This window comes from Gryllotalpicola reticulitermitis (assembly GCF_042651345.1).
Taxonomy (GTDB): domain Bacteria; phylum Actinomycetota; class Actinomycetes; order Actinomycetales; family Microbacteriaceae; genus Gryllotalpicola; species Gryllotalpicola reticulitermitis.
Genome location: NZ_JBHSCN010000002.1, coordinates 560,801 through 673,890 on the forward strand (window position 1 = coordinate 560,801; position 113,090 = coordinate 673,890).

Sequence of the window (113,090 nt, forward strand, 5' to 3'; positions counted from 1 at the left end):
AGCCCGACGCGATGGTGCAGCCGGAATGAAGAATGGCCGCCCTCGGGCGGCCATTCTTCATTCCCACTCGATGGTTCCCGGTGGCTTCGACGTCACGTCGAGCACGACCCGGTTCACCTCGCGCACCTCGTTGGTGATGCGGTTCGAGATGCGGGCGAGCACGTCGTACGGCACCCGCGTCCAGTCGGCGGTCATCGCGTCTTCGGAGGAAACCGGGCGCAGCACGATCGGGTGGCCGTAGGTACGGCCGTCACCCTGCACTCCCACCGAGCGGACGTCGGCGAGAAGCACGACGGGGCACTGCCAGATCTCCCCGTCGAGGCCCGCCGCCGTGAGCTCTTCGCGCGCGATCGCGTCGGCCGCGCGCAACGTCTCGAGGCGCTCGTGGTTGACGGCGCCGACGATACGGATGCCGAGGCCGGGCCCCGGGAACGGCTGGCGCGCCACGATCTCTTCCGGCAGCCCGAGCTCGCGGCCGATCGCGCGCACCTCGTCCTTGAACAGGGTGCGCAACGGCTCGACGAGCTCGAACTCGAGGTCTTCGGGCAGGCCGCCGACGTTGTGGTGGCTCTTGATGTTCGCGGTGCCGGTGCCGCCGCCCGACTCGACGACGTCGGGGTACAGCGTGCCCTGCACGAGGAACTTCACGGGCTCGGCACCCTCGGCCGCCGCCTCGGCGACGAGTTCGGCCTGGGTGCGCTCGAACGCCCGGATGAACTCGCGGCCGATGATCTTGCGCTTCTGCTCGGGGTCGGTGACACCGTCGAGCTCGCGCAGGAACACCTCCGCCGCGTCGACCGTGATGAGACGGATTCCGGTCGCGGCAACGTAGTCGCGCTCGACCTGCTCGCGCTCGCCCTGCCGCAGCAGTCCGTGATCGACGAACACGCAGGTGAGCTGATCGCCGACCGCGCGATGCACGATCGCTGCCGCCACCGCCGAGTCCACGCCGCCCGACAGGCCCGCGATGACGCGGGCCGAGCCGACCTGCTCGCGAATGCGGGCGACCTGCGTCTCGATGACGTTCTCGCTGTTCCAGTCGGCGGGGATGCCGGCGGCGCGATGCAGGAAGTTCTCGAGCACGGCCTGCCCGTACTGGGAATGCCTCACCTCGGGGTGCCACTGCACGCCGTACAGCTTCTTCTCATCGCTCGCGAACGCGGCGACGGGCGTCGACAGCGTCGACGCGAGCACCTCGAAGCCTTCGGGGGCGCGCGAGACCGAGTCGCCGTGGCTCATCCACGCGATCTGTTCGGTGGGCTGGTCGCCGAGCAGCGTGCCCGCGACACCGACCGAGACATCCGTTGCGCCGTATTCACTGCGACCCGTGTGAGCGACCTCACCGCCGAGCGCCTGCGCCATCACCTGGAAGCCGTAGCAGATTCCGAGCGTCGGGATGCCGAGCGCGAAGGCGCCCGCGTCGAACGACGGCGCCCCCTCCTCGTACACCGACGACGGGCCGCCGGAGAGGATGATGCCCGCCGGGTTCTTCGCGGCGATCTCGGCCGCGGTGATCGTGTGCGGCACGATCTCCGAGTAGACGGATGCCTCGCGCACACGCCGCGCGATCAGCTGCGCGTACTGCGCGCCGAAGTCGACGACGAGTACGGGCCGGGCCTGCTGCTCGTTCGCGCTAATTGCTTCCTCCTGCTGTGGGGGCCTTCGGGGCGTTCTCGTCGAGATACGTCCTGACCTGCTTGGTGATGATGCCCTCGACGATGAACGACATGAACGGGATGACGCCGCCCAGCGCGATCTGCACGAACTTCGTGAACGGCATGCGCATGAGGCTCCACAACCGGAAGTCCGCGAACAGGTAGACCACGTACAGCCAGCCGTGCACGATCAGCACGGCGATGGAGATGTTGACGCCCTTGAGGTACAGGTCGGTCGCCGGGTTCACGACCGGGAACGAGATGAGCCCGTGCCCGGGCTGGAACGCGTAGACCCAGTGGTGGAAGCCGTACTTGACGACCATCTCGGCGCACAGCAGCAGGAGCATGATGCCCGTGATCCACGCCGTCACCTGGTAGAGCTTCAACGCGGCAGGCACCCTCGGCAGGTCGGCGGGCCGCGGGCGGGCGCCCTTCACACTGCGCAGCTGCTCCCACAAGCGGGAGAGGTAGGTGCCCTCATCGGCGGAGGACGAGACCTGCGGCATGATTCTCAGTCTACTTTCTGCGTCTCGGCGACCTGACCGGAGGCCTCTTCCAACTCCTGGAGATCTTCGATCTCGCGCTCCCACGCGTCGCGCGCGAGCCGGTACCAGAGATAGACGGCGAAGCCCGCGAACACGACCCACTCGGCCGCGTAGAACGCGTTCAGCCAGTCGATCGATCGCTGCTGCACGGGCGGAGGGGCGTAGATCGCCACGAGGCCCGCGGGCACATGGTTCTTCGCGACGAGGTACGCCTCGAAGATCTGCGGATTGCTGCCGAGCTCCGTCCAGCGGTTGATGAGGATCGCGATCGCGAGGTCCTTCATCTGCGGCGGATTGCCCGACATGCTGTCTTCAGGCTGATCGGGCGGCTCGGTCGGCAGGATCCGGCCGCTGAGGTCGAGCTGCTCAGGGGCGGATGCCTCGAGCCGGTGCTGCACATCGATCGCCTTGGTCTTGTCGGGCGTGAAGCCCCGCGCGACGGCGAGGTGGGCGCCGGCATCCGCCCCGCTCGTCACGACCGCGTGCCCGACGATCCACCAGCCGCGCACACCGCCGCCGTTGTCGCGCCCCTGCACGAGCATGTAGTCGGCGGGCACCGTCTTGACGCTCGTGGTGACGAGCTGGCCGACGCGCTTGTCGGCGATCGCCTTGCCGGGCGTGAGCACGGCGTCGAGCGGATGCGTCGTCTCGGTGATCCGCGGGCCGACCTCTCGCGCCTGCAGTGCGCGATCGAGCTGCCAGCGGCCGAGGAACGCGAAGCCCCCCGCGACGATCAGGGCGATGAGCAGCACGCCGATCCAACGAGGACGGCGCATGACCCGGAAGAGGGTCAGATCGCCGGGATGGGAGCGGGCCTGGTCAGAGATCGTCGGATCGCTTTCGTGGATTCGGTTCGGGGTCGCGCATCGCGGCTTCGATCGCGGGGTCGAGAGGGTGTCGCTTCTTATTTGATCCTGTGGAGTCATCGACAAGCTGGGAGCGCGGTGAGTCTGTGCCCGTCACCTCGTCGACGAGCTGGCTGGGGAGCGATTCGGGCTCGCCCGTGGCGGCCTGAGCCGCCCTCCGTTCGCTGCGTCGCTTCGCCACCTGCCGGATGCGCGTGTTGAACCTTTCGGAGTTCGCCGCCATGAGCGGCCCGATCACCGCCATCACCAGCACGTACAGGCCGGCGAACGGCGTCAGCCGCTCGTCGAGGCCGGCGCCGACCGCAAGCGTCGCGAGGATCAGCGCGAACTCGCCGCGGTTCTGCAGGATGACGAAGGTGTTGACGCCCTCGGTCAGCCCGAAGCCGTTGAGCCGCGCGATCAGCTGGCTCGCGCCGAAGTTGAGAACCATCGTGAGCACGATCGCGAGCACGACGACGCCGGCGACCACGGGGAACTCGTTCACGTTCAGGCCGAGACCGAAGTTCAGGAAGAAGAAGGCCGCGAACACGTCGCGCAGCGGCACGGTGACCCGCTCGATACGGCCGTGGTAGCTCGTGGCCCCGAGCACGACGCCGATCAGGAAGGCGCCGATCGCGTCGGTCACGCCGATGTCTTCGCCGATTCCGGCGAATGCGACCGCGAGCCCGAAGAACAGCACCGTGAACAGCTCGTCGTCATTCGTGCGCAGCAGCCGCGACACGTACTTGCCGCCCCAGCGGGCGAGAGCGAACATCACGACGATGAAGAGGAAGTCGATCACGAGCCGCAGCGCGATCGGCCAGAACCCGGTCGCGTGGCTGAGCGCGGCCGAGATGATCGCGAGGTAGACGGCGATGAAGATGTCTTCGACGACGGTCACCCCGAGGATCATCGGCGTTTCGGTGTTCGCCAGGCGCCTCAGCTCGATCAGGAGCTTGGTGACGATGGCGCTCGACGACGTCGCGGTCATGCCCGCGATGATGAGGGCCTCACGGGTGCCCCACCCGACGAAGAAGCCGAAGGCGATGCCGACGCCCAGGTTGATCGCGACATAGCTGCCGCCCGAGATGATCAGCTTGCCGACGTTGCCGAAGAACTCGTCCTGGTCGAACTCGAGCCCGAGGCTGAAGAGCAGCAGGACCAGGCCGAAGACCGCGATGAGGTTGATGTTCGCCGGGTCGAAGTCGAGCGGGAAGATCTTCGTGTGCGGGCTCGCGAGCAGCCCGATCACCATGTACACCGGGATCGCCGGGAGACCCACCTTCCGGGCCAGGCGCCCCAGCACGTAGGCGAGGACGAACAGCACGCCCAGTGTGATCAGGTCGTCACCGAGAGAGGCATGGTCGCTCGCCTCTGCGGCGAGCACGGCGGCGACGCGCATCGTCAGCGGCCGGGTGACGGGTCGCCGACGCCCGCAGGCGTCGCCACGGCGCCGGTGCGGAAGTAGGTGAACGACTTGGCAACGCGCTCGGGGCTGCCGGCGACGACCAGGGTGTCGCCGGGGAACACGACGAAGTCGCGCCCGGGGCCCGGGTGGGCGGTTTCCCCGCGCACCACCGCGACCACCGTGACGCCCTGGAACCCATGGTCGGCGGGTGCGCCGAGCGGCTGCCCGGCGATGTGGTCGTCGTAGTCGACCGAGAACCAGTCGATGGTGAGCCCCGGGAGCCTGTCGAGGGCGGCGAGGTCTTCGATGATGTGCGTTCCGCCGAGCAGTTCGGCGAGGGTGTGCGCCTCGTCCTCGTTGAGGCGCAGGCTCACCTTGGCGGGCGCGTCATCGCCGTCGGCGTCGCTGAACGTGACGAGGTCGTTCGCGCCGCTGCGGTGAGCGATCACGCCGACCTTGCCGCCGTCTTCCGGGATGAAGGTGTGCAGCATGCCCACCCCGGGCAGCTTCACCCGTCGTACATTGACCATGAGGTCACACTCCTTGTTGGTTCAGTCACCAAGGTACGGCGCGACGACGACCTCCACGCGTTGGAATTCCTTGAGGTCGGAGTAGCCGGTCGTCGCCATCGAGCGGCGCAGCGCGCCGATGAGGTTGGCCGTTCCGTTCGCGACGGTCGCCGGGCCGTACAGCACTTCTTCGAGCGAGCCGACGGTGCCCACCTGCACCCGGTGGCCGCGCGGCAGTTCCGGCTGATGCGACTCGGCACCCCAGTGCCAGCCGCCACCCGGCGCTTCCTCCGACCGCGCGAGTGCGGTGCCGAGCATCACAGCATCCGCCCCGCAGGCGATCGCCTTCACGATGTCGCCCGAGGTGCCGAGGCCGCCGTCGGCGATCACGTGCACGTAGCGGCCGCCGGACTCGTCGAGGTAGTCGCGCCGCGCCCCCGCCACGTCGGCGACCGAGGTGGCCATCGGGGCATGGATTCCGGTCACGAGTCGCGTCGTCGAGGCCGCGCCACCGCCGAAGCCGACGAGGACGCCGGCGGCACCGGTGCGCATGAGGTGCAGCGCGGCCGTGTAGGTCGCCGCGCCGCCCACGATCACCGGAACGTCGAGCTCGTAGATGAACTTCTTGAGGTTGAGCGGCTCGCGCTGCTTCGCGACGTGCTCGGCGCTCACCGTCGTACCGCGGATCACGAACAGGTCGACGCCCGCCGCGAGCACCGTCTCGTAGAACTGCTGCGTGCGCTGCGGGCTGAGCGCACCGGCGACGGTGACACCACCGGCGCGGATCTCGGCGAGGCGGTCGCGGATCAGTTCCGGCTTCACCGGCTCCGAATAGATCTGCTGCATGCGCTGCGTCGCGCTCTCGGACGGCAGCGATCGGATTTCCGCGAGCACCGGCTCCGGGTCCTCGTACCGCGTCCACAGCCCCTCGAGGTCGAGCACGCCCAGGCCGCCGAGCTTGCCGATCGCAATGGCCGTGGCCGGCGAGACGACCGAGTCCATCGGCGCCGCGATGATGGGGGTGTCGAAGCTGTACGCGTCGATGGTCCACGTGACGTTCACGTTCTCGGGGTCGCGCGTGCGGCGACTCGGCACCACGGCCACGTCGTCGAACGCATAGACCCGACGCGCCCGCTTACTCGCCCCGATCTCGATCTCAGTCACGCGCTTCAGCCTATCGATCTCATTAGGCTCGGGGGCATGGACGTGACGAGCGCTGAATCACTCGATCGGCTGCGGCGCCGGACCAGCTCGAAGTGGCAGGCCTTCACCGACGACCATCTGCCCATGTTCGTCGCCGAGATGGACTACCCGCTCGCACCGGTCATCCGCGAGGCACTGCACGAGGCCGTCGACCTCGGCGACACCGGCTACGTCGATCCGCGCACCGGAGGCCGTGCCGCGGCCCGAGCCCTCGCCGGATTCGCCGAAGACCGCTGGGACTGGCAGCCGGACCCCGAGGGGATGGTGACCACGACCGACGTGAGCGTGGTCATCGTCGAGTCGCTGCGCAGGCTCACCACCGCCGGCGACGGCGTCATCATCACGCCGCCGGTGTACCCGCCGTTCTTCGCCCTCGTGCAGGAGGCGGGCGCCGAGGTCGTCGAGGTTCCCCTTGTCGACGACGGCGACACGTGGTCGCTCGACCTGGCCGGCATCGAGGCGGCCTTCGAGGGCGGCGCGCGCGGCATCCTGCTGTGCAATCCGCACAACCCGGTGGGGCTCGTGCACTCGCGCGAGCAGCTCGAGCAGCTGTCGGCGATCGTCGACCGGCACGATGGTTTCGTCGTGAGCGACGAGATCCACGCTCCGCTCGTGCACACGGATGCCTCGTTCACCCCGTATCTCGACGTATCGCCGGCGGCCCGCGAGCACGGCATCGCCGCGCACTCGGCGAGCAAGGCGTTCAACCTGGCCGGCCTCAAGTGCGCTCTCTTCGTCACCGCGGACGATCGCATGCGCGCCCTGGTGCGCGCGCTCCCCGAGGAGGTGACCTACCGCACGGGCCTGTTCGGCGTGATCGCGACCCGGGCCGGTTTCACCGAGGGCCGGGACTGGCTCGACGCCACGATCGCCGCCATCGAGAGGAACCGGCGCCTGCTCACCGAGCACCTCGCCGAGCTGCTGCCGAAGGCGCGTTACCGCGAGCCGAAGGCGAGCTACCTCGCCTGGATCGACCTCAGCGAATACGGCTGGGGCGAGGACCCGGCGCGGGTCCTGCGCCGCTCGGCCGGCGTCGTGCTCTCGAACGGCCCGAGCTTCGGCGAGCAGGGGCGCGGCTTCGCACGCATGAATCTCGCCTGCTCCCCTGAGCTGCTGCGCGAGGCGATCGAGCGGATCGCGGCCGCGGCCTAGCTCGAGGCATCCGCTCGCGCTACACATACGGACCCGCGCCCCTCCTGTTGGAAGAGCGCGGGTCCGTAACTGTAGCGCGGGGTCACGCGAGGTGCGGCAGCACCTCCGACTCGAACCGCTCGACCGCGTCGAGCGAGTACGCCGCGCTCGGGAAGTAGAAGATCGCGTACCCGAGCCCGGCGTCGGCCTGGGCCTTCAGCCGCTCGACGATCTGCTCCGGGGTCCCGACGGCGAGGGCGCCCCCGCTGCGGTACTCGGCGATGAAGCCGTCGGTCTTCTCACCGAGGAAGGGGCGCACGCGCTGCTCGAGCGCATCGAGCTGGGCGTCGATGTCGGCCTGGTCGTCGCCGATGATGACGTTGTAGTTGGCCGAGCGGGTGATCGCGTCGAAGTCCGTGCCGAGCTTGTCGCAGTGGCGCTTCAGGATCTCGCTCTTGCGCGCGAAGCCCTCGGGGTCGCCCGCGAAGTTCGTGTACTGCGCGTACTGCGCGGCGATCTTCAGGGTGACCTTCTCGCCGCCGCCCGAGATCCAGAACGGGATGCCCGGCTTCTGCAGCGGCTGCGGGTAGAACAGCGCGCCGTCGACCTTGTAGTACTCGCCGTCGAGGGTCGCGGTGCCGGTCGTCCAGGCCTGCTTCATGATCTCGACGCCCTCGCGGAGGCGCCCGAGGCGCTCGCCGATCTCCGGGAATCCGTAGCCGTAGGCGCGCCACTCGTGCTCGTACCAGCCGCCGCCGATGCCCATCTCGACGCGGCCGCCCGAGATGATGTCGGCCGTCGTCGCGACCTTCGCGAGGTAGGCGGGGTTGCGGTAGCTCATGCACGTGCACATCTGACCGAGGCGCACGCGCTTCGTGGCGGCGCCGAAGCCCGACATCAGCGACCACGCCTCGTGGGTGGCCTGGTCCGACGGGACCGGCACGGTGTGGAAGTGGTCGTAGACCCAGATCGACTCCCACAGCTCATTGCTGTCGGCGTGCTGGGCGATCCCGTTCATCACCTCCCAGTGCTGCGCGGGGTCGATGTTCAGGAGATCGTGGCGCCAGCCTTGGGGAACGAAGAGTCCGAATCGCATGATTCGAATCGTATCGATTCGATATGTCGATGGGAACAACTAAACAGTGAACGGATGCCTGAGGAGGCATCCGTTCACGTGAGTTCAGCTGCGATAGTTGGGCGCCTCGACGACCATCTGGATGTCGTGCGGGTGGCTCTCTTTGAGCCCCGCCGGAGTGATGCGCACGAACTTGCCCTTGGCCTTGAGCTCGGGAATGGTGCGCGCGCCCACGTAGAACATGGTCTGGCGCAGGCCGCCGAGCAGCTGGTAGACGACCGAGTTGACGGCGCCGCGGTAGGGCACCTTGCCCTCGATGCCCTCGGCGATCAGCTGGTCGTCGCTCGGCACGTCGGCCTGGAAGTAGCGGTCGCGCGAATAGGAGGTCTTCTTGCCGCGGGTCTGCAGCGCCCCGAGCGAACCCATGCCGCGATAGGTCTTGAACTGCTTGCCGTTCACGAAGATGAGCTCGCCCGGCGCCTCGTCGGTGCCCGCGAGCAGCGAGCCGACCATGACGGTGTCGGCCCCCGCGACGAGCGCCTTGCCGATGTCGCCCGAGTACTGCAGGCCACCGTCTGCGATGAGCGGCACGCCGGCGGCGCGGGCAGCGAGGGACGCCTCGTAGACCGCGGTCACCTGAGGCACACCGACGCCCGCGACGACGCGAGTGGTGCAGATGGAGCCCGGCCCGACCCCGACCTTGATCGCGTCGGCGCCGGCCTCGATCAGAGCCTGGGCGCCCGAGCGCGTCGCCACGTTGCCGCCGATCACGTCGACGTGCGCGAAGGCCGGGTCGTTCTTCATGCGCGCGATGATCTCGCACTCCAGCTTGCTCTCACCGTTGGCGGTGTCGACGACGATGACATCGACGCCTGCCTCCATCAGGGCGGTGGCGCGGTCCCACGCGTCGCCGAAGAATCCGATGGCCGCGCCGACGCGCAGACGGCCGGCATCGTCCTTCGTGGCGTTGGGGAACTTCTCGGACTTGTCGTAGTCCTTCACGGTGATGAGCCCCTTGAGCCGGCCGGCCTCGTCGATGAGGGGCAGCTTCTCGATCTTGTGCTGCGCGAGCAGCGCGAGGGCATGATCGGGGTTGGTGCCGACGGGCGCCGTGATCAGCGGCATCTTGGTCATCACGTCGGCGACGCGCGTCGTCTCGGCCTCGAACGGCGACACGAAGCGCATGTCGCGGTTCGTGATGATGCCGACGAGGATGCCGTCGGGGTCGACGACGGGAAGCCCGGAGACACGGAACGCGCGGCACTGCTCGTCGACCTCGGCGACCGTGGCCTCGGGCGTGGTCGTGACCGGGTTCGTGATCATGCCGGACTCTGAGCGCTTCACCTTGTCGACGATGGTCGCCTGGTCGGCGATCGACATGTTCCGGTGCACGATGCCGATGCCGCCGCCGCGCGCCATGGCGATGGCCATGCGCTCTTCCGTGACGGTGTCCATCGCGGCCGACAGCAGCGGCGCGTGCATCGTGATGCGCTTGGTGAGTCGCGAGGAGGTGTCGGCCTCGCTCGGAATGACGTCCGTCGCCCCCGGCAGGAGCATGACGTCGTCGTACGTCAGCCCAATGAAACCGAACGGATCTGCCTGGTCCATGACACCCCTTGACTCGCGCGCCGATACCGGAAAATCCCCGAGTTCGTCGCGCCGTCGGGGATTCACTGAATGGTAACGGATGCTGCTTCGAGTTCATTCCGAGCGCGGGCGGCCCGCACCAGGTCGACCGTGAGCAGGATCAGCGCGCACCAGATCACGATGAAGCCGGCCCAGCGCGCGGCATCCATCGTCTCGTGCTCGAAGGCCACGCCGACGACGAACTGCATGATCGGCGTGACGTACTGCACGAGCCCGAGATAGACGAGGGGCAGACGGCGGGCGGATGCCGCGAACAGCAGCAGCGGGACAGCGGTGACGATGCCCGCGGCGATGAGGAGCACCGTGTTGACGACGCTCACGTGCCCGAACGTGACGCCGCTCGTCACGCCCACGACGATCAGCTCGACGACGGCCACCGGCACCAGCCACGCGGACTCGATGGTGAGCCCCGACAGCGCGTCGACCACGCCGCCGACGCGCTTCTTGACGAAGCCGTAGAGGCCGAAGGAGAAGGCGAGAGTGAGGGAGATCCAGGGGAACGAGCCGTAGGCGAACGCGAGGACGATGACGGCGACGACGCTCACACCGACCGCCACCCATTGGAGCCGCCTCAGGTGCTCGCGCAGCACGAGGACACCGAGGAACACCGTCACGATCGGGTTGATGAAGTACCCGAGGGCGGCCTGGACGACCTCCCCCGACGTCGTCGCGAGCACGTAGGTCTGCCAGTTGATGAAGATCAGGACGCCGGCGCCGGCCATCGTGAGCATGATGCGCGGGCGCCGCACGATCGCGAAGAGCTGCCCCCACCCCCGCGTGATCGACAGCGCGATGACACAGAAGCCGAGCGACCAGATGATGCGCCACGCGACGATCTCGAAGGGGCCCGTGGGTGCGAGCAGCAGGAAGTACAGGGGCAGGAGACCCCAGAGGCCGTAGGCGATGACGCCGTAGATCAGGCCTGCGCGAAGCGGGGCGGGCTGTTCCATCGCTTAAAACACTAGGCCCGGGCGAGATGCCCGGGCCTAGTCGAGAAACGCCGCTTAGCGGACCACGACCGCCAGCACGTCGCGCGCCGAGAGAACGAGCAGCTCGTCGCCGCCGTACTTGACCTCGGTGCCGCCGTAGCGCGAGTAGATCACGCGGTCGCCGACTGCGACGTCGAGCGGAACGCGGTTGCCGTTGTCATCGATGCGGCCGGGGCCGACGGCGACGACCTCGCCCTCCTGCGGCTTCTCCTTCGCGGTGTCGGGGATCACGAGACCCGACGCGGTGGTCGTCTCTGCCTCGACCTGCTTGATCACGATGCGATCCTCGAGCGGCTTGATGGAGACCGACACGGTAGACCTCTTTCTTGTACGGTGTACTTCAAGACATGGGTTAGCACTCTCATGCCGAGGGTGCTAAGCCGAGTTTAGGGCCCCCGCTGGCACTCCTGCAAGGCGAGTGCCAAAAAGTGACGCGGTGCGTCAGGAGGAGACGGATGCTTCGCGACGAGCTCGTCGAACTCCTGAGCCCGGGCGGCCTCACCCTGCTCGATTCGCTGCCGCCGTACGACTCCGAGCGCGACATCGTGAAGCTCGTCGCCTCGCTGCGGTCGGCGGGGCATCCGCCGGCTCTCGTCGCCGCCGTTCTGACTCAGGCGAAGCTGCGCGCGAAAGCGGGCGGCGCGCAGGGCAAGTTCGGTGACTTCGCCGAGCGGATGCTGTTCACCGAGGCCGGCCTCGAGCAGGCCACGCGACTCAGGGTCGCGGCGCGACATGCCGCACGGTTCCGCGATGCAGGAATCCGCCACGTCGCCGACCTCGGCTGCGGAATCGGCGGCGACGCGATGGCGATCGCTGCACTCGGCCTGCGGGTGACCGCCGTCGATCGCGACGAGGTGACCGCCGCGATCGCCTCGTACAACCTCGCGCCGTTCCCCGACACCGTCGTGGAGCAGGGTGACGCCGAGGGGTTCGACATCACGCGCACCGAGGCGCTCTGGCTCGACCCCGCGCGACGCACGGCCGGTCACAGCGACACGCGCCGGCTCACCGACTCGGACGACTGGTCGCCGTCCATCGACTGGGTGTTCAACGCCGCGAGCCGCATGCCGGTAGGCGTCAAGCTTGGCCCCGGCTTCGACCGCGACCTCATTCCCGGGTCGGCCGAGGCGCAGTGGGTCTCGGTCGGCGGCCATGTCGTCGAGGTCGCCCTGTGGTTCGGCGCGCTCGCGCGGCCGGGAATCACGCGAGCGGCACTCGTGCTCGACGATGATGGCGCGCACGAGCTCACCGCCCCGGCGGACTCGCCCGACGAGGCGGTCGGCGAACTCGGTGCCTACCTGTACGAGCCCGACGGCGCCGTCATCCGTGCCCGCCTGATCGGCGATCTTGCCCGATCGCTCGACGCGCGCATGATCGGCGACGGCATCGCGTACCTCACTGCCGACGAGCCTCACCGGACTCCGTTCGCGCAGGGCTTCCGCATCGTCGAGCGGTTGCCCTACCCCGAGAAGGAGCTCCGGGCTGCACTGCGCGAGCGCGGCATCGGCGTGCTCGAGATCAAGAAGCGCGGCGTCGACGTGGACCCGGCACGGCTGCGCGGCCGCCTCGCCCTGATGGGCCCGAACTCGGCGACGTTGATCCTCACTCGGGCGGCCGGCAGGCACACGGCACTCCTCGCCGAGCGCCTCACTCCCTGACGGCCGTCACGGCCTGACGCGGGCTGAGCTGCGACGCCTGCCCTGAACTGCCGCCCCACGGTGGGTGTCTAGGACGACAGGGTGCCGCTGCCGTTCTGCGGCAGGTTGATGGCGATGATCGCGATCGCAACACCGATCAGGATGCCGAGCAGCACCGTCGCGAAGCCGATGATGATGCCCGCGATGGCGAAGCCGCGGCCGCGCTCACCCGTGCGCCTCAGCTGGCCGAGGCCGATGAAGCCCGTGATGATCGCGATGAGCCACGCGAAGGCGTTGACACCGGGGATGATGAAGCACACACCCGCGACGAACGAGACGATGGCGAGCGGATTCATCCGCGGCTGCGCGGGATACGGATTCGTGTAGCCCGGCTCGCCGAACGGCGCCGGCGGCGGCGGTACGGCCGGGTAGCCGCCCTGCTGCCCGTACTGCGGGGCGGCATACTGCGGTGCCGCCGGCTGCGGCGCGGCGAACTGCGGAGCTCCCGGCTGGTGAGCCGTGAACTGCGGTGCCGCCGGCTGGGGCGGCGCGAACTGCGGGGCCGCGTACTGCGGCGCCGGCGGAGCGCCCAGATCGGCCGGGGGCTGCTGGCCCGGCGTGTACGAGCCCGGGGTCGGCGCCCCGCCCCGCGCAGGCACGGGCGGCTCGTACGCCAGCGGGCCCGGCTCGGGCGCCGGCATCGGCGGCTCAGGCGGCACGATCGACGGCGCCTCGGGCCAGGACGGCGGCTGCGGCGCGCCGGGCTCGGACGGGCTCGGCCACGCCGGTTCGGCGGGCCCCGGCTCGGCGGGAGTCAGCGGCTCGGTCGGCTCGGCGGGCACCGTCGGCTCGGTCGGCTCGGCGGGGACTGTGGGTTCGTCGGGCTCGGCAGGCACCGTCGGCTCGCGCGGTTCTGCCGGAATGGTGGGCTCGTCGGGCTCTGCCGGGACGGACGGCTCGCGAGGCTCGGCCGGTGGGAACTGCGGATCGGACATGTCGCTCCTTCGGTGCGGGTTGAGAGCCCGCTGCACGCCCCATCGTTCCACAGCGGCGCTCAGCGGTGTCAAAGCCGTTGACGATTGCGCGGTGGCTGCTAGACGGCCTGGATCTCGGTGACCGGCAGCGTCGAATCCGCCCCGAAACCCTGGCTGGAGGGCTCGTGGCCGGCCATGATCAGCTGGGCGCCGAGGGCCGCGATCATGGCGCCGTTGTCGGTGCAGAGCGAGAGCGCAGGAATCCGCAGCTCAATGCCTGCCGCGGCACACCGCTCGGCCGCCACCTCACGCAGTCGCCGGTTCGCGACCACGCCGCCGCCGAGCAGCAGGCGCGGCACGTCGCGGTCGCGGCACGCGGCCACCGCCTTGGTGACCAGCACGTCGACGACGGCTTCGCGGAAGCTCGCGGCGACGTCGGCCGCCGGAAGCTCCTCGCCGGCATCGGTCCTGCGCTCGACCCAGCGCGCGACTGCGGTCTTGAGCCCGGAGAACGAGAAGTCGTAGCGATGCGCGGCCAGGTCCTTCGGCAGGCTGAGTCCGCGAGGGAAGCGGATCGCGGCCGGGTCACCGCCGACGGCCGCGCGATCGATCTGCGGGCCGCCGGGGTAGGGCAGGCCGAGAACGCGCGCGACCTTGTCGAAGGCCTCCCCCGCGGCGTCGTCGATCGTCTCGCCCAGCAGCTCGACATCGCCCGTGAGGTCGCGCACGTGCAGCAGACTCGTGTGGCCGCCCGACACGAGCAGCGCGATGGTCGGCAGCTCGATCGGATGCCCGGGCCCACCGGTCGCGTCGAGCACGTCGGCCCCGACGTGCCCGACGAGGTGGTTCACGGCGTACAGCGGCTTCCCGAGCGAGATTGCGAGCGCCTTCGCCGCACCGATCCCGACCATCAACGCGCCCGCGAGGCCGGGCCCACTCGTCACCGCGACCGCATCGAGGTCGGCGAGCTCGATCTGCGCCTCGGAGAGCGCAGCCTCGATCGCGGGGCCGATCGCCTCGAGGTGGGCGCGCGCCGCGACCTCGGGCACGACGCCGCCATAGCGGGCGTGCTCGTCCATCGAGCTCGCGATCGTGTTGCTGAGCAGCGTCGTGCCGCGCACGATGCCCACGCCGGTCTCGTCGCAACTGGTCTCGATGCCGAGCACGAGCGGCTCCCTGCGGTTCACAGCACTGCTTTCATGACGTAGGCGTCGACGTTGTCGGGCTGGTAGTAGCCCTTCCGCACGCCGATCTGCTCGTAGCCGAACGAGCGGTACAGCGCCTGCGCGACGGGGTTGTCGACACGCACGTCGAGGAACATCTCTCGAATCCCGCGCCGCCGGGCCTCGGCGTGCAGCTGACCCATGAGCGCGCGGCCGAGACCGTGGCCGCGGAGCTCGGCAGACAGCCCGATGGTCTGCACGTCGGCGTCGTGCGCGTGCGGCAGGGACAGCAGGCCGGCGTAGCCGAGCACCTCGGCCGGCGCATCCGCTCGCACGACGACCAGATACCACGTATGCGGGCTCTCGAGCTCGGAGCGCCACAGGCTGTGCGGCCACGCGTCGCTGCGGAAGATCTCGCTCTCGAGCGCGACGAGGCGGTCGAGGTCTGCGCCGGTGGCACGGCGCAGTGTCCACGCGCCGATCACGGGGAACGGCGTGATCTCGCCCGCGGTCACGCGGTCACCCGCTTCGGGCCGGCCGAGAGGGTGACGTCGGGCGAGCGGAGATAGAGGGCCTCGTTCGGCGCGAACGATCGGTGGTTCTTCCACAGGTGCTCGGCGAGCAGGCCCAGATCGGCGGCCGAGACGGATGCCGCATCGAGGCGCTCCACGTCGGCGTGCGGCACCTCGTCGGGCCTCGCGAGGCCCGGACCGTCGACGCGCTGCGGCAGGCCCGCGCCGTCGGCGCCGGTGTAGTGGCTCCAGTAGAGCTCACGGCGCCGAGCATCCGTCACCACGAGCAGCGGCCCCGCATGGCCCGTGCGGTACGCGCCGAACGCGACCGCGTCGTGACTGACCACGCTGACGAGCGGCTTCCCGGCGCCAATGGCGAACGCTCGCGCGGCAGCGATGCCGACCCGCAGGCCGGTGAACGGGCCGGGGCCGACGCCGGCGACGATCGCGCTCAGCTCGGCGACTGCCACGCCCGAGACGGCCAGCGCGTCGCTGATCAGCGGGCCGATGAGCTCAGCGTGGCGCCGCGTGTCGGCGACCGCGGATTCCGCGAGCACGCCGCGCTCGAAGTCGACGACCGCGACCGAGGTCCCGGCCGACGTGTCGATGGCGAGCAGCATGTCCCCAGATTATCGGCGCGCCGACGGCAGGGCGGTGAGGGCGTCCCAGGCGAAGGTCGCGAGCCAGTGGCTCGACATGAACTCCTCCGAGACGGATGCCTCGAGACCGGCCGGCAGAAGGCCCGGTGCTGCGCTCTCGAGCAGCTCGATGAGCTCGGCGACGCGACCCTTGTTGCCGTTGCCGCTCGTGCCGCCGATGCCGTTCGAGCGCAGGGTCGCCGCGACGCGCGAGCACGCGGCCGAGGTCGACAGCCCCAGACCGTACAGGTGCACCTGCTGCCCGTCGTGCTGGTCGAGCACGGTCGCGGGAGTGAGCACGCGCGCGCCCGGCGCGAGTTCGCTGAAGAACCCGACGGCCCAGGACGCGAAGCCGTCGGCGTCGAGCACCGCAGCCATGAGATCGGCCTCGGCGAATCCGGGCGACAGGAAATCCTGGCCGCTGCGCTCGTAGGCGAACGGCCACGCGCGGTCGGCCCCGAACCAGCGGATCGCCGAATCCACCACCGCCTTCTCGACATCGTCGCGGCCGAGCACGCGCGCCGCCTGCAGCACGAGCCTGAGCCCGAACGCCGAGTTGCCGTGCACCCCGTGACGCACCGGCTCCGGGGCGCGAGCGACCCAGTCGACAACGTGGTCGAAGAGGACTTCGGTGAGCGGCGCGAAGCCGGGTGCGAGCGCCGCGATCGCCGGCGCCGGCGACGTGGTGACGGATGCGGCGAGCGCGAGCGCCCACGCCCAGCCGTACGGGCGTTCGTACAGCGGATGCGCGCGGAGATAGGCGGCTTCGGCAGCGAGGTTGCCTGCGCTCAGATTCGCGGCGAGGGTGTCCTCGAGCGCGACCGCGAGGCCGCCGTCCGCGAGGCGCGCGGGCTCGGCGTCGAGCAGGCGCGTCGCCAGCCAGTGCATGTGGACGCTCGAATGCCAGTCATACGACGAGGCGAACGCGGGGTGGAGCTCGCTCGGCAACGCCACGTCGCCCGGCCCGCTCGTGGTGTGATGCGCCGCGTACGGGTAGTGCTGTGCGAAGTTCGCCAGCGCCACGCGCGCGAAGCGCTCGGCATAGTCCGCCGCGGTCATGTCGTCGCACCCCATCTCTCACCGTGTCCGGTGATCGTCACCTTGCGCGGCTCCTCCGGCGCATCGGAGGGGTCGAACTCCTCACCGGCGCCCTCGGGCCGCGCGATCTCGACCTCGAGCCAGGAATCCGTCTCGCTCTCGATCAGTCCGCGACCCCATTCGGCCACGACCACCGACGCCGCGAAGTCGATGTCGAGGTCGTCGAGCTCCATCGCGTTCGCGACCCGGTACGCGTCGACGTGCACGAGCTCGGGACCGCCGGAGAGCGAGGGATGCGTGCGCGCCAGGACGAACGTGGGCGACGTGATCGGCCCACGTACGCCGAGGGCGTCGCCGATGCCTCGGGTGAGCGTCGTCTTCCCCGCGCCGAGTGGGCCGGTGAGCACGACCAGGTCGCCCGCACGCAGCTGCCCGCCGATCTCGCGGCCAAGTGATTCCATCTCGGCCGTGCCCGCCACCACCCGCTCAGTCAACGGGGTTCCCTGTGACCCACACGCCGGTGGCGCGGCCGCCGATGCGCGTGACGATCTCCCAGTTGATGGTGCCGGCGGCGCGCGCCCACTCCTCGACGGCCGGGAAGCCGTCGCCCGCGTCGCCGAACAGCACGACGGGATCGCCGATGCTGACCGGGGAGTCGCCGACATCGACGAGGAACTGGTCCATCGCGACGCGGCCTGAGATCGTGTATACCTTCCCGCCGATCCACACCGGGGCGAGGTTCGACGCCGCCCGCGGCACGCCGTCGCCGTACCCGAACGGAATGAGCGCCAGCGTCGTCTCGCGCTCGGTGCGGTACGTGTAGTCGTACGAGACGCCCGAGCCGGCCGGCACCCGCTTCACATTCGCCACTCGCCCGCGCACGGTCATCGCCGGCCGCAAGCCGAGCGCACGGGCGCCGGCCGTGTCCTGGAACGGCGACAGCCCGTAGATCGCGAGGCCGATGCGCACCGTGTTGTAGCGCGCCTCGGGCTGGCGCAGCGCCGCGGCCGACGCCGCCGCGTGCACGAGGGCCGGGTCGAGACCGGCCGCGCGGGCAAGCGCCACGCCCTCGTCGAACAGCGTGAGCGCCGCGGTGTCGTCGGCGAGGGAGGCGTTCGACAGGTGCGTGAACACCCCGTCGACTCGAATGCGGCCCTCGTTCTCGAGCTCGGCGGCGACACGCAACGCCTCGGGCCACACATCGCGCGGCAGGCCGTTGCGCGACAGCCCGGTGTCGAGTTTCAGCTGAACGGATGCCTGCCGCCCCGCTCGCCCTGCGGCCGCCGCGATGGCGCTCAGCTGCGCGACCGTCGACACCCCGATCGACACGGCGGCCTCGATCGCCGGGCCGAAGTCCTCATCCGGTGCGTGCAGCCAGGCGAGCGTCGGCGCGTCGATGCCGTTCCCCCGCAGCTCGAGCGCCTCGGCGATGGTCGCGACGCCGAGCCAGTCCGCCCCGCCCGCGAGCGCGGCACGCGCCACCGGCAGTGCCCCGTGACCGTACGCGCGCGCCTTGACCACGGCGACGAAGTGCTCGGTGGCGGTGACCTCGCGCAGGGCGCGGACGTTCGACGTCACGGCGTCCAGATCGACGAGCACCTCACGGAAGCCCACGTCGCGCAGGGCCTCCCGGTCAGGCATCCGCCCGCCGAGTGGCTGCTGGTCAGGCAGCTGAGCGTCAGACATCCGTGCCCCCGCCCAGGAACTCGCCGCCGCCTTCCGCCACGACGAACGCCATCGCGACTCCCGCGTCGTGCGTCATCGAGAGGTGCAGGCGCCGCACCCCGTGGCTCGCCACGACCTCGCCGACACTGCCGTGCAGGCGGAAATCGGGGTCGCCGTGCTCGTTGGGCACGATCTCGATATCGGTCCAGACCAGCCCGTCGGAGCGGCCGAGCGCCTTGATCAATGCCTCTTTCGCGGCGAAACGCGCCGCCAGCGAGTGCACCGGCAGGTTGCGTTCGCTCTCGGCGAACAGCCGTTCGCGCAAGCGAGGAGTCTTCTCGAGCGTCTGCGCAAAACGTTCGAGCCCGACCACGTCGACACCGACCCCCGTGATCATCACCTGCGCCGCATTCGCCGCATCACCCTCGAGCCGCGTCTACTCGACCGTGACCGACTTGGCGAGATTGCGCGGCTGATCGACGTCGAGGCCCTTCGCCGCGGCCAGTTCCATCGCGAAGATCTGCAGCGGCACCACCGCGATCAGCGGCTCGAAGAACTTGCCGGCGAGCGGAAGCGGGATGACCTCGTCGGCGAACGGGAGCACGGCCGCATCGGCCTGCTCGGCGACCGCGATGACACGCGCCCCACGGGCACGGATCTCCTGGATGTTGGAGATCACCTTGCGGTGCATCTCCTCCGAGTGCCGTGGGCTCGGCACGATCACGAACACCGGCACGCCCGGCTCGATCAGCGCGATCGGCCCGTGCTTGAGCTCGCCGGCGGCGAAGCCCTCCGCGTGGATGTAGGCCAGTTCCTTGAGCTTGAGCGCACCCTCGAGAGCGATCGGGTAGCCGACGTGGCGACCGAGGAACAGCACCGAACGCGTGTCGGCCATCCAGTGCGCGAGCTGCGTGATGCGATCGTGAACGCCGAGGGCGAATCCGATCTTCGCCGGCACGGCCTGCAGCTCGGCGACCATGGCGCGACGCTCACCCGCGGGCAGGGTGTCCTTGACCCGCGCCAGGTGCAGCCCCAGCAGATAGAGCGCCGTGATCTGAGCGACGAACGCCTTGGTGGAGGCGACGGCCACCTCGGGCCCGGCGTGCGTGTAGATCGCGGCATCCGATTCGCGCGGGATCGTCGCGCCCTGCGTGTTGCAGATCGAGATCGTGCGCGCGCCCAGCTCGCGGGCGTGCTTGACCGCCATCAGCGTGTCCATCGTCTCGCCCGACTGGCTGATCGAGACCACCAGTGTCGTCGGCGTGATGATCGGGTCGCGGTACCGGAACTCGTGCGCGAGCTGCACGTCGACGGGCACTCGCGCCCACGACTCGATCGCGTAGGTGCTGACCTGCCCCGCGTACGACGCCGTGCCCGCCGCGACGATCGTGATGCGGTCGATGTCGCGCAGGAAATCGTCGCCGAGCTCTTCCAGTTCGGGAACGACCACGTCGCCCTCGTGGATGCGCTCACGCAGGGTGTCGCCGACGGCGTCGGGCTCCTCGGTGATCTCCTTCAGCATGAAGCTCGACCACCCGCCCTTGTCTGCGGCGGATGCGTCCCACTTCACCTCGAACGGCTCGACTTCGACCGGCTGCCCCTCGAAGTCGGTCACCGTCACCGAATCCGGCGTGATGACGACCATCTGGTCCTGCCCGATCGCGAGCGCGCTGCGCGTGAACTCGACGAACGCCGCCACATCGCTGCCGAGGAAGTTCTCGCCCTCGCCGAGCCCGATCACGAGCGGTGAGTTGCGGCGTGCACCGACGACGATGCCCGGCTCGTCCTGGTGGAGAGCCAGCAGCGTGAATGCGCCGGTCAGGCGGCCGACGACGGCGCGGAACGCCTCGCGGAGGTCATGCGTGCGGGCGTACTCGACGCCGAGAAGCTTGGCCGCGACCTCGGTGTCCGTCTCGGACTCGAACTCGAGGCCCTGCGCCAGCAGCTCGGCCTTGAGGTCGGCGAAGTTCTCGATGATGCCGTTGTGGATGAGGGCGAGCTTGCCGTCGTCGCCCAGGTGCGGGTGTGCGTTCGTGTCGGTCGGGCCGCCGTGCGTCGCCCAGCGCGTGTGCCCGATACCGGTCGCAGCGCCGGCGATCGGATGCTGGGCGAGCTCGGCCTGCAGCTTCCCGAGCTTTCCCGCCTTCTTCGCCGTACGAAGCGCGCCGCCCGGCGCGATCACGGCGACGCCGGCCGAGTCGTAGCCCCGGTATTCGAGGCGCTTGAGGCCGCCGAGGAGAACGCCGACTGCGTCTCGGGGCCCGACGTATCCGACGATTCCACACATGCGGGCCAGTCTAGGAGGAGGCCGCTGGAAGACCCGCCGCCACGCATCCGGGTCGTAAGCTTGAGCACCATGACCGACCGAGGCGCCGTCGCCACCGGTGCGCAGACGCCGTTCGTCGAGCTCGACCGTGCCGACTGGTCCGAACTGGCCCACAGCACCCCGCAGCCGCTCTCGGAGACCGAGGTCGTGCAGCTGCGCGGGCTCGGCGACTTCCTCGACATGCACGAGGTGGCTGCGGTCTATCTGCCGCTCTCCCGGCTGCTCAACCTCTACGCGACGGGCACGCAGCACCTGCACCGCGCGACGAGCGACTTCCTCGGCGAGCGCGCCGCACGCACTCCGTTCGTGATCGGCGTCGCCGGCTCCGTCGCGGTCGGCAAGTCGACCGTGTCGCGCCTGCTGCGCGAACTGCTGAGCCGCTGGGAAGACACACCGCGCGTCGAACTCGTCACGACCGACGGATTCCTGTACCCCAACGCCGAGCTCGAGCGGCGCGGGCTGATGGGCCGCAAGGGCTTCCCCGAGTCGTACGACCGCCGGGCCTTGATGCGGTTCGTCACCGAGGTGAAGTCCGGCGTTCCTGAAGTGCGCGCACCGTTCTATTCGCATTTGAGCTACGACATCGTCCCCGACGCCCAGATCAACGTGCGGCAGCCTGACATCCTGATCGTCGAAGGGCTGAACGTGCTGCAACCCGCCGGGGCGGGAGCTGGTGCGCTGGCGATCAGCGACCTGTTCGACTTTTCGATCTACGTCGACGCGGCGACGAGCTCGATCGAGACCTGGTTCATCGAGCGCTTCCTGAAGCTGCAGCGCGGCGCGTTCGCCAACCCGCAGTCCTACTTCCACCGCTATGCGGGTCTCAGCGAAGACCAGTCCCGCGCCATCGCGCACGACATCTGGAAGTCGATCAACGAGCCGAACCTCACCGAGAACGTCCGACCCACCCGCGGCCGGGCGAAGCTCGTGCTGCGCAAGGCTCCCGACCACAAGGTCTCGTCAGTCCTGCTGCGGAAGCTGTAGCCGCGCTCGCCCCGCGCGAGCGGCACCCATCCGGCCGAGCGGCACACGGATTCGGAACGACAGTGCGCCCGCGGGCGAAAGAGGTGCCCTACGGCGCTCCCGCCGGTAGGTCGACGGTCGCCGCGACCGTCGCCGTGCTGCCGTCGAGCTCGGCGAGCGCCACCGATGTCAGCCGGCGGTCGCGATGCCCCCGACGCAACACCCCCGGGCCGAGCGTCAGGTGCGGCCGGTAGCCCGCGCGCCAGTACGCCGGCTCATCACGGACGAAGCCGCCCATCGGCTCGAGGCGGTCAGCAAGCCGATGATGCAGAGCACGGACGGCGTCCGACTCGACGAGCCGCACGGGCACGTCGTGATCCGGCCCGAACATCGCCGTGCCGGCGAAGTGCAGGTCGAGCGGCCCGGAATCCGCGCACGCCGTGAGCATGGCGGCGACCACATCGCTGACGGATGCTGTGACCCGGAAGTTCGATGCAAGCGTCACATGCGCCGGCCACGCCTTCCGGCTTATCGAGTCGCCGGCTCTCAACGGCGCGAACAAGCCGACGACGACGAACCGGCCCGTGCCGCGAAGCTCGAACCAGTCCGCCGTGTCCGCGTCACGGACCCACCACTGCGATGTCCCCGCGGCGTGCGGCGCATCACGCAGCCAATACGTCTGATCGGGCGTCCAGCCTGCGATGACCGTCGCCGCGCCCGACCTCACCGGCAGGGCGCGACCGGCAGCCTCCAGATAGGCGGCAACCGTGAGGTGGACCGCGTCGTAGTCGCGCGCGACCCTCGGCCAATCGGGGATCACCCAGGCACCGTCACGCCCAGTCGCCCGGTACCAGTCGTGACGGCGCGCCGCGGTGGCATCGAGCGGGTAGCGCGCGCAGAGCGCCGCCCAGGCATCCGCATCGCTGATCTCATAGATTCGCGGGGAACCCGCGATCTCGCCACGCGACACCGCTGCCGCGGTCCAGCCGAGGTCGTCTTCGACGGCCCCTAGGCCCACGGGTGCAAGGTCGGCGACCCGTCTCGTCGACGCGAGCAGTCGCCTAGGCGGCGTCGACCACCACGCACCGCTGAAGTTCGCCGTGACGTCGCTGGGGCGCTCGCGCGCGGCGCGATCGCGCTCGTCCGCGAACGCGGCTGCCCACGAGCTCAGCACCTGCGCCGGCTCGATCGGCGCCGGCACCGCACGACCGTCGGTCTCGTGGAATGCGACGCGCCACTGCTCGCGCCCACTCGGCGCGGTCCACCAGCGAGTCGCCGGCGAGTCGGCGATGTGCTTCGCGACCCGGCCGAGCGCCGGAAGCAGCTCGGCGCGCTCGAGCACGAGGTCGGTCTCGTCGGCGCCCTGCCAATATCGTGCCCACACCACCGACTCGGCCAGCGCATGCATGAGGCCCACGTCGTCGACGACCGGCAGCGGAACTGCCGCGAGGGCCTCTCCGATGTCCGCGATGCTCGGATCCGGCTCGCCTTCGGCCGCACGCCCCTGGAATGCGCTGACGGCCGCGCCGTTACGGGGGCCGAGGCGGCGGCCGGCCCAGAACAGCAGGCGGCGCAGTTCCGCCACGCCCGCGGCTCCCTCATCCCGCTGGGCGAACTCCAGGCACAGGCGACGCCCCCGCGGGCCCGCAAGCAACGCCTCGACCAGTGACGGCATTCTCACACCGTAGCGACCCCGCGGGCCGTCACGGGCGTACCGAGCTTCCGCGACGCCTGCCCGCCTGCGCATACAGCGTTCCATCGCGCAGCGGTGCCAGGGTGGGAACGTGACGACATTGAGTCCCCTCCGTGAGCGCGTCGATGCGCCGCACCGGCTCGAGCTTCCCATTCACCCCGACATCGTCGTCTGGCGCCCGCTCACAGCGACCGATGCCCCCGCACTCGGCCGCCTTCACGCCGCGGCCGACGCGGTCGATCACCCCGACTGGGTGACCCCCGAGGCCGAGTTGCGCGACCGGCTGTCCCGCAGCTATGTCGACCTCGAGCACGACAGCATCGCGGGCATCTCCCGCACCGGCGATATCGTCGCCTACGGCTTGAATCTCGTCGATCAGAAGCCGTCGACGCTCGTCCGCGTCATTCTCAACGGTGCGATCGACCCCGCGGTCCGCGGGCGCGGCCTCGGCCGTCAGCTTCTGCAGTGGCAGCGTGGTCGCGGGCAGCAGCAGCTCGCGGCATCCGATCTCGCGCTGCCCGGCTGGATTCTCAGCTGGCAGCCGGCCCACAACGAGAGCGCCGTCGCGCTTGCCCGTCTGCTCGGTTTCCGTCCCGTTCGCTACTCCGACACCCTGACCCGCGACCTGACGAAGCCGATCACACCGCACGAACCCGACCCGGCGATTCGGATCGTCCCGTGGACGCCGTCCCTCTCGGCCGCGACGCTCGACGCGCACCGCGCCGCGTTCCGTGACCACTGGGGATCGCAGCCCACCGGCGAGGAGACCTGGAGCGGCCTGCTGGACGGCCCGTTCATCCGTCACGACCTGACGTTCCTCGCCGTCCCCGTCGACGACCCCGAGAACGTCGTCGGGTATGCCGTCACAAGTGTGTTCGAGCACGACTTCGAGAGTCAGGGGTACACGAGCTCGTACCTCGATCTGCTCGGCACCCGCAGCGCCTGGCGCGGCCGCGGCATCGCCTCCGCTCTGCTCTCACGCGTGCTCACCGCGACGAAGACCGCCGGGCTCGAGCGAGTCGTGCTCGACGTCGACAGCGAGAACCCGACCGGCGCCGTCGGCCTCTACGTCGCCCAGGGCTTCGAGCCGAACGACGACCGTCAGGTCGCACTCCTGCTCAACTACTGACTGCCGCGCCAGGCGAGGACCGCAACGCGCATCGCCGCCGCACCATAGCGGCGCGGCTACGTGCTCGCCGCGTCGCGTAGCGACCCGCGCCGGGCGAGGACCGCAACGCGCATCGCCGCCCGCACCATAGCGGCGCGGCTACTTGCTCGCCGCGTCGCGTAGCGACCCGCGCCGGGCGAGGACCGGCGCGGCAATAGGCTCAGAGCGCGAGTTCGGCCTGCACCACGTCGGCGAGGCGCTGAGCGTATGCCTGCGCGATCTCGTCGTGGGATGCCTCGACCATGACGCGGATCATCGGCTCGGTGCCGCTCGGGCGCAGCAGCACGCGCCCGGTCTCGCCGAGCTCGGCCTCGGCCTGCGCGACGGCGGCGGCGATCGCCTCGTTGCCGACGAGCGCGTTCTTGTCGACGCCGCGGACGTTCATGAGAACCTGCGGGAAGATCGTCATCACGGAGGCGAGCTCTTTGAGGCTCTTTCCCGTGCGTGCCATTTCGGACAGCAGCGACAGACCGGTGAGGGCGCCGTCGCCCGTCGTCGCGGCCTCGGACAGGATGACGTGGCCCGACTGCTCACCGCCGATCGAGTAGCCCTCTTCGTTGATCTCCTCGAGGACGTACCGGTCGCCGACCGCGGTCGTGACCACACTGATGCCGTGCTCGGCCATCGCGCGGTGCAGGCCGAGGTTGCTCATCACGGTCGCGACCAGCGTGTCGCGGTTGAGCTTGCCGCGGGCCTTGAGGGACAGCGCCAGGATCGCCATGATCTGGTCGCCGGAGACCTCGTTGCCCTCGGCGTCGACGGCGAGGCAGCGGTCGGCATCGCCGTCGTGCGCGATGCCGACGTCGGCACCCGCCTCGAGCACGGCGCGCTTGAGATTGTCGATGTGCGTCGAGCCGACGCCGTCGTTGATGTTGAGCCCGTCAGGGTCGGCACCGATGAGCGTCACCTTGGCACCGGCGAGGACGAACGCCTCGGGGGACGTGCCGGCGGCTGCGCCGTTCGCGGTGTCGAGAACGACGTGGATGCCGTCGAGCCGGTGCGGCAGCGCCTCGATCAGATGCACCACGTAGCGGTCTTCCGCGTCGGCGAAGCGGCGGATGCGACCGACGTCGCCACCCGTCGGCGTCCACTTCGGCTGCGAGATCGCAGCCTCGATGCGGTCCTCGACGACGTCGGGCAGCTTGGTGCCGCCGCGCGCGAAGATCTTGATTCCGTTGTCGGGCGCGGGATTGTGCGATGCCGAGATCATGACGCCGAAGTCGGCACCGATGTCGGCGATCAAGAAGGCCGTCGCGGGAGTCGGGATCACTCCGGCGTCGAGCACATCGACGCCGGAGGACGCGAGCCCGGCCGCGACGGCCGAGACGAGGAACTCGCCCGAGATGCGGGGGTCGCGCGCGACCACCGCGGTGGGCCGCTTGCCGGCGGCGCGCCGGGCATCGGCCGACCGGCCGGTGCCCAGCACGATAGCCGCGGCTTGAGCGACGTTCAGGGCCAACTCGGCCGTGAGCACCTCTCCGTTCGCAAGACCGCGAACACCGTCTGTTCCGAAAAGGCGCGGCATGCAGAGTCCCCCGAATTCCCGAAGCCCGGTTCTCGCGCGCTTAGCGCTTCGAGAACTGCGATGCCTTGCGGGCCTTCTTGAGACCGGCCTTCTTGCGCTCGGTCACGCGCGGGTCGCGCGTGAGGTAGCCGGCCTTCTTCAGCGCGGGACGGTTGTTCTCGCGGTCGATCTCGTTGAGCGCGCGGGCGATCGCGAGGCGCAGCGCGCCCGCCTGACCCGAGGGGCCGCCGCCGGTGATGCGCGCGATGACGTCGTACGAGCCGAGGAGCTCGAGCACCTTGAAGGGGTCGGTGATGAGCTGCTGGTGCAGCTTGTTGGGGAAGTAGTCCGCGAACTCGCGGCCGTTCACCGTGATGGTGCCGGCGCCGGGGATGAGGCGCACGCGGGCGATGGCCTCTTTACGGCGACCCACCGCCGCACCCGGAACGCTCAGCACGGGGCGCGGGGCGGCCGCGGCCTCGGCGGCCGGGGTCTCGGTCGTGAAGCTCTCGGGAGCCTCGTCGATCTGGTCAGCGATCTTTGCCACTTGATTCAGTCCTTAAAGTCTGTGAGGTCCGGCGCTTACTGGGCGACCTGCGGGAAGGTGTACGGCGTGGGCTGCTGGGCGGCGTGGGGGTGGTTGTCGCCCACGTAGACCTTCAGCTTGCCCAGCTGCTGACGACCGAGCGAGTTCTTCGGAAGCATGCCGCGCACAGCCTTCTCGACGGCGCGGATGGGGTTCTTCTCGAGGAGCTCGGCGTAGCCGACGGCCTTGAGGCCGCCCGGGTAGCCGGAGTGGCGGTACGCCTTCTTCTGCAGCGCCTTCTGGCCGGTCAGTGCGACCTTGTCGGCGTTGATGATGATCACGAAGTCGCCCGTGTCGAGGTGCGGGGCGAACGTCGGCTTGTTCTTGCCGCGAAGGATCGCGGCGGCGTGGCTGGCCAGGCGGCCGAGGACCACGTCGGTGGCGTCGATGACGACCCAGTCGCGCTGGATCTCGCCGGCCTTGGGGGTGTAGGTGCGCGTCACTGTAGTGGCTGCTTTCTATCGGAGTTGGATGGTCGTGAATCCCGCTCCCGTCGGCGTTGTGATCGGATCGAAACCAATCGCATCGAACACAACAGCACAGGTGGAGGGCTCAACTTCGGGTGCGTGCGGCAGGCGCAAGGCACCAAGGGTCTATGGTACCCGAGCGACTCCGGTGCGGCAAACCGAGACCGACCGGAGCGCTTGTCACGCAGCCATGCGGTTGTTATGAACCCATTAAGGCGTGTGCCGGCCGTTTGCCTTCCGCACCGGCGGAGCGCTTAGCTAAGGGGATGCATCGCCCTGAAAGCGGCGCTTCCGGGCGCGATCAGTCGGTCGTCGCGATCATTCCCGCACGCGCAGGCTCCAAAGGAGTCCCCGGGAAGAACCTGCGCGTCGTCGGCGGCCTCCCGCTCATCGCCCGCGCCGTCGCCGCCGCCCGCGCGGCCGAGCTCATCGACGTGGTCGCGGTGTCGACCGACGGCGACGACATCGCTGCCGCGGCGCAGGAGGCGGGTGCGCAGATCATCGAGCGTCCGGCGGAGCTCGCGACGGATGCCTCCAGCAGCGAGTCCGCGCTGCTGCACGCCCTCGACGAGCTCGAGGCCACAGGCATCCGCCCCACTGTTCTCGTCTTCATCCAGGCGACCAGCCCATTCATCTCACCGCGCGACCTGGACGACGCCGTGCAGCGCATTCTCGACGGCGAGAGCGACGTCGTGCTCTCGGTGGTCGAGTCGCACGGATTCCTGTGGCGCCTGACGGGCCACGGCGCCGTCGGCGTGAACCATGACAGCTCGTTCAGACCGCGTCGACAGGACCGTGAGGCAGAATACCTGGAGACGGGCGCCTTCTACGTGATGCGCGTCGACGGTTTCCGGGAGGCGGGGTTCCGCTTCTTCGGCCGCGTCGGCGTCGCACTGACCGATGAGCGCCATGCCCTCGAGATCGACACTCTTGCCGAACTCGACGTCGCCGAGGCCATCGCACGCAGCGAGGCCGCTGCCACCGAAGCTTCAACGTCCGCAATCACCAGCAGTTCGAAAGGCCATTCATGACCGTCCACATCGGGTCCCACGCCATCGGCGACGACCAGCCCGTCTACGTCATCGGCGAGATCGGCCTCAACCACAACGGCTCCGTCGAGATCGCGAAGCAGCTCATCGACGTCGCCGCCGACGCCGGCGCGCAGGCCGTCAAGTTCCAGAAGCGCACGCCCGAGATCTCGACGCCCGAGCACATGAAGAACACCCCGCGGTCGACGCCGTGGGGCGACATGACCTACCTTGAGTACCGGTACCGTGTCGAGTTCGACCGCGACCAGTACCTCGAGATCGGCGCGTACGCCAACTCGAAGGGCCTCGACTGGTTCGCCTCCCCGTGGGACGTGCCGTCGGTCGACTTCCTCGAAGACCTCGACGTCGTCGCCTTCAAGATCGCCTCGGCGTCGGTGACCGACATCGAGATGCTCGACGCCATCGCGAAGACCGGCAAGCCCGTCATCCTCTCCACCGGCATGTCGACGATCGACGAGATCGATGCCGCTGTAGCGCGTTTCGACCGCGAGAAGCTCATCCTGCTGCACGCCACGTCGACCTACCCGCTTCCGCCCGAAGAGGCGAACCTGCGCATGATCCGCACCCTCAAGGACCGCTACGCCGGCGTGCCCGTCGGCTACTCGGGCCACGAGCCGGGCCTGCAGATCTCGATCGCCGCGGTGGCGCTCGGCGCCGTCGCCGTCGAGCGCCACATCACGCTCGACCGCACCATGTGGGGCTCGGACCACGCCGCATCGCTCGAGCCGCACGGCCTGAGGAACCTCGTGCGCGACATCCGCGTCATCGAGAAGGCCATGGGCGACGGCGTCAAGCGCGTCTTCCCGGGCGAAGAGGCACCCAAGTCGAAGCTGCGCCGCGTCGGCGCCTGAGACCGTTTGGACCAGGTGAAACGCAAGCTGCTCGGAGTCATCGACTCGGACTCCTATGCCAAGTGGGGCGCGGCACTGCTCTCGCGCCTCGATCGTGACGCGTGGCAGGTCGATCTGACCGTCGTCGGGTCGCGGCCCGCCGCGAGTGCCGGGCAGCTCGCCTCCGCCCTCGTGGGCACGGCGTTCCAAGCGGATGCCGTGCCCCGGGCGACCCTGCCCGAGATCCTCGACCGGCTCGGCCGCGAGGCGTACGACGCCGTGTTCGTGTCGACGAGCGGCGCGGTCGCCGAGGCCGTGATCACGGAGATCACGATGAAGATCAGGCCGCGCCCGGTGCTCCTCACCGGCCTGCCTGGCATCTCCTCTCCCGCCAAGTACAAGGGCATCTTCCGCCGCGCCCAGGCGGATCTGTTCGTGCTGCACAGCCATCGCGAGATCCGTGAGCATCGCGAGCTTGTAGCCGCACGAGGCATGACGCACAACTTCGTGCTCGCGACGCTGCCGTTCCTCGAGCAGCTGCAGACCGCCGGTGCTGCCGCACCCGGACGACGCGACAGCATCGTGTTCGCCGCGCAGCCCGGCGTGCCGTGGCACCTCGAGGAACGCCAGGCGATGGCCGCGCGGCTCGTCGAGGCCGCGCGCGCGAATCCCGGCCTTCGGGTCGTCCTGAAGGTGCGGGCGCTGCCGGGTGAGCTGCAGACGCACCGCGAGAAGTATCCGTACCCCGATCTGCTGCCGGCGGGCCGCCCCGCCAACCTCGTCGTCGAGGCCGGCCCGATGTCCGAGCACCTCGCGCGCGCCGTCGGCTTCGTCACCGTGAGCTCGACCGCGGCGATCGAGGCGATCGCGGCGCACGTGCCCTCGATCGTGCTCACCGACTTCGGCGTCAGCGGCCCCATGATCAACACCGTGTTCATCGGCAGCAACCTGCTCGCGTCATCCGACGAACTGGTCGCTGCGCGCTTCCGCGAGGTCGATCCGGCGTGGCGGCAGGACAACTACTTCCACGACCCCGCAGAGAACAACTGGCAGCAGCAGCTCGACGCGCTGGCCGCCCTGCGCGACGTGGGCGCACTGCCTGACCGGCCGGCGCAGCGCACCAGCAGCGGCGGCGCGCTGCGGCGCGCGTGGGACCGCAAGCGCGCCTTCGGCGAGCACGACCACACCGCCCTGGGCTACCTCGCCGCCACGATCGGCTACCCCATGCTCTACGCACGCCGGCTCCTCACTTCGCTGCGTTCACCCGCCAGCGCCGCGCCGGTCATCGACGAGACCAACGACGAGGCGACCGAGGGCCAGGTCACAGCTCACGCCGGGCGCGAGTAGCTGCCGCGCGCGCCGCAAGCTCACCCGCAGCCGGGTACCCGACCTCGGTCAACGTCAGACCCTTCGCGGCCATCACCTTGAACGCGCTCGTGCGCTCGCCGACGTCGAGAATGAGGCCGAGATCGGATGCTTCGAGCCGGCCCTCCCCCACAGCGACGGCCGCCCCGACGAGTGCCCGCACCATGCTGTGGCAGAACGCGTCCGCCTGCAGCTCCGCGATCAGCACCCCGGCGTCGTCGCGGCGCCAGCGATAGCCCTGCAGGGTTCGGATCGTCGTCGCACCCGCACGCGGCTTGCAGTACGCGGCGAAGTCGTGCAACCCCAACAGCTGCTCGGCGCCTGCCTGCATCGCGGGTAGGTCGAGCGCGTCCGGCCACCACACCGTGCGGTGCCGCTGCGCGGGGTCACGCGTCTCGACACGGTCGCTGACGCGGTACTCGTAGCGCCGCCACACGGCCGAGAACCTCGCATCGAAGCCGGCCGGGGCGATGGCGCCGCGCTTGATCACGACGTCGCTGCTCTGGCCGAGGACACCGTTCAGCCGGTGTGCCAGGGCCGCTCCCGCCTCGGGCGCCGGCTCTGCGCCGACGCGGACTCTGCGCAGTGCGTCGAGCTGGTCTGCGGTGAGATCGAGGTGCACCACCTGGTCGGCGGCGTGCACACCGGCATCCGTTCGCCCTGCGACGACGAGTGTCGGCGATGGTGGCGTGCGCGTGAACAGCGTCGCGAGGGCGTCTTCGACCACGCCCTGCACCGTGCGCAGTCCCGGCTGCCGCGCCCACCCGTTGAACGCGGTGCCGTCATATGCGAGATCGAGCCGCACCCGTGTGCCAGGGTCTGACGACCCGCTCACGCCAGGATCTCGCCGTCGAGGTAGAGCCACTGAGCGCCCGCGCTCGTGCCACCGCGTACGAAGCGGCTGCGCTCGTGCAGCTCGCCGCGCTCGGCGCCCTGACGCCAGATCGCGCGGAACTCGACGGCGCCCTCGCGGTCGAACGGGCCGCCCGCCTCGGTGGCCACAATGTCGAGACGACGCCACACGAGCGGCGGCTCGCCGTCAGGCTCGACCGATGCGGGTCGGGTCGACGGATGCCACGACGACAGCACATAGGCGGAATCACCCAGCGCGTAGGCGCTGTAGCGGCCGCGCATGAGCTGCTCGGCCGTTGCCGCGCGCCGCACGCCATCGTGCAGCGGCCCGCAGCATTCGCCGTAGCTCAGGCCCGTTCCGCAGGGGCATCGGCTCGCACCGTCCGTCACGCGTCAATTCTCCCCTGTGGAACGAGAACGCCCCGCCACCCTCTCGGGCTACGGGGCGTTCTTCGTGAGCGGTGCGGTGCTTACTCTGCGTCCTCGGCGGACTCGGCCGCGGCGTCGCGCGCCTCGGTGTCGGCAGCCTCGGGCTCGGTCTCAGCAGCCTCGGGCTCAGCAGCCTCGGGCTCAACAGCCTCGGGCTCAACAGCCTCGGGCTCAACAGCCTCGGCGTCAGCAGCCTCGGTCTCAGCGACCTCGGCCTCGACGGCCTCCTCGGCGGCTTCGGTGTCGGCGACCTCGGGCTCGTCAGCCGGAGCCTCCGCGGCGGGTGCCGCAGTGGTCTTCGTCTTCTTCACCTTCGGCGTGACGGGCTCGAGAACCAGCTCGATGACGGCCATGGGGGCGTTGTCACCCTTGCGGTAACCGGTCTTGACGATGCGGGTGTAGCCACCCTCACGGTCGGCGACCAGCGGCGCGATCTGCGTGAACAGCTCGTGCACCACCGACTTGTCCTTGATGACGGCGAGCACACGACGGCGCGCGTGCAGGTCGCCGCGCTTCGCGAACGTGACGAGGCGCTCAGCGATCGGGCGCAGGCGCTTCGCCTTGGCCTCGGTCGTCTGGATCGACTTGTGGGTGAACAGGCTGGCGGCCAGGTTCGCGAGCAGCAGGCGCTCGTGGGCAGGACCGCCCCCGAGGCGGGGGCCCTTAGTGGGCTTGGGCATGGTGATTCTCCGTTATTGAAAAGGTGGGGTGGCCAGGAACCGGCAAGACCTAGTTGGCCTCGTCCTCGAAGCCGCTGTAGAAGTGGGCGCCGTCGAACCCGGGAACCGAGTCCTTGAGCGACAGGCCCATTTCCGTCAGCTTCTCCTTGACCTCATCCACCGACTTCTGACCGAAGTTGCGGATGTTCATGAGCTGCGTCTCGGAAAGGGAGACCAGCTCGCTGACGGTGTTGATGCCCTCGCGCTTGAGGCAGTTGTATGAGCGAACCGAGAGGTCGAGGTCCTCGATGGGCATCGACAGCTCGGAGCTGAGAACGGCGTCGACCGGCGCCGGGCCGATCTCGATGCCCTCAGCCTGGTTGTTCAGCTCACGAGCGAGACCGAACAGCTCGACCAGCGTGCGGCCGGCCGAGGCGATCGCGTCGCGCGGGGTGATCGCCGGCTTCGACTCGACGTCGACCACGAGGCGGTCGAAGTCGGTGCGTTCACCCGCACGGGTGGCCTCGACGCGGTACGTGACCTTGAGCACCGGCGAGTAGATCGAGTCGACCGGGATCTGGCCGGCCTCGCTGAACTCGCTGCGGTTCTGCTGCGCCGAGACGTAACCGCGGCCGCGCTCGATGGTGAGCTCGATCTCGAGCTTCGCCTTGTCGTTGAGCGTCGCGATGACGAGCTCAGGGTTGTGGATCTCGACACCGGCGGGAGCGGAGATGTCTGCAGCGGTGACCTCGCCCGCGCCCTGCTTGCGCAGGTAAGCGGTGATGGGCTCGTCGTGCTCGCTCGAGACGACCAGGCCCTTGATGTTCAGGATGACCTCGGTGACATCTTCCCTGACGCCAGGCACCGTGCTGAACTCGTGCAGAACACCATCGATACGGATGCTGGTGACCGCAGCCCCGGGGATCGACGACAGCAGCGTGCGGCGAAGCGAGTTGCCGAGGGTATACCCGAAGCCGGGCTCAAGCGGCTCGATGACGAACCGCGAGCGGAACTCCGAGATCGGCTCCTCGGTCAAAGTAGGACGCTGTGCAATGAGCACTGTTGATTCCTTTCGGCTAAGGGTCCGCTATATGACCCCTGCGTGAGTGGAGTTGTTGAGTTATGTGAAAGCGATTGGCGCGGGCCGCGCCAGCGGGGGCGCAGAGCGCCTCCGCCCGGCCCGCGCCGGGGCCTTTCGGCCCCGGTAGTCCTACCTACTGCTGTTAGACGCGACGGCGCTTCGGCGGGCGAGCGCCGTTGTGCGCCTGCGGCGTCACGTCGGTGATGCTTCCCACCTCGAGGCCGGCGGCCTGAAGCGAGCGGATCGCGGTCTCGCGACCCGAACCCGGGCCCTTGACGAAAACGTCGACCTTCTTCATGCCGTTCTCCTGCGCCTGACGCGCAGCCGACTCGGCGGCGAGCTGAGCGGCGAACGGGGTCGACTTGCGCGAGCCCTTGAAGCCGACGCCACCGGACGAGGCCCAGCTGATCACAGCACCGGTCGTGTCGGTGATCGACACGATCGTGTTGTTGAAGGTGCTCTTGATGTGGGCCTGGCCCACAGCGATGTTCTTCTTGTCCTTGCGGCGCGGCTTGCGCGCGGCAGCCTTGGGTGCAGCCATTAGTGTCTATCTCTCCTGAATCCGTGGGCCCGCGATTACTTGCGGCCGGCCTTCTTCTTGCCGGCGACGGTGCGCTTCGGACCCTTACGGGTACGCGCGTTCGTCTTGGTGCGCTGACCGCGCACCGGGAGGCCACGGCGGTGGCGCAGACCCTCGTAGGAGCCGATCTCGACCTTGCGGCGGATGTCGGCCTGCACCTCGCGGCGGAGGTCACCCTCGACCTTGAAGCTGCCCTCGATGTAGTCACGGAGGGCGACGAGCTGGTCGTCGGTCAGGTCCTTGACCCGGATGTCCCCCGAGATGCCGGTGGCGGCGAGGGTCTGAAGCGACCGGGTGCGACCGACACCGTAGATGTACGTCAGTGCGATCTCCACGCGCTTCTCGCGCGGGATGTCAACGCCTGCAAGACGTGCCATTTTGGCTTTCTCCTGTAAGTGAGTGGAGGTGTGGAGCAGCGTCTGTGCCCGGGCCTCCAACCCGAGGTGTCCCCGACGAATCGGTTCCGGCGCTGCCTAGCTGTATTCAGTTATGAAGCTTGAAAGGGATTAACCCTGGCGCTGCTTGTGACGCGGGTTCGACGAGCAGATGACCATGACCCGGCCATTGCGGCGGATGATCTTGCAGTGCTCGCACATGCGCTTGACTGAGGGCTTGACCTTCATGTGATGTATTCCTTCGCTGTCATCGTGCGCCTTCCTGGCGGGAAGGGCCGTTACTTGTGCAGCGAATTCCTACTTGTAGCGGTAGACGATGCGGCCGCGGGTCAGATCGTAGGGGCTGAGCTCGACGATCACGCGGTCCTCGGGGAGGATACGGATGTAGTGCTGTCGCATCTTGCCGCTGATGTGGGCAAGAACCTTGTGACCGTTGGTCAGCTCGACGCGGAACATCGCGTTGGGCAGAGCCTCGACCACAGATCCTTCGATCTCGATGACGCCGTCTTTTTTGGCCATAGCCTCACTGTCGCTAAAAAGTAAGAGTTCGCTGTTCGTGCGGGGGATGAGGATGCCTTAAACGTTGCACGACGCGCACCGCAAAACGGGTGCAAGACACCAAAGATCAATCGTACCGGAAGTATTCCAATAACGCGAGTTGAGGTCTAAGCTCGCTCATTCACTCGGCGTGTCTCGCCTGCGGACGGCGCCTGCAGGCCGGGCACTACTCCCTGCGCGAGATGAGTGCCGCGTTGAGCCTGCCGCTGAACTCATGATCGACGGCGATCGGCAACTCGTCGACGGCGGTGATCGGCGTCGCGAGCGCGACGCTCGACAGAATCCACACACCGTCAGAATCGTGCAGCTCACTTACGGGAACCAGCCGGTCGACGGTCTCCAGGCCCCATTCCTCGGCGACCGCGAACGCACTCATCTGCGTCGTTCCCGGCAGGATGCCGATGTCGATCTTCGGGGTGATGAGCGTGTTGCCCCGACGCAGCAGCACCGTCGATTGCGGCGCCTCCATCACGTACCCGTCGGACGACACGAAGATCGCATTCTGCGCACCCCGTCGTCGCGCCTCCCGCAGCGCCGCCATGTTGACGGCGTACGACAGCGTCTTGGCTCCGGGAAGCAGCCACGGCGCGCGCTCGGAGAGATCACTGCTGTACCCGCGGTCGAGCGTCGCAACGCGGATTCCACTCGTGCGCTCGGGGAAGTCGCCCTCGGCCTCCGTCGCGACGAGCCAGCCGCTCGGCTGCCCGGAGCCCTCGATCCCGCGCGACAGCGCGAGCTTCACACCGCCCTGCCGATCGCTCGGCAGCGCCGCCGCGGCCATGCGCATCGCCACGAGCCACTGCTCGAGGTTCGGTGCCGGCAGTTCGAGTAGCTCGGCCGAGCGCGCCAGGCGCCAGAAGTGCCCACTGATCGCCTGCGGGAGACCGCTCAGCACGCCGAGGGTCTCGAACACCCCGTCGCCTCGCGTCGCCCCGAGATCGGTGCCCTCGAGGATCGGCGTGCCGCGTTCCACGCGATGCACGGTCGAAGCCCAGCCCGCCGCCGGCTCCGCCGCGTCCGCGGGTGCGACGTCGAGTACGAAAACGATGGGGTCAGACATACCGCTCCGTCCGTGTGCTGACGAGCCCTGCCGAAGCCGGCTGCTGCTGAGGCATCCGCTCGTGCTCGCCTTCTGTTGTTCTGCGCGTGAGTTACGCGATGGGGGTCGGGGTGATTCCGAACTGCGCGAGGCCGGCAGCCCCGCCGTCCTCAGCGGTCAGTACCCAGATGCCGTCTTTGTGGACCGCGACACTGTGTTCCCAGTGGGCGGCCGCCGAGCCGTCTTCGGTCACGACCGTCCAGCCGTCGTCACGGACATAGGTGTCTGCACTGCCGAGCGTGACCATCGGCTCGATCGCGACGACGAGACCCGGGCGCACCTCGGGGCCGCGCTGGCGCACCGCGTAGTTGAACACCGGCGGGTCCTCGTGCATGGCACGACCGATGCCGTGGCCGATGTAGTCGGTGAGAATGCCGTAGTCGCCCTGCGACTCGATGTAGGACTCGATCGCCGCCCCCACCTCGTTGAGATGCTTCGCGGAGTACAGCTGGGCGATGCCGTGCCACAGCGACTGCTCGGTGACGCGGTTGAGCTCGCGCCGCGCCGCGACCTCACCGGATCGGCTCGGGTCGTCGACGACGAAGCTGCGCGCTGCGTCGCCGTTCCAGCCCTGCGGCGAGATCGCGCCGGAATCGATCGATACCAGCTCGCCCGCCTTGACGAGGCGCGAGCCCGGGATGCCGTGCACCACCTCGTCTTCGACCGAGGCGCAGATCGTGTGGAAGTAGCCGTGCTCGAGTTTGAAGTTCGACTTGTGGCCGCGCGCCTCGATCGCGGCCTCAGCAGCCGCGTCGAGCTCGAGGGTCGTCACGCCGGGGCGGATGATCGCGTCGACCGCATCGAGGCTCGCCGCGGTGGCGAGCCCCGGCTCGATCATCAGCCGAAGCTGCGCCGGGGACTTGTAGATCGACCTGTGGATCGCGCGCATGCGTTGCTCAGGCAGCAGCGGCGGGGCGGATGCCGCGGGCCGACAGTCCCGCGAGAATGCGTTGGGCGACCTCGTCGACCGTGCCGAGGCCGTCGACCGTGACGACGAGATCGCGCTCGCTGTACACGTCGATCAGCGGCGCGGTCTGCTCCTCGTAGATGGCGAGGCGCTGCCGGATGACCTCTTCGGTGTCGTCGGCGCGGCCCTGCTCGGCGGCGCGCTTGAGCAGCCGCTCGACCACGTGGTCGGTGTCGGCGACGAGCTGGATGACCGCGTCGAGCTGAGTGTCGTTCGAGGACAGCCAATCGTCGAGGAAGCCGACCTGACCAGTGGTGCGCGGGAACCCGTCGAGGAGGAATCCGCTCGCAGCATCAGCCTGGCTGAGCCGGTCGGCCACGATCTCGTTCGTCAGCTCGTCGGGGACGTACCCGCCGCTCGAGGTGATCTCTTTCACCTTGAGGCCGAGCGGCGTCTCGTTCTTGATGTTGTCGCGGAAGATGTCGCCAGTCGACACGGCTGGAATCGCGAACGATTCCGAGATGAACGCCGCCTGAGTTCCCTTTCCGGCCCCGGGAGGACCGACGATCAGGAGGCGGGCGCCGCCTCGCGTGTTCACAGTGACGGCTTCCGTCATCGAAGCAACCCTTCGTAGTGGCGCTGTTGCAGTTGCGAGTCGATCTGCTTCACCGTCTCAAGGCCGACGCCCACGATGATGAGGATCGAGGTGCCGCCGAAGGTGAAGTTGTTGCTGGCGCCGAGCGCAGCGAACGCGATCAACGGGATGAGTGCCACCACGGCCAGATAGATCGAGCCGGGCAGCGTGATTCGGGTGAGGACGTAATCGAGGTACTCGGCCGTCGGACGGCCGGCGCGGATGCCGGGGATGAAGCCGCCGTACTTCTTCATGTTGTCGGCGACCTCTTCAGGGTTGAAGGTGATCGCGACGTAGAAGTACGTGAACCCGACGATGAGCAGCGCATAGAGCACCATGTACAGCGGGTGACCGCCATTGGTCAGATTGTTCGTGACCCAGGTGACCCACGCCGCGGGCTGCTTGCCGGCGGCCGGCTGGTTGAACTGCGCGACGAGCGCGGGCAGGTACAGCAGCGACGACGCGAAGATCACGGGCACGACACCCGCCATGTTGACCTTGATCGGAATGTACGTGTTGCTGCCGCCGTAGGTGCGTCGCCCGATCATCCGCTTCGCGTATTGCACGGGGATGCGCCGCTGCGACTGCTCGACGAACACGACCGCGCCGACGACGATGATGCTGATCAGGATCACCAGCAGGAAGGTGCCGGTGCCGTTGCTCTGCTCGATCGACCAGAACGACGCCGGGAACTGCGCCGCGATCGACGTGAAGATGAGCAGCGACATGCCATTGCCGATGCCGCGCTCGGTCACGAGCTCGCCGAGCCACATGATCAGGCCCGTGCCCGCGGTCATCGTGATGACCATGAGCAGGATGGCGTACCAGCTGGTGTCGGTGAGGATGTTCGAGCACTCCGTTGCGCTCGTCGAACCGAACAGGGCACCGCTGCGCGCGACCGTGATCAGCGTCGTGGACTGCAGCACGCCCAGCGCGATCGTGAGGTAGCGCGTGTACTGCGTGAGGCGCGCCTGGCCGGCCTGGCCCTCTTTGTACAGCGTCTCGAAGTGCGGGATCACGACACGCAGCAGCTGCACGATGATCGACGACGTGATGTACGGCATGATGCCGAGCGCGAAGATCGACAGTTTGAGCAGCGCGCCGCCCGAGAACAGGTTGACCAGCTCGTAGAGGCCGGTGCTGCCCTGGTTCGCGTTCAGACACGCCTGGACGTTGCTGAAGTTGACGTACGGCGACGGGATGAAGGACCCGAGGCGGAAGATCGCGATGATCCCTAGGGTGAACAGGATCTTCTTACGAAGGTCGGGCGTGCGGAGAATCCGCACGATTGCGCTGAACAAGTGGGGGTCCTGCTTCCGTGACAAAGAGAGAGGGCCGGCGGCCTTCGCCACCGACCCTCTACTTTACGTCAGACCCGATGCTGGTCTGACCGGGCATTCTCAGTTGATCGAGCCGCCGGCCGCGACGATCTTCTGCTCGGCAGAGCCGGAGACCTTGTCGACGGTCACGTTCAGCTTCACTTCGATGTCGCCGGTGCCGAGCACCTTGACCTTCTCGTTCTTGCGAACGGCGCCCTTGGCCACGAGGTCCGCGACGGTCACGTCGCCGCCCTGCGGGTAGAGCTCAGCCAGCTTCTCGAGGTTCACGACCTGGTACTCGACCCGGAACGGGTTCTTGAAACCGCGCAGCTTCGGGGCACGCATGACCGAGTTGAGCTGGCCACCCTCGAAACCGGGACGCACCTGGTAGCGCGCCTTCGTACCCTTGGTACCGCGACCAGCCGTCTTACCCTTCGAGCCCTCACCACGGCCGACGCGGGTGCGGTCTTTCTTGGCACCGGCGGCGGGGCGCAGGTGGTGCACCTTCAGAACGCTCACGCGCTCTGCGGGGGCATCCGTCTTCGCAGCCTTGGCCGAGGCCTTCTTGGCTGCAGGCTTCGTGGCGGTGTCTTCCGCCTTGTTCTCGTCAGCCATTAGTCGATCTCCTCAACCTTCACCAGGTGAGCGACGGTACGCACATAACCGCGGTTCTGCGCGTTGTCCTCACGGACGACGACATCGCCGATGCGCTTGAGCCCAAGGCTGCGCAGCGTGTCGCGCTGGTTCTGCTTCTCACTAACCTTGCCCTTGGTCTGAGTGACCTTGAGTCGAGCCATTAGGCACCTGCCTTCGCTGCAGCGGCAGCCTCGGCCGCCTGAGCCTCGGCACGCAGGATGCGGGCCGGAGCGACCTCGTCGTAGTCGAGACCACGACGGGCGGCAACGGCGCGCGGCTCCTCGAGGGACTTCAGAGCCTCGACGGTCGCGTGCACGATGTTGATGGTGTTCGACGAGCCGAGCGACTTGCTCAGAACGTCGTGGATGCCGGCGCACTCGAGCACGGCGCGGGCGGGACCACCGGCGATGACACCGGTACCCGGGGCGGCGGGGCGCAGCAGCACCACACCGGCCGCAGCCTCACCCTGAACGGGGTGCGGAACCGTCGAACCGACGCGCGGGACGCGGAAGAAGTTCTTCTTCGCTTCCTCGACGCCCTTCGAGATCGCCAGCGGCACCTCACGAGCCTTGCCGTAGCCGACGCCGACCAGACCGTTGCCGTCACCGACGACAACCAGGGCGGTGAAGCTGAAGCGACGACCACCCTTCACGACCTTGGAGACGCGGTTGATGGTGACGACGCGCTCCAGGAACTGGCTGCGGTCATCGTTGCGCGAACCGCGCTCGTTGCGACCACCGCGGTCGCCGCGGCCCCCGCGACGGCTCTCGCGGGTGTCTCGCGTGAGCGTGTCGCTGCCGGCAGCGGTCTCGACCGGCTTCTCTACAGTCGCTGCGACGTCAGTCACGTCCTGCGGCTCCTTCTTGAGCTCGTTGTTGTTTACTGCCTCGTCGCTCACAGGTCCAGACCACCTTCACGTGCGCCGTCAGCGATAGCCGCGACGCGGCCCGCGTACTTGTTGCCGCCGCGGTCGAACACCGCGGCTTCGATACCGGCGGCCTTGGCGCGCTCGGCCACGAGCTCGCCCACACGGCGAGCCTTGGCGGTCTTGTCACCGTCGAACGTGCGCAGCTCGGCCTCGAGGGTCGACGCGGACGCGAGCGTGTGACCGACCGCGTCATCGACGACCTGCACGAAGACGTGACGGGCCGAACGGGTGACGACGAGACGGGGACGCGCCGACGTGCCGACGATCTTCTTGCGGAGACGGGCGTGGCGACGGCCACGAGCAGCAGTCTTGCTGTTGTTAGCCATGATTACTTACCAGCCTTTCCGGCCTTGCGACGCACGACCTCGCCGGCGTAGCGGATGCCCTTGCCCTTATACGGCTCGGGCTTCTTGATCTTGCGGACGTTCGCGGCGATCTCACCGACGAGCTGCTTGTCGATGCCGGTCACGATGACGCGGTTGTTGCCCTCGACGGCGAAGGTGATGCCCGAGGGCGCTTCGACCGTGACGGGGTGCGAGAAGCCGAGTGCGAACTCGATCGACGAACCCTTCTGGGCCACGCGGTAACCGGTACCGACGATTTCGAGCGCCTTCGAGTAGCCCTGCGTCACGCCGATGATGTTGTTGCTGATCAGGGTGCGGGTCAGGCCGTGGAGCGAACGCGACTCGCGCTCGTCGTCCGGGCGGGTGACGAGAACCTGGTTCTCTTCGATCTTGACCTCGATGGGGCTCGCGACACTCAGCGAGAGCTCACCCTTCGGGCCCTTGACGGTGACGGCAGCGCCGTCGATCTTCACATCGACCCCGGTGGGGATGTCGATGGGCAGTCTTCCAATTCGCGACATCTTCGATTACCACACGTAGGCGAGGACTTCCCCGCCGACGCCCTTCTTCTCAGCCTGACGGTCGGTGAGAAGACCGGAGGAGGTGGACAGGATGGCGACGCCGAGACCACCGAGGACGGTGGGGATCTCGGTCGACTTCGCGTAGACGCGAAGGCCGGGCTTCGAGACGCGCTTGATGCCGGCGATGGAGCGCTCGCGGTTCGGGCCGAACTTGAGGTCCAGCGTCAGCGTCTTGCCGACGCGGGCGTCGGCAACGGTCCAGCTGGCGATGTAACCCTCGGACTTGAGGATGTCGGCGATGTGGGCCTTGAGCTTCGAGTGCGGCATCGACACGGTGTCGTGGTACGCGTTGTTCGCGTTGCGCAGACGCGTGAGCATGTCTGCGACCGGGTCAGTCATGGTCATGACTAGTGATTCCTAACGCTCACCAGGTTTCGCCGGCCGTTACACGAGCGGCGACCTGTGGTGGAGAGGGCGAGACGGATGCCTCGCCCGGGGCCCTGTATGAAAAGGGCGAACCCGCGGATGACGGGGCCTGTGCTTGGCACAAACCCCGTCATCTTAGCGGGCGTTCCTGAGCATGACGCTCAGGAGGGCTTAAGCGGCCTGGTCGGTCGACTTGAACGGGAAGCCGAGAGCGCGCAGCAGGGCGCGACCCTCGTCGTCCGTCTTCGCCGTGGTGACCACGGTGATGTCGAAACCACGGACGCGGTCGATGCGGTCCTGGTTGATCTCGTGGAAGATCGACTGCTCCTGCACACCGAAGGTGTAGTTGCCGTGACCGTCAAACTGGCGATCCGAAAGACCGCGGAAGTCGCGGATGCGCGGGAGCGCGAGCGACAGCAGGCGGTCGAGGAACTCCCACGCGCGGTCGCCGCGGAGGGTGACGTGCGCGCCGATGGCCTGCCCCTCGCGCAGCTTGAACTGGGCGATGGACTTGCGCGACTTGGTGACCTGCGGCTTCTGACCGGTGATCAGCGTCAGGTCGTTGACCGCGCCATCGATGATCTTGCTGTCACGGGCCGCCTCGCCGACACCGGTGTTCACGACGACCTTGACGAGGCCGGGAACCTGATGCGGGTTGGTGAAACCGAACTGCTCCGTGAGGGCAGCCGCGATCTCGTTCTTGTACTTCTGCTTGAGGCGCGGCTGGATCTTGCCAGCCTGCGCAGCAGCGGTGTCAGTCATTACAGGTCCTTACCTGACTTCTTGGCGTAGCGCACGCGGACGTTCTTCGTGACGCCGTCCTTGGTGACCGACTCGATGCGGTGGCCGACGCGGGTCGGCTTCTTCGAGTCGGGGTCGACGAGTGCGACGTTGGAGATGTGGATCGGGGCCTCGACGGTCTCGATGCCACCGGTCTTCGAGCCGCGCTGGGTCTGGCCGACCTTCACGTGCTTGGTGACGAAGTTGATGCCCTCGACGACGACGCGGTTCTCTTCCGTGATGACACGCAGGACCTTGCCCTGCTTGCCGCGGTCGCCGCCACGCGCCTGCGAGGCGCCGGCGATGACCTGGACGAGATCGCCCTTCTTGATCTTGGCCATGGGGACTAAATCACCTCCGGGGCGAGCGAGACGATCTTCATGAACTTCTTGTCGCGAAGCTCACGGCCGACCGGCCCGAAGATACGGGTGCCGCGCGGCTCGCCGTTGTTGTTGAGCACAACCGCGGCGTTCTCATCGAACTTGATGTAGGAGCCGTCCGAACGACGGGTCTCCTTGACGGTGCGGACGATGACCGCCTTGACGACGTCGCCCTTCTTGACGTTGCCGCCGGGGATGGCGTCCTTGACGGTGGCGACGATGACGTCACCGAGACCCGCGTAGCGGCGGTTGGAACCACCGAGAACGCGAATCGTGAGGAGCTCCTTGGCGCCGGTGTTGTCGGCGACCTTGAGGCGCGATTCAGTCTGGATCATTACTTCGCCCTCTCCAGGATCTCGACCAGGCGCCAGCGCTTCGAAGCGCTCAGCGGTCGGGTCTCGTTGATGATGACGAGGTCGCCCACACCGGCAGAGTTCTGCTCGTCGTGCGCCTTGACCTTTTTAGTCGTGCGCAGGACCTTGCCGTACAGCGGGTGCTTCTTGCGGTCTTCGACCTCGACGACGATGGTCTTCTCCATCTTGTCGCTGACGACGTAACCGCGGACGGTCTTGCGATAGTTGCGAGTCTCGGCAGCCTTCTCGGCGACCTCGGCCTCAGCCTTCTTGTCAGCCATGAGTCTCAGGCCTCCTCAGTCTCGTCGGCGGATGCCTCAGCAGCATCGGCCTCGGGTGCGGTGGCCTCCGCGGAGGCCTTGCTCTTCTTCGCGGCCTTCTTGGCCGGAGCCGCCTCGACCGGAGCCGGGGTGGCGCGAATGCCGAGCTCGCGCTCACGGATGACCGTGTAGATACGAGCGATGTCGCGCTTCACGGCGCGCAGGCGGCCGTGGCTCTCGAGCTGGCCGGTGGCCGACTGGAAGCGCAGGTTGAACAGCTCTTCCTTGGCCTTCTTGAGCTCGTCGGTGAGACGAGCGTCGTCGAATGTGTCGAGCTCAGTGGGGGCGAGCTCCTTGGAACCGATCGCCATTACGCGTCTCCCTCCTCGCGCTTGATGATGCGTGCCTTGAGGGGCAGCTTGTGGATGGCACGGGTCAGGGCCTCACGAGCGAGTTCCTCGTTGACGCCGGCGACCTCGAAGAGGACGCGACCCGGCTTGACGTTCGCGACCCACCACTCGGGCGAGCCCTTACCGGAACCCATGCGGGTCTCGGCGGGCTTCTTGGTGAGCGGGCGGTCGGGGTAGATGTTGATCCACACCTTGCCACCACGCTTGATGTGACGGGTCATCGCGATACGAGCGGACTCGATCTGACGGTTGGTCACATAAGCCGGGGACAGGGCCTGGATGCCGAACTCGCCGAAGCTGACCTTCGTTCCGCCGGTCGCCTGGCCGGAACGGCCGGGGTGGTGCTGCTTGCGGTGTGCAACCTTACGGGGGATCAGCATTATGCCGTGGCTCCTTCCGCGACCGGGGCCTCAGCCTGAGCGCGCGGAGCGCGGCGGGGGCGGTCGCCTCGGTCGTTACGGTCGCGGCTCGGCCGGGAGGCCTGCTCGCGAGCGAGTTCCTTGTTGGTGATGTCGCCCTTGTAGATCCAGACCTTCACGCCGATACGGCCGAAGGTGGTCTTCGCCTCATAGAAGCCGTAGTCGATGTTCGCGCGAAGGGTGTGCAGCGGCACACGGCCCTCGCGGTAGAACTCGGAACGGCTCATCTCGGCGCCGCCGAGGCGGCCGGAGACCTGAATGCGGACGCCCTTGGCGCCGGCGCGCTGCGCGCCCTGCAGGCCCTTGCGCATCGCGCGGCGGAACGCCACGCGAGCGGAGAGCTGCTCGGCGATGCCCTGCGCGACGAGCTGAGCGTCGGCCTCGGGGTTCTTCACCTCGAGGATGTTCAGCTGGATCTGCTTGCCGGTGAGCTTCTCGAGGTCGGAGCGGATGCGCTCGGCCTCGGCGCCGCGGCGACCGATGACGATGCCCGGGCGGGCGGTGTGGATGTCCACGCGGACACGGTCACGGGTGCGCTCGATCTCGATGCGGGAGACGCCGGCGCGGTCAAGCGTCTTCGTCAGCAGCTGGCGGATCTTGATGTCCTCGCCGACATAGTCGGCGTAACGCTGACCCGGCTTCGTCGAGTCCGAGAACCATCGCGACACGTGGTCCGTGGTGATACCCAGACGGAAGCCGTAGGGGTTGACTTTCTGACCCATTACTTCGTCCCTTCGTCCGGAGTGGCCAGGACCACAGTGATGTGGCTGGTGCGCTTGTTGATGCGGAAGGCACGACCCTGAGCACGCGGCTGGAAACGCTTGAGGGTGGTGCCCTCGTCGACGAATGCGCGCGAGATGTAGAGGTCCTGCTCGTCCAGGTACTGGTTCGTGGCATCCGCCTTCACGCGAGCGTTGGCGATGGCCGAGGCGACCAGCTTGTAGATCGGCTCGCTCGCGGTCTGGGGCGCGAACTTCAGGATGGCGAGTGCCTCCTGCGCCTGCTTGCCGCGGATGAGGTTCACGACGCGACGAGCCTTCTGAGGCGTGATGCGGATGTGTCGCACGCGTGCGATCGACTCCACCATTTCTTCTCCTCCTAACGTCGCCGGGTTAGCGGCGACGACCCTTCTTGTCGTCCTTCTCGTGTCCACGGAAGGTGCGCGTCGGGGCGAACTCGCCGAGCTTGTGACCGACCATGCTCTCGGTGACGAACACCGGGATGTGCTTGCGACCGTCGTGCACCGCGATGGTGTGGCCGAGCATGGCCGGGACGATCATCGAACGGCGCGACCAGGTCTTGATCACGTTCTTCGAATTGGCCTCGTTCTGACGTGCCACCTTCTGAAGCAGGTGCTCGTCGACGAAGGGGCCCTTCTTGAGACTGCGGGGCATCTTCTCTTTCTCCTACTTCCGCTTCTTGCCGGTGGAACGGCGACGAACGATGAGCTTGTCGCTTTCCTTGTTCGCGTGCCGGGTACGACCCTCAGGCTGACCCCAGGGGCTGACCGGGTGACGACCACCGGAGGTCTTGCCCTCACCGCCACCGTGCGGGTGGTCGATCGGGTTCATCGCAACACCGCGGACGGTCGGGCGCACGCCCTTCCAGCGCAGACGGCCGGCCTTGCCCCAGTTGATGTTCGACTGCTCGGCGTTGCCGACCTCACCGATGGTGGCGCGGCAGCGGGCGTCGACGTTGCGGACCTCGCCCGAGGGCAGGCGCAGCTGGGCGTAGGGGCCGTCCTTCGCAACGAGACGAACCGACGAGCCGGCGGAGCGGGCCAGCTTGGCGCCGCCGCCCGGCTTCAGCTCGATCGCGTGCACGACGGTACCCGTGGGGATGTTGCGCAGCGGGAGGTTGTTGCCCGGCTTGATGTCGGCGCTCGCGCCCGACTCGATGACGTCGCCCTGCTTGAGGCCGGTCGGAGCCAGGATGTAGCGCTTGGTGCCGTCGACGAAGTGCAGCAGCGCGATGCGCGCAGTGCGGTTCGGGTCGTACTCGATGTGAGCGACCTTGGCGTTCACGCCGTCCTTGTCGTTACGACGGAAGTCGATGACGCGGTACTGGCGCTTGTGGCCACCGCCGATGTGACGGGTGGTGATGCGGCCCTGGTTGTTGCGACCGCCGGTCTTCGCCAGCGGGCGGAGCAGCGACTTCTCGGGCGTCGATCGGGTGATCTCAGCGAAGTCGGCAACGGATGAACCGCGACGACCGGGGGTCGTGGGCTTGTAGTTACGGATAGCCATAGTTCTTCCTCTGCTCCTAGCCGACAGCCGTGAAGATGTCGATGGAACCGGACTTGAGCGTGACGATGGCGCGCTTGGTGTCCTTGCGCTTGCCGGTGCCGAAACGGGTGCGGCGAGTCTTGCCCTGACGGTTCAGGGTGTTCACCGACGCGACCTCGACCTTAAAGATCGACTCGATCGCGAGCTTGATCTCGGCCTTGTTGGAGTGCGTGTCGACGACGAAGGTGTACTTGCCCTCGTCGATCAGGCCGTAGCTCTTCTCACTGACGACCGGAGCGATGATGACGTCGCGCGGATCTTTGTTGGTGGCCATTACGCGGTCACCTCCTCATTCTTCTTCGCGGCGAGTTCGGCGGTTGCCTTCTTGGTCTTGGCGGCGACGAAAGCGTCGTACGCGGCCTGCGTGAACACGATGTCGTCGCTGACGAGAACGTCGTAGGCGTTCAGCTGGTCAGCCGCGAGCACGTGCACGTTCTGCAGGTTGCGCACCGAGAGCCAGCCGGCCTCGTCGGAACCGTCGAGCACGACGAGCACGTTCTTGACAGCGCCGAGGCCAGCGAGCAGCGTCTTGGCGGTCTTGGTCGACGGGGTGTCGACCGCGATGGCCTGGACGAGGTGCAGTCGGCCCGCACGGGCGCGGTCGGAGATCGCACCGAGCAGAGCGGCGGCGATCATCTTCTTCGGGGTGCGCTGGTCGTACTTGCGCGGCACGGGACCGTGCACGACACCACCACCGGTGTGCTCAGGCGCACGGACCGAACCCTGACGGCTGCGGCCGGTGCCCTTCTGCTTGAACGGCTTGCGGCCTGCGCCGGAAACCTCTCCGCGGTTCTTGGTCTTGTGCGTGCCCTGGCGCGCGGCGGCGAGCTGGGCGACGACGACCTGGTGGATCAGCGGGACGTTGGTCTGAACGTCGAAGACCTCGGAAGGCAGCTCAACCGAGCCGGCCTTCTTTCCCTTCGCGTCGATGACGTCGAGAGCAGCCATGGTCTTAGGCTCCCTTCACAGCGTTGCGGACGAAGACGATGCGGCCGCGAGCACCGGGGACGGCGCCCTTGACGAGCAGCAGGCCCTTCTCAGCGTCGACGGAGTGCACCGTCAGGTTCAGCACGGTCACGCGCTCGCCACCCATACGGCCGGCCATGCGCATGCCCTTGAAGACACGGCTGGGGGTCGACGAGGCGCCGATCGAGCCGGGCTTGCGGTGGTTGCGGTGCGAACCGTGCGACGACGAGACGCCCTTGAAGTTGTGGCGCTTCATGACACCAGCGGTGCCCTTGCCCTTGCTCGTGCCGACGACGTCGACGAGCTGCCCCGCCTCGAAGGTCTCACCGACGGTGAGCTCCTGGCCGGCGCTGTACTCGGACGCGTCAGCGGTGCGCACCTCGGTGAGGTGGCGACGCGGGGTGACGCCGGCCTTCTCGAAGTGGCCGGCGGTCGGCTTGTTGACCTTGCGCGGGTCGATCTGGCCGTAGGCGATCTGAACCGCCTCGTAGCCGTCGACCTCGGGGGTACGGACCTGGGTGACCACGTTCGGAGTGATCTCAACGACGGTCACGGGGATGAGCTTGTTGTTCTCGTCCCAGACCTGGGTCATCCCAAGCTTCTTGCCCAGCAGGCCCTTGACGTTCTTGGTCTTGGTGGAAGACATGGTGCCGGGCCCCCTTACAGCTTGATCTCGATGTTGACGTCGGCCGGCAGGTCGAGACGCATGAGCGAGTCGACGGCCTTGGGCGTCGGGTCGATGATGTCGATGAGGCGCTTGTGCGTGCGCTTCTCGAAGTGCTCGCGGCTGTCCTTGTACTTGTGGGGCGAACGGATCACGACGACCACGTTCTTCTCGGTCGGAAGCGGCACCGGGCCGACAACGCTGGCACCCGCGCGGGTGACCGTGTCGACGATCTTTCGTGCCGAGGTGTCGATGACCTCGTGGTCATACGACTTCAGTCGAATGCGGATCTTCTGTCCCGCCATCACTGACTCGCTCTCGTGTAAGGCGTCGTACGAGCTTCCGGCTCGCATTGGACGCGACGTGCTCCGAACGGACTGCCGCTCGAAGCTCGTGGTGTGGCACCACTGTTCGGTTTTCAACGCGTGGCCCGACGCGAAAGGCACCCCAGGCACGCGAGTGCCCCGGGACTTCCGTTGTCGGGTTGTGGCGAGGTGTTCTGCCGCCTGCGGCCTAACCTGAACCGAACGAGTCGGCGGCTATGCACTGCCTGGCAGTGATTCGACCCGAGCGAAGTGCCGCGTAGCCGAAATGTTGAACCCTACAAGTTTGCCAGATGAAAGCGGATGCTGCAACCCGGGCGTGTCGCCTAAGAGCAGAGGCAATTTCTTGCCTCTGCGGCGACACGCCCCGCGGCCGTCCCGGCCGTGGACCTCGTGCCGCCAGACATCCGCTCACGCTCGGGGAGAGAACACACGCTCGGGGAGACGTAAGCCGCGCGTGAGTCTCCCCGAGCGCACATTCTCTCCCCCACGCGCGAGCGCGAGCGCGCCCTGGCATGGCGAAAGGGCCGAGCCCGAAGGCCCGGCCCTTTCGCGGGGACCGAAGTAAGACCTGCTTACTTGACGATCTTGGTGACGGTACCAGCGCCGACGGTGCGGCCACCCTCACGGATGGCGAAGCCGAGGCCCTCTTCCATAGCGATCGGCTGGATCAGCTCGACGTGGAGGTCGGTGGTGTCACCGGGCATGACCATCTCAGTGCCCTCGGGGAGGGTGATGACGCCGGTCACGTCGGTGGTGCGGAAGTAGAACTGCGGACGGTAGTTCGCGTAGAACGGGTTGTGACGGCCACCCTCGTCCTTCGACAGGATGTACGCGGTGCCCTCGAACTCGGTGTGCGGCGTGACCGAACCCGGCTTCACGACGACCTGGCCGCGCTCGACGTCTTCGCGCTTGGTGCCGCGGAGGAGCAGACCACAGTTCTCGCCGGCCCAGGCCTCGTCGAGCTGCTTGTGGAACATCTCGATACCGGTGACCGTGGTCTTCTGCGTCGGGCGGATGCCGACGATCTCGACCTCGGAGTTGATGGCCAGCGTGCCACGCTCGGCACGGCCGGTCACAACGGTGCCACGACCGGTGATCGTGAACACGTCCTCGATGGGCATGAGGAACGGCTTGTCACGGTCGCGCACCGGGTCGGGGATCGACTCGTCGACGGCGTCCATCAGGTCGAGAACGGACTGGGTCCACTTCTCGTCACCCTCGAGAGCCTTGAGGCCGGAGACGCGCACGACGGGGGCGTCGTCGCCCGGGAAGCCCTGCGAGGAGAGCAGCTCGCGAACCTCGAGCTCGACGAGCTCGAGGATCTCCTCGTCGTCGACCATGTCCGCCTTGTTCAGCGCGACGAGCAGGTACGGGACACCGACCTGCTTGGCGAGCAGAACGTGCTCGCGGGTCTGAGCCATCGGGCCGTCGGTGGCGGCCACGACCAGGATCGCGCCGTCCATCTGAGCAGCACCGGTGATCATGTTCTTGATGTAGTCGGCGTGACCCGGGGCGTCAACGTGAGCGTAGTGACGCTTCGGGGTCTCGTACTCGACGTGCGAGATGTTGATCGTGATGCCGCGCTGGCGCTCTTCCGGCGCCGAGTCGATCGACGCGAAGTCGCGCTTCACGTTGACGGCCGACGGATACTTGTCCGACAGAACCTTCGAGATCGCGGCGGTCAGAGTGGTCTTGCCGTGGTCGACGTGACCGATCGTACCGATGTTGACGTGCGGCTTGGTCCGCTCGAACTTGGCCTTAGCCACTGTGGGTCCTCCTCAGGACTCTCAGGTAGAAACTGCGGCCGACGCCTGCCGACCGGACATTCTACGGGGATCTTTTCTATGTTACGGGATAACTACCGGGCGTTTTGCGCACCCGGCACGGGCGCGCTTATTCGCCCTTGGCCTTCTGGACGATCTCGTCCGCGACGTTCCGCGGGACCTCGCCGTAGGTCTCGAACTGCATCGAGTACACCGCGCGGCCGGCGGTCTTCGAGCGCAGGTCGCCAATGTAGCCGAACATCTCCGAAAGGGGAACGATTGCGCGGATCACCTTCACACCGGAGGCGTCGTCCATCGACTGGATCTGGCCACGGCGGGAGTTCAGGTCGCCGATGACGTCGCCCATGTACTCCTCGGGGGTGCGGACCTCGACGGCCATCAGCGGCTCGAGCAGGACCGGGTTGGCCTTGCGCGCAGCCTCTTTGAAGCCCATCGAGCCGGCGATCTTGAACGCCATTTCGGACGAGTCGACCTCGTGGTAGCCACCGTCGGTCAGGATCGCCTTGACGCCCACCATCGGGAAGCCCGCGAGGATGCCGCCCTGCATGGCCTCCTGGAAGCCGGCGTCGATCGAGGGAATGTACTCGCGCGGGATGCGGCCACCGGTCACGGCGTTCTCGAACTCGTAGGTCGTCTCTGCGGTGACCTCGAGCGGCTCCAGCTTGAACTGGATCTTCGCGAACTGGCCGGAACCACCGGTCTGCTTCTTGTGCGTGTAGTCGTGACGCTCGACGGCCTTCTTGATCGTCTCGCGGTAGGCCACCTGCGGCTTGCCGACGTTGGCCTCGACCTTGAACTCGCGACGCATGCGGTCGACGAGGATGTCGAGGTGCAGCTCGCCCATGCCCTTGATGACGGTCTGGCCGGTCTCGGGGTTGAGCTCGGTGCGGAACGTCGGGTCCTCTTCGGCGAGCTTCTGGATCGCGGTGCCCAGCTTCTCCTGGTCGGCCTTGGTCTTCGGCTCGATCGCGACCTCGATCACCGGGTCGGGGAACGTCATCGACTCGAGGACGACCGGGTGCTGCGGGTCGGCGAGGGTGTCACCGGTCGTGGTGTCCTTCAGGCCGATGACCGCGTAGATGTTGCCGGCGGTGACCGAGTCGACCGGGTTCTCCTTGTTGGCGTGCATCTGGAAGATCTTCCCGATGCGCTCCTTCTTGTCTTTGGTCGAGTTGATGACCTGGGCGCCCGACTCGAGGTGACCCGAGTACGCGCGGATGTAGGTCAGGCGACCGAAGAACGGGTGCGCGACGACCTTGAACGCGAGAGCCGAGAACGGCTCGTTCGCGTCGGCGTGACGCTCGATGACCTTGTCGAAGTCACGCACGTCGTGACCGTCGATCGACGGAACGTCGAGCGGCGACGGCAGGTAGTCGACGACCGCGTCGAGCATCGGCTGAACGCCGCGGTTCTTGAACGCCGAGCCGCACAGCACGGGGTAGATCTCCGACGCGATGACGAGCTTGCGGATCGCACCCTTGATCTCGGCCTCGGTCAGCTCCTCGCCGCCGAAGTACTTCTCGAGCAGCGCGTCGTCGGTCTCGGCGACGGTCTCGAGGAGCCGCTGGCGGTACTCCGCCGCCTTGTCGGCGAGGTCGGCCGGAATCTCCTGCACCTCGTACTTGGCGCCCATGGTGACGTCACCCTTTGCGTCACCCGGCCACACGAGGGCCTTCATGGAGACGAGGTCGATGACGCCGATGAAGTCGTTCTCGGCGCCGATCGGCAGCTGCAGAACGAGCGGCTTCGCGCCCAGGCGGTTCACGATGGTGTCGACGGTGAAGTAGAAGTCGGCGCCCAGCTTGTCCATCTTGTTGACGAAGCAGATGCGGGGCACGTTGTACTTGTCGGCCTGACGCCACACGGTCTCGGACTGGGGCTCGACGCCCTCCTTGCCGTCGAAGACGGCGACCGCGCCGTCGAGGACGCGCAGGCTGCGCTCGACCTCGACCGTGAAGTCGACGTGACCGGGGGTGTCGATGATGTTGATCTGGTGCCGGTTGGCAGCCGCGTTCGCGGCGTACGTCGGCGCCCAGAAGCAGGTCACGGCGGCAGACGTGATCGTGATGCCGCGCTCTTTCTCCTGCTCCATCCAGTCGGTCGTCGAGGCGCCATCGTGCGTCTCGCCGATCTTGTGGTTCACACCCGTGTAGAACAGGATGCGCTCGGTGGTGGTGGTCTTACCGGCATCGATGTGCGCCATGATGCCGATGTTTCGAACCTTGTGCAGGTCCGAGAGCACGTCTTGTGCCACGGGGGTCCTCCGGATGGAATCTGAAACTTGTGGTTGGTTTCCGGCGCCGCGCTCCGAGACGGAGCGCGGGCTTTTGCCGGGGGGCCAGAAATGGCCCCCCGCTACCGCTGATTACCAGCGGTAGTGCGCAAAAGCCTTGTTGCTCTCGGCCATCTTGTGCGTGTCCTCGCGGCGCTTGACCGCGGCACCGAGGCCGTTCGACGCGTCGAGGATCTCGTTGGTGAGACGCTCGGTCATCGTCTTCTCGCGGCGGGCCTTGGCGTAGCTCGTGAGCCAGCGGAGGGCGAGGGTGTTGGCGCGGTGCGGCTTGACCTCGACCGGGACCTGGTAGGTCGAGCCACCGACGCGGCGGGACTTGACCTCGAGGGTCGGGCGGACATTGTCGAGCGCCTTCTTGAGGGTCGTGACCGGGTCGTTGCCGGTCTTCGACTCGACGTTGGACAGAGCGCCGTACACGATGTGCTCGGCGAGGCCCTTCTTGCCGTCGAGCAGGATCTTGTTGACCAGCTGCGAGACGACGGGCGAACCGTAAACCGGGTCTGCGACGACCGGGCGCTTAGGAGCGGGACCCTTGCGAGGCATTACTTCTTCTCCATCTTCGCGCCGTAGCGGCTGCGAGCCTGCTTGCGGTTCTTGACGGCCTGCGTGTCGAGCGCGCCACGGATGATCTTGTAGCGCACACCCGGGAGGTCCTTCACACGACCGCCGCGGACGAGCACCATCGAGTGCTCCTGCAGGTTGTGGCCCTCACCGGGGATGTAGGCCGTGACCTCGGTGCCGTTCGAGAGCTTGACACGGGCGACCTTCCGCAGAGCCGAGTTCGGCTTCTTCGGGGTGGTCGTGTAGACGCGGGTGCAGACACCACGCTGCTGGGGGTTGGCCTTAAGGGCGGGCGCCTTGGTCTTGACGACCTTGGGGCTGCGACCCTTGCGGACCAACTGCTGAATAGTTGGCACGAATGCTCCTCAATGAATGCTGCACGGTGACAGCGGATTGATGGTTGTGTTTTCCATCGGGACCCACCTCCGACATCGAATGACGTCGGACTTGCATGGTGGATATGCCGTGGGAGACGCTTGCGTGAGCAAGCCCGTCTCGGTGGAGCGAACTCGAGCAGCCGAAACTGCCCTCGGACACGCCGAGCGTGCACGACTGGGCGCACACCCTGTCAATGGTAGTAGATGGTGTGCACTTCGTGCTAATTACGCGAGAGAGCCAGCTGACGACGAGTAGCTCGGCGATGGCACGAAGGACGCCCCAGAATTCGTCGGCACGGCCGTGCCGAGGACCGAGAACAGTTGCGGGCCCGTCGAGGCCGTGCCGCTCGCGGCCCCGCTGCGAGCGCGTGCGATGAAGCTCACCTCACCGAGCGTCGTGCTCGTGACCTGCCAGCCGTCGGCCGTCGAGTTCCAGCCCCCGAACGCGAGCGTCGGCTGCGCGGCCATCGTCCATCGACCCTGCGAGTAGCTGACGCCCGCGGTTCCGACCGCACGGAACGGGCACCCGCTGGGGGCGAGCGCGGTCGAGGCCACGCACGTCGCGAGCCATGCCGACGCCGAGGCCTGCACCTCCGTCTTGCCCTGGGCCGTGAGCGTCATCGCTATGGTCGCCGACGCGCTCGGCCGCCCGAGCACGGCCGTCACCTTCTGCGGCGGTGCGCCGTAGCTCGGGCTCGAGGCCGGTTCCACCGCGTACGTGCCCGGCAGCACCGCCTGCGTCACCGTGTTGTTCCGAGTCGCGAGCTTCGTGCCCGCCACGTCGACCGACGCGCTGGTCGGGCCCACGACTGCCACCGCGAGCTGCGGCAGCTGCTGGGGAGCGAGGCTCCACGGCGTGAGGCCCGGCACACCCGCGCCGCGCGTCGCCGTGAACCGGGTGGTGTAGCTCGCGGTGCCCTGGTGGATGCGCGCGGCGATCGTGGCTGTGCTGCCCGACACCTGCGTGCTGGTGATGCTGAAGGAGGTGATGCGATCGGATGCCGTGGCGTAGGCATCCGTTGTCAGCAGCTTGTCCCCGGACACGGGAACGTGACCGGCCTTCAGTGCCGCCGGCACGTCGCCGCGGGCGAGCGCTCCGAGATATGCCTTGACCGGAATATCCGGAGTCGCGAGCCTCGCCGCAGGCGGCACCACGATCGCGAGAACGATGGCCACGACCACCGACAGGAGGAAGGCGATCGCGACAGAGAGCAGTTGCGCACCCGTCATCAACCGAGGGCGCTCACTCATCGTCGCGCTCCCACGGCCACTTCGGGCGGCCGCGGTCGGCGACCCGCGACGCGAGGACCACCATGTAGAGCAGGGCGATCACGAACCCGACGATGCCGAGGGTGATCGCGAACGGCCCGGTCATCAAGCCGCCGAAGAAGATCAGCGCGCCAACGGCGTCGTGGCCGAAAAAGTAGGCGATCGCGCCGAAGAACGCGTACGCCACGTATGCGCCCGCTCCGACGCCGAGCGCGGTGAGCGGCGCGATGCGCTGCCGGTCCTCCGGCACCCGCAGGGCGATGGAGAGCAGGCATCCGAACAGCAGCAGCGTCGCCGCGGCCACCGCGACCGGCCCGACCAGCTCACCCGCGTGCGGGTTGCCGATCACGGGCACGGCCGCCAGCAGCGAGATCATGCCGAACAGCGCGACGATCAGCGCGGCGAACAGGACCGCCGCGAACACTGCGACGGTTGCCGCGTACTTGCGGAAGCCCGGCACCGTACCTCAGCGATCGACGCTGTGCTCAGCGTCGTACGCCGCCTTCGCCTCGACGTAACGGCGCTTGGCATGCTGGCCGTGGAATGCGATCCAGCCGCCGAGCCAGGTCACGACCTCGAGCGCGATGAACGTGGCGGCGACCGCGACCCAGAGGTACGGGATGTTCGTCTCGAAGTACGAACCCGCGAAGGTTCGCGCCTGAGCGGGCGTGCGTTCCCAGACGCGGTTCGTCAGCAGCGCCGCGCCGAAGTATGCGATGAAGACGAGCGCCGCCACGAACATGCTGCCGAGAATGTAGCCCCACCAGCGGCCGCGGTTGACGATCGCCACCAGGGCGATGAACGCCCCGGCGAATACCGCGACCGGGACCCAGAACTCCCAGCCCTCGACGTAGCTCACGATGAACGACTGCGCGCGCGTGACGCTGTAGCGCAGCGTCAGGATGCCAAGGGTCGCCGCGAGGTTGGCCGCCGCGAAGATCAGCACGCCGAGGACGGCGATCAGGATGCCGAGGCCACGGTTCCCCTTCTTCTTCGGCGGGGTCGGAGTGCTGATGTAGGTCGCTCCGGCGTACGCGGTCGTCGCCGCGGGTGCGGGCGTCGGCACGGGCTCTGCCGCAGGCACGGGTTCTGCCACAGGCGCGGGCGCTGCGGCCGGCACGGGTTCTGCCACGGGCGCGGGTGCTGCGGCCGGCACGGGCTCTGCGGTGGTCGCCGGCTCCGCCGATGACTGCTCGGACGCGGTGGTTGCTGGCGCCTGCTGCGAGGCGGTGGGGTCGACGGGCGCGTCGACCAGCTGAGTCGCGGGTTCCTCGATCGGGGCGGCGCCGGCGACCGGAGCGGTGTCGGCAGCCGGGGCGGTTGACGCCGACGGGACCGCAGGCTGCGGCGCCACGTGGTCTGAGGCGGAGACCGGCCGGTAGTCCGGCGGGAGCGTCGGTGCTGCCGCGGTGTCGGTGTGGTCGGCGGGATCGGAACTCGTGTGCACGAGCTGCTCGCCGGTGCCGAGCTCGCGTGCCGTCTCATCCGCAAGCGGAGTTTCGTCCGCAAGCGGCGTGCCCTGCTCGCCTGCCGACCGGGTGGGTTCGTCGTCGCGCGCCGGAGGCGTCGTGTCGCTCATGGAGGTCAGGGTAGCAACGCGCCTCCCCCGACCTATGGATTGACTGGGCTAGTGATCAGGTGTTTTTCAGGGGCTCGGAAAGAACAAGGAGGTCCATGCGGCCCTGCTGCACGACCTCGCCGGTCTGCTTGGTGAGGGTCAGCTGGCGCTCGAGCACCCCGTATTCACCCGAGCTCGTCGGGCGCGCCGAGAGGATCTCGACGGTGCACGTGAGGGTGTCGCCGATGAACACCGGCGCGAGGAACTTCCACTGGTCGATGCCGAGGAGCGCGACCGCACTGCCCTCGAAGACCCCTGCGCGCGCGATCAGCCCGAGGCACAGCGACGCCCCGAACATGCCGTGCACGATTCGCTGCCCGTAGCGCGTGTTCTTCGCGAACTCGACGTTGGTGTGCACTTCATTGTTGTCGTTCGTCAGATTCGCGAACTGGTACACCTCACTCTCGGTGACGGTGTGGCCCGGCGTGACGAAGGTCTGACCCGGCTGGAAGTCGGCGAGATAGAGGGGCATGCGCCCACGCTAGCGGCCGAGAACCACGCTGCCGTCAGTTGCCGATGAGGACGTAGATGAAGCCCGCGATGGTGGCGGTCGGCGCGGTGCCCTGCTTCACGTCGATCGAGTCGACGAGGAAGAGGCGCGGGCCGAGCGTCTGCAACTCCTTCGTGAAGGCCAGCAGGTTCACCTCGCTGCCGCTCGCCGCGATCGACACCGGCAGCAGCACGAAGTTCGAAGCCGTGATCGACGGCGCCGTCTGAAGCGGCGGCGCGACCGCGACCGCCGTCGCGTTGGGCGTGGGGGCCGAAGAGGCCGCGTTCGGCTGCGGCGTCGAGCCCGTCGCGGGCGTCGTCGCCCCGGGCGCCGGCGTCGCCGTGGCGGTCGGGGCGGGTGTCGCCGCGGGCGATCCGCTCGAGGTCGGCGCGCCGGGCGCCGCCTGCGGAGCGTACGCGGTGGGCTCGCCCACCGAGATCGAGGTGATGGTCGACCCGGTCGCGGATGCCTGGCCCTGCACCTGGCGCACGAAGTCGGTCACGTTCGTCGTGCCCGGGACCGACTGCTGAAGCGCAGTGAGCTGGGCTGTGAGCTGATCGATCGAGGCGTATTGCTTCTTCAGCGTCGCGAGAGCGACCTCGGTCTGCTGCAGCTGCGTCTGGGCCTGCGCCTTCTGCTGCTCGGCGGTCTGGGCCTGCGCCAGCTGCGGCGCGATGCCGACGAAATACGCAAGCACGGCGATCGCCACTGCGACGACGGCACCGCCGAGCATCCAGAGCCTGTTCGCGTTCATCTTCTTCTCGTCCTCTTGGCTGGGTGCTCGTTGCTTACTTGGTCGCCGCGCCGTAGCGGCCCGAGAATGCGGCCTGCGTGAGCGAGATCGTGATGGACGCAGACCACGACGACGACGTGGCAGACCGCGCGCCGGCCGCCGACCCGCCCGGCGCCGATCCGCTGGTCGCGGAGCCACTCGTCGTAGCCCCGCCGCCAGGCGAGCCCCCACCCTGCGTCATCGCCCCAATGACGGCATCGGCGTAGCCGGGGAGCTTCTGGAAGGCATCCGTCGCATTCGCGATCGCTGTCGCGTTCGGCGCCGTGACCGTCAACGTGACGATGGCGGCGCGGCCGGCCGCGAGTGGCGCCGAGTCCTGAGTGACGGCGGTCGTGGGGCTCGCGGTCTGACCCGAGATGTCGGTGACCGTGACGCCGGCGGGGAGCAGTGCATAGACCTTCGCGAAGTAGTCGGTCCAGTCGATCTCGCTCGCGGCGCCCACCTGCTGCGCCGCCTTGGCCAGCTGCACCTTGCTCTGCTGGACGCGCACCGGCGCGTACTTGCTCTCCTGCGCGAGCACCGAGCTGTTCTGACCCTCGACGCCGGTCAGTTCGTTCTGGGCGCCGTGCGCGATGACGCGTGCGCCGTATGACGCGGTGAGCGCGAGCAGGAGGACGAGCGCGACGAGGACCATCATGAGAGTCCGCGTGGTGCGGACCTTGCCGTTCGCAATGACTTCGGGCGGCAGCAAGCGCGCGACCGGGTAGGCCGAGAGCTGAAGGTCGACGGCTGGTGCCGCCTGGGGGTCGGGGCGAGCGGCGCGGCGGGACGAGCCGCGAGAACGGCGCTGTGTCGGCTCGTCCGCCGGTGGGACGGACGGGGTTGCGCCGTCGGCGGCCGGGGCAGTCGGCGCGGTTCCCGGCGACAGGATCTCGCCGAAGGACGAGGGCAGTTCCGTGGTGCTCATGCGACGCTCCCGAGGGCGAGCCCGACCGCCACCGCGGCCACGCCGTGGGCGCCTGCGACGTGCTGCTCATCGATGCCGCGGCCGAGCGTGACGTTCGCGAACGGGTTGCCGAGCCCGACCGGCAGGCGCGTGACGTCGGCGAGCGCGTTCATCAGCCCCGGCAGCGCCGCGGCCCCGCCCGTGATGATGATGCCTTCGACCGGCATGTCGGGGTGCACGTTGGTGAAGTAGTTGACGGTGTTGCGCAGGCTGCCGAGGATCTCGTTGCTCTGGTCGTAGATGACCTGCACGGCTCGATGCTCGTCGGCGTCGGCGACCGAACGCGCGAGCCCCAGTTTCTGCTTGACCGCGTCCGCGGCATCCGTCGTGATCTCGAGCCGCTGCGCGAGCGCCTGAGTGAGGTCCGCGCTGCCGGACGGGATGATGCGCACGAACTGCGGCACTCCCCCGCGCGCGATGACGACAGTCGTGGAGCTCGCGCCGAGGTCGATGATCGCCGTCGTGCCACCGAGCGCCGCACGGTCGAGCAGCGCGCGCACCAGCGCGAACGGGATGAGGTCGACGTTCTGCAGATCGAGGCCGGCCGACTGAACGGCCTTCACATTGCCGAGCACGGCGTCCTTGACGGCGGCGAGCAGAAGCCCGTTGATCATGCGGCCCTCGTCGCCCTGCGATTCGCTGACGGGGTAGAAGTCGAGCAGCGCTTCCGCGGCGGGCACGGGCAGCAGGTCCTGAGCGTGGAACGGAAGCGTCTCGCGGATCTGCCTCAGCGGGGCGTGCGGGACTGAGAAGTCGCGCGCGATCACCTTCTGGTTGCTGACGCCGACGATCGCCTTCTTCGTCTTGAAACCGCCGCGAGCGCGCAACTGCTTGATCGCTGTCGTGACGGTGAGCGGCTCCTGCACCTCGCCGCGCACCACGGCGCCGGCCGGCAGGCTGACCTCGTGATAGCGGTGCAGCGTCGCGCGGCCGTGGCCGTCGGGCACGAGCTCGACGGCGCGCACGCTCTCACTGCCGATGTCGATGCCGAGAACGGGGGTGGTCATTGATCTTCTCCTTGACGCTCAGGCGTTCAAACCGAAGAGGGACAGGTAGCCGGCGGCGAGCGGCACGCCGAACCAGGCACCGAACCAGGCACCCACGAGCATCCACGGCCCGAACGGGATGCCCGACTTGCGGCCGGCCCGGCGTGCGATGACGAGCACGATGGCGAACAGGCCGCCGAACACGAAAGCGGAGAACGCGCCGACGACCAGCTGCGCGAGCCCGAGATGGGCGAGGTAGAGGCCGAGCACGCCGGCGAGCTTCACGTCGCCGAAGCCCATGCCGCGCGGCGAGATCATCGCCACGATGAAGTACAGCGCGAACAGCGCGGCGGCGCCCGCAAACATCGTCACGAGCCCTGACCAGTTGCGGGTGATGACGGATGCTGCGCCCAGCAGCACGCCGCCGACCAGGTAGCTCGGGCCGACGATCCGATTGGGCAGCGTGTGGGTGTCGAGGTCGATCAGAGCCAGCGCGACGGAGACCGCCGCGAGGTAGAGAAACGCGACGAGCTCGAGGACCGAGGCGGTGAGGTGCGCCGCATCGCCCGCCTGCCAGCGCGTCAGCGCGAACCAGAGCGCGACGGCCGCGAAAGCGAGCCCCGTGCCGAGTTCGACGAGGGGGTATCGGGCACTGATCGGCTCGGCGCAGTTCCGGCACTTCCCTCGCAGCATGAGCCACGACAGTAGCGGGATGTTGTCGTACCCCTTGATGAGTTGTCCACAGCGGGGGCACGCGCTCGGCGGCGACACGACCGAGAGGCGGCGCGGCACGCGGTAGACGACCACGTTGAGGAACGAGCCGATCAGGCTGCCGAAGATCCCGAGGGCGATGGCGGGCATGCTGGTCACCCCGCCGTCGACAGGTCGCGGACAGACAGCGTGGAGCCGATAAGGCTCGCGCTAGCGGCGCCACCGCCCGTCGACGTACCGGTGTCGAGGTTGGCCCCGGGCAGGCCGATCGGAATCCATGTCATGTTCGATCCGTTCGCGACGTTCACAGAACCGGAGAAGATCTGCCCCTGGATGGACACGCCACCGCCATTGCCGCCGATGTTGACCGGGCACGGCGTGTAGACCATGAGTGAGATGTTGTTGGCTGTCGACTTCTTGGCCGGAGTGAGCGTGAGGCCGTTCGCGAGCTCGGTCTGCTCGGTCGTCATGCCGGAACTCGAGTCGGCCGTCCAACCGGTGGCACTCGCCGTGCACGTGGGCGCCGTCGGGGATTCGACCGTGCTGTCCGGCGTGATGAGCCACACCTTCGGCGTGCCGGACGTGGAGGTGAACGCGCCGGACTCGACGTCGAACGCCGTGCCGATGATCGCGAGGTTGCCGTTCAGCGCGATGCCATCGTTGTTGCCGCTGGACAGCTTCACACCGTGTGGGCATGCGCGCGCGTCGATGACGACGCTGCCCGTGGCGTACGCCGTCGAGACTCCGGTCGTGCCCCAGCCGTTCGTGCACTGTGACGCGGTCAGCGTCTTCACCGTGTAACCGAGACCCGTCCAGTCGCTCGCGTTGAAGGCGAAGTTGTACCAGTTAGGAACGGTCGGCGGAGTGTCGTAAGTGCCGCCGCCTTTGGTCGCAGCCGAGATGCTCGCGCCGCCGTCCGTGCCCAGCGTGATCGCGTTGCCGGTCGCGTTCCCCTTCACGACACCACCGTTATGGAAGTTCATCGGCCCGGAACTCCACGCGCTGCCCGAGATGGTCGTGCCGAGCAGGTTCGCCGTGCCCCACACGTCGGCGTCGCCCGAGATGGCCTCGGTCCAACTCGTGTACAGCGAGCCGTTCTCGACCCACACGTTGCGCGCGACGGCGCAGTTCTGCAGGAGCAGGTCGCCGTTCTGCACGACGATGTTGCCCTGGATCTGCGACCCGTTCTCGCACGCGGTGATGTTGCTCTGGTTGGCGCCGGAGTAGATCGAGGGAAAGCTGCTGCCCGAGTACGGCGAGCCGTACTTGATCAGCACGGTCGGGTACACCGGCCCGGTGGCGATGAGATTGCCGGAACCGGTGAACAGCTTCGACGAGTACGCGAAGATGGCCGCGCCGGTCGGGTTGAGCGTGACCGAGTGGTCGATGTACGGGTAGACCGCCTCGACGTAGCGCGTCTGGCCGGTCGCCTGACCCGCCACGGCCTGGGTCGATGCGTAGCCTGTCGACACGGTACGGACGTAGGTGTCACCCGCGCCGGCGGTCGGGCAGCCCGCGACCCACGCCGACGGTGTCGCCGCCGTCGTGTAGTAGACGGCCACCGAGTAGTGCGGGGTCGCCGAGGCGGCCGTGGAGTAGGCCGGACTGCAGCTTCCGGCCGTGAACTGCGCCTGCTGATAGGAGACACCGGCTTCAGCCGACGCTTCCGCCTGCACCGACGCGCGCGTCGCTGCCGTGTAGCCGAGAGCGTGCACTGTCGTGCCGCCGATGACGAGCGAGACGATCATGACGACGCCGAGCAGACCGATGACTGCGACGAGCGCGCTCCCGCGCTGTCCCTGCGCGCGTAGGCGCCGGGCGATCAGCTTCAGAAGCATGGTGCACTCACAGGGGTCGTGATGCCGCGGATGTAGGCGACGGTCTGGATGGTGGCCGGGGCCGCCCCGGGGCGGGTGGACAGGCTGAGGTTCAACGTGACGGAGTTCGCGCTCGCGGTGATCGCCTGCTGGGTCGTGTCGCTCGGCGCGACGTAGTGGGCGAGCATCGTCCAGCTGCCGGACGGACCCCCGGTTGGGAAGGCGATCGCCGTGTCGCTCGTCTCCTGGTAGATGGCGTGGCCGACGCTGTCGTAGAACCAGGCGACGCACTCCCACTGGTCAGGGGCCGGAGCAGAGCGGGATTGCGTACGCGCCATGATCAGCACGTCTCCGCCGGGGTTGGCGCTGCTCGCGGTGGTCTGCGGAAAGGATTCGGAGAGGGCGGATGCGTTGCTCACCATGGTGCGGATCACCGTGGCGACCTGCTGAGCATCCGTGGTCTGCCCGTTAGTCGCCTCGATCTTGTCGCCGGCCTTCTGAACATTGGCCATCAGGCCGCCGACGATCATCAGGACCACGAGCAGCAGAGCACTGTAGATCATCAACTCGATCAGCGTGAAGCCGCCTTCCGCGACCGCGGCGTGCCGCAGTCGTGTGCGCAGAAGACGGAGCATGACACGGTGCCTAACCGGTGACGTAGACGCTCGTGCTGGCCGAAGCGAGCGTCTGGGTGGTCCCGGCCTGGGTGACCGAGACGGTGATGGGAACGAGATACCCGCCCGAGGCGAGGACGTTCGAGGTGCCGCACGCGCCCGCGAAGTGAAGCTGGAGCTGAACGCCCGACGGGGCACTCGCAGGTGCCTGCGGGACCGAGACGAGGCTGGCGATCGACGCGCAGCTCGGGATGCCGCCGTTGTAGTGCTGCGCGTCCTCGATGTTCCAGCTGACGAGCTGCGAGGCGCGGGCGACGAGCCGGTTCTGAGCAGACACCTTGTACCCGTTGACAAGGAGCGGTACGAGCGCGACCGTGATGATGGCGAGCAGAAACATCGAGATCACGATCTCGATGAGACCAATGCCGCGCTCATCGCCGCCGACCTGCGCCATGATCACGCCTCTCGCACCGTCTAGAGAACCGCGGTGCGGGGCGCGGGCTGAGCCGTGCCCCGCACTGGGTTCATTCATCGATTGATCAGGAGCACGGCGTCGTCGAGACACCGGACGACTGAGTGGCGTAGTACGTCTTTCCGCCCGCGCTGGTCCCAGTGATGCAGAAGTCGTTCCCGGTGACCGTGTACGTCAGCGAGTTCGTGTACTGGCTGACGGTGGCACCCGCGCTGGCCCAGTCGGCGGGGCTCGCAGAGGGCGACGCCGTCGGAACCGGCGCGGGGGTTGCCGCGCCGCTGCCGGCGAGCGTGCCGAGCGTCGTCGGGTCGGGAAGCGTTCCGGTGCTCGACTGGATGCTGACGATCGCCGTCTTGAGGTTGCTGACGTCGCTCTGCGTGTCGCTGTTCTTCGAGTTGTTCTGGACCGAGAGGTAAACGGGGATCGCGATCGCGGCGAGGATGCCGATGATGATCACGACGACGAGGAGCTCGATGAGGGTGAAGCCCTTTTCCTCTTCGGAGAGGAGGCCGTTACGGCGAGCGTTGAGCTTGCCCATGACGCGGAAATACATGGTCGGATGGTCCTTTGACTGAAGGTGACGAATGGTGTTGACGAATCCGTCCCTTGATCCGTCAAGAACGAGGCTAAGTTGCGTGCCGCAGCCCGGAAATCCCACGTGTGGGGGTAATCTTGCGCAATTCCTGAGCTACATATCCCCCGATCAGGGGCGGTTTCCACCCCACGATGGGGGGTAAAGCTCAAGATCCGGCGGAGTTCTGAACTGCGGTCGTGATCTGGAAGATCGGAAGGTAGAGAGCCACGATCATGCCGCCCACGACGACCCCCAAGAACGCGATCAGAAGGGGTTCGATGAGGCTCGTCAAAGCATCCGTCATCGCCTCGACTTCGCTGTCGTAGAACTCGGCGATCTTCTCGAGCATGATCTCCATCGAGCCCGCGTCTTCACCGACCGCGATCATCTGCGTGACCATCGGCGGGAACACGTCCTCGTCGGCGAGCGGCGCGGCGACGGACTTGCCCTGCCGCACCGATTTGGCGACGCGATCGAGGGCGTTCTCGATCACCCAGTTGCCGCTCGTCTCACCGACGATGCGCAGCCCGGTGAGGATCGGCACGCCGGCCGCCATCATGTTCGCGAAGTTGCGCGCGAAGCGAGCGATGGCGATCTTGCCGATCAGCATACCGAAGACCGGCAGCTTGAGCAGGATCGGGTCGACCTTCGATCGCACCATCGGCTCGTGCTTGTTGCGGTTCCACCACATGGTTCCGGCGATGATCGCCACGATCAGCACCGGCAGGATGTACGGCATCCAGTGCGAGATGTCGACCATGATCTGCGTCGGCAACGGCAGCTTGCTGCCGAGGCTCGCGAACATCTTCGCGAAGATCGGCACGATGAAGGTCAGCATGATGACGACCGCGATGAGCGAGATGCCGAGCACGACCATCGGGTAGGTCATCGCCGACTTGATGCTCGCACGAAGCTTCGCGTCCTTCTCGAACCCGTCGGCGACCGTCTCGAGGGCACTGTCGAGGAAGCCGCCGGTCTCGCCCGCGCGGACCATGCTGATCATCAGGGGCGGGAAGACCTTGGGGTGCCGCGCGAACGACTCGGAGAGCGATGACCCCGTCTCGACGTCCTTCACGACCTGCTGCAGCGTCTCGCGCAGCGTCGGGTTCTCGCACTGGTCCGCGAGCACCGTGAGCGTGCGCAGCAGCGAGAGGCCGGCGCCGGCCATCGTCGCCATCTGCCGGCTCATCACCGCGAGGTCTTTGAGCCCGACGCGTTTCTTCAGGAACGCCAGATTGATCTCGCGGTTGAGGCCGCTGCCCGTCTCGGTGACCGAGAGCGGCGTCAGGCCCATCTGCATGAGCCTGGCGGTCGCCATGCCCTCATTGGGCGCCTCGAGGCGCCCCTTGGTCACTTTGCCGTCCGCGCCGCGGCCCTTGTATAGGAAGGTCGTGGGGGTGATCGTCGTCATCGGCGCAGTCCTCCGCTGAAAGAATCGCCGAAATCGGGGCCGGCGGCCTGGAACGCCCGGCCCGCGGCATCCGCACCGGCGTCGCCGCGCTGGATCAGTCGGTCGAATCCGGCAGCATCGTGCGCCTTCTCGAGCGCCGCCTCTCGCGTGATCGTGCCGTCGAGGACGAGCTCGGCGAGATGCTGGTCCATGGTGTGCATGCCGAGATCGCGCCCCGCCTGCATGGCGGAGATGATCTGGTAGGTCTTGCCCTCACGGATCAGGTTGCCGACCGCGGGCGTCGTGATGAGCACCTCGGTCGCGACGGCGCGGCCTTCGCCGCTCGCGCGCCGGATCAGCGTCTGCGAGACGACACCCTGCAGCGTCGACGCGAGCTGCACGCGCACCTGCGCCTGCTGGTGCGGCGGGAACACGTCGATCATGCGGTCGATGGTCTGCGGAGCGTCCTGCGTGTGCAGGGTCGCGAACACGAGGTGACCGGTCTCGGCCGCGGTGAGCGCCACCGAGATGGTCTCGAGGTCGCGGAGCTCGCCGACGAGGATCACGTCGGGGTCCTGGCGCAGCACGTGCTTCAGCGCGTTCGCGAAGCTGTGGGTGTCGTGGCCCACCTCGCGCTGGTTGATGATCGACCTCTTGTGGTTGTGCAGGAACTCGATCGGGTCCTCGACGGTCACGATGTGATCGGATCGGGTCTCGTTCACGAGGTCGATGAGCGCCGCGAGCGTCGTCGACTTGCCCGAGCCCGTGGGGCCGGTGACGAGCACCAGCCCGCGCGGCAGGCCCGCGAAGCGCCCCACCGACTCCGGAACTCCGAGTGTCGAGAGCGTCTTGATGCCGGTCGGGATGAGACGGAAGGCCGCGCCGATCGCATCGCGCTGCTGGTAAAAGTTCACGCGGAAGCGGGCGTTCGCGTTCACCGTGTACGCGAAGTCGAGTTCGAGCTCTTCCTCGAACTGCACCCGCTGCGCGTCGGTCAGGAGGGTGTAGAGCGCGCTCTTGACGCGGTCACGGTCCCAGACGGTCGTGCCCGGCGCCGCGCGCAGGCCGCCGTCGACACGCAGCATCGGCGCCGCGTTCGCGGTGACGTGCAGATCGGATGCCTTGCTCGCCACGACCTCTTGCAGTGCTGCGATGAGCTGGGGGTCTGGGCGTCCCAGTGCCGCAGGCTGCCGGGCCGGCGCCGGCGCCGGGGCGGCGGTCGGTGCCTGCGGGTGCGCCGCGAGCCACTCGGCCACGGTGTCCGCGGGCACGGCGCTCACCAGCTGCTCGAGGGGCAGCGCCGCAGTGCTCGGCGAGACCGGAGCGACAGACGTGACCGTGGCGACAGGCGCGACCGAGGCGACAGACGCTGCATGCTCGTCCGCCGACTCGGCCTGCGCGCGCAGGGCGCGACGGCTGAGCGGAGCGCCCTCCGGCGCGGGTGCGGCGGCCACGGCGGCCACCCCCGTCTCTCGCACGATCGGCGCAGCGGGCGAGGCATCCGTCTCGGTCAGCGTCGCCTGCGCGTCGGGGGTGCCCATCGGCGGCCGCGGGGGCACGAGCGGGCGCGGGGACCACCCGAGCACCTCGCTGCCGGACATGTCCGGGATCTCGTAAACAGGCCTGTCCATGGTTCCTTCCCCTACGCCACCACGCGCAGGACCTCGTCGACCGAGGTCCAGCCTGCGAGGCACTTCGCCCAACCGTCTTCCCTGAGCGTGAGCATCCCCTGCTCCCTCGCGACCCGGCCGATGTCCGCGCTCGACGCGCGCGACACGGTGAGCCGCTCGATCTCCTCCGTGACCGGCATGATCTCGTGCAGGGCCATGCGGCCCCGGTAACCCGTGTGCGAGCACGCCTGGCAGCCCACGGGTGCGAACAGCTGCGCGCCCGGCCGGTCGAGCTCCGCGACGGAGAATCCGATGTTCTCGAGCCGCTCCGGATCGGGCGCGACGGGCGCCTTGCACCGCTCGCACAGCCGCCGCGCGAGTCGCTGCGCGACCACGCAGTCGAGGGCGGAGCCGACGAGGAACGGCTCGATGTTCATCTCGGTGAGGCGCGTGACGGCGCTCGGCGCATCGTTCGTGTGCAGGGTGCTGAGCACGAGGTGGCCCGTGAGCGCCGCCTCGATCGCGATCTGCGCGGTCTCGTGGTCGCGGATCTCGCCGAGCAGCACGACGTCGGGGTCGGAGCGCAGGATGCTTCGCAGCGCGCTCGCGAACGTGAGGCCCGCCTTCGGGTTCACCTGTACCTGGTTGATGCCTGGCATACGGTATTCGACCGGGTCCTCGACGGTGATCACGTTGATCTCAGGCTTGGAGACGGTGTTCAGCGTCGTGTACAGCGTCGTCGACTTGCCTGAGCCGGTCGGGCCGGTGACGAGGATCATGCCGTACGGCTTCGTGTACGACCGGCGGTAGACCTCGAAGTTGCGGGGCAGCAACGCGAGGCTGTCGAGCGTCATCTCCGTCGCGGTGTTGTCGAGGATTCGCATGACGACCTTCTCGCCCCACACCGTGGGGAGGGTCGCGACGCGCAGGTCGATCTGGCGCCCGGCGTGGCTCACCGACATGCGACCGTCCTGCGGTTTGCGCCGCTCGGCGATGTCGATGTCGCTCATGATCTTGAGACGGCTGATCACGCCGTTCTGAATCGCCTTCGGCGCGGACTGCATCTCGTGCAGCACGCCGTCGATGCGATAGCGGACGCGCACCTCGTGCTCGCCGGGCTCGATGTGGATGTCGCTCGCGTCGTCCTGGATGGCCTGGCTCACGATCAGGTTCACGAAGCGCACGATCGGGGCGTCATCGACGTCGATCTCGGTGTCGAAAGCGGCGAGATGCTCTTCCTTCGCCTGCTCCTCTTCCAGCGTCGCCGTGAGGTCGGACAGCTCACCGTCCGCGCGCAGATAGCGGTTGAACGCGGCCTCGAGATCGCCGCGCTCGACGACGGCCAGCGTGAGCGGACGGCCGGAGGCGGTACGGATGTCGTCGAGCGCCGGCAGGTTCTCGGGGTCGTCGGTCGCGACAACGAGGTGGTCGCGCTCGAAGCCGATCGGCAGCACGTGGTGGCGGCGCAGGACCGTCGGGTTCACGAGACCCACCGCCTGGCGGTCCACCGGGAAGTCGGCGAGCTCGAGGAAGTTCACGCCGGCTCGCGCCGCGCGGGCACGCGCCAGCTGCCCGGGCGTCAGCGTGCCGGAGCCGACGAGCCGCTCGAGTTCGGCGACCTCCGTCGACGGGGCCGCCATCAGATCGAGCTGCTCGATGGGAAGGGCGCCGTGGAGGATCAGGATCTCCGTGAGGGACGCCATAGACGTACCTCCTTAAGGCGGTTCGATGGCTGCGCGACCCGGGGGTCGGCCTGGCCACTCCGGAAGGTTATCCACACCGTTGCGCGAGGTAACAGTTCCCTCTATTGGGGTGACCCAAGTGCGGGGTGCCGTCACCCGGGCATCCGCACGCCGCGCGCTAGGGAAGGCGGGACAGCGCCCAGAGCCCGACGACGCCGACGGCGAGAGCCACGACCGCCACCACCGTGACCGTGACGATCATGCGGCGGCGCCAGGCGCGACGATCGTCGAACTCGTGCGCGATGACGTCGACCGGCGCGACCGCGCGCGGCGTGCGCTGACGCACCCGCCACGCCGCGTCGAAGTCGGGCAGCTCGCTCACCTCGGGGTTCGCGCGCGGCTTGTACCGCACGACCGAGCCGCTCGGGACCTCGGGCGCGCGGAACTCGAGCAGGTGGATGTCGGTCACCGGGGGCGCCTGCGGCGGCAGCGCACGAGCGCGGACGATGTTCGCCGAGGGGTCCGGGCGCCCCGGGCGCCTGATCGCCGCGGTGTCGTCGAGAGTGCCGTGCCCCTCGGTGAGCACGGTGTCGTCGTTGTCGTCTGCGAAGGGGTCAGGCATCGCGCGAGTCCTCGATCATGGCCGCGTCTTCGCTGAGCGGCTCTGGTTCGGTTCCGGCCGGCGGCACATCGTCCGCGACCGATGGTGCGTCTTCCGCCACCGGCGCGGTGTCGACTGCGACCGGCGCGGTGTCGTCTGCCACCGGCGCTCCGTCCTCCACGACCGGCTGCACGTCGACGATGACCGCCGTCACGTTGTCGTGGCCGCCGTGCGCGAGCGCCAGGTCGATCAGCTGAGTGACGGCGCCGCCCGCGTCGGAGTCACCGGCGAGCACGTCGTACAGCTCGCCCTCGGTCACCTCGCCGTGCAGGCCGTCGGAGCAGATCAGCAGCCGCTCCCCCGGCTCGACGGGGTGCACCCAGTAGTCGACGGGACTGTCGGGTGCGCCGACGGCCCGCGTGATCACGTTCCGATGCTCGAAGTTGTCTGCCTCCTCCTGCGTGATGAGGCCGGCGTCGAGCTGTTCCTGCACGTAGGAGTGGTCGATGGTCATCCGCTCGAATCGCCCGGCGCGCACGCGGTAGACGCGCGAGTCGCCCACGTTGACGACGAGCCAGAACGGGACGCCGTCGTGACGCACCTGCACGATGCCGGTGAGCGTGCTGCCCGCGCCGCGCCGGGTGCGGTCGCTGAGGGCGGCGACCGTCTGATGAGCGCGGCGCATCGCCGCGGCGACGTCGTCGGGCGAGACGTCGTCGCGCCCGACGAGCGAGCCGAACGCCCGCACCACGGATGCGCTCGCGACATCGCCCGCATCGTGGCCGCCCATGCCGTCGGCGACGATGAAGACGGGGAACTCGGCGAGGAGCGAGTCCTCGTTGGAACGCCGGTGGTGCCCGGCATCCGTCGCCGCCGCGATGCGCAGCCCCGGATCCGCACCGGGCACGTCGACCGCCACCACCGACTCACGCATTCCGCACCACCTGCACGCCGAGCTCGCCCAGCAGGAACCGCGGGGTGACGCGATGGCGATTGTGCGCGCCGATCTCGCGCTCGGCGCCCGTGGCCGGGTCGACGAGCCACACGCCGTTGGTCGAGCCGAGGTCGGTGACGTGCCACGCCTCTTCGACGTACTCGAGGACCGCGTGCGTCGCCGACACGGAGACCGCGTCGTCGGTCACCATGACGAGCTGCGCGCCCGGGTAGAGCGGGTGGGGCTTCGGCCTGCGCCCCAGGATCGCGGCCGTGCCGACGAGTTCGACACGGCTGCCCATCGCGGTGTGCACCCACCAGTGCGGGCGCCGGCGCGCCGAGATCACGGTCTGATCGGGCGTGCTTCTCGTGAGGATCGTCGCGTCGCCGTTGGTGAGGATCGTGGCGTCGTCTTCTGGTTCGAGCTCGGGCAGGTGCGGCAGCTCGGGCGCGGATGCTTCGGCCGGCGGCTCGGGAAGCGCGGGAAGCTCAGGCAGCTCGGGTTCCGGGGGGTCGAGCGGCGCGGCATGGAACGGCGCCTCCGCGGAGAGCGCCTCGAGACGCGCCGTGAGCCGGCGCTCCGGGGCGATCGGCCGGGATGCCGACGGGGTCGCGTCGTCGGAACCGGGCAACCGCAGGGATGCCTCGGGGCGCTGCACGGACCAGACCAGCGGCTCGGAAGCGGCGGCACGCGCACCGCGCTCGTGCTGCAGCCCGATGGCGAGGGTCCACGCCCACCACATGACGACGGCGAGCACCGTGAACCAGGCGCTGTGATCCAGCCGCCGCGCGATGCGGTGACTGGCGACGAAGAGCAGGACCAGACCGACCACGGTGGCGGGCGGGATGACGAGGACGATCAGCCAGTACTCGCTGAGTCCCCCGAGCCGGTACACGGTCGCGAGGTTCACGAACGGCACCCAGGCCCGCGTTCGCGACGCGCCGAGCGCGTCGAAGATGCCACGAAGGCCGAGCGGGATGACGACGAACCAGATGACGAGCAGGACGACAGCGCCGACGCCCCAGGCGAGCGACTGGTACTCGCTCACGCACTGCCTCCTCTTCGAGTTCGGAACGACCGTAGCGAGATCAGCGCCCGGAGGCGCTTCCACCTGGGGAAGCTGGCGGTGAGTCGGGCGCGCTGCTCGTCGAGCTGCGCCCAATACCGCTCGGCGTCGCCGGGTGTCGGGTCGAAGGCGCCGAAGACGGCCTCATCGGCGCCAGAGGCCAGTGTACGCATGTGTGCAGGATTGCCGGCGCGCGCCGCGGCGGCGTACACGGCGGCAGCTTCCGCGCGACTGCGAACGCCCGGCGGTGGCAGGCCGAGGTCGACGGCCGTGTCGACGAGCTCGTCCCAGCCGGCGGCGACGCGAGCCGCTGCATCCGTCATCCGCCTCCGCTCGCTGCGTCGCGCCCATTTCACGACCGCCAGTGACAGGAACGGCGCGAGCAGCACCAGCACGACGAGCAGGATCGAGCCGCCGACGCGGAAAACGGGCAGCCACACCGCGGGGCCGGCGGGCTGGTCGGGCGTGTGCGTCGTGTTCTGGTGGGTGCCGCCGGTCGGGTTCGCCTCGGGCGGCGGCTGCACCGTCGCGTCGCGCGGCTGCACCTGCGTCGGGAACTTGGGCTCGGTCTGCGTGCTGGTCTTCTTGGCGAGCGGCAGTTTGTCCTGCGGCGTGGTCGCGATCGGCACCCAGGCGCCGCCCGCGCCTTTGACCTCGATCCACGCGGTGAGGTTCTGCCCCTTGCACACGCCGCCGGAGCACGCCGGAATGGCCGAGGGGCCGGTCACGCTCGGGTTGAGCACGAAGCCGAGCACGACCCGCGCAGGGAAGCCGAGCGACTCGGCGATGAGAGCGGATGCGACGGCGAACTGCTCGTCATCGCCCACACCGGCCACGAGTGACTTGTCAGGTGCGGCGGGGCCCTCCAGCTGCTGCTGGCGCAGCAGCGCGCTGAAGAGGTCGCTGATACGGTCGGTCGACTCGCCGGCGAAGCTCGCCTGGAACGTGCCCGTGCCGGGCACGCCGAGGGCGCTCAGCCAGTTCTTGCTCTTCGGCGTCGTCGCCGGCGGCGCGACGAGCGCGTGGCTGAGATAGCCGCGGTCGCGCAGCCGCTGAATGAGCTCGGTGAGCGCCTGACCGCCGGACCCCACCTTCTGCGCCTGCACCCACTGAGTCAGGCTCGCCGGAATGTACGCGGTGTCCTGCACGGCGCCCGCGCTGGGGGTGAGCGACGACAGCGCTTCCGTCGCAGCGGGCGGGTCCACCGCCATCGTGTACGAGTCACCCGAGCCCAGGTCGTACAGCTCGGCGCCGCCCTGCAGCTCGCGGTTGAAGTAGAAGCCGTCGGTCAGCGCGTTCACGTCGCCGCCGTGGAACTCGATCGCACTGAGGTTCGCGGCCGTCGGCAGCCAGACGTCGGGCATGCCGAGTGAGCGGTAGTCGTTGATGGTCACCTTCAGCGTCGCCGCCGCCTTGGGCTGCCTGCCGGTGAGCTCGGGAATGTGGGCGAAGGCGTTCTGCTGATCCGAGTCGCCCGACAGGACCGTCATCTGCTGGCCGTTGTAGAAGCTCATCGTCGCGATGCGCAGGCGTCCGACCGCGGCGGCGTCGCCCGAATAGCTGAGCAGAGGGGTGTCGTACTGCGCCGGCTCGAACGCCTGCCGGTAGCTCGTCAGCGGACTGACGTAACGGGAGAGCTGCGGAACCGGGTTGACGGCCGTGCGCAGCACGTGCCGAGGCCCGGGCACGAGCATGGTCGATGCGACCGGCACCGCGACGATCAGCCCGACGAGCACCACGGCGACGGCGCCCGCGAGGCGGCGCAGCGACCCGGACGTGATGCCGCTCGCGCGACGGATGCCGGATGCCTGCGCCGCGGTCTCCAGAGCGAGGCGGCGCTCGTGCTGAGCGCGCCAGACGAGGAATCCGCCCGCCAGCACCAGCGCGAGCAGCCCGACGAGCACGTGCCGCGGCGCCGCCACGGTGATGGTCGCGAGCGTCAACGGCGAACCGTTCGCACTCGTGCCGAACACGATCGCGAAGGCGGTGGGCACCAGCATGATCGGCACGAGAGCGCCATAGCCGCGAACGCGTGCCCGCGTGAACACCAGGGCGAATGCCGCGGACGCGCAGACGAGCACCACGATCAGCATCGGCACGAGCAGCGTCTGGAAATGACCGACCGGCGTGCCGACGGTGATGAGCTTGCGCCAGCCCGTCACCGTCGCGACGACGAGCTCGTGATAGCCCTGCACCAGGTCGGGGCGCGAGACGAACGCACTCGGCACGGCCAGCGGCACGCCGAGCACGAGATAGGCGATCGCGAGCGTGACCGCCGTGAGCAGCCAGTTCCAGCGGCGCACGCGCCCGATCAGGGTCACGACGGCGGCGACCACGAGGGCTCCGCCGACGGTGATGAACAGGTACGGCGTCTCGTAGATCGGCCAGGCGGCGAACGTCGCGACCGCGGCGAGCGCGATCACGAACCCGGTATCGACGAGCAGCGCCCGGTCGACGCCGACGGGCGTGCGGTGGCGCCCGGCGCGAGCGTCAGCGACCGCAGTGCTCATGCCGTCGCTCGCAGCAGCATCCTGCGCAGGTCGTCCAGCACCGGGATCGTGAGCACGCCGATGTCGCCGAGCCGCCGGAAGGCGGGCCGGGCGGTCGGGTCGACGACGATCGCGACGACCTGCACGACGGATTCGAACCGCAGCGGCAGCTCGCGCAGACGCGTCCGATCGACGGATGACCCGCACACCACGAACACGATCGAGAGGTCGCTCATGGCCCGCGAACTCAACGCGCAGACCTCTTCGAACGGCATGGTGAGCGCCGAGCGCTCGACGGTCGACAGGTCGTCGAGCACCGCGGTCGGAGTCGTGACTGCGAGCGAGCGGATGGCGCGCACCGAGCGCTTCGCCACGTCGAGGATCTCGTCGCTCGCGATCACCGCGACCTGGCGGCCGTCGCGGATGGCGCGCACGCCGAGTGAGCCGACGACGCTGACGGCGAGCTCGTACTCGTCGTCGCTCGCGAACTCGTCCTCGTGCATTCCGAGCACGATGGCGAGCCGCGCACGCCGCGTCTCTTCGAACTGGCGCACCATCAGCCGGCCGGTCTTCGCCGTCGACTTCCAGTGCACGTGCCGCCTGCCGTCGCCGGGCTGGTACTCGCGGATCTGGTGGAACGAGATGTCATCGGTGACGACGTCGCCGCTCGGCGTGCCCTCGAGGTCGCGCACGAAACCCGAGCTCGTCGACGGCACCGTGACGGTCTTCGGGTGCACGAACAGGCGGTGCACGTCGGCCCAGGCGGCCTCGCGCTTGAGCGTGCCGAGGGGGTCGGTGCGCACCGTGGTCACCGGGCCGACATCGATGATGCCGCGGCGGTGGGCCGGGACGATGATGTCCTCGCCGTGGGTGTGCCCCGGCCGCAGGAGCGGGATCCAGACATCCGTCAGACCCCGCCCGACCGGCACGTCGACCCGGCTCGGCAGCTGGATGCGCCGCGATGCGTTCGTGATCGTCAGCGTTCCCGTCACTACGGAGCCCGCCACGACCCGCTCGACCGGAAGAGTGAAACCGACCTCGTAGGTGAGCGTGCCCACGAGGAACGGGATCGCGATGGCGAGCACGACGAGCGCGACGAGGCCCGCGACCACGAGCTCCATCCAGCCGAGGACGAACCCCAGCGGCAGCAGCACGACGGCGCAGACGATGAGCAGCCACCCCGCCGGCGTGACCGCCGCGGAGAGACGCTCGCGCGCCTTGTCGGCCGCCGCCTGGACCTCGCGCCACGAACGCACCGCCCATACCGCGGCGCGCGTGCGCGTCGTCCACCGCCCGGAGACGATGTGGGTCGTCCCCGTCGCGGTGGCGGTGCCGGTCGCCGAGCCGGTCGAGTCGACGGTCACGCCACAGTGCTCCTCACCGGCGGCACCACGTCGAGCAGGATCTGGCCGATGATCGCCTCGGGCGTCACGCCGTCGAACTCGGCCTCGGGGTCGAGCACGAGCCGGTGGGCGAGCGTCGGAACCGCGAGCGACTTCACGTCGTCGATCGTGATGTAGCCGCGGCCCTGCGCCGCGGCCCACGTCTTCGCAGCCTTCGTCAGTGCCCGGGCGCCGCGCACCGACGAGCCGACGCGCGTCTGCGACGCGGTGCGGGTCGCCTCGATGAGCCGCCCGATGTAATCGAACATCACCGGGTCCGCGTGCACGGCGCGCGCGATGCCGGCCATGCCGACGAGCGCCTGGGGCGTGATCACCGGGTTGACCTCGTGCACCAGCTCGCTCGTCGCCTCGAGGATGCGCACCGTCGCCGCGAGATCGGGGTAGCCGAGACTCGTCTTCATCATGAAGCGGTCGAGCTGCGCCTCGGGCAGCGGGTAGGTGCCCGCCTGCTCGATCGGATTCTGCGTCGCGATCACGAGGAACGGCGCGCCCGTCGAGCGCGTGACGCCGTCGACGGTGACGGATCCCTCTTCCATGGCCTCGAGCAGCGCCGACTGGGTCTTCGGGCTCGCCCGGTTGATCTCGTCGGCGAGCACCACGTTGGCGAAGATCGGCCCCGCGTGGAACTCGAACTCGCCGTTCTTCTGGTCGTAGACCGTGATGCCGGTGACGTCGCCGGGCAGCAGATCGGGGGTGAACTGGATGCGCGAGGTCGTGCCGTGAACCGTCTGCGACATGGCGCGAGCAAGGCTCGTCTTGCCCGTGCCCGGCAGGTCCTCGAGCAGTAGGTGGCCCTCGCTCACCATGGCGGTGAAGGCGAGCTCGATGACGTGCCGCTTGCCGAGCACCACCTGCTCGACGTTGTCGGCCAGCGCCTGGAAGGTCGCGTGAAACCAGGTCGCCTGTTCTGAGCTGATCGCCATGAAGTAATTCCTTTAGTTTCCGCCGCCGGCCGCGCCGGGCTGGGTCGGACCTGAAGCGGGAATGCCGCAGTTGCTGCTGTCGACCGGATAGGTCACGGCACCGCTGTCGTAGTTCGCGAACGAAGGCGACCCGCTGAAGGTGATCGTAAAGCGCGTCACCACGATGTTCGTCGCGCCGGGCGGTATCGGCTGCGAGGGGTCGCCGCGGCGCATCGGGAAGCCCACCGCGTTCGTGTACGTGTACTCCGTCGGAGTGATCACGGCACCCGCGTTGGAGTAGCCGTCGCCGCCGGTGATGTTCATGGTGAGCATGTCGGCGCTGCACACCGGGGCGACCGACGTGACGCGCATCTGATACGGGGCGTCGGGGTTCGAGAACGACTGCTGCGTCTGACCGCAGTATTGCGAGCCCGGGTAGCAGTACTGCGCGGTCAGCGCAGGGGGCGCGCCCCACACATCGGTGTTCCCGCTGATGTTGAGCGCGTACGGGCCCTTCTGCGCGCCAGAGCTGCAGCTCGGCGAACCGTTGTACTCGTAGTCGGGCAGGCCAGTGCCCTGCGAGGTGATGTCGTACGAGCATCCGCTCGGGGTCGGCGCGTTGCTCTGGTCCCAGACGGTCACCGCGCTGTTCAGCACCTTCTGCACCACCCCGTACTGATTGGTGTAGCAGGCGTAGACCGTGTACGTCTCGAACTGCTTGAGGCCGCTGATGGTCGTGGAGGTCGACACGGCGCCGTCGGAGGGGCTCGAGTACGACAGGCTCGAGCCACCACTGTTCCCGCAGTCGGGGGCATTGGTCGTGGAGGCGACGAACAGGTACGAGCCGCTCTTCGTGCTGCCGTTGGAGCCGCCCGCGACGCTGCCGGTGATCGTGATCGACGAGTCAGTGGTCGGGAAGCCGAGGTTGCTCGCGCTGAGCGACGGGGACCCCGCCGTCGTCACGGTGCTGCTGACCGGCTGTGCGCCGATCTGGTCACCGGGCGGCGGGCTGAACTGGCTGATCGGCGTCACCGTGACCGTCGTCGGCGTGGCCGCCGGCGCGTACAGCCGCACGACGACGCTCTTGCCCGACGTGGCCTGCACCGACTGAGAGTTCCCGCCCCAGTCGACGCGGTAGCCGCTCGCGCTCGAGTCCGAGTTCGGAATGGTGAGGTCGAACGCGCCGGTCCCCGCGCTCGTGATGTTCGCGTCGTAGACCGGGGTCGTCGTCACGCCGGAGATCACCGGCTGCGCGAACGCCCACCCGGTCGTCGACGGCCCCGACTTCGATTGCCCCACGGCGTTGACGGCGAACGCCTGGAAGGTGTGCTTCGCGCCGTTGCTGAGCCCCGTCACCGGCGGGCACGCGCCGTCGATACCGCACGTGACGGACTTCTTGCCATCGAGGTAGATCTGGTAACCCGTGACGGCCGGGTATGCGCTGCCGCTGTTGCCCGGCGTGACGGCGAGCGTCACGCTGTTGCCGGTGTACGCGACCTGGGCGACGGATGCCGGCGCCACCGGGTACCCCTTGAGCTGGAACGAGAGCTTGCCGGACCCTGCGCCCGCGGCGTTCTGCCGCCCCTGGGCATCACGCACGTCGAACGTCGTCGTGCAGGCGCCTCCGGGCGCGTTCGACGACCACGTGGCCCGCACCGCGCTCGAGCCCGAGCGGGTGAAGGTGACCCCGATGCACCCCGGCGCGCTCGGCGTGACGTCGACGAGCTGCAACGGCGTCTTGAACGCGTTGACCTCGTCGCTCAGGCCGATCACCGTGGTGCTGCAGCTCGTGCCGTTCGCCTCGGAGCACACGAGCGACGTCGAACCGCCGGCCGGCTGCTGGCTCGACGCCGGCCCGACCTTCAGGGTAATCGTCGCCGTGCCGGCGGAGGGGTATCCCGCGATCTGGACGTGCGCCTGCTCCTGCAGACCGGGCTGCGCGGCATCCGCCGCCGTGACCGAGACCGAGTCACCGCTCTGCGTGACGCGGAACAGCTTGCCGGTGTAGCTGACCAGGTAGCGCAGGCCCGCGGCGTCGTTCTGCCGGCCGAGCCACGTCACCATCTGCGTGAGATCGAACGTCACCGCCGGCTGCCCCGGGCTCGCCGTGAGCGACGCGGGGCGCAGCTGCGGCTGGGGCTGCTTCGGGATCACCTGCACGGGGATCGCGACGACCGTCGACTCCTGCTGCCCCCCGAGACGCACGGACACCATGCACGCGTCGGTCCACGGGGCGCCCGTGCCCGCGTCGTAGGTGAGGCGGGTGCCCGCTACGGTGCAGCGCGCGTCGCGGCGCGCGCCGGTCGTCGGAGCGCTGCCGTTCTGCGTGAGCAGCGTCTGTCCGGCCGGCACGCTGATGTAGTCGTCGAGGTTGACGGTCGCGCTGCCGCCCTCACGCACCTGGATCGGCTGCGCGGTGCTCTTGAGCGCGAGGATCACATTCGCCAGCGCGGGCACGCGCAGGAATCCGTACGTCTGCTCGACCTTCCCGTTGAAGTCGGGCCCCTTCAACTCGAACGGGACGATGAGACCGGATGCCGGCACCTTCGGCACCTTGATCGACGTGCCCGACACGCTCACCCCCGGGGGCGCCTGCGGCGGCAGCGACAGCGTGAGACCGCTCACGTCGCCCGCGCCCCACGAGACCTTGCCGCTCACCACGTCGATACCGGTTGCGAGCTGCCCGCGATTCTGGGCCTCGACGATGGTGTCGGACGCGATCGGATAGTCCGGCACGGCCCCGCTCACCACGTCGACCACGATGAGCCCCGCGCTCACGTCGCCGTTCGCGTTGCTCACCGAGTAGGTATAGGTGAGCGTGCGCGGGTTGGGCGTCGCCTTGATGATCACCTGGTCGGAGTTGTGCGACGCGATGCTCGACGCGAGCACGGTGTACAGCGAGCTGCCGGTCGGGGTGTCGGGCGTCACGGCGCCGAGCTTGAGCGTGCCGCCGCTCGGGTCGACGTCATTCGCCGTGGGGTGCACCACCACCTGGTTGTGCGCGCCGGCCTGCACCTGCACGTAGTCGCTGAAGGTGACCGGCGCCGGGTCGGTCTGGGCGTTGAGCACGCCCACCATGACCGTGCCGATCCCTGTCTCGCCTTCCGAGTCGCGCACTCGGTATGTGAACGACTGCTGACCCTCGCTTCCGGCGAGCGCGGTGAAGATGATCGACGTGCCATCGGCCGAGATCTGCGCCGAGCCCTGCTGCGGCTGGCTCATGATGCGGTCGAGGGTGACATCGTCGCCGTCGGGGTCGACCCCGTACGGGTTGAACGGGATCGTGACCGAGGACCCCGCCGTCACCCGCCCGGTCAGCGTCACCGGGCGCGGAGGTCTGTCGCCGCCCTGCTTGAGGATCGTGACGGTGACGCTCGCGCGCGACTCCTCCGTCGGGTCGCCCGCGGAATACGCGGAGTAGTAGAGCGTGATCGGCTTTGCGGGTGCCACGGTGGGCGCGAGGTAGCGCAGCACCTGACCCGACGCGAAGGCGAGACCCTGACCCGAAGGGTTCTGGACGCTCGACGGGTCGAGTTCGACCAGGTCGCCCTCCTGCCCGACATCGTTCTGCAGCACCGGGATGTCGACCTGCGCCCCCGCTCGCACGGTCACGGAGTCGTTGATCGCCACGGGCCGGCCAGGCAGGCTCTTGCTCGACAGCAGGTAGACGGTCGCGGTGCCCTCGACGCGCATGTTCGCGTCGCTCGTGCCGTCGCTCACGAGATAGTCGACGGTGCCGAGCAGTCCCTGGCCGTTCGTCGCCGTCGTGCCCCGCACCCGCAGCTGCGACGCGCCGACGACATCGACGTCGAGGGAGGCGCCTGGCGCCGGGTGCGGCTGCGGGGAGCTAAGGAGCAGCACGCGCCCCGTCGGATTCTGCACGGCCGAGAACACGTCGACCGAGGTATCGGTCTGCGGGCGCACGAACACCGTCACCGGTGCCGTCGACAGCAGCGGCTGACTGCTGGAGACGACCGTGATGCGCACCGTCGCGGTCGCGGTCGTCTTCGACGCGGGATCCATCACCGTCATCGTCACCGGATAGCTGCCGACCTGACCCGCGGAGAAGACGAACGTGGCGCCGGAGCTGTCGATCGTCACGTTCGCAGAACTGGACGCGGCGAGCGTCGCGCTCACGATCTGCGGAGTGCCCTTGGAGCCGCGGATGTGCGACGAAGGGTCGACGGTGAGCGGCACGTTCTGTGCCGTCATCAGGCCGAAGTTCTCGACCGTCAGGGTCGGATTGTTCTGGATCACGATGTGCAGCGGTTTCACCGTCGTCGCCCCGCGCACGTCGGAGACGGTGATGTCGATCGTCACCGTGCGCGGCTTGGCGTTCGGCGCCGCCTGGAACACGAGGGTGCCGTCGGGCGAGACGCTGACCGTGTAGTCATCGGAGCTCGATGACGGTGGCGCCGTCGCGAACATGGCATCGCCGTCGGGATCGACCCACCCGCGCAGCACGGGCACCTCGACCGAGCTGCCCGGGGCGACCTGCGAGTTGTCCGGCCAGGAGAACAGGCACGGCGAGGCGCCATTGCACCACAGTGGCGCCCCATTCTGCGCCGCCCCGTGCACGGCGAGCGAGACGGTCGCATCGCCCGACTTGAGGCCCCCGCCGCTCGCTGTGCCGTCGGTCACCTGGTACACGAACGTCGCCGTCGGCGGTGCGTTCGGCTGCACCTGCACCGTGATCGACTGGCCCGCGTTGGCGATCGACGCCGTGCCGAAGGCCGGGTTCAACCCCTTCACCGAGCCGGGAACGATCGAGATCACGTCGCCGTTCGCGTCGTAGTCGTTGTCCATCACCGGCAGCGTCACGAGCGCACCGGCGCGCACGCCGAAGCTGTCGTTGACCGCGACCGGCGGCGTCGGGTCGCTCTCGCGCGTCTGCGTCGTCTCGGACTGGTCCGTCGTGGTGTTGACCGTCTGGTTCAGCTGCCAGGTCTGCGAACCCTGCACGATGGTGCCCTGCGGCACCGACCACACCCACCCGCTCGTCGCGTCGTTCAGGATCTCCGCGGTGCCGCTGCTGCGGAAGACCGGCGTCACCGACGCCGACAGCGTGTGCGTCGCGCCGCCGTAGCTCAGCTGCTTCGCGCTGCCCACCGGGGCGCCGCCGATCGTCGCATGACCGGCCCACATGCGGCCCGGCCCCGCGCCCGAGACGAGCCATGCGGCGTACAGGCGGGAACCGTTCCACGCCGGCGCTGCCGGCACGCTCGCGCTCTCGCCGTCGGACAGCACGGTCTGCGCTCCACTCGTCAGGTTGACGGCCAGCAGCCTGCTCGAGCTCGCGGCGACGACCACGCTCTGCTTCCCCGACGGCTGCTGCAGCTTGGACCTGTCGTCGAGATTCGTACTCACCGCTGCGCTGCGCCCCCGGAACCACAGCGAACGACCGTCGCCGGAGAGCAGCACCCACGTGTCGCCGACCACGGTCATCGACACATTCGGTGACGTGGGACCGTCGCGCACAGCATCCGTACCGAGGGTTCTGCCCGTTTTGATGTCGAACCGCAGCACCGTCTTCGCCGTGTGCGAATACGCGTACAGGATGCCGTCGGTGCCGATGGCGACGGAATCGGCGCTGTAGCTGCGCTGGCCGCCGCCGGGCGCGGCGATCGGCTTGAGGCCGGACGCGTTCGCGCCGTCGGCGATGGTCGTCGCGCGTACCTCGCCCGTGTCCGAGCGGTACGCGATGTAGTCGCCCGTGCTGACGACAGAGGTCGTGCCGGCGGGCGTGCCCTTGAAGTTGGCCGAGTTGGCCGCGTAGCTCGCCGGCTGCGCAAGATCGACGGATGCCACGCGGGTGTCGCTCTGCGAGTAGAGCAGCACGTGCCCGGAGTTCTGCACCAGGTCGCTCGGGCTCGCCGCGCTCTTCACCGTGTCGAGCTGCCCGAGCGCGGTGTTCACGCGCGCATAGCGCTCACCGTTGCTCTGCAGCGCCCACACCGAGCTGTCGTCGACCTTCGTCTGCGCCGTGTTGTAGCCGCCCGCGAGGAAGGCGCCCGTGCCGAGCGCGGCCGCCGCGACCACCGCTGCGGTCGCCTTGAACCACGTGGTGCGCAACGCAGCGCCCCACCGCGACCGCCGCGCCTCAGGTACCGCCACCTATAAAACCCCCGCGTGGAACAGGATCGCGGCGGCCGCGCCCATCGCGACGACGATCGCCCCGCCGACGATACCCGCGATGCTCGCGGGGCTCAGCCGCGAACGCTCGTGCGCGATGTCGCCACGGGTCGCGATGATCGTGCTGCCGCCGGTCTCGGTGCGGCTGACCCGCGCCGGCGTCGAACGGCGCGGACCACCCGCCACCGGCACGGTCGACACCACCGCCCCGCGCACCTTCGTATTGCCGAAATCCTCGGGGCGTGACTCGGGCGCCCACTCGTCGACGGCCAGCTCGAGCGGCGTGATCGGCAGACCGAGATCGCCCTGCACCTGCTGCAGCTCGCGCGCGAACGCCAGCATGCTCTGAAACCGGAACTCGGGCGACTTCGACATCGACGTCAACAGCGCCTTCTGCACGTTCTCGGGCACATCGGAGGGGAGGGCGCGAGGCCGCTCCTTGATGATGCGCATGCGCTGCTTCTGACGCGAGTTCTCGCTCTTGTCGGGCTTCTCGAACGGCGCGTGGCCCGCGAGCAACGTGTAGATCGTCGCGCCCAGCGACCACACCTCGCTCGTCACCGTGCCGGTGGTCGACTCGTTCAGCACCTCGGGCGCGCTCCACGGCACGCTCATCGCGAAAACCTCTTCATGATGGCTCGACACGAGGCTCGTCGCGATGCCGAAGTCGCCCAGCACCGGCGCGCCGAACGCGGTGAGCAGGATGTTGGAGGGCTTGATGTCGCGATGCAGTACGCCGGCCCGATGCGCGGTCTCAAGCGCGCTCGCCATCTTGATCGCGACATGCAGGGCCCGGTCGACGGGCACTCGCTCGCTCACCCCGTTCTCATCGCGCCGAATGAGCGGCGACGGGCAGTACTCCATGACGAGATAGGGACGGCCGTCGGCCGAGATGCTCGCCGCGTGCACCGTGAGGATCGACGGATGCGGGCTGAGCTTGGCCATCACGTCGGCCTCTGCGTTGAACATGCGCAGAACGTCGGAATCGATGAGGCTCGCCAGCAGCACCTTGACGGCGACGGAACGCCGCGGCATGTCCTGCTCGTAGAGGAAGACGTCGGCGAAACCGCCGGTGCCGAGCGGAAACCGGTAGTCGTAGCCCGACAGCACAGGGGGCTGCGACGGCGGACGATGAGCCATGCGCACCCCTTCCCCACGAGTCCCCACGCGCGTGCCTCAACGATAACCGAGCCACGTTGCGCGAGCGCCGCGAGCGGCGCGGCCCAAGTGCGCCGAACAGACATCGGCGCGCGCTATGGCCGCTCTTACGGCGCATACGGGTCCGTTCGGCGCACTTGGGCCGGGGCCGGCGGCGGGCGCACGAAAGAGCGCCCGAAGCACGAGGCTTCGGGCGCTCTTTCGACTGCCGGGCGGTGACAGCTAGGGACTAGTTGTACGTGCCCGGGGTGTAGTCGTCACTCGAGAAGGAGTCGAAGTCCACGAAGGACAGCGAGTTCTCGTCGAACACCGAGTCGTCGGAGAAGATGCGGTTCGGGTAACGCTCCGCCTTCGCCTCCTCCGTCGCGTCGACGGACACGTTGCGGTACCTCGCGAGACCGGTACCGGCCGGGATCAGCTTTCCGATGATCACGTTCTCCTTGAGGCCGATCAGCGGGTCGCGCTTGCCCTCCATCGCAGCCTGCGTGAGCACGCGTGTGGTCTCCTGGAAGGAGGCCGCCGACAGCCACGACTCGGTCGCGAGCGAGGCCTTGGTGATACCCATGACCTCCTGGCGGGCCGCCGCGGGCTTCTTGCCCTCGGCGAGCGCAGCACGGTTGACCTCGACGAAACGCTGGCGGTCCACGAGCTCACCGGGGAGCAGATCGGTCTCGCCGTGCTCGACGACGGTGACCTTGCGCAGCATCTGGCGCACGATGACCTCGATGTGCTTGTCGTGGATCGGCACACCCTGCGAGCGGTAGACACCCTGCACGCCGCCGACGAGGTGCTCCTGCACGGCACGGACACCCATGACGCGCAGCACCTCCTTCGGGTCGACCGAGCCGATGATGATCTGCTCGCCGAGCTCGACGTGCTGACCGTCCTCGACGCGAAGCGTCGAACGCCTCAGCACCGGGTAGACGTGCTCCTCATCACCGTTGTCGGGGGTGAGGATCACCTTGCGGCTTCGGTCGGTCTCCTCGATCTTGATGACACCGGGCGCCTCGGCGATCGGCGACGAGCCCTTCGGGGTACGCGCCTCGAACAGCTCCTGCACACGCGGCAGACCCTGCGTGATGTCGTCAGCACCGGTCGTACCACCCTGGTGGAAGGTACGCATCGTCAGCTGCGTGCCGGGCTCACCGATCGACTGCGCCGCGATGATGCCGACGGCCTCACCGATGTCGACGAGCTTGCCGGTGGCCAGCGAACGGCCGTAGCACTTCGCGCAGACACCGACCGACGACTCGCAGGTCAGGACCGAACGCACCTTGATGCGCTCGACACCGGCCTCGACGAGCTTGTCGATGAGCACGTCGCCCACGTCGGAACCGGCCTCGGCGACGACGGTGCCGTCTGCCGCGACCGCGTCGGTCGCCAGCGTGCGGCCGAACACCGAGTTCTCGACGTTCGGGTCGCGGACGAGCTCGCCCGAGGCATCGAACGCCGCGATCACGAGGTCGAGGCCCTTCGTCGTACCGCAGTCGTCCTCACGGATGATGACGTCCTGCGAGACGTCGACCAGACGACGGGTCAGGTAACCCGAGTCGGCCGTGCGCAGTGCGGTGTCGGACAGACCCTTACGGGCGCCGTGGGTGTTGATGAAGTACTCGGCCACCGTCAGACCCTCGCGGTAGCTCGAGAGGATCGGGCGGGCGATCGTCTCACCCTTCGGGTTGGTCACCAGGCCGAGCAGACCCGCGATGTTACGGATCTGCAGCCAGTTACCACGAGCGCCCGAGCTCACCATGCGGTAGATGGTGTTGTCCTGCTCGAAGTTCGCGCGCATCGCCGCGGCGACCTCTTCGGTCGCCTTGGTCCAGATGTTCACGAGCTCGAGACGACGCTCGTTGTCGGTCGTGAGACCGCGGTCGTACTCGCTCTGGACCTTGGCGGCCTGCTTCTCGTACTTCGCGATGATCTCGGCCTTCTGCGGCGGGGTCGACACGTCGGACATGGCGACCGTGACGCCCGAGCGGGTAGCCCAGTGGAAGCCGGCGTCCTTCACGCGGTCGAGGGTCGCAGCGACCTCGACCTTGGGGTAGCGCTCGGCGAGATCGTTGACGATCCCGGAGATGCGGCCCTTGTCGGCGACGGCCTCGACGTACGGGTAGTCCGTCGGCAGCGCCTCGTTGAACAGCGCGCGCCCGAGAGTGGTCTCGCGGATCGCGGTGCTGCCCTGGACGAAGCCCTCAGGCGCCGACTCGTCGTCGAGGTAGAGGTTGTCGAGGCGGATCTTGACCTTCGCGTTGAGATCGAGCGAACCCTGGTCCTTCGCGAGCACGGCCTCGGCGACGCCGGAGAACGCGCGGCCTTCGCCGATCGCGCCTTCCTTGAGCGTGGTGAGGTGGTGCAGGCCGATGATCATGTCCTGCGCGGGCAGGGTCACCGGGCGGCCGTCGGACGGCTTCAGGATGTTGTTCGACGCGAGCATCAGGATGCGGGCCTCGGCCTGCGCCTCGACCGACAGCGGCAGGTGGACGGCCATCTGGTCACCGTCGAAGTCCGCGTTGAACGCGGCGCAGACGAGCGGGTGCAGCTGGATCGCCTTGCCCTCGACGAGCAGCGGCTCGAAGGCCTGGATGCCGAGGCGGTGCAGGGTCGGTGCGCGGTTCAGCAGAACCGGACGCTCGCGGATGATCTCCTCCAGCACGTCCCACACCTGGGGACGGCTGCGCTCGACCATGCGCTTCGCGGCCTTGATGTTCTGGGCGTGGCCCAGGTCGATCAGGCGCTTGATCACGAACGGCTTGAACAGCTCGAGCGCCATCTGCTTCGGCAGACCGCACTGGTGCAGCTTCAGCGTCGGGCCGACGATGATGACCGAACGGCCCGAGTAGTCGACGCGCTTGCCGAGCAGGTTCTGGCGGAAACGACCCTGCTTGCCCTTGAGCATGTCACTCAGGGACTTGAGGGCACGGTTGCCGGTGCCTGTGACCGGGCGGCCGCGGCGGCCGTTGTCGAACAGCGCGTCGACCGCCTCCTGAAGCATCCGCTTCTCGTTGTTCACGATGATCTCGGGAGCACCGAGGTCGAGCAGACGACGCAGGCGGTTATTGCGGTTGATCACGCGGCGGTACAGGTCGTTCAGGTCGCTCGTCGCGAACCGGCCACCGTCGAGCTGCACCATCGGGCGAAGCTCCGGCGGGATGACGGGCACCACGTCGAGCACCATGGCGGCCGGCGAGTTGCCGGTCTGCAGGAACGAGTTGACGACCCGCAGGCGCTTGATCGCGCGGATCTTCTTCTGGCCCTTGCCGGTGGCGATCTGCTCGCGCAGCGACTCGGCCTCGGAGTCGAGGTCGAAGTCGGTCAGGCGACGCTTGATCGCCTCGGCACCCATGTGGGCCTCGAAGTACAGGCCGTAGCGGTCGATGAGCTCGTTGAAGTCGGCGTCTTCCGGCTTGAGGTCGCCCACCTTGAGGGTACGGAACGACTCCCACACGCGCTCGAGACGAGCGATGTCCTCGTCGAAGGACTTGCGCAGCTGCGCCATCTCCTTCTCGGCGCCGTCCTTGACCTTCTTCTTCTGGTCGGCCTTCGCACCCTCGCTCTCGAGAGCGGCGAGGTCGGTCTCGAGACGGCCGAGACGGTCGGCGACGGCCGCGTCGCGCTGGTCGCCGAGGGTCTTGAGCTCGAGGCGAAGCTCGTTCTCAAGGCCGGGGAGGTCGGCGTGACGGCCGTCCTCGTCGACGAAGATCACCATGTAGGCGGCGAAGTAGATGACCTTCTCGAGGTCCTTCGGCGCCATGTCGAGCAGGTAGCCCAGGCGGCTGGGCACACCCTTGAAGTACCAGATGTGCGTCACCGGGGCGGCGAGCTCGATGTGGCCCATGCGCTCACGGCGCACCGACGACTTCGTGACCTCGACACCGCAGCGCTCGCAGACGATGCCCTTGAAGCGCACGCGCTTGTACTTGCCGCACGCGCACTCCCAGTCGCGCGAGGGGCCGAAGATCTGCTCACCGAACAGACCGTCCTTCTCGGGCTTCAGGGTGCGGTAGTTGATGGTCTCGGGCTTCTTGACCTCACCGTACGACCACTTGCGGATGTCCTCAGCGGTGGCCAGGCCGATACGAAGCTCGTCAAAAGTTGTTGCGTCGAGCAATTTCTCTCCTACTAAGAAAAAAGATCTCTGTTATCGGACCGGCTTCAGATCTCTTCAATCGAAGAGGACTCGAAGCGGGCGGAGATGTTGATGCCGAGCTCTTCCGCAGCGCGGAAGGCCTCGTCGTCGGTGTCGCGCAGGCTGACCGCGGTGCCGTCTGCCGAGAGCACCTCGACGTTCAGGCAGAGCGACTGCATCTCCTTGATGAGGACCTTGAAGGATTCCGGAATGCCCGGCTCCTGGATGTTCTCGCCCTTGACGATCGCCTCGTACACCTTGACGCGGCCGAGGATGTCGTCGGACTTGATCGTGAGCAGCTCCTGCAGGGCGTAGGCGGCACCGTATGCCTCGAGCGCCCACACCTCCATCTCACCGAAGCGCTGGCCACCGAACTGCGCCTTACCACCCAGCGGCTGCTGCGTGATCATCGAGTACGGACCGGTCGAACGGGCGTGGATCTTGTCGTCGACCAGGTGGTGCAGCTTGAGGATGTACATGTAGCCGACCGAGACCGGGGCCGGGAACGGCTCGCCGGAGCGGCCGTCGAACAGCGTGGTCTTGCCGGAGGAGCCGATCAGGCGGTCGCCGTCGCGGGTGACGAGGGTCGAGTCGAGCAGACCCTGGATCTCGTCTTCCGAAGCGCCGTCGAACACCGGGGTGGCGAGCTTCGTGTTCGGAGCGACATCACGCGCCTCGGCGGGCAGGTGCTTCGCCCACTCGGGGTCGCCCTCGATCTTCCAACCGGTCTTCGCAACCCAGCCGAGGTGCGTCTCGAGCACCTGGCCGAAGTTCATGCGACCGGGGATGCCGAGCGGGTTGAGCACGACGTCGACCGGGGTGCCGTCGGCGAGGAACGGCATGTCCTCGACGGGCAGGATCGTCGAGATGACGCCCTTGTTGCCGTGGCGGCCGGCGAGCTTGTCACCCGCGGTGATCTTGCGCTTCTGGGCGATGTAGACGACCACGCGCTGGTTGACGCCCGAGCCGAGCTCGTCGTCGCCGTCCTGCGAGTCGAACACCTTGACGCCGATGATGGTGCCCTCTTCACCGTGAGGAACCTTGAGCGACGTGTCACGCACCTCGCGGCTCTTCTCGTTGAAGATCGCGCGCAGCAGGCGCTCTTCCGCCGACAGCTCGGTCTCGCCCTTCGGCGTGACCTTGCCGACGAGGATGTCGCCGGGGCGCACCTCTGCACCGATGCGGACAATGCCGCGCTCGTCGAGGTCGGCCAGCAGGTCCTGGCTGACGTTCGGCAGGTCGCGGGTGATCTCTTCCTTACCGAGCTTCGTGTCGCGGGCGTCGACCTCGTACTCCTCGATGTGGATCGACGACAGCGTGTCGTCCTTCACGAGGTTCTGGCTGAGGATGATCGCGTCCTCGTAGTTGTAGCCCTCCCACGGCATGAACGCGACCAGCAGGTTCTTGCCGAGCGCGAGCTCGCCGTTCTCGGTCGCAGGGCCGTCGGCGATGACCTCGCCGACCTCGATGCGATCGCCGGCGTTCACGATGACGCGGTGGTTGTAGCTGGTGCCCTGGTTCGAGCGGTCGAACTTGCGCAGGTAGTAGTCCTGCGTGCCGCCCTCGTCGAGCTGGATGGTCACGACGTCGGCCGAGACCTCGGCGACGACACCGGCCTTCTCGGCGACGACCACGTCACCGGCGTCGATGGCTGCGAAGCCCTCCATACCGGTGCCGACCACCGGGCTCTCGCTGCGCAGCAGCGGAACCGCCTGGCGCTGCATGTTCGCACCCATCAGGGCGCGGTTGGCGGCGTCGTGCTCGAGGAACGGGATGAGGGAGGTCGCGACCGACACCATCTGGCGCGGCGAGACATCCATGTAGCCGACCTGCTCGACGGGGACGAGGTCGACCTCGCCGCCCTTCTCACGGGCGAGCACGCGCTCGTCGGCGAAGTGGCTGTCATCGGTCAGCGGCGCGTTGGCCTGCGCGATGATGAACTCGTCTTCCTCAGCGGCCGTGAGGTAGTCGATCTGGTCGGTGACCTTGCCATCGACGACCTTGCGGTACGGCGTCTCGATGAAACCGAACGAGTTGATGCGGGCGAACGACGCGAGCGAGCCGATCAGACCGATGTTCGGGCCTTCAGGCGTCTCGATCGGGCACATGCGGCCGTAGTGCGAGGGGTGCACGTCGCGGACCTCGACGCCGGCGCGCTCACGAGACAGACCACCCGGGCCGAGCGCCGACAGGCGACGCTTGTGGGTGAGACCCGCGAGCGGGTTGTTCTGGTCCATGAACTGCGAGAGCTGCGAGGTTCCGAAGAACTCCTTGATCGCGGCGACGACGGGTCGCACGTTGATCAGCGTCTGCGGCGTGATGGCCTCGATGTCCTGCGTGGTCATGCGCTCGCGAACGACGCGCTCCATACGGGACAGACCGGTGCGCACCTGGTTCTGGATCAGCTCGCCGACCGCACGGATGCGGCGGTTGCCGAAGTGGTCGATGTCGTCGACGTCGAGGCGGATGGTGACGGGCTTGCCGTCACGGATGCCGTCAAGCTCGGTCACACCGCTGTGCAGCGCGACGAGGTACTTGATGGTCGTGACGACGTCTTCGACAGTGAGCACCGAGTCGGTCAGCGGCTTGTCAAGACCGAGCTTGCGGTTGATCTTGTACCGGCCGACCTTCGCCAGGTCGTAGCGCTTCGGGTTGAAGTAGAAGTTGTCGAGCAGAGCACGGGCGGCCTCTGCGGCGACCTGCTCGCCCGGACGGAGCTTCCGGTAGATGTCCTTGAGCGCCTCTTCCTTCGTGAGGATGGCGTCCTTGTCGAGGGTCGCCGAGATCGAGTCGAAGCCCTTGAACTCTTCGAGGATCTCTTCGCTGGTCATGCCCAGCGCCTTGAGGAAGACCGTGACCGACTGCTTGCGCTTGCGGTCGATGCGAACGCCGACCTGGTCGCGCTTGTCGATCTCGAACTCGAGCCATGCACCGCGGCTCGGGATGATGCGAGCGCTGTAGATGTCCTTGTCGGAGGTCTTCTCGGGCGTGCGCTCGAAGTACACGCCAGGGGAACGGACCAGCTGCGAGACGACGACGCGCTCGGTGCCGTTGATGATGAAGGTGCCCTTGTCGGTCATGAGCGGGAAGTCGCCCATGAAGACCGTCTGGGTCTTGATCTCACCGGTCTGGTGGTTCATGAACTCGGCCTCGACGTAGAGCGGGGCCGAATACGTCTTGCCCTTCTCCTTGCACTCGTCGATCGAGTACTTCCGCTCCTCGAGGAACGGGTTGGTGAAGGAGAGCTGCATGGTCTCGCCCAGGTCTTCGATCGGCGAGATCTCCTCGAAGATCTCGTCGAGGCCGGTGCGAGTGGGCAGATCCTGGCGACCCTGCGCGAGGCCCTCGGCCACGCGCGCCTTCCATGCGTCGTTTCCGACCAGCCAGTCGAAGCTCTCGGTCTGGAGAGCTAGGAGGTCGGGAACGGTCAGGGTGTCAGTGATCTTGGCGAACGAAAGACGAGAGTGGCCTCGTCCGTTCTTCGGGTTGGTGGTCGATGCGTTGCGAGCAGCAGCCAAGGAAATAACCTCCGAAGGCCCATCGCGACTTGGGCCTCAGTTACTAACGGTCTGGACGAGGACTCCCGCGTGTGCCGTGCTCTATCTGACGAATCACCGGTGTACGGTGGTACCGCCCGGAGCACGCGTGTTTTGGTAAACACAGCCGACCGCAATATGAAGGCATGCGTAAGGGGAGCGCAAAGGTCAAGTATATGGCCTGAACGAGCGCGATGTCCAGCGCGATTCTTGACTCTCTTTGCCTCGGCGGGTATAAGCCCGTTCGGCGGTGGATTATTCCCGCACGGTCAGCGGCCCGGCTTCACCTGGAAGATCGAGCGCGCGGGCGGCGGCGAGGGGGTCGCCGTGGCGTCCGTCACGACCAGGCCACCTCGTGCGAACTCCTCGAATTCCTCGTCGAACACCGCGAGCGCCGGGTGCGGGCCGGCGGCCATCAGGCGCGGCAGCCACTGCGTCGGGAGCGGTGCGGGCGACCCGACGAGCACTAAGTTCCCGAAACGGCGCCCCTTGAGCACCTGCGCCTCGGCGAGCACGGCCGTGTGCGGCAGCACCTGCGCGAGAGTCGCAGCCTGCGACCGGGCGAAGCGCAGCGGCGGCCCGTCGGCGATGTTCACGAGCATGACGCCCGTCGGCGACAGCAGGCGCGCAGCCTCGCCGTAGAACTCCTTGCTCGTCACGTGCGCGGGCGTGCGCGCTCCGCTGAAGATGTCCACGACGACGAGATCGGCGGTGCCGACGAGACCTGACGGCAGCTTGCCGACCACTTCGCGGGCTTCCCCGTAGCGGACGCGGATGTCTGCGCCCCGCGGCAGCGGCAGCGCGCCGCGCACGAGCTCCACGAGCTCCTTCTCGAGCTCGATCACCTGCTGCCGGCTGCCCGGCCGCGTCACTGCGATGTACCGCGGCAGCGTCATGCCGCCGGCGCCCAGATGCACGGCGGTGATCGGCTCGCCCGGCTCGCCGATCAGGTCGATCACGTTGCCCATGCGCTGGATGTACTCGAAGAACAGCTGCTGCGGGTCCTCGAGGTTCACGTGCGACTGAGGCGTGCCGTCGACGACCAGCTCGTACGCCCCCGGAACGAAGCGGTCGGCCTCGATCACGGCGCGGTAGCCCGAGTGCTTCAAGACCACGGAGGGTTCGTCTGTCACAGATCCACGGTAGTCGTTGGCCGGGCCACCGGCCCCGGCGCGCTACTTGCTGAGAGCGAGATCGAGCGGCCGGGTGTCGCCATGGTGCCCGTCACCGCTGCTCGCGTCGGCCGCGCCACGATGCCGATGCAGGTAGCTCGTGCTGTACCGCAGCACGAGCGCGAAGCATCCGCTCGCGATCACTGCGCCGCCGACGAACATCACCGGGTAGCTCACCCACCCGCTCAGCACGCCGAGCAGCGTCGGAATGAAGAAGCCCACGTACGCACCCGCGTAGAGCAGCGCGGTCAGGCCGGCGAGGTCGTCGTCGCGCGCGATGCGCTGCACCTCGAGCATCGTCGACAGCAGCAGCAGGCCGTTCGCGATGCCGAGCACAAGCGCGGCGGCGATCGCGAGAAGCGGAGAGAGAGCGGATGCCGCGACCGCGGCCCCGAGCATGCCGACGACCGTCACCCCCAATGCGATGAGCACCCCGCGTGCCGAGCGATCGCTGTAGAAACGGCGCGCGAGCGGCTGCACGGCGAACGCCGCACCGAGCGTCACGGCGCACAGCAGCCCCGAGAACACAAGCCGGTCGTGGGTCACGCGACCCGTGAGAAGTGCGGGCAGCACGGCGTACGCGCTCGCGGCACTGCCGAAGATCCAGCTCACGGCGGGCAGCACCACGAAGAGGAACCGCCGGTGGCCGGCAGCGGGGACCGCCAGATCGCGAGCGAGTCGCCCCACGGAGGCGCGGCCGCGGCTGCGACGCGTCTCGGGGGCCGCGAAGGCGAGGCATCCGCCCGCAAGGCACAGCGCCGCGGAGATGAGATACGGCAGCGTCTGCGGCAGCGGCGCCCACTGCGCCAGCGGAGCCGCCACCGCCGCCCCGAGCAGGAAGCCCGCGGTGAGCGAGAGCGCGCCGCGTGCCGCGCCTCCGCCCGGCTTCGCCGCGGCGTCGTACGGCGCCTGCGACAACTCCTTCACCCAGCTCGTGCCCACCGCCATGGCAAGGCCGAGAGCCATGCCGGAAAGCACGCGCCCCACTCCGAGCAGCGGCGCGCCGCCGCCCGCGAAGGCCAGCACCAGGCTGCCCGCGGCGCCGATGAACGCGGCCGGCAGCATGACCGGCCGCCGGCCGAAGCGATCGGACAACGGCGCGCCGACGATCATCGCCGGCACGATGCCGAGCACGTACACCGCGAGCAGAACATCGACCGTCACCGGGCTGAGGCCGTCGGCCTCGCGGTACATGCCGAGAAGAGGAGTGAACTCGTTGCCGCCCCATGCGATCGCGAAGACCGCAGCGCACACGTACAGCCACGAACGACGATCTGAGGCGACCCGCCGCTCGCCCGTCACCGGATCAGCACCGCGTGCACATTGGCGAGATGCTCGCCGAGCAGCGCCTCGAAGCGATCGATATCGCGTGCTTCGATCGCGTCGAGCAGCGCGACATGCATCTCGACCACGTCCTCGGCGATCTCGTCTGTCGGAATCGATGAGCGGGCCATGCGAACCTGCCGGTCGTAGAGCGTCGCATAGAACTGGGTCAGCAGCGCGTTGTCGCCCGCGCGGATGATCGACGAGTGGAACGCAGCATCGGCCAGGGCATAGCCGCCCAGGTTCTGATCGGCGATCCGCTCTCTCTGCACCTGGATGTTCGCTCGCAGCTCCGCGACGAGATGCTTCGTGCGCTCGGCCGAGGTCATCGCCTGTCGGGCCGCGTGGGTCTCGAGCACATTGCGCGCGTCGATCACATCGCGCGCCTCGCTGCGCGCGATCGGCGTGATCATCGCACCGCGCTTCGGGTACAGCTTCATGAAGCCCTCCACCTGAAGGCGCAGGAACGCCTCGCGGACGGGCGTTCGGCTGACCCCCAGCAGATCGGCGACATCGCCTTCGCTGATCAGGTCGCCCCCCGCGAGCTCGCCGCTCAGGATGCGAGCTTTGACGTCGTCGTACGCGCGGTCGCCGGCGGGCAGCACAGGAGTTGCAGGCATACGTACATGATAGATACAAGTTGGCGCGGATCTCCAGCTGTACTCATGGCGCTCGCGCGCTGCGCGAGTCGCTGCGCGGATCTCCAGCTGCACTCATGGCGCTCGCGCCTTGCGCGAGCCGCTGCGCGGATCTCCAGCTGTACTCATGGCGCTCGCGCCTTGCGCGAGCCGCTGCGCGGATCTCCAGCTGTACTCATGGCGCTCGCGCCTTGCGCGAGCCGCTGCGCGGATCTCCACCCGCGATCCACCCCAGGGTGGTAGGCCGCGAGCGGCCCGCTCGCGACCATGGTCCTATGACCTCAAACACGCAGTACCTGTTCGACGCGGTGATCGGCATCGCCCTCATCGCCTGGATCTGCTACCGCCAGATGACCTGGCGCGTCGTCGACCCCGCCCGCATGTGGCGCGGGCCCATCATCTTCGCGATCATCGGCGCGGGCATCCTCTTCACCGGCTCCAAGAACATGACGTTCACGCCGCTCGACATCGCGCTCCTCGCGATCGAGCTCGTCATCGCTCTCGGCGCGGGCGCCGGCATGGGCGCGATCGCGCACTTCCGCCGCCTCAGCACCCAGCGCGCCGCGGCGTTCGAGGCGAACCGCCGACCGAGCCGCAACGGCAGCCCGCTCGCGCCCGTCGAATACGAGAGCCGCACCAGCTGGGTCGGTGTCGCCCTGTGGATCATCATGATCGCGGTGCGCGTCGGACTCGAGATTTTCGGCTCGCACCTCGGCGACGCCGTGGGCGCATCGACCGGCGTGATCCTGCTCGTGCTCGCCGCGAACCGCGTCGCTCGCACCGGCGTGCTCGCCTGGCGTCTCGAGCAGCACCGCCAGAACCTCGCCGCCGCCTGACCCGTCACCGTCCACCCGCCGCCGCGCGGCGGCCGACCCCGACCCCGACCCCGACCCCGACCCCGACCCGCCGAGACTCACAGCTCGCACACACGACAAGATTGGCAACGATGAACGGACGCGACCGCCGCATGCTGCCCCTGCTGCTCAACGGCATCGGCATGGCTGTGGTCGCCTACGCGTTCTTCGCCTCGAACTTCCAGCACAGGCATCCGTGGCTTGTCGTCGCCACCTTCGTGGCGCTCACCGCGTGGGGCGTCATCGAAGTGCTCCAGATCCGCATCGGCACCAGCGAGCCCTACCCCACGTGGGTGCGCTGGACGCGCCGCATCGTGGCCTTCGTCGGCGTGACGGTCACGGCGCTCAGCCAGGTTGCGAGCGGCGGGACGCACACCACCGCCCTCGCGATCATCCTCATCATCGTCATCTCCGACGAGCAGGAATCGATCTGGTTCGGTGCCGCGATCTCGGCCCTCGCGTTCGCGCTCACCCCGATCGGGTTCATCATCGCGGGGGCGACCACGCCCACTGCACTCGGCTTCCTCGCCGGCAACGCGGTGTGGGTCCTGATCGGCATCTCGCGCAGGCAGGCGCGGCAGGCGTCACGGCGCAACCGAGAGCTGCTCGAGCAGCAGCAGGCGGCGCACGAGCAGGAGACGCGGAGCACCGCACTCGCAGCGCGGCAGGCGGCGGCCCGCGACATCCACGATGTGCTGGCCCACAGCCTCGGAGGTCTCGTGATCCAGCTCGATGCGGCCGAGGCGCTGCTCGACTCCGGGCGCACGGCCGACGCGACGACGAAGGTCGCGCAAGCACGACAGCTGGCCGCGGAAGGCCTCGCGGATGCGCGGCGCGCCGTCGCGGCGCTGCGCTCCCCCGACGAAACGGATGCCTCGGAGCGGGTTCCCGCCGACCTCGCCGGCGCGGCCGAGCGGCTCTTCCGTGCTCACCGCGAACTGGGCGGCGAGATCGACGCGCACCTCGACCTCGCCTCGGCTCCGTCGCCGCTGCCCTCCCCCGTCGCCACCGCCTTCGAACGCGCCCTGCAGGAAGCGCTCAGCAACGCGCGCCGGCACGCGCCGGGTGCTCCCGTCGCCGCGGAGCTCGTCGCTTCGGGCGGCCAGATCGAACTGACCGTCTCGAACCCCACCCAGCCGGGCCGGCCCCGCAGCGACCTCGGCGGGGGCCACGGCCTCACCGGCATGGCCGAGCGCTTCGCCGCGCTCGACGGCGGGGCGGCCTCCGCCGCCGAGCACGATGGCCGCTTCGTGGTGTCGGCGAGCGCCCCGGTTGCGCAAAGCTAGGCGCATGGCAGACGGCACCTCCGAGAACGCCGAGACGACGCACGGGCGCGCGACCGGCCGCCCGAGCGGACCGTTGCCGATTCGCGTGCTCGTCGCCGACGACCAGGCGATCGTGCGCGATGGGCTCGTCACCGTGCTCGATCTGCTGCCCGACATCGAGGTCGTCGGGCAGGCGGCCGATGGCGCGGAGGCGGTCGCCCTCGCCGGCGAACTCGCGCCCGACGTCGTGCTGATGGACCTGCGCATGCCTGTGCTCGACGGCGCCGCCGCGACCGAACGCGTGCTGGCGAAGCATCCGTCTGCCGCCGTTCTCGTGCTCACGACCTTCGCGGACGACGCGTCGATCCTCTCGGCGCTCAAGGCAGGAGCCCGCGGATACCTGACCAAGGACGCCGGCCGCGCCGAGCTCGCCGCCGCCGTGCGCGCCGTCGCCAGCGGCCAGACGACGCTCGCTCCGGAAGTGGGCGCAAAGCTGATCGGCAGCTTCACCGGCGACGCGACGGCGGAGCCGAGCGAGGTCGGCGAGACGGACGCCCTGCTCACCCGCTTCCCGACGCTCACGCAGCGTGAGGCCGAGGTGCTCGCCGAGATCGCGCGCGGGCGCAGCAACCCCGAGATCGCCCAGGAGCTCTTCGTGAGCGTGGCGACGGTCAAGACGCACGTCAACTCACTGTTCGCGAAGCTCGGCGTGCAGTCGCGCCCGCAGGCGATCGCGCTGGCGGTCGGCCGAGCAGGCTGAGCCGGGGCAGCGCGGGGCGTCTCGGCCAGGCATCCGCTGTTGTGGCCGCCGCGCGGCGGCGTGGCATGCCGCACCGCGGCGCAGCGCGTGGTTAGCCTGCCTGGCGTGAGCAGCATCATCCTCGGCTACGACCCGGAAACCCTTCGCGAACGGGTCGACCTGGTGGAGGTGGGGCACCGGCTCGCCGAGCTCGGCGACCTGCGCAGCCGCGACGCGCTGTGCGAGAAGGCCTGGCTGCTCAAGGTCGGCGGCTCGCTCGACGATGCGATGGACGTCGCCAATGAGGCGTATCGACTCGCGCGGTTCACCGGCGATCGACGCTCGCTGCAGCGTCCGCGGATGATCCGCGCCCAGGTGCTGCAGTACCAGAGCCGCTACGACGAGGCGATCTACGAGCTGACGCGGTGCATCGAAGAAGCGCACACGCACGAGTGGCACGAGCTCGAAGCGTTCGGGCTGCAGCACCGCGGCCGAGTGCTGTTCGACCAGGGGGCCGACGAGGCCGCGGCAGTGGACTTCACCGAGGCGCTGCGCCTGCGCGAGGAGCACCACGCGGCAGCTGACCAGATCGAATCGTCGAAGTTCGCACTCGAGACGGTCAACCGCCGCCGCGAGTCGAATGTCGTACCCCTGTTCTAACCTCGCCGCATGGCTGAACTGTCGCGTGTAAAGGTCTGGGCACACGCTCTCATTGCGATGCATCTCGACCCGGCCGAGTGGTCGTTCGCCTTCGACAACGCGAAGAAGCGCGCGGGCTTATGCGATTACGGCCGCAAGCGGATTTCTGTTTCGCGGTACCTCGCAGCGCGCTGGTCCGACGACGACGTGCACCAGATCCTGCTGCACGAGGTCGCGCACGCCATGGCGGGGTCCGGCGCCGGGCACGGTTCGACGTGGCGCCGCGTCGCGCGCTCGATCGGCTACGTCGGCAAGGCGACCCACTCGGGCGAGACCGCCGTCGAACTCGCACCGTGGGTCGGCACCTGCCCGAACGGGCACCTGCACTACCGTCATCGCCGGCCGACGCGCGCGCTCTCCTGCGCCAAGTGCTCGAAGTCGTTCTCGCGCGCGTTCCTCATCTCATGGGTGCGCCGCGAGATCTCCCCGGCGACCCGCCGCCTCGCCGCGATGGACGGGTCGGCGTGACGAGCTCAGGCCGTCACTCGACGACGCGCACGTCCTTCCAGAACGCCACGTAGTTCGAGAAGTCCTTGCCGACACGGTCGAACGCGGTCGGGTACGGCGTCGGGTAGCTCCACGCGCGGTCGGGGTACGCCTGGCCGTCGACGTTGACGGTGAAGTACTGGCACTCGCCCTTCCAGGGGCACGTGTACGGCGTCGGGCTCGTGGTGAGGAACTGCTGGTCGACCGATGCCGGCGGGAAGTACCAGTTGCCTTCGATGCTGATGAGGTCCCCTTCCGGGGCCTCGGCGATGACGGTGTCTCCGAGTACTGCTCTCATGACGGAGCGAACCGGCCGGGCGCTCGCGCTATTCCGCCCGGAAGACACCGTCGCGCATCACCGGCACAACGGTCGAGACGTCGAGCTGCGCGGCGAGCTTCACGTCGGCGAGCTGGTCGACCGCGGCGAGTTCCCGAGCGCTGACGGATGCCGTGAGCAGGTGCCCGACGGCTCGCCGCAACGCGTCGAAGCCCCCTGCCGCGACCGCCGCCTCGGGCGAGCACGCATCGATGCCGAGCGCGGCCAGCGCTCCGACGACAGCACCAGCGCCGAGCTGGTCTTCGACGGCGGGGCGCAGGGTGTCATCGGCACGGCGTTCGCCCGCCGCCACGACTGCGACGTTGACGCGGTGCCCGATCTGCTGCTGATACGCGAGCACCCAGCGGGCCACCGCCGAGAAGTTCCGCAGGTTCGCGGCGACGACCGGCACACCGAACTCGGCGGCCGCGGCCGTGACCCGCGACCCGTTGAGCGAGTTGACGACCGCTCGGGGCGCCCCGAACTCGGCGACCTTCTCGGCGGTCATGCTCGACGGTGAGAGCGACAACCCCGGCTCGCCGCGACGGGCCGCGAGCTTCGCTCCGACCGACGCAGCGTACTCGGCCGCCGCCGCGCGGTCAGTGGTCGGGAACGGCTCGATCTCGAGCCCGAGCCCGGTCGCGAGCTCGACGGTCGTCGTGAAGGAGATGGTGTCGATCACGATGATGACGCCTGCGCCGTCCGCGATGCTCCGCAGTCCGTCGACACCCCAGTCGAAACGCACCTCGTAGCTCGTCTGGGTCTTCTCGGCCGGCTGCGGTTGGGGCATGCGTTTCAGCCTATTGGCCGCACAATCGGCGCGCGGCACGCAGACTTGAGGCATGACGGATGTCGCACCCACGGCCGTTGAGACCGCGGACTGGCGCCTGCGCACCTTTGCGCTTTATGACGAGGTGCGCACCATGACGGCGCGCAGCGGTGCGGCGGCCGCGCACGCACTCTGGGTCGCCGGCCGCGACGGCATGCTCGCCACGCACCCGGCCTCGGCGATCACGCCCGACGAGCGCGAGACGTTCCGTGGCGTGCCCGTCGCGCGGTACGACCCGGCCTGGCGCTTCGAGGCGACGATCGAGCCGGCGGTCGCGCCGCGGCGGTGGGACGTCGAGACCGGCACGGACGGAGTGGTCCCCTTCGAACTCGTCGGCACGGCATCCGTACCCGATCTCGGCTCGCTCGACGTCTGGCGACTGACGACCTACGGCGGCGGCCTCTTCGTTCCGGTGAAGGACGCGCTCGCGGGCAGATCCGCGGGCACCTACGGCGGCGGCCGATACCTGATCGACACGATCAAGGGAGCGTGGCTCGGCGGCGGCGCGGCCGACGGATCAGCGACGATCGTGCTCGACTTCAACTTCGCGTACAACCCGTCGTGCGCCTACGACGAGGCGTGGGCGTGCCCGCTCGCGCAGGCGGGCAACACGCTGCCCCTCGAGGTTCCGGTCGGCGAGCGGATGCCGTGAGCAGCGCGCAGGGGGCGACCACGGGCGCCCCGCAGTGGCGGAAGCTCGGTCTCAAGGAAGGGTCCCGCGTCGCGATCGTCGACGCGCCGGCGGGCTGGGCTCTCGCGGGAGGTGAGACAGCCCCCGAGGTCGAATACATCGAGTCGGGGGCGGCGGACCTGGTCCTCGGCTTCGCCCGGGATCAGGCATCCGTCATCGAACTGATCGAGACGCAGCGCGAGCGGATCCGGCCGGCGGGCGCCCTGTGGGTCGCGTGGCCGCGCCGGGCCGGAGGGCACGACAGCGACGTGAACGATGAGAGCGTGCGCGCCGTCGCGCTGGCCGTGGGCCTCGTGGACACGAAGGTCGCCGCGCTCGACAACGACTGGTCTGCGCTGAAGCTCGTCTGGCGGCGCGAGAACCGCTGACCGCGGGCGCGACGACCGCCGACCGGCGAACACCCAGCCGCGTGCCCTAGACTGAGTAAGTCGCGAGCGGGTTCTCTGCTCGCGCCGGCGTCGCGATTCGACCCATCGTCTCGGCAGGCGCACCGCGCTGGCATCCGCCCGCGTGCGATCCTCCTTCCCGCGCTGTGTTCTTCACAGGCACGCGCGGCTTCATGCCCCGAAAGGCATACATCCTCATGACTTCATTCGCCGAACTCGGCGTGCCCGCCCCCATCGTCGCCGCACTTGCCGCAGCCGACCGCACGGAGGCGTTCCCCATCCAGGTCGCCACCCTGCCCGACTCGCTGAAGGGCCGCGATGTGCTCGGCCGCGGCAAGACCGGCTCGGGCAAGACCATCGCCTTCGCCGTGCCGCTCGCGGCGCGACTGGGTCAGGCATCCGCTGGTCAGCGCCCCACCCGCGGCCGCCACGCCCGCGGCCTCGTGCTCGCGCCCACGCGCGAACTCGCAACCCAGATCGATCGCACCCTCGCCCCGCTCGCCGAGGCGATGGGGCTGAACACCACCGTCATCTTCGGCGGCGTCAACCAGAAGCGACAGGAAGAGGCGCTGCGCGCCGGCGTCGACATCATCGTCGCGACTCCCGGGCGTCTCGACGACCTGATGAAGCAGGGCGTGCTGTCGCTCGACTCGATCCAGATCACCGTGCTCGATGAGGCCGACCACATGGCCGACCTCGGCTTCCTGCCCGTCGTCACCCGCATCCTCGACAAGACGCCCAAGGTCGGGCAGCGCATGCTGTTCTCGGCCACGCTCGACAACGGTGTGGACCGGCTCGTGAAGCGCTACCTGCGCGACGAGATCCTGCACTCGGTCGACGACGAGACCTCGCACGTCGACGCGATGACCCACCACGTCTTCGCCGTCGAGTCGACCGAGGGCAAGGACTCGCTCGTGCGCATGCTCGCGCGCGGCTCCGGCCGCCGCATCCTGTTCCTGCGCACCAAGCACCAGGCCAAGAAGCTCGCGAAGAAGCTCACCGAGAGCGGCGTCCCGTCCGTCGACCTGCACGGCAACCTTTCGCAGAACGCACGCGACCGCAACCTCGCGGCGTTCCACGGCGGCGAGGTGCGCGTGCTCGTCGCGACCGACGTCGCGGCCCGCGGCGTGCACATCGACGACGTCGAGCTCGTCGTGCATGTCGACCCGCCCACCGAGCACAAGGCGTACCTGCACCGCTCGGGTCGCACCGCGCGTGCCGGCTCGGCCGGCGACGTCGTCACGATCACGCTGCCCGAGCAGCAGCGCGATGTGCGCGACATGCTGCGCAAGGCCGCGATCCGCGTCGACTTCGAACAGGTGACGGATGCCTCGCCGCAGGTGCTCTCGCTCGTCGGCGAGCCCGTCGCTCTCGTGCCGTACGTGAAGCCCGAGGTTCCCGTCCGCGGCCAGTCACAGGGCGGCAGCTCGACCGGTGCGAACGCGCAGCGCAAGCGTGCCCGGCGCGGCGGCGCCGGCAGTGCTGCGCAGCAGGGTGGCCAGAGCCGGGGCGGCAATGCTCGCGGCGGTTCCGCCCGCGGTGGCGACCAGGGCGGTTCCGTTCGCGGCGGTCAGGGTGGCCAGGGTGGTCAGGGTGGCAACTCGCGCGGCGGTCAGAGCGCACGCGCGGGTCAGAGCCGGGGCACCGGTGCGGCGCAGCCGCGTGGTGCCCGCGGTCAGGCATCCGCTCGCCGCAGTGACGGCGCCGCCCGCCCGACGTACTCGACTTCGACGCCCGGATCGTCGCCCGCGCCGCAGCGCGCTCGCACGCCGCGTCGCGCTTCGCGCCCGTAAGGGTCCGGCGCGGCGTTCGGCGGACGACGTCGCAAAGGCCCATGCCGCCGACCTCGCCACGCAGGGCGAGCACGGAGTGAACTACCTCAACCACTGGGTGGACGAGGCGAAAGGGCAGATCTTCTGCCTCGTCGACGCCGCGAACGCCGACGCCGCGAACACTGTGCATCGTGAGGCGCACGGACTCGTCGCGGACGAGATCCACGAGGTGTCGCAGGGCTGACCGGCGAGGGCGCCCGGGCGGCACGCCGCAGCTACCAGAGGCACCCGACCGAGGCGAGCGCCGCGCGCAGCAACGCACCGCGGCCGCCTTCGAGTTCCGAGCAGACAGCGTCGGACGCCGCCTCGGTGGGGGTCAGCCAGGTGAGTTCGAGCGCGTCCTGGCGGGGCTCCGTGGTGCCGGTGACCGGCACGACATAGGCGAGCGAGACGGCATGCTGCCGCTCGTCGATGAATGGCGTCTCCGTCGGTGTCGGGAAGTACTCGGCGACCATGAACGGCACCGGCGACGCGGGCAGCTGCGGGAACGCCATCGGCCCGAGGTCCTTCTCGAGGTGTCGGAACAGGGCATCGCGCAGCGTCTCGCCGTAGAGCACGCGACCCGAGACGATGGTGCGAGTGATCTCGCCGAGAGGCGTGCCGCGCAGCAGCAGGCCGATGTCGATCACGCGCCCGAGGCCATCGACACGCACCGGCACGGCCTCGACGTACAGGATCGGGATCCGATGCCGGATCTGCTCCAGTTCGATGTCGCTCAACCAGGACGGCCCGTACGCCGGCGGCTCCTCATCGTCAGGGCGGCCATCGGGGTACGGGTCCGGGGTGCGCACTGCCATAAGCAGACAATAGGCGTTCCCACCCGCCGGACGCGTCGATGTCGGAGGCATATGGTCGGATGAGTGCCGATGTCGGATCCCCTTGAGCGCTTCTCCGCCGCGACCCGCGCCTGGTTCGCGGGGGCGTTCAGCGAGCCCACGAACGCGCAGGCCGGTGCGTGGGAGGCGATCTCGTCGAGGCGGAACACCCTCGTGATCGCGCCGACCGGGTCGGGCAAGACCCTCGCGGCATTCCTGTGGGCGATCGACCGGCTCATGGGCGACTCGGGCGCCACGGCAGATGCCGTCAGGGCGGGAACGGCGAAGACCAGGGTCCTCTACATCTCACCGCTCAAGGCGCTCGGCGTCGACGTCGAGCGCAACCTGCGCAGCCCGCTGATCGGCATCGCGCAGACGGCGAAGCGCATGGGCGTCGAGCCGCCCGACGTGACGGTCGGCGTGCGCTCCGGCGACACTCCGTCGAGCGAGCGGCAACGGCTGCTCAGGCATCCGCCCGAGATCCTGATCACCACCCCCGAGTCGCTCTACCTCATGCTGACGAGCGGCGCCCGCGAAACGCTGCGCCAGGTCGAGACGGTCATCGTCGACGAAGTGCATGCGGTCGCGGCGACGAAGCGCGGTGCGCATCTCGCCGTGTCGCTCGAGCGGCTCGACGAGCTGCTTGCGCGGCCGGCCCAGCGCATCGGGCTGTCGGCCACGGTGCGTCCGGCGGAAGAGGTCGCGCGTTTCCTCTCCGGCCAGGCGCCCACCACGATCGTGTCGCCCGAGGCGCAGAAGCGCTTCGATCTACGGGTGATCGTGCCGGTCGACGACATGCGCGAACTCCAGCGAGCGCCCGGCGGCGGGTCCGACGGGCGAGGCGCTGACGGCAAGAGCGCTGTCGGCGGCACGATCTGGACGCACGTCGACGAGGCCGTGCTCGACGAGGTGCTGGCGCACCGCTCGACGATCGTGTTCGCGAACGGCCGGCGCACGACCGAGCGTCTGACGGCGCGGCTCAACGAGCTCTATGCAGAGCGGCTCGGCTACGAGGCCGAGCCGATGACGACCTTCCCCGCGCAGCTCGTCGGCGGGTCGGGCACGACGGGCGGCGTCGCAGCCGATGCGCCGGTGCTCGCTCGCGCGCACCACGGCTCGGTGTCGAAGGAACAGCGCGCCACGATCGAAGACGACCTCAAGACCGGGCGGCTGCGCTGCGTCGTCGCGACCAGCTCGCTCGAGCTCGGCATCGACATGGGCGAGGTCGACCTGGTCGTGCAGGTCGCCGCGCCGCCGTCGATCGCGAGCGGCCTGCAGCGCATCGGCCGTGCGGGGCACCAGGTCGGCGAGGTGTCGAGAGGCATCCTGTTCCCCAATCACCGTGCCGACCTCGTGCAGTCGGCACTCGCGACCGAGCGCATGCGCGCCGGTCTGATCGAGCAGATCGGGGTGCCGCAGAATCCGCTCGACATCCTGGCGCAGCAGACCGTCGCGGCGGTCTCGGTCGCGCCAGTCGACGTCGACGGGTGGTTCGACACCGTGCGCCGCTCGGCGCCGTTCGCAAGCCTGCCGCGTGGCGCCTATGAGGCGGTGCTCGACCTGCTCTCAGGTCGTTACCCCAGCGAGGAATTCGGCGAACTGCGCCCGCGCCTCGTGTGGGACCGCGAGCGCGGCATCCTCTCCTCCCGCCCGGGTGCGAGCCGACTCGCGGTGACGAGCGGAGGAACGATCCCCGATCGGGGCCTGTTCGGCGTGTTCATGGTCGCGGGCGACGACGAGCGGGCGCCGCGCCGCGTCGGCGAGCTCGACGAAGAGATGGTGTACGAGTCGCGGGTCGGCGACGTGTTCGCGCTCGGAACGACGAGCTGGCGCATCGCCGAGATCACGCACGACCGGGTCATGGTCACGCCGGCGTACGGCGAACCGGGGCGCGTGCCGTTCTGGCACGGCGACAACATCGGCCGGCCGGCCGAGCTGGGCGAGGCGCTCGGCGGCTTCGTGCGCGAGCTGGGATCGAGTGATCAGACGGATGCGTCGCGCCGCCTGCTCGACGACGGGCTCGATGAGCGCGCCGCATGGAATCTGCTGACGTATCTCGACGATCAGAAGACGGCGACGGGTCACCTGCCGACGGACAAGACACTCGTCGTCGAACGTTTCCGAGATGAGCTGGGCGACTGGCGCATCGTGCTGCACTCGCCGTACGGCCAGACGGTGCACGCGCCGTGGGCGCTCGCGGTCGGGTGGCGGGTGCGCGACCGTTTCGGGCTCGAGGGCTCGGTCATGGCGGCTGACGACGGCATCATCGTGCGGCTGCCCGATTCAGACGCCGAACCGCCCGGCGCCGAGCTGTTCGTCTTCGCGCCCGACGAGCTCGAACAGCTCGTGACGGAAGAGGTCGGCGGCTCGGCGCTCTTCGCCGCGCGCTTCCGCGAGGCAGCGCAGCGCGCGCTGCTCTTCCCGCGGTACAACCCCGGGAAGCGCATGCCGCTCTGGCAGCAGCGCATGCGCAGCGCGCAACTGCTCGAAGTGGCGCACAAGTACCCGCAGTTCCCGATCATCCTCGAGACGATGCGCGAGTGCCTGCAAGACGTCTACGACCTCGCCGCCCTGCGCGACGTGGCCAAGCGCATCGAGCAGCGCAAGATCCGCATCGTCGAGACGATGACCGAGCGTCCGAGCCCCTACGCCTCGACGCTGCTGTTCGGCTACATCGCGCAGTTCATGTACGAGGGCGATTCGCCGCTGGCCGAGCGCCGGGCCGCCGCGCTGACGGTCGACACCGAGCTGCTCGGGCAGCTGCTCGGGCGGTCCGAGCTGCGCGAGCTGCTCGACCCCGAGGTCATCGAGCGCATCGAGTCCGAGTTGCAGCGGCTGCCCGAAGAGCGGCGCGCTCGTGATCTGGAAGGCGTCGCGGACCTGTTGCGGGTGCTCGGGCCGCTCTCGTTCGGGGAAATCGATGCGCGGTTCGCCGGCTCCGTCGCCGAGCTCGAGACCGCGGTCGACGAGCTCGTCGCATCGAAGCGCGCATTGCGCGTCAACATCGCCGGTGAGTCGCGCGTCGCGGCCGTCGAAGACGCCGCGCGCCTGCGCGATGCGATCGGGGTGGCGCTGCCGATCGGTGTCCCGACGGCATTCATCGAGCCCGTCGCCGACCCGCTTGGAGACCTGATCGGCCGCTTCGCCCGCACGCACGGGCCGTTCTCGGCTGACGAGGCGGCGGCGCGCTTCGGGCTCGGCGCGGCCGTCGTGACCGACACCCTCCGCCGGCTCTCGCACGAGCGCCGGGTCACCGAGGGCGAGTTCCGGCCGCACGCGACAGGCACCGAGTGGTGCGACTCCGAGGTGCTGCGGCGGCTGCGGCGGCTGTCGCTCGCCGCTCTGCGCCACCAGGTCGAGCCGGTCGAACCGGCGGCGTTCGCCCGTTTTCTCGTGGAGTGGCAGCACGTCGGCTCAGGCTCGATGCGCGGGGTCGACGGGGTGGCGTCCGTCATCGAGCAGCTCGCCGGGGTGCGCGCGCCGGCATCCGCGTGGGAATCGCTGATCTTGCCCAGTCGTGTGTCGGATTACTCGCCGGTCATGCTCGACGAGCTCACAGCGAGTGGTGAGGTGATCTGGGCGGGTGCGGGCCCCATCCCCGGGCGCGACGGCTGGCTCAGCCTTCACCTCGCCGAGAACGCACCGCTGACGCTCGCCGTGCCGGTCGACTTCGAGACCGACGAGCTGCAGCGCGAGATCCTCACGACGCTCGGAGCGGGCGGCGGCTTCTTCTTCCGCCAGCTCTCCGACGCGGTCGGCTCGCAGGACGATGCCGTGCTCGAGACCGCGCTGTGGGACCTGGTCTGGGCCGGGCTCGTCACCAATGACACCCTCGCGCCCGTCCGTGCTCTCACCGGCAGCAGGGCCGCGCACAAGCGGCCGGCGCGCGCACCACGCTCACGCATGTTCCGCGGCGGCCGCATGCAGCTCGCCAGCAGCCTCGCGCGCCCGAGCGCGCCGACGCGCACGGGCCCACCGACCGTCGCCGGCCGCTGGTCGCTGCTTCCCCTCGGCACCGTCGACACGACACTGCGCGCGCACGCCGCGGCCGAGAACCTGCTCGACCGCTACGGCGTCGTCACCCGCGGCTCGGTACAGAACGAGGGGCTGCCTGGTGGCTTCGCGCTCGCGTACCGCGTGCTGGCCGAGTTCGAGCAGGGCGGTCACGTACGACGCGGCTACTTCATCGAGACCCTGGGCGCGGCTCAGTTCGCGAGCGCACCCACGGTCGACCGGCTGCGCGGCTTCGTGACGGATGCCTCAGCGGCGCTCGACCCGGCCGCGCCGCCGCCACCGGGCAGCGTCGTGACGCTCGCCGCGACGGACCCCGCGAACCCGTACGGGGCGGCCCTGCCCTGGCCGGACCCGCCGCTGACACCCGAGGGCGAAAGCTCGGGCCACCGCGCAGGGCGCAAGGCGGGCGCCCTCGTGACCCTCGTCGACGGAGCCCTCGTGCTCTATCTCGAGCGCGGCGGCAGGACCGTGCTGGCCTTCAGCGATGCGCCCGGCATCCTCGCTGCGGCCGCGGCATCCGTCGCTCAGCTCGTGCGTCGCGGCGGCACCGCCCGGCTTGCGATCGAATCCGCCAACGGCGCATTCGTGCTCGGCACCCCGCTCGGCGACGCGCTCGCGGCGGCCGGCTTCAACGAGACGCCGCGCGGCCTCCGCCTGCGCTTCTGAGCGCTGCGGTTCACTCGGGTGCGCGCGTCGGCGCCGAGGCACGCCGTCTCGGTGCCCCTGCGATGACACCGGCCCACAACCGCCCCGCCCCGCAGCGCCGCCGCGCCGCTCAGCCGTCAGCTCTACCCATCTCGCGCTTGACCTTGACGCAGCGTCAACGCTTAGCGTCGTGGACATGCACGAGGAACGGACCACCGAATGGCCGATCGGTGCGGTCGCCACGATGAGCGGCACGACGAACAGGACTCTGCGCCATTACGGCGAAATCGGCCTGCTCACTCCCTCGCGCGTCGGGGCGAACGGGCAGCGCTTCTACGACCGCGACGGCCTGGTCCGGTTGCAACGCATCCTCCTGTTGCGAGAGCTGGGGCTCGGCCTGTCAGCCGTCGCAGATGTGCTTGATCACGAAGACGACACCGCTGCAGCGCTCGAGGCCCACCTCGGCTGGCTGGAGGCTGAACGAGACCGGCTCGATCGCCAGCTCGCATCCGTGACCCGCACACTTCACGCACTTCGACAAGGAACGGAGCTCACCGTGACTGAGATCTTCGACGGGTTCGATCACACGGCACACAAGGACGAGGTCGAACACCGATGGGGCGCAGACGCCTATGCCGCCGGCAACCGGTGGTGGGAGAGCAAGTCCGCCGCGGACAAGGACGACTTCCGCGCGGCTCTCGCCGCCCGCACTCGAGCGTGGATCGAATTGGCAGCGACGGATGCCTCACCCGAGGCAGCCGCCGCACAGCTGCTCGCCCGAGCGCATGTCGAGTGGCTGCGGTCGATTCCGGGCACGCCCGCCGCCGACGGCGACGCCGCGCAGCTCAACGCATACATTCTCGGCCTCGCGCAGTGGTACGTCGACGACGAGCGTTTTGCGTCCAACTATGGCGGTCGCGACGGTGCCGCCTTCGTGAAGTCCGCGCTCGAGCACTTCGCAGGGGCGAACCTCTGATCCGGGGCAGCGCCGCGAACGGCACACAAATGCCGATCGGGCACACGAATCACGGGGTTCTGTGTGCCCGATCGGCGAGTGTGCGCCCCTGGTGAACACCGCTAGGCGGCCGGTGCGTCGAGGTCGGCCATGTCGAGTACGAAGCGGTAGCGCACGTCGCCGCGCTCGAGACGGTCGAGGGCGTCGTTCACGCGCGTCGAGGGCAGCACCTCGACGTCGGCGGCGATGCCGTGCTCGCCGGCGAATGCCAGCATCTCGGCGGTGCCGCGACGACCGCCCGTGCCAGAGGAGCTGAGCTTGCGCCGCCCCATGGTGAGGAGCATGAGCGGCACCTCCGTGGGCAGCGGCACGCCGAGCACGTAGAGCGTGCCGTCGAGCGCGAGCAGCTGGAGGAGCGGCGCAAGGTCGTGCGGCGCCGAGACCGTGTCGAGAATCACGTCGAAGCGGCCGGATGCCTCTGCCAGCTGTGCATCGTCGTTCGTGAGCAGCAGACCGGATGCGCCGAGCGCCCGCGCGTCGTCGGCCTTGTCGGCCGTGCGGCTGAGCACGGTGACGTCGGCGCCGAGCGCGGCGGCCAACTTCACGCCCATGTGGCCGACTCCCCCGAGGCCGACGACCGCGACCTTGCTGCCCGGTCCGACGCCTGCGGCGCGCAGCGGCTCCCACACGGTGATGCCGGCGCACATCAGCGGAGCGGCTGCGGCTGCGTCGATGCCCTCGGGCAGCGGGTATGCGAAGGTCGAGCGCACGATGTACTCGCGGCTGTAGCCGCCCTTGGTGACGTTGCCGTCGCGCGCGGTCTCATCGCGGGGGTCGGGGCCGCCGTAGGTGAGCACCCGGCTCACTGCGCAGTAGTTCTCCTGCCCGGCGCGACACATGTCGCACTCGCCGCAGGAGTCGATGATCGTGCCGACGGCGACCTTGTCGCCCACGGCGAAATCGGTGACGGCGCTGCCGACCTCGGTGACCGTGCCAGTGAACTCGTGGCCGGGGACCATGCCTGCAGCCGGCTTCCCGACGAGGCCGTGCAGCGCGTGCAGGTCGCTGTGGCACACGCCGCAGTAGTCGACGCGAACGGCGAGGTCGTCGTCGCGCAGCTCGCGGCGTTCGATGGTCGCCCGCTTCAGTTCGGTCGAATTGCCGGTGCCCTGCCAGGCGGTCGTGGTGCGCATGTGTGCTCCTCAGAAACAAACTATTCGGTCTGTCTGAGGTTAGCTCCAGGCATCCGTGAAAGCAACCACATGGTTTGTTAAAGTGAGGTGCATGCCCGAACTGCCCACGAGCAAGCGCGGTGCTGCGACGAGCCGCCGGATCCTCGACGCGGCAGCCGCCGAATTCGCGCGCCACGGAATCGCCGGTGCACGCGTCGACCGCATCACCGCCGCGGCCAAGACCAACAAGGCCCAGCTCTATGCCTACTTCGGCAGCAAGGAAGGGCTTTTCGAGGCGGTCATCGCCGATCACGTCACGAGCACGACCGACGCGATCCCGTTCGACGTCAAGGACATCGCCGAGTGGGCCGTGCAGGTCTACGACGAGCACCTCACCCGGCCGGACCTGACGCGGCTGATCTCCTGGATCCGTCTCGAGCGCCGCCCGACCGGCCGATGGTTCGAGGGCGGGGACTTCTCGCCGAAGGTCGACGCGATGACCGCGGCGCAGGCGGCGGGCAGACTGCGCGAGGGCGACCCCGTCGCACTGCTGACACTGGTCATCTCGATGGCGTCGGCGTGGTCCGCGACGAGCGGCGTCTACGCGGCGAGCGCCGACGAGCCGGAGGCCGAGCACGAGTCCCGCCGCACTCTATTGCGCGAGAGCGTCGTGCGCATCCTCGCCCCGTGACGCGGCCGTTCGGCCCGGTGCCGGCCCGCCTTGGGGAGAGAACGCACGATCGGGGATACGAATCAACAGATTCCGTATCCCCGATCGTGCGTCATGCACCCGAAGGGCGAGGCGAGCGGATGCTTAGGCCGCCGGCCCCGTGGTGAGGGTGAGGGTCGCGGTGTGCGACTGGCCCGAGGTGTCCGTCCAGGTGACGCTGACCTTGTCGCCCGGCTGGTAGCCCTTGATGGCCGTCTGCAGCGCGGTGGTCGACGAGACCGACGTGCCGCCCACGGCCGTGATCGTGTCGCCGGCCGCGAGACCGGCCTGCTCGGCCGGGCCGCCGGCGGTCACGCCGGCGATCTGAGCGCCCGAGACGGTGCTTCCGGCACTTCCCGTGCTGCTGCCCCCGTCGCTCGATCCGTCGCCGAACTGGCTGTCGCCGCCACCGAGCTGACCCTCCCCGGAGCCGCCGCCGAAACCGGAGCCGGACCCGTCACCGAAGCCGTATCCGCCGTTGAAGCCGGAGCCGTCGCCCGATCCGGACGAGGAGCTGCCGCTCGAGGCATCCGTCGGCAGTTCGACGCCGAGGAAGGCCGGGTAGCCGAGCTCGATCTTGCTGCTCGAGTCGCCCGATTCGATCTGCTTCGCGATCGACAGCGCCGAGGAGATCGGAATCGCGTAGCCGTCGGTCGGGCCGCCGCTCGCGGCCGCGGTGTCCATGCCGACGATCTTGCCCGCCGCGTTGTACAGGGGGCCGCCCGAGTCGCCGGGCTGGATGCCCGCGTCGGTCTCGATGAGGCCGTGCAGGGACTCCGAGGCGACGGTGTCCTCTGCCTCGGTCGTGATGCTCTTGTTGAGCCCGGTGACGCTCCCGGGCGCCGCGACGAGCTTCTCGCCGCCCTCGGCGTTGCCGACTCCGGTCACCTTGTCCGAGGTCTTGACGTTCGCGGAGGAGTCGACCTTGGCGGTGGTGAGACCGCTCGCGTTCTGCAGCTGCAGCACCGCGACGTCATCGGTGGGGTCGTCGCCGACGACCTTCGCGGTGTAGGTCTTGCCCGTCGAGACGACCTGCACCTGCACCGTCGTCGAGCCCTCGATCACGTGGTTGTTGGTGAGCACCTCGCCATTGGAGGTGAGGATCATGCCGGTGCCCGCGGCCTCTTCGTTCTCGTAGCTGAGCTCGGTATTGATGAGCACCACGCCGCGGGACTCCGCGCTCGTCGCATCCGTCTCGCTCGCGCCGCTCGCCGAGCTGCCGGACTGCGAGCCCGACTGCGAGCCGCCGTACTGGCTGCCGCCGAAGGGATCGGACGAGCCGCCGGCCGAGCCGCTGCCCGCCGAGCCGCCGCCGCCGTACCCGTACTGGCCGCCCTGCCCGAGCTGGCCACCGCCGTAGCCGTAGCCCGACCCCGAGCCGGCGCCTGCGCCGGTCTGCCCTGACCCGGCGGCCGGCTGGCCGAACGCGGCCGAGGTGACGCTGCGGGCGACGCCGAAGGCGTCCTGAGCCGCGAACACGCAGCCGACTCCGAGAGCCGCGGCCACGACCGTCGAGGCCGCGACCATCAGCGTCTGCCGCTTGGTGAAGTACTCTCGCCGCGGCTTCGCGTAGGCCGGCGCCGCGGGGCCGTTACCGTAGTTCTCGCTCATGTCAACCATGAGACGCCAGCCACCCGAGATGGGGCTAAGGCGTACTGATGTGAATCCTATGAGGCCTCCGTGGACATTCCCCATGCCGACTTGGCTGTCGATCAAGCCCTCGCCGAGCGGCTGGTCGCGCGCCACTTCCCCGCGCTGGCCGCACCTGTCGAGCTCGTGGCCGAGGGGTGGGACAACGCGCTGTTCCGGCTCGGCAGGCGTCACGCGATCCGGCTGCCGCGCCGCGAGGTCGCCGCGCGCCTCATCGAGCACGAGCAGCGCTGCCTGCCCCTGCTACAGCGGCTGACGCCTGTGCCGCTGCCGGTGCCGGTCGCCGTCGGGCGACCGGACGGCGAGTATCCGTTCGCCTGGAGCATCATCCCGTGGGTCGCGGGCGAGAGCGGGGCGCACGTGGCGCCGGGCGTGCGCGACGGGTACGCGCGCCGTCTCGCCGAGTTCATGGCGGCGCTGCACGTATCGGCCGGCACGGGGTATCCGCTCAACCCAGTGCGCGGGGTGCCCCTCGGAACACGGACCGGCGCGGTCCTGGCACGCCTCGCGGGCCTCGCCGACCGGGTGCCGGCCGACGAGCTCGCCGCGCTGACCGCCATCTGGGACGCCGGCGTCGCCGCCCCGCTCTGGCGCGACCCCGCGACGTGGCTGCACGGCGATCCGCACCCCGGCAACGTCGTCGTGGGGCGGTCGGGCGAGCTCGCGACCGTCGTCGACTTCGGCGATGTCACGGCCGGCGATCCCGCCACCGACCTCGCGGCCGCGTGGCTGCACTTCACCCCGGCCGGTCGCGCAGAGTTCCGTGC

General features: G+C 68.8%; 112 protein-coding genes (1 of these 112 cut by a window edge). 20 read left to right on the forward strand and 92 right to left on the reverse strand.

Annotated elements, in window-relative coordinates:
• Positions 1 to 57: 57 nt before the first annotated feature.
• Genes guaA through ACFOYW_RS03205 form a run of 6 tightly spaced genes read right to left on the reverse strand, consistent with a single transcriptional unit; the run spans position 58 to position 6,126 of the window.
• Complete coding sequence (gene guaA / locus ACFOYW_RS03180; protein ID WP_390227363.1) at positions 58 to 1,638, reverse strand: glutamine-hydrolyzing GMP synthase; 1,581 nt, start codon at positions 1,636 to 1,638, stop codon at positions 58 to 60.
• Entirely contained in the window at positions 1,634 to 2,161 is a 528-nt protein-coding gene (locus tag ACFOYW_RS03185; protein ID WP_390227193.1) for a DUF3817 domain-containing protein, read from the reverse strand. Before ACFOYW_RS03185 ends, guaA begins: the two co-directional genes overlap by 5 nt.
• Before the next feature lie 5 nt (positions 2,162 to 2,166).
• Positions 2,167 to 2,976, reverse strand: a complete 810-nt coding sequence (locus ACFOYW_RS03190; RefSeq protein WP_390227194.1) for an SURF1 family cytochrome oxidase biogenesis protein — start codon at positions 2,974 to 2,976, stop codon at positions 2,167 to 2,169.
• A gap of 43 nt (positions 2,977 to 3,019) precedes the next feature.
• Positions 3,020 to 4,447: a cation:proton antiporter gene (locus tag ACFOYW_RS03195; RefSeq protein WP_390227196.1), complete on the reverse strand. Its 1,428-nt coding sequence runs from the start codon at positions 4,445 to 4,447 to the stop codon at positions 3,020 to 3,022.
• A 2-nt stretch (positions 4,448 to 4,449) separates the two neighbouring features.
• Positions 4,450 to 4,983, reverse strand: coding sequence for a cation:proton antiporter regulatory subunit (locus tag ACFOYW_RS03200; protein WP_390227197.1), 534 nt, complete (start codon positions 4,981 to 4,983; stop codon positions 4,450 to 4,452).
• Positions 4,984 to 5,004: 21 nt separating this feature from the next.
• Positions 5,005 to 6,126, reverse strand: coding sequence for a GuaB3 family IMP dehydrogenase-related protein (locus ACFOYW_RS03205; RefSeq protein ID WP_390227198.1), 1,122 nt, complete (start codon positions 6,124 to 6,126; stop codon positions 5,005 to 5,007).
• Between the two features lie 36 nt (positions 6,127 to 6,162).
• Between ACFOYW_RS03205 and ACFOYW_RS03210 the strand changes: the two genes are divergently transcribed.
• The gene (locus ACFOYW_RS03210; protein WP_390227199.1) at positions 6,163 to 7,317 is read left to right on the forward strand and encodes a MalY/PatB family protein; all 1,155 of its coding nucleotides are present in this window, start codon (positions 6,163 to 6,165) and stop codon (positions 7,315 to 7,317) included.
• Positions 7,318 to 7,399: 82 nt separating this feature from the next.
• Here the strand turns inward: ACFOYW_RS03210 and ACFOYW_RS03215 are convergent, their stop codons facing one another.
• The 4 genes from ACFOYW_RS03215 to groES form a co-directional block, all read right to left on the reverse strand.
• Complete coding sequence (locus ACFOYW_RS03215) at positions 7,400 to 8,392, reverse strand: LLM class F420-dependent oxidoreductase (protein ID WP_390227201.1); 993 nt, start codon at positions 8,390 to 8,392, stop codon at positions 7,400 to 7,402.
• An 84-nt stretch (positions 8,393 to 8,476) separates the two neighbouring features.
• The gene (gene guaB, locus ACFOYW_RS03220; protein WP_390227203.1) at positions 8,477 to 9,979 is read right to left on the reverse strand and encodes an IMP dehydrogenase; all 1,503 of its coding nucleotides are present in this window, start codon (positions 9,977 to 9,979) and stop codon (positions 8,477 to 8,479) included.
• A gap of 62 nt (positions 9,980 to 10,041) precedes the next feature.
• Positions 10,042 to 10,968, reverse strand: coding sequence for an EamA family transporter RarD (gene rarD / locus ACFOYW_RS03225; protein ID WP_390227204.1), 927 nt, complete (start codon positions 10,966 to 10,968; stop codon positions 10,042 to 10,044).
• A gap of 54 nt (positions 10,969 to 11,022) precedes the next feature.
• Entirely contained in the window at positions 11,023 to 11,319 is a 297-nt protein-coding gene (gene groES, locus ACFOYW_RS03230) for a co-chaperone GroES (RefSeq protein WP_390227205.1), read from the reverse strand.
• Between the two features lie 143 nt (positions 11,320 to 11,462).
• Between groES and ACFOYW_RS03235 the strand changes: the two genes are divergently transcribed.
• The gene (locus tag ACFOYW_RS03235) at positions 11,463 to 12,665 is read left to right on the forward strand and encodes a class I SAM-dependent methyltransferase (RefSeq protein WP_390227206.1); all 1,203 of its coding nucleotides are present in this window, start codon (positions 11,463 to 11,465) and stop codon (positions 12,663 to 12,665) included.
• A 68-nt stretch (positions 12,666 to 12,733) separates the two neighbouring features.
• Here the strand turns inward: ACFOYW_RS03235 and ACFOYW_RS03240 are convergent, their stop codons facing one another.
• From ACFOYW_RS03240 to glmS, 9 genes are all read right to left on the reverse strand, one after another.
• Positions 12,734 to 13,639 carry a DUF4190 domain-containing protein gene (locus ACFOYW_RS03240; protein WP_390227207.1) on the reverse strand — a complete coding sequence of 302 codons (906 nt, stop codon included), beginning with the start codon at positions 13,637 to 13,639 and terminating at the stop codon, positions 12,734 to 12,736.
• Between the two features lie 98 nt (positions 13,640 to 13,737).
• On the reverse strand, positions 13,738 to 14,805 hold the full coding sequence (tsaD, locus tag ACFOYW_RS03245) for a tRNA (adenosine(37)-N6)-threonylcarbamoyltransferase complex transferase subunit TsaD (RefSeq protein WP_390227208.1): 1,068 nt from the start codon (positions 14,803 to 14,805) through the stop codon (positions 13,738 to 13,740).
• Positions 14,802 to 15,296, reverse strand: a complete 495-nt coding sequence (rimI, locus tag ACFOYW_RS03250) for a ribosomal protein S18-alanine N-acetyltransferase (protein ID WP_390227209.1) — start codon at positions 15,294 to 15,296, stop codon at positions 14,802 to 14,804. The genes tsaD and rimI overlap by 4 nt, the downstream gene beginning before the upstream one ends.
• Positions 15,293 to 15,913 carry a tRNA (adenosine(37)-N6)-threonylcarbamoyltransferase complex dimerization subunit type 1 TsaB gene (tsaB, locus tag ACFOYW_RS03255; RefSeq protein ID WP_390227210.1) on the reverse strand — a complete coding sequence of 207 codons (621 nt, stop codon included), beginning with the start codon at positions 15,911 to 15,913 and terminating at the stop codon, positions 15,293 to 15,295. The genes rimI and tsaB overlap by 4 nt, the downstream gene beginning before the upstream one ends.
• 9 nt (positions 15,914 to 15,922) lie before the next feature.
• Positions 15,923 to 16,990 (reverse strand): DUF2891 family protein, encoded by a 1,068-nt coding sequence (locus tag ACFOYW_RS03260; RefSeq protein WP_390227212.1) that lies wholly within the window; start codon positions 16,988 to 16,990, stop codon positions 15,923 to 15,925.
• The gene (tsaE, locus tag ACFOYW_RS03265) at positions 16,987 to 17,430 is read right to left on the reverse strand and encodes a tRNA (adenosine(37)-N6)-threonylcarbamoyltransferase complex ATPase subunit type 1 TsaE (RefSeq protein ID WP_390227365.1); all 444 of its coding nucleotides are present in this window, start codon (positions 17,428 to 17,430) and stop codon (positions 16,987 to 16,989) included. Before tsaE ends, ACFOYW_RS03260 begins: the two co-directional genes overlap by 4 nt.
• A 25-nt stretch (positions 17,431 to 17,455) precedes the next feature.
• Positions 17,456 to 18,610 (reverse strand): alanine racemase, encoded by a 1,155-nt coding sequence (alr, locus tag ACFOYW_RS03270; RefSeq protein WP_390227366.1) that lies wholly within the window; start codon positions 18,608 to 18,610, stop codon positions 17,456 to 17,458.
• Between the two features lie 37 nt (positions 18,611 to 18,647).
• A complete protein-coding gene (locus ACFOYW_RS03275; protein ID WP_390227367.1) occupies positions 18,648 to 19,031 on the reverse strand; it encodes a holo-ACP synthase in 384 nt (127 codons plus the stop codon).
• A 39-nt stretch (positions 19,032 to 19,070) separates the two neighbouring features.
• Positions 19,071 to 20,921, reverse strand: a complete 1,851-nt coding sequence (gene glmS / locus ACFOYW_RS03280) for a glutamine--fructose-6-phosphate transaminase (isomerizing) (RefSeq protein ID WP_390227213.1) — start codon at positions 20,919 to 20,921, stop codon at positions 19,071 to 19,073.
• A gap of 69 nt (positions 20,922 to 20,990) precedes the next feature.
• Between glmS and coaA the strand changes: the two genes are divergently transcribed.
• On the forward strand, positions 20,991 to 21,944 hold the full coding sequence (gene coaA / locus ACFOYW_RS03285) for a type I pantothenate kinase (RefSeq protein WP_390227214.1): 954 nt from the start codon (positions 20,991 to 20,993) through the stop codon (positions 21,942 to 21,944).
• 88 nt (positions 21,945 to 22,032) lie between these two features.
• On the opposite strand, the gene ACFOYW_RS03290 is transcribed toward coaA, so the two are convergent.
• Positions 22,033 to 23,598: a 2'-5' RNA ligase family protein gene (locus ACFOYW_RS03290; RefSeq protein ID WP_390227215.1), complete on the reverse strand. Its 1,566-nt coding sequence runs from the start codon at positions 23,596 to 23,598 to the stop codon at positions 22,033 to 22,035.
• A gap of 109 nt (positions 23,599 to 23,707) precedes the next feature.
• Here ACFOYW_RS03290 and ACFOYW_RS03295 point away from each other — a divergent pair, with 109 nt between their 5' ends.
• A complete protein-coding gene (locus tag ACFOYW_RS03295) occupies positions 23,708 to 24,745 on the forward strand; it encodes a GNAT family N-acetyltransferase (protein ID WP_390227216.1) in 1,038 nt (345 codons plus the stop codon).
• Positions 24,746 to 24,944: 199 nt separating this feature from the next.
• Here the strand turns inward: ACFOYW_RS03295 and glmM are convergent, their stop codons facing one another.
• Genes glmM through rplM form a run of 3 tightly spaced genes read right to left on the reverse strand, consistent with a single transcriptional unit; the run spans position 24,945 to position 27,317 of the window.
• Positions 24,945 to 26,309 carry a phosphoglucosamine mutase gene (gene glmM, locus ACFOYW_RS03300; protein ID WP_390227217.1) on the reverse strand — a complete coding sequence of 455 codons (1,365 nt, stop codon included), beginning with the start codon at positions 26,307 to 26,309 and terminating at the stop codon, positions 24,945 to 24,947.
• 40 nt (positions 26,310 to 26,349) lie between these two features.
• Positions 26,350 to 26,835: a 30S ribosomal protein S9 gene (gene rpsI, locus ACFOYW_RS03305; protein ID WP_390227218.1), complete on the reverse strand. Its 486-nt coding sequence runs from the start codon at positions 26,833 to 26,835 to the stop codon at positions 26,350 to 26,352.
• 35 nt (positions 26,836 to 26,870) lie between these two features.
• Entirely contained in the window at positions 26,871 to 27,317 is a 447-nt protein-coding gene (rplM, locus tag ACFOYW_RS03310) for a 50S ribosomal protein L13 (protein WP_390227219.1), read from the reverse strand.
• A 290-nt stretch (positions 27,318 to 27,607) separates the two neighbouring features.
• Between rplM and ACFOYW_RS03315 the strand changes: the two genes are divergently transcribed.
• From ACFOYW_RS03315 to ACFOYW_RS03325, 3 genes are read left to right on the forward strand one after another with little or no spacing between them, the layout of a single operon-like run.
• Positions 27,608 to 28,372: an acylneuraminate cytidylyltransferase family protein gene (locus tag ACFOYW_RS03315; protein ID WP_390227220.1), complete on the forward strand. Its 765-nt coding sequence runs from the start codon at positions 27,608 to 27,610 to the stop codon at positions 28,370 to 28,372.
• Positions 28,369 to 29,241: an N-acetylneuraminate synthase family protein gene (locus ACFOYW_RS03320; RefSeq protein WP_390227221.1), complete on the forward strand. Its 873-nt coding sequence runs from the start codon at positions 28,369 to 28,371 to the stop codon at positions 29,239 to 29,241. The genes ACFOYW_RS03315 and ACFOYW_RS03320 overlap by 4 nt, the downstream gene beginning before the upstream one ends.
• A 15-nt stretch (positions 29,242 to 29,256) precedes the next feature.
• Positions 29,257 to 30,567 carry a DUF6716 putative glycosyltransferase gene (locus ACFOYW_RS03325; RefSeq protein ID WP_390227222.1) on the forward strand — a complete coding sequence of 437 codons (1,311 nt, stop codon included), beginning with the start codon at positions 29,257 to 29,259 and terminating at the stop codon, positions 30,565 to 30,567.
• Here the strand turns inward: ACFOYW_RS03325 and truA are convergent.
• From truA to ACFOYW_RS03645, 64 genes are all read right to left on the reverse strand, one after another.
• Positions 30,542 to 31,420, reverse strand: a complete 879-nt coding sequence (gene truA / locus ACFOYW_RS03330) for a tRNA pseudouridine(38-40) synthase TruA (protein WP_390227223.1) — start codon at positions 31,418 to 31,420, stop codon at positions 30,542 to 30,544. The genes ACFOYW_RS03325 and truA overlap by 26 nt on opposite strands.
• A complete protein-coding gene (locus ACFOYW_RS03335; protein WP_390227224.1) occupies positions 31,417 to 31,827 on the reverse strand; it encodes a YchJ family protein in 411 nt (136 codons plus the stop codon). Before ACFOYW_RS03335 ends, truA begins: the two co-directional genes overlap by 4 nt.
• 80 nt (positions 31,828 to 31,907) lie before the next feature.
• Positions 31,908 to 32,546 carry a 50S ribosomal protein L17 gene (gene rplQ, locus ACFOYW_RS03340; protein WP_390227225.1) on the reverse strand — a complete coding sequence of 213 codons (639 nt, stop codon included), beginning with the start codon at positions 32,544 to 32,546 and terminating at the stop codon, positions 31,908 to 31,910.
• Positions 32,547 to 32,595: 49 nt separating this feature from the next.
• Positions 32,596 to 33,585, reverse strand: a complete 990-nt coding sequence (locus ACFOYW_RS03345; RefSeq protein ID WP_390227226.1) for a DNA-directed RNA polymerase subunit alpha — start codon at positions 33,583 to 33,585, stop codon at positions 32,596 to 32,598.
• Between the two features lie 163 nt (positions 33,586 to 33,748).
• On the reverse strand, positions 33,749 to 34,147 hold the full coding sequence (gene rpsK / locus ACFOYW_RS03350; RefSeq protein ID WP_390227227.1) for a 30S ribosomal protein S11: 399 nt from the start codon (positions 34,145 to 34,147) through the stop codon (positions 33,749 to 33,751).
• Positions 34,148 to 34,182: 35 nt separating this feature from the next.
• Positions 34,183 to 34,563, reverse strand: coding sequence for a 30S ribosomal protein S13 (gene rpsM, locus ACFOYW_RS03355; protein WP_120788499.1), 381 nt, complete (start codon positions 34,561 to 34,563; stop codon positions 34,183 to 34,185).
• A 129-nt stretch (positions 34,564 to 34,692) separates the two neighbouring features.
• On the reverse strand, positions 34,693 to 34,809 hold the full coding sequence (gene rpmJ, locus ACFOYW_RS03360) for a 50S ribosomal protein L36 (RefSeq protein ID WP_390227228.1): 117 nt from the start codon (positions 34,807 to 34,809) through the stop codon (positions 34,693 to 34,695).
• 69 nt (positions 34,810 to 34,878) lie between these two features.
• Positions 34,879 to 35,100 (reverse strand): translation initiation factor IF-1, encoded by a 222-nt coding sequence (gene infA, locus ACFOYW_RS03365; protein WP_021759551.1) that lies wholly within the window; start codon positions 35,098 to 35,100, stop codon positions 34,879 to 34,881.
• A 205-nt stretch (positions 35,101 to 35,305) separates the two neighbouring features.
• Positions 35,306 to 36,199, reverse strand: coding sequence for an aminotransferase class IV (locus ACFOYW_RS03370; protein WP_390227230.1), 894 nt, complete (start codon positions 36,197 to 36,199; stop codon positions 35,306 to 35,308).
• A 91-nt stretch (positions 36,200 to 36,290) separates the two neighbouring features.
• Positions 36,291 to 37,127 carry a type I methionyl aminopeptidase gene (map, locus tag ACFOYW_RS03375; RefSeq protein WP_390227231.1) on the reverse strand — a complete coding sequence of 279 codons (837 nt, stop codon included), beginning with the start codon at positions 37,125 to 37,127 and terminating at the stop codon, positions 36,291 to 36,293.
• A gap of 7 nt (positions 37,128 to 37,134) precedes the next feature.
• Positions 37,135 to 37,761 (reverse strand): adenylate kinase, encoded by a 627-nt coding sequence (locus ACFOYW_RS03380; protein WP_390227232.1) that lies wholly within the window; start codon positions 37,759 to 37,761, stop codon positions 37,135 to 37,137.
• Positions 37,758 to 39,080, reverse strand: coding sequence for a preprotein translocase subunit SecY (gene secY / locus ACFOYW_RS03385; RefSeq protein ID WP_390227233.1), 1,323 nt, complete (start codon positions 39,078 to 39,080; stop codon positions 37,758 to 37,760). The genes ACFOYW_RS03380 and secY overlap by 4 nt, the downstream gene beginning before the upstream one ends.
• Before the next feature lie 99 nt (positions 39,081 to 39,179).
• Entirely contained in the window at positions 39,180 to 39,713 is a 534-nt protein-coding gene (rplO, locus tag ACFOYW_RS03390; RefSeq protein WP_390227234.1) for a 50S ribosomal protein L15, read from the reverse strand.
• Positions 39,713 to 39,895, reverse strand: coding sequence for a 50S ribosomal protein L30 (gene rpmD / locus ACFOYW_RS03395; RefSeq protein ID WP_390227235.1), 183 nt, complete (start codon positions 39,893 to 39,895; stop codon positions 39,713 to 39,715). Before rpmD ends, rplO begins: the two co-directional genes overlap by 1 nt.
• The gene (rpsE, locus tag ACFOYW_RS03400; RefSeq protein ID WP_390227368.1) at positions 39,895 to 40,581 is read right to left on the reverse strand and encodes a 30S ribosomal protein S5; all 687 of its coding nucleotides are present in this window, start codon (positions 40,579 to 40,581) and stop codon (positions 39,895 to 39,897) included. The genes rpmD and rpsE overlap by 1 nt, the downstream gene beginning before the upstream one ends.
• A 47-nt stretch (positions 40,582 to 40,628) precedes the next feature.
• Complete coding sequence (gene rplR, locus ACFOYW_RS03405) at positions 40,629 to 40,988, reverse strand: 50S ribosomal protein L18 (protein ID WP_390227236.1); 360 nt, start codon at positions 40,986 to 40,988, stop codon at positions 40,629 to 40,631.
• 2 nt (positions 40,989 to 40,990) lie between these two features.
• The gene (gene rplF / locus ACFOYW_RS03410) at positions 40,991 to 41,527 is read right to left on the reverse strand and encodes a 50S ribosomal protein L6 (RefSeq protein ID WP_390227237.1); all 537 of its coding nucleotides are present in this window, start codon (positions 41,525 to 41,527) and stop codon (positions 40,991 to 40,993) included.
• Between the two features lie 6 nt (positions 41,528 to 41,533).
• Positions 41,534 to 41,932 (reverse strand): 30S ribosomal protein S8, encoded by a 399-nt coding sequence (gene rpsH, locus ACFOYW_RS03415; RefSeq protein WP_390227238.1) that lies wholly within the window; start codon positions 41,930 to 41,932, stop codon positions 41,534 to 41,536.
• Between the two features lie 192 nt (positions 41,933 to 42,124).
• A complete protein-coding gene (gene rplE, locus ACFOYW_RS03420) occupies positions 42,125 to 42,715 on the reverse strand; it encodes a 50S ribosomal protein L5 (RefSeq protein ID WP_390227239.1) in 591 nt (196 codons plus the stop codon).
• Positions 42,715 to 43,074: a 50S ribosomal protein L24 gene (gene rplX / locus ACFOYW_RS03425; protein WP_390227240.1), complete on the reverse strand. Its 360-nt coding sequence runs from the start codon at positions 43,072 to 43,074 to the stop codon at positions 42,715 to 42,717. Before rplX ends, rplE begins: the two co-directional genes overlap by 1 nt.
• Before the next feature lie 5 nt (positions 43,075 to 43,079).
• On the reverse strand, positions 43,080 to 43,448 hold the full coding sequence (rplN, locus tag ACFOYW_RS03430) for a 50S ribosomal protein L14 (RefSeq protein WP_390227241.1): 369 nt from the start codon (positions 43,446 to 43,448) through the stop codon (positions 43,080 to 43,082).
• Positions 43,448 to 43,747, reverse strand: a complete 300-nt coding sequence (gene rpsQ, locus ACFOYW_RS03435) for a 30S ribosomal protein S17 (protein WP_390227242.1) — start codon at positions 43,745 to 43,747, stop codon at positions 43,448 to 43,450. The genes rplN and rpsQ overlap by 1 nt, the downstream gene beginning before the upstream one ends.
• Before the next feature lie 5 nt (positions 43,748 to 43,752).
• Complete coding sequence (gene rpmC / locus ACFOYW_RS03440; RefSeq protein WP_390227243.1) at positions 43,753 to 44,097, reverse strand: 50S ribosomal protein L29; 345 nt, start codon at positions 44,095 to 44,097, stop codon at positions 43,753 to 43,755.
• Positions 44,097 to 44,516 (reverse strand): 50S ribosomal protein L16, encoded by a 420-nt coding sequence (gene rplP, locus ACFOYW_RS03445; protein WP_344791238.1) that lies wholly within the window; start codon positions 44,514 to 44,516, stop codon positions 44,097 to 44,099. Before rplP ends, rpmC begins: the two co-directional genes overlap by 1 nt.
• The gene (gene rpsC / locus ACFOYW_RS03450; protein ID WP_390227244.1) at positions 44,516 to 45,277 is read right to left on the reverse strand and encodes a 30S ribosomal protein S3; all 762 of its coding nucleotides are present in this window, start codon (positions 45,275 to 45,277) and stop codon (positions 44,516 to 44,518) included. Before rpsC ends, rplP begins: the two co-directional genes overlap by 1 nt.
• Entirely contained in the window at positions 45,277 to 45,642 is a 366-nt protein-coding gene (gene rplV, locus ACFOYW_RS03455; protein WP_390227245.1) for a 50S ribosomal protein L22, read from the reverse strand. Before rplV ends, rpsC begins: the two co-directional genes overlap by 1 nt.
• A 25-nt stretch (positions 45,643 to 45,667) precedes the next feature.
• Positions 45,668 to 45,949: a 30S ribosomal protein S19 gene (rpsS, locus tag ACFOYW_RS03460; protein WP_390227246.1), complete on the reverse strand. Its 282-nt coding sequence runs from the start codon at positions 45,947 to 45,949 to the stop codon at positions 45,668 to 45,670.
• A 12-nt stretch (positions 45,950 to 45,961) separates the two neighbouring features.
• Positions 45,962 to 46,801, reverse strand: coding sequence for a 50S ribosomal protein L2 (gene rplB, locus ACFOYW_RS03465; protein ID WP_390227247.1), 840 nt, complete (start codon positions 46,799 to 46,801; stop codon positions 45,962 to 45,964).
• Between the two features lie 16 nt (positions 46,802 to 46,817).
• A complete protein-coding gene (rplW, locus tag ACFOYW_RS03470) occupies positions 46,818 to 47,114 on the reverse strand; it encodes a 50S ribosomal protein L23 (RefSeq protein ID WP_390227248.1) in 297 nt (98 codons plus the stop codon).
• Complete coding sequence (gene rplD / locus ACFOYW_RS03475) at positions 47,114 to 47,788, reverse strand: 50S ribosomal protein L4 (protein WP_390227249.1); 675 nt, start codon at positions 47,786 to 47,788, stop codon at positions 47,114 to 47,116. The genes rplW and rplD overlap by 1 nt, the downstream gene beginning before the upstream one ends.
• Before the next feature lie 4 nt (positions 47,789 to 47,792).
• Positions 47,793 to 48,452, reverse strand: a complete 660-nt coding sequence (rplC, locus tag ACFOYW_RS03480; RefSeq protein ID WP_390227251.1) for a 50S ribosomal protein L3 — start codon at positions 48,450 to 48,452, stop codon at positions 47,793 to 47,795.
• 14 nt (positions 48,453 to 48,466) lie between these two features.
• A complete protein-coding gene (gene rpsJ / locus ACFOYW_RS03485; protein WP_390227252.1) occupies positions 48,467 to 48,775 on the reverse strand; it encodes a 30S ribosomal protein S10 in 309 nt (102 codons plus the stop codon).
• A gap of 593 nt (positions 48,776 to 49,368) precedes the next feature.
• The gene (gene tuf / locus ACFOYW_RS03490; protein WP_390227253.1) at positions 49,369 to 50,562 is read right to left on the reverse strand and encodes an elongation factor Tu; all 1,194 of its coding nucleotides are present in this window, start codon (positions 50,560 to 50,562) and stop codon (positions 49,369 to 49,371) included.
• Between the two features lie 127 nt (positions 50,563 to 50,689).
• Positions 50,690 to 52,834, reverse strand: a complete 2,145-nt coding sequence (gene fusA / locus ACFOYW_RS03495; RefSeq protein ID WP_390227254.1) for an elongation factor G — start codon at positions 52,832 to 52,834, stop codon at positions 50,690 to 50,692.
• Between the two features lie 111 nt (positions 52,835 to 52,945).
• Positions 52,946 to 53,416, reverse strand: coding sequence for a 30S ribosomal protein S7 (gene rpsG / locus ACFOYW_RS03500; protein WP_390227256.1), 471 nt, complete (start codon positions 53,414 to 53,416; stop codon positions 52,946 to 52,948).
• Complete coding sequence (rpsL, locus tag ACFOYW_RS03505) at positions 53,416 to 53,790, reverse strand: 30S ribosomal protein S12 (protein WP_120788527.1); 375 nt, start codon at positions 53,788 to 53,790, stop codon at positions 53,416 to 53,418. The genes rpsG and rpsL overlap by 1 nt, the downstream gene beginning before the upstream one ends.
• 246 nt (positions 53,791 to 54,036) lie before the next feature.
• A complete protein-coding gene (locus tag ACFOYW_RS03510; RefSeq protein ID WP_390227257.1) occupies positions 54,037 to 55,062 on the reverse strand; it encodes a hypothetical protein in 1,026 nt (341 codons plus the stop codon).
• Positions 55,055 to 55,540, reverse strand: coding sequence for a DUF6121 family protein (locus tag ACFOYW_RS03515; RefSeq protein ID WP_390227259.1), 486 nt, complete (start codon positions 55,538 to 55,540; stop codon positions 55,055 to 55,057). Before ACFOYW_RS03515 ends, ACFOYW_RS03510 begins: the two co-directional genes overlap by 8 nt.
• Positions 55,541 to 55,546: 6 nt before the next feature.
• Entirely contained in the window at positions 55,547 to 56,659 is a 1,113-nt protein-coding gene (locus ACFOYW_RS03520) for a hypothetical protein (RefSeq protein WP_390227260.1), read from the reverse strand.
• 55 nt (positions 56,660 to 56,714) lie between these two features.
• On the reverse strand, positions 56,715 to 57,170 hold the full coding sequence (locus tag ACFOYW_RS03525; RefSeq protein ID WP_390227261.1) for a MaoC/PaaZ C-terminal domain-containing protein: 456 nt from the start codon (positions 57,168 to 57,170) through the stop codon (positions 56,715 to 56,717).
• Positions 57,171 to 57,204: 34 nt separating this feature from the next.
• Positions 57,205 to 57,942 (reverse strand): hypothetical protein, encoded by a 738-nt coding sequence (locus tag ACFOYW_RS03530; protein ID WP_390227262.1) that lies wholly within the window; start codon positions 57,940 to 57,942, stop codon positions 57,205 to 57,207.
• Positions 57,943 to 57,976: 34 nt separating this feature from the next.
• Complete coding sequence (locus ACFOYW_RS03535; protein WP_390227263.1) at positions 57,977 to 58,888, reverse strand: hypothetical protein; 912 nt, start codon at positions 58,886 to 58,888, stop codon at positions 57,977 to 57,979.
• Positions 58,885 to 59,934 (reverse strand): type IV pilus assembly protein PilM, encoded by a 1,050-nt coding sequence (pilM, locus tag ACFOYW_RS03540; RefSeq protein WP_390227264.1) that lies wholly within the window; start codon positions 59,932 to 59,934, stop codon positions 58,885 to 58,887. The genes ACFOYW_RS03535 and pilM overlap by 4 nt, the downstream gene beginning before the upstream one ends.
• 18 nt (positions 59,935 to 59,952) lie before the next feature.
• Entirely contained in the window at positions 59,953 to 60,774 is an 822-nt protein-coding gene (locus tag ACFOYW_RS03545; protein ID WP_390227265.1) for a prepilin peptidase, read from the reverse strand.
• Between the two features lie 5 nt (positions 60,775 to 60,779).
• Entirely contained in the window at positions 60,780 to 62,462 is a 1,683-nt protein-coding gene (locus tag ACFOYW_RS03550) for a hypothetical protein (RefSeq protein ID WP_390227266.1), read from the reverse strand.
• Entirely contained in the window at positions 62,453 to 63,076 is a 624-nt protein-coding gene (locus tag ACFOYW_RS03555; protein WP_390227267.1) for a PulJ/GspJ family protein, read from the reverse strand. The genes ACFOYW_RS03550 and ACFOYW_RS03555 overlap by 10 nt, the downstream gene beginning before the upstream one ends.
• Before the next feature lie 10 nt (positions 63,077 to 63,086).
• Positions 63,087 to 63,509: a type IV pilus modification PilV family protein gene (locus ACFOYW_RS03560; RefSeq protein WP_390227268.1), complete on the reverse strand. Its 423-nt coding sequence runs from the start codon at positions 63,507 to 63,509 to the stop codon at positions 63,087 to 63,089.
• An 85-nt stretch (positions 63,510 to 63,594) separates the two neighbouring features.
• Entirely contained in the window at positions 63,595 to 64,080 is a 486-nt protein-coding gene (locus ACFOYW_RS03565; RefSeq protein ID WP_390227269.1) for a type II secretion system protein, read from the reverse strand.
• A gap of 187 nt (positions 64,081 to 64,267) precedes the next feature.
• Complete coding sequence (locus ACFOYW_RS03570; protein WP_390227270.1) at positions 64,268 to 65,512, reverse strand: type II secretion system F family protein; 1,245 nt, start codon at positions 65,510 to 65,512, stop codon at positions 64,268 to 64,270.
• Positions 65,509 to 67,122: a type IV pilus twitching motility protein PilT gene (locus ACFOYW_RS03575; RefSeq protein WP_390227271.1), complete on the reverse strand. Its 1,614-nt coding sequence runs from the start codon at positions 67,120 to 67,122 to the stop codon at positions 65,509 to 65,511. The genes ACFOYW_RS03570 and ACFOYW_RS03575 overlap by 4 nt, the downstream gene beginning before the upstream one ends.
• A gap of 11 nt (positions 67,123 to 67,133) precedes the next feature.
• Entirely contained in the window at positions 67,134 to 68,804 is a 1,671-nt protein-coding gene (locus ACFOYW_RS03580) for a GspE/PulE family protein (RefSeq protein WP_390227272.1), read from the reverse strand.
• 157 nt (positions 68,805 to 68,961) lie between these two features.
• Positions 68,962 to 69,405, reverse strand: coding sequence for a hypothetical protein (locus ACFOYW_RS03585; RefSeq protein ID WP_390227273.1), 444 nt, complete (start codon positions 69,403 to 69,405; stop codon positions 68,962 to 68,964).
• Positions 69,398 to 70,318 (reverse strand): PP2C family protein-serine/threonine phosphatase, encoded by a 921-nt coding sequence (locus ACFOYW_RS03590; RefSeq protein ID WP_390227274.1) that lies wholly within the window; start codon positions 70,316 to 70,318, stop codon positions 69,398 to 69,400. Before ACFOYW_RS03590 ends, ACFOYW_RS03585 begins: the two co-directional genes overlap by 8 nt.
• A complete protein-coding gene (locus ACFOYW_RS03595) occupies positions 70,311 to 71,366 on the reverse strand; it encodes an FHA domain-containing protein (protein ID WP_390227275.1) in 1,056 nt (351 codons plus the stop codon). The genes ACFOYW_RS03590 and ACFOYW_RS03595 overlap by 8 nt, the downstream gene beginning before the upstream one ends.
• On the reverse strand, positions 71,363 to 73,894 hold the full coding sequence (locus ACFOYW_RS03600) for a transglutaminase-like domain-containing protein (RefSeq protein ID WP_390227276.1): 2,532 nt from the start codon (positions 73,892 to 73,894) through the stop codon (positions 71,363 to 71,365). Before ACFOYW_RS03600 ends, ACFOYW_RS03595 begins: the two co-directional genes overlap by 4 nt.
• Positions 73,891 to 75,237 carry a DUF58 domain-containing protein gene (locus ACFOYW_RS03605; RefSeq protein ID WP_390227277.1) on the reverse strand — a complete coding sequence of 449 codons (1,347 nt, stop codon included), beginning with the start codon at positions 75,235 to 75,237 and terminating at the stop codon, positions 73,891 to 73,893. Before ACFOYW_RS03605 ends, ACFOYW_RS03600 begins: the two co-directional genes overlap by 4 nt.
• A complete protein-coding gene (locus ACFOYW_RS03610; RefSeq protein ID WP_390227278.1) occupies positions 75,234 to 76,199 on the reverse strand; it encodes an AAA family ATPase in 966 nt (321 codons plus the stop codon). Before ACFOYW_RS03610 ends, ACFOYW_RS03605 begins: the two co-directional genes overlap by 4 nt.
• A gap of 12 nt (positions 76,200 to 76,211) precedes the next feature.
• On the reverse strand, positions 76,212 to 82,292 hold the full coding sequence (locus tag ACFOYW_RS03615; RefSeq protein ID WP_390227279.1) for an Ig-like domain-containing protein: 6,081 nt from the start codon (positions 82,290 to 82,292) through the stop codon (positions 76,212 to 76,214).
• A complete protein-coding gene (locus ACFOYW_RS03620) occupies positions 82,293 to 83,450 on the reverse strand; it encodes a serine/threonine-protein kinase (RefSeq protein WP_390227280.1) in 1,158 nt (385 codons plus the stop codon). It lies immediately after the preceding gene.
• Between the two features lie 247 nt (positions 83,451 to 83,697).
• Complete coding sequence (locus tag ACFOYW_RS03625; RefSeq protein ID WP_390227281.1) at positions 83,698 to 87,579, reverse strand: DNA-directed RNA polymerase subunit beta'; 3,882 nt, start codon at positions 87,577 to 87,579, stop codon at positions 83,698 to 83,700.
• A gap of 44 nt (positions 87,580 to 87,623) precedes the next feature.
• A complete protein-coding gene (gene rpoB, locus ACFOYW_RS03630) occupies positions 87,624 to 91,115 on the reverse strand; it encodes a DNA-directed RNA polymerase subunit beta (protein ID WP_390227282.1) in 3,492 nt (1,163 codons plus the stop codon).
• A 287-nt stretch (positions 91,116 to 91,402) separates the two neighbouring features.
• Positions 91,403 to 92,266 carry a spermidine synthase gene (locus ACFOYW_RS03635; RefSeq protein ID WP_390227283.1) on the reverse strand — a complete coding sequence of 288 codons (864 nt, stop codon included), beginning with the start codon at positions 92,264 to 92,266 and terminating at the stop codon, positions 91,403 to 91,405.
• Between the two features lie 42 nt (positions 92,267 to 92,308).
• The gene (locus tag ACFOYW_RS03640) at positions 92,309 to 93,607 is read right to left on the reverse strand and encodes an MFS transporter (protein ID WP_390227285.1); all 1,299 of its coding nucleotides are present in this window, start codon (positions 93,605 to 93,607) and stop codon (positions 92,309 to 92,311) included.
• Positions 93,604 to 94,248, reverse strand: a complete 645-nt coding sequence (locus ACFOYW_RS03645; protein ID WP_390227286.1) for a GntR family transcriptional regulator — start codon at positions 94,246 to 94,248, stop codon at positions 93,604 to 93,606. The genes ACFOYW_RS03640 and ACFOYW_RS03645 overlap by 4 nt, the downstream gene beginning before the upstream one ends.
• A 293-nt stretch (positions 94,249 to 94,541) precedes the next feature.
• On the opposite strand from ACFOYW_RS03645, the gene ACFOYW_RS03650 reads away from it, so the two are divergent.
• The 5 genes from ACFOYW_RS03650 (at position 94,542) to ACFOYW_RS03670 (ending at position 98,291) form a co-directional block, all read left to right on the forward strand.
• Entirely contained in the window at positions 94,542 to 95,102 is a 561-nt protein-coding gene (locus ACFOYW_RS03650) for a hypothetical protein (RefSeq protein WP_390227287.1), read from the forward strand.
• A 110-nt stretch (positions 95,103 to 95,212) separates the two neighbouring features.
• Complete coding sequence (locus ACFOYW_RS03655; protein ID WP_390227288.1) at positions 95,213 to 96,406, forward strand: sensor histidine kinase; 1,194 nt, start codon at positions 95,213 to 95,215, stop codon at positions 96,404 to 96,406.
• Between the two features lie 4 nt (positions 96,407 to 96,410).
• A complete protein-coding gene (locus ACFOYW_RS03660; RefSeq protein WP_390227289.1) occupies positions 96,411 to 97,145 on the forward strand; it encodes a response regulator transcription factor in 735 nt (244 codons plus the stop codon).
• A gap of 105 nt (positions 97,146 to 97,250) precedes the next feature.
• Positions 97,251 to 97,784: a hypothetical protein gene (locus ACFOYW_RS03665; RefSeq protein ID WP_390227290.1), complete on the forward strand. Its 534-nt coding sequence runs from the start codon at positions 97,251 to 97,253 to the stop codon at positions 97,782 to 97,784.
• 9 nt (positions 97,785 to 97,793) lie between these two features.
• Positions 97,794 to 98,291 carry a SprT-like domain-containing protein gene (locus tag ACFOYW_RS03670; protein WP_390227291.1) on the forward strand — a complete coding sequence of 166 codons (498 nt, stop codon included), beginning with the start codon at positions 97,794 to 97,796 and terminating at the stop codon, positions 98,289 to 98,291.
• Between the two features lie 13 nt (positions 98,292 to 98,304).
• Here the strand turns inward: ACFOYW_RS03670 and ACFOYW_RS03675 are convergent, their stop codons facing one another.
• Both ACFOYW_RS03675 and ACFOYW_RS03680 read right to left on the reverse strand, forming a co-directional pair.
• Entirely contained in the window at positions 98,305 to 98,607 is a 303-nt protein-coding gene (locus tag ACFOYW_RS03675; RefSeq protein ID WP_390227292.1) for a DUF427 domain-containing protein, read from the reverse strand.
• Positions 98,608 to 98,635: 28 nt separating this feature from the next.
• Positions 98,636 to 99,415 carry a 2-phosphosulfolactate phosphatase gene (locus ACFOYW_RS03680; RefSeq protein WP_390227293.1) on the reverse strand — a complete coding sequence of 260 codons (780 nt, stop codon included), beginning with the start codon at positions 99,413 to 99,415 and terminating at the stop codon, positions 98,636 to 98,638.
• 52 nt (positions 99,416 to 99,467) lie between these two features.
• Between ACFOYW_RS03680 and ACFOYW_RS03685 the strand changes: the two genes are divergently transcribed.
• The 4 genes from ACFOYW_RS03685 to ACFOYW_RS03700 all read left to right on the forward strand — a co-directional run bounded on the left by ACFOYW_RS03685 (position 99,468) and on the right by ACFOYW_RS03700 (position 102,547).
• Positions 99,468 to 100,106, forward strand: a complete 639-nt coding sequence (locus tag ACFOYW_RS03685; protein ID WP_390227294.1) for a DUF1684 domain-containing protein — start codon at positions 99,468 to 99,470, stop codon at positions 100,104 to 100,106.
• Positions 100,103 to 100,513, forward strand: a complete 411-nt coding sequence (locus ACFOYW_RS03690; RefSeq protein ID WP_390227295.1) for a DUF3052 family protein — start codon at positions 100,103 to 100,105, stop codon at positions 100,511 to 100,513. The genes ACFOYW_RS03685 and ACFOYW_RS03690 overlap by 4 nt, the downstream gene beginning before the upstream one ends.
• Before the next feature lie 215 nt (positions 100,514 to 100,728).
• Positions 100,729 to 102,324, forward strand: a complete 1,596-nt coding sequence (locus ACFOYW_RS03695) for a DEAD/DEAH box helicase (RefSeq protein ID WP_390227296.1) — start codon at positions 100,729 to 100,731, stop codon at positions 102,322 to 102,324.
• Positions 102,227 to 102,547: a nickel-binding protein gene (locus ACFOYW_RS03700; protein WP_390227297.1), complete on the forward strand. Its 321-nt coding sequence runs from the start codon at positions 102,227 to 102,229 to the stop codon at positions 102,545 to 102,547. The genes ACFOYW_RS03695 and ACFOYW_RS03700 overlap by 98 nt, the downstream gene beginning before the upstream one ends.
• Before the next feature lie 31 nt (positions 102,548 to 102,578).
• On the opposite strand, the gene ACFOYW_RS03705 is transcribed toward ACFOYW_RS03700, so the two are convergent.
• Entirely contained in the window at positions 102,579 to 103,160 is a 582-nt protein-coding gene (locus tag ACFOYW_RS03705; protein ID WP_390227298.1) for an NUDIX hydrolase family protein, read from the reverse strand.
• Between the two features lie 69 nt (positions 103,161 to 103,229).
• Here ACFOYW_RS03705 and ACFOYW_RS03710 point away from each other — a divergent pair, with 69 nt between their 5' ends.
• Together ACFOYW_RS03710 and ACFOYW_RS03715 are read left to right on the forward strand one after the other, a co-directional pair.
• On the forward strand, positions 103,230 to 107,858 hold the full coding sequence (locus tag ACFOYW_RS03710) for an ATP-dependent helicase (RefSeq protein ID WP_390227299.1): 4,629 nt from the start codon (positions 103,230 to 103,232) through the stop codon (positions 107,856 to 107,858).
• A 175-nt stretch (positions 107,859 to 108,033) separates the two neighbouring features.
• Positions 108,034 to 108,813, forward strand: coding sequence for a MerR family transcriptional regulator (locus tag ACFOYW_RS03715; RefSeq protein WP_390227300.1), 780 nt, complete (start codon positions 108,034 to 108,036; stop codon positions 108,811 to 108,813).
• 101 nt (positions 108,814 to 108,914) lie between these two features.
• Here the strand turns inward: ACFOYW_RS03715 and ACFOYW_RS03720 are convergent, their stop codons facing one another.
• Positions 108,915 to 109,985 carry an NAD(P)-dependent alcohol dehydrogenase gene (locus tag ACFOYW_RS03720; RefSeq protein ID WP_390227301.1) on the reverse strand — a complete coding sequence of 357 codons (1,071 nt, stop codon included), beginning with the start codon at positions 109,983 to 109,985 and terminating at the stop codon, positions 108,915 to 108,917.
• Positions 109,986 to 110,076: 91 nt separating this feature from the next.
• On the opposite strand from ACFOYW_RS03720, the gene ACFOYW_RS03725 reads away from it, so the two are divergent.
• Positions 110,077 to 110,655, forward strand: a complete 579-nt coding sequence (locus ACFOYW_RS03725; RefSeq protein ID WP_390227302.1) for a TetR/AcrR family transcriptional regulator — start codon at positions 110,077 to 110,079, stop codon at positions 110,653 to 110,655.
• Positions 110,656 to 110,778: 123 nt separating this feature from the next.
• Here ACFOYW_RS03725 and ACFOYW_RS03730 read toward each other — a convergent pair whose 3' ends face one another.
• Positions 110,779 to 112,284, reverse strand: coding sequence for a S1C family serine protease (locus ACFOYW_RS03730; protein ID WP_390227303.1), 1,506 nt, complete (start codon positions 112,282 to 112,284; stop codon positions 110,779 to 110,781).
• Positions 112,285 to 112,353: 69 nt separating this feature from the next.
• On the opposite strand from ACFOYW_RS03730, the gene ACFOYW_RS03735 reads away from it, so the two are divergent.
• A protein-coding gene (locus tag ACFOYW_RS03735) for an aminoglycoside phosphotransferase family protein (protein WP_390227304.1) crosses the window boundary here: on the forward strand, positions 112,354 to 113,090 show its 5' portion. The gene runs 157 nt beyond the window's last position; the window shows 737 of its 894 coding nt (coding positions 1-737); its start codon is at positions 112,354 to 112,356; its stop codon lies beyond the right edge, outside the window.

Coding starts and splice junctions, on each gene's coding strand:
- rpmC (WP_390227243.1), bottom strand. CDS start 44,097: ATGGCGATCGGTTCCAAGGAGCTCGCCCCCACTGAGCTCGACACATTC.
- ACFOYW_RS03575 (WP_390227271.1), bottom strand. CDS start 67,122: ATGGACAGGCCTGTTTACGAGATCCCGGACATGTCCGGCAGCGAGGTG.
- ACFOYW_RS03610 (WP_390227278.1), bottom strand. CDS start 76,199: ATGGCGATCAGCTCAGAACAGGCGACCTGGTTTCACGCGACCTTCCAG.
- rplB (WP_390227247.1), bottom strand. CDS start 46,801: ATGGCTATCCGTAACTACAAGCCCACGACCCCCGGTCGTCGCGGTTCA.
- ACFOYW_RS03645 (WP_390227286.1), bottom strand. CDS start 94,248: ATGCCTGCAACTCCTGTGCTGCCCGCCGGCGACCGCGCGTACGACGAC.
- ACFOYW_RS03720 (WP_390227301.1), bottom strand. CDS start 109,985: ATGCGCACCACGACCGCCTGGCAGGGCACCGGCAATTCGACCGAACTG.
- ACFOYW_RS03715 (WP_390227300.1), top strand. CDS start 108,034: ATGCACGAGGAACGGACCACCGAATGGCCGATCGGTGCGGTCGCCACG.
- ACFOYW_RS03260 (WP_390227212.1), bottom strand. CDS start 16,990: ATGACCGCGGCGGACTATGCCGAGCGCTTCGCGCGCGTGGCGCTGGCG.
- ACFOYW_RS03705 (WP_390227298.1), bottom strand. CDS start 103,160: ATGGCAGTGCGCACCCCGGACCCGTACCCCGATGGCCGCCCTGACGAT.
- ACFOYW_RS03685 (WP_390227294.1), top strand. CDS start 99,468: ATGACGGATGTCGCACCCACGGCCGTTGAGACCGCGGACTGGCGCCTG.
- ACFOYW_RS03560 (WP_390227268.1), bottom strand. CDS start 63,509: ATGGCGCAGGTCGGCGGCGATGAGCGCGGCATTGGTCTCATCGAGATC.
- ACFOYW_RS03655 (WP_390227288.1), top strand. CDS start 95,213: ATGAACGGACGCGACCGCCGCATGCTGCCCCTGCTGCTCAACGGCATC.
- rpsG (WP_390227256.1), bottom strand. CDS start 53,416: ATGCCTCGCAAGGGTCCCGCTCCTAAGCGCCCGGTCGTCGCAGACCCG.
- ACFOYW_RS03725 (WP_390227302.1), top strand. CDS start 110,077: ATGCCCGAACTGCCCACGAGCAAGCGCGGTGCTGCGACGAGCCGCCGG.
- ACFOYW_RS03590 (WP_390227274.1), bottom strand. CDS start 70,318: ATGCGTGAGTCGGTGGTGGCGGTCGACGTGCCCGGTGCGGATCCGGGG.
- ACFOYW_RS03235 (WP_390227206.1), top strand. CDS start 11,463: ATGCTTCGCGACGAGCTCGTCGAACTCCTGAGCCCGGGCGGCCTCACC.
- rpsH (WP_390227238.1), bottom strand. CDS start 41,932: ATGACCATGACTGACCCGGTCGCAGACATGCTCACGCGTCTGCGCAAC.
- ACFOYW_RS03320 (WP_390227221.1), top strand. CDS start 28,369: ATGACCGTCCACATCGGGTCCCACGCCATCGGCGACGACCAGCCCGTC.
- ACFOYW_RS03600 (WP_390227276.1), bottom strand. CDS start 73,894: ATGAGCACTGCGGTCGCTGACGCTCGCGCCGGGCGCCACCGCACGCCC.
- rplQ (WP_390227225.1), bottom strand. CDS start 32,546: ATGCCCAAGCCCACTAAGGGCCCCCGCCTCGGGGGCGGTCCTGCCCAC.
- ACFOYW_RS03520 (WP_390227260.1), bottom strand. CDS start 56,659: ATGAGCGACACGACGCCTCCGGCGCGCGACGACGAACCCACCCGGTCG.
- rpsS (WP_390227246.1), bottom strand. CDS start 45,949: ATGCCCCGCAGTCTCAAGAAGGGCCCCTTCGTCGACGAGCACCTGCTT.
- tsaE (WP_390227365.1), bottom strand. CDS start 17,430: ATGGAATCACTTGGCCGCGAGATCGGCGGGCAGCTGCGTGCGGGCGAC.
- ACFOYW_RS03650 (WP_390227287.1), top strand. CDS start 94,542: ATGACCTCAAACACGCAGTACCTGTTCGACGCGGTGATCGGCATCGCC.
- tsaB (WP_390227210.1), bottom strand. CDS start 15,913: ATGCTGCTCGCCATCGACACGTCGGCCGGGACCTCGGTCGCGGTCGTC.
- rpmD (WP_390227235.1), bottom strand. CDS start 39,895: ATGGCTCGACTCAAGGTCACTCAGACCAAGGGCAAGGTTAGTGAGAAG.
- ACFOYW_RS03185 (WP_390227193.1), bottom strand. CDS start 2,161: ATGCCGCAGGTCTCGTCCTCCGCCGATGAGGGCACCTACCTCTCCCGC.
- ACFOYW_RS03510 (WP_390227257.1), bottom strand. CDS start 55,062: ATGAGTGAGCGCCCTCGGTTGATGACGGGTGCGCAACTGCTCTCTGTC.
- ACFOYW_RS03215 (WP_390227201.1), bottom strand. CDS start 8,392: ATGCGATTCGGACTCTTCGTTCCCCAAGGCTGGCGCCACGATCTCCTG.
- rplW (WP_390227248.1), bottom strand. CDS start 47,114: ATGGCCACCAACAAAGATCCGCGCGACGTCATCATCGCTCCGGTCGTC.
- pilM (WP_390227264.1), bottom strand. CDS start 59,934: ATGACCACCCCCGTTCTCGGCATCGACATCGGCAGTGAGAGCGTGCGC.
- ACFOYW_RS03570 (WP_390227270.1), bottom strand. CDS start 65,512: ATGACGACGATCACCCCCACGACCTTCCTATACAAGGGCCGCGGCGCG.
- ACFOYW_RS03585 (WP_390227273.1), bottom strand. CDS start 69,405: ATGCCTGACCCCTTCGCAGACGACAACGACGACACCGTGCTCACCGAG.
- ACFOYW_RS03545 (WP_390227265.1), bottom strand. CDS start 60,774: ATGCCCGCCATCGCCCTCGGGATCTTCGGCAGCCTGATCGGCTCGTTC.
- ACFOYW_RS03680 (WP_390227293.1), bottom strand. CDS start 99,415: ATGCCCCAACCGCAGCCGGCCGAGAAGACCCAGACGAGCTACGAGGTG.
- coaA (WP_390227214.1), top strand. CDS start 20,991: ATGACCGACCGAGGCGCCGTCGCCACCGGTGCGCAGACGCCGTTCGTC.
- ACFOYW_RS03535 (WP_390227263.1), bottom strand. CDS start 58,888: ATGAGCACCACGGAACTGCCCTCGTCCTTCGGCGAGATCCTGTCGCCG.
- guaB (WP_390227203.1), bottom strand. CDS start 9,979: ATGGACCAGGCAGATCCGTTCGGTTTCATTGGGCTGACGTACGACGAC.
- ACFOYW_RS03210 (WP_390227199.1), top strand. CDS start 6,163: ATGGACGTGACGAGCGCTGAATCACTCGATCGGCTGCGGCGCCGGACC.
- ACFOYW_RS03675 (WP_390227292.1), bottom strand. CDS start 98,607: ATGAGAGCAGTACTCGGAGACACCGTCATCGCCGAGGCCCCGGAAGGG.
- ACFOYW_RS03530 (WP_390227262.1), bottom strand. CDS start 57,942: ATGAACGCGAACAGGCTCTGGATGCTCGGCGGTGCCGTCGTCGCAGTG.
- rpsC (WP_390227244.1), bottom strand. CDS start 45,277: ATGGGTCAGAAAGTCAACCCCTACGGCTTCCGTCTGGGTATCACCACG.
- rpsQ (WP_390227242.1), bottom strand. CDS start 43,747: ATGGCTGACAAGAAGGCTGAGGCCGAGGTCGCCGAGAAGGCTGCCGAG.
- ACFOYW_RS03730 (WP_390227303.1), bottom strand. CDS start 112,284: ATGAGCGAGAACTACGGTAACGGCCCCGCGGCGCCGGCCTACGCGAAG.
- infA (WP_021759551.1), bottom strand. CDS start 35,100: ATGGCCAAAAAAGACGGCGTCATCGAGATCGAAGGATCTGTGGTCGAG.
- rplX (WP_390227240.1), bottom strand. CDS start 43,074: ATGGCCAAGATCAAGAAGGGCGATCTCGTCCAGGTCATCGCCGGCGCC.
- rplF (WP_390227237.1), bottom strand. CDS start 41,527: ATGTCGCGAATTGGAAGACTGCCCATCGACATCCCCACCGGGGTCGAT.
- ACFOYW_RS03525 (WP_390227261.1), bottom strand. CDS start 57,170: ATGCCCCTCTATCTCGCCGACTTCCAGCCGGGTCAGACCTTCGTCACG.
- ACFOYW_RS03695 (WP_390227296.1), top strand. CDS start 100,729: ATGACTTCATTCGCCGAACTCGGCGTGCCCGCCCCCATCGTCGCCGCA.
- rplV (WP_390227245.1), bottom strand. CDS start 45,642: ATGGTGGAGTCGATCGCACGCGTGCGACACATCCGCATCACGCCTCAG.
- ACFOYW_RS03670 (WP_390227291.1), top strand. CDS start 97,794: ATGGCTGAACTGTCGCGTGTAAAGGTCTGGGCACACGCTCTCATTGCG.
- ACFOYW_RS03660 (WP_390227289.1), top strand. CDS start 96,411: ATGGCAGACGGCACCTCCGAGAACGCCGAGACGACGCACGGGCGCGCG.
- map (WP_390227231.1), bottom strand. CDS start 37,127: ATGCGCGCGATCCACAGGTCGATCTACAAGTCCCCGGCGCAGCTTCGG.
- ACFOYW_RS03550 (WP_390227266.1), bottom strand. CDS start 62,462: ATGCTTCTGAAGCTGATCGCCCGGCGCCTACGCGCGCAGGGACAGCGC.
- ACFOYW_RS03380 (WP_390227232.1), bottom strand. CDS start 37,761: ATGACGGAAGCCGTCACTGTGAACACGCGAGGCGGCGCCCGCCTCCTG.
- rplO (WP_390227234.1), bottom strand. CDS start 39,713: ATGGCTGACGAGAACAAGGCGGAAGACACCGCCACGAAGCCTGCAGCC.
- ACFOYW_RS03275 (WP_390227367.1), bottom strand. CDS start 19,031: ATGATCACGGGGGTCGGTGTCGACGTGGTCGGGCTCGAACGTTTTGCG.
- ACFOYW_RS03195 (WP_390227196.1), bottom strand. CDS start 4,447: ATGCGCGTCGCCGCCGTGCTCGCCGCAGAGGCGAGCGACCATGCCTCT.
- glmM (WP_390227217.1), bottom strand. CDS start 26,309: ATGCCGCGCCTTTTCGGAACAGACGGTGTTCGCGGTCTTGCGAACGGA.
- rplP (WP_344791238.1), bottom strand. CDS start 44,516: ATGCTGATCCCCCGTAAGGTTGCACACCGCAAGCAGCACCACCCCGGC.
- rplN (WP_390227241.1), bottom strand. CDS start 43,448: ATGATCCAGACTGAATCGCGCCTCAAGGTCGCCGACAACACCGGCGCC.
- alr (WP_390227366.1), bottom strand. CDS start 18,610: ATGCCTGACCGGGAGGCCCTGCGCGACGTGGGCTTCCGTGAGGTGCTC.
- ACFOYW_RS03290 (WP_390227215.1), bottom strand. CDS start 23,598: ATGCCGTCACTGGTCGAGGCGTTGCTTGCGGGCCCGCGGGGGCGTCGC.
- rarD (WP_390227204.1), bottom strand. CDS start 10,968: ATGGAACAGCCCGCCCCGCTTCGCGCAGGCCTGATCTACGGCGTCATC.
- glmS (WP_390227213.1), bottom strand. CDS start 20,921: ATGTGTGGAATCGTCGGATACGTCGGGCCCCGAGACGCAGTCGGCGTT.
- rplC (WP_390227251.1), bottom strand. CDS start 48,452: ATGTCTTCCACCAAGACCAAGAACGTCAAGGGCCTGCTGGGCAAGAAG.
- rpsK (WP_390227227.1), bottom strand. CDS start 34,147: ATGGCTGCACCCAAGGCTGCCGCGCGCAAGCCGCGCCGCAAGGACAAG.
- rplR (WP_390227236.1), bottom strand. CDS start 40,988: ATGGCTAACAACAGCAAGACTGCTGCTCGTGGCCGTCGCCACGCCCGT.
- rplD (WP_390227249.1), bottom strand. CDS start 47,788: ATGGCTGCTCTCGACGTCATCGACGCGAAGGGAAAGAAGGCCGGCTCG.
- rpsM (WP_120788499.1), bottom strand. CDS start 34,563: ATGGCACGTCTTGCAGGCGTTGACATCCCGCGCGAGAAGCGCGTGGAG.
- ACFOYW_RS03710 (WP_390227299.1), top strand. CDS start 103,230: ATGTCGGATCCCCTTGAGCGCTTCTCCGCCGCGACCCGCGCCTGGTTC.
- rplE (WP_390227239.1), bottom strand. CDS start 42,715: ATGACTGACACCGCTGCTGCGCAGGCTGGCAAGATCCAGCCGCGCCTC.
- rpmJ (WP_390227228.1), bottom strand. CDS start 34,809: ATGAAGGTCAAGCCCTCAGTCAAGCGCATGTGCGAGCACTGCAAGATC.
- ACFOYW_RS03315 (WP_390227220.1), top strand. CDS start 27,608: ATGCATCGCCCTGAAAGCGGCGCTTCCGGGCGCGATCAGTCGGTCGTC.
- ACFOYW_RS03190 (WP_390227194.1), bottom strand. CDS start 2,976: ATGCGCCGTCCTCGTTGGATCGGCGTGCTGCTCATCGCCCTGATCGTC.
- ACFOYW_RS03555 (WP_390227267.1), bottom strand. CDS start 63,076: ATGCTCCGTCTTCTGCGCACACGACTGCGGCACGCCGCGGTCGCGGAA.
- ACFOYW_RS03200 (WP_390227197.1), bottom strand. CDS start 4,983: ATGGTCAATGTACGACGGGTGAAGCTGCCCGGGGTGGGCATGCTGCAC.
- ACFOYW_RS03240 (WP_390227207.1), bottom strand. CDS start 13,639: ATGTCCGATCCGCAGTTCCCACCGGCCGAGCCTCGCGAGCCGTCCGTC.
- ACFOYW_RS03620 (WP_390227280.1), bottom strand. CDS start 83,450: ATGGCTCATCGTCCGCCGTCGCAGCCCCCTGTGCTGTCGGGCTACGAC.
- ACFOYW_RS03565 (WP_390227269.1), bottom strand. CDS start 64,080: ATGTATTTCCGCGTCATGGGCAAGCTCAACGCTCGCCGTAACGGCCTC.
- rpsJ (WP_390227252.1), bottom strand. CDS start 48,775: ATGGCGGGACAGAAGATCCGCATTCGACTGAAGTCGTATGACCACGAG.
- ACFOYW_RS03370 (WP_390227230.1), bottom strand. CDS start 36,199: ATGTCTGACCCCATCGTTTTCGTACTCGACGTCGCACCCGCGGACGCG.
- ACFOYW_RS03580 (WP_390227272.1), bottom strand. CDS start 68,804: ATGGCGTCCCTCACGGAGATCCTGATCCTCCACGGCGCCCTTCCCATC.